Raw genomic sequence first — 114025 nt, forward strand, 5'->3', positions numbered from 1 at the left:
GGAGGGCGCGGGGGCGGAACCCGCCACGCTGGCGATGGACGAGAACAAGTTTAGGATCGGCGTGGGCTACCCCGCTGCAGAGCTGGCGCGGGCGGCCGAGACGGCCGGCAGCCACCCCGACGCACAGACGCGGCAGCGCGCCCGGGAGCGCTTCGCGCGATGGTCCGCGGTGCTGCGCCGGATCGCCGGCGGCAGCGTGTCGGTGGGCTCCCGGCAGCCGGTGGCGGACCTGCCGTTCTGGGCGACGCCGCAGGTCGTGCGGGGCGGCTTCGCCACCGGCGAGGCGGTGGCCGGTGGGCCGCTGCGGCCGTACGAGGCCGAGCTGGCCCGACGCGCCGGTGTACCGGCCCAGCGTGACGCCCTCTTCGCGTACCACCTCACCGAGGCGGGACTCGCCGAGCTGTCGGTGCTATTGGAGAGCGGCGCCTACCGGGTGGAGACGCCGGAGGAGGCCGCCCTGCTGACCGTGGCGTGGCTGCTCCGCGCCGGCGACGAGACGGCGGCGGTCGGACTCGTCGACGAGCTGCGCCCGCACGCCCACCGGCTGCGCTTCACGCCGGCGCCCGACGACGCTCCGGCGTACGGCCCGGAGGTGGTCTGGCGGGAGACCGCCGGTGCGGCACGCGAGCGTCTCGCCCGGCGCAAGCCGAACGGCCGGGTCGCGGCGATGCAAGAGGCGCTGACGGTCTGGAACCCGTTCGCGGACCAACTGCTCGAACTCTGGCTGGAGACGGCCCGGGACGGCCAGGTCGGTGCGCGGACTCCCGCCGGTTGGAGCGACCGGGCCGCCGCACTCGTCGAGCGCTACCACCGGCTCGCCGCCGCGCACCCGCACTGCGGCAAGCACCGCCGGCCCAAGGAGAACCTGGCCATCCTCCGGGCGGCGACCGAGGAGGCGGTGGCCGGCCGGCCGCTCTCCCCCCGGGCCCGCGGGCTGCTTCAGCACGCGGTCGACTCGATGGTGCGCCGACGCGGACGGCCCGGCTCACCGGAGCACGCAGCCCTGCGCGAACGCCAGTCCGCCGACGCCGCCGGACCGATGCTGCACACGCTGGCCCGGGTGGTGGTCAACCGACTGGCGGTCTTCCCGCCGGGTTGCGGCATCCGGTCGGTCGAGGCGGTGACCGGCCCGATCACCCCCGAGGAGGCCGCGTGGTCGGGCGTACCGGCGGGCGCGCGGATCGCCGAGCCGATCCGCCGGGTGGTCCGGCGGGCGCTCGCCGGCACGGTCGCCGAGCTGATCGCCGCCGGTGTGGTGCCGTCGGCCGAGGTGCTCGCCCGGCTCGTACCGCAGATCGCCGCCACGGCGACCGCCGCGTCATACCCGGACGAGGCGCTCCGATCGCTGACGGCCGCCACCTACCGGGCGTTCCGCAACCGCCGGTCGCTGCTCCTGACCAACCTCGAGCACCAGGTACGCCTCGACGAGCTGCCCTGGGTCCGTGCGGTCGCCGGTCACCGCTCAGCCCTGGCCGGCACCCACGCGTCGGCGACGAGCGCGCTGCGGCGCCTCGGCGAGCTGGCGCTGGACGGCTTCCCGGCCACCCTGCTGCCCAACCCCCTCGTCCGCGAACTGGTCGCGCTGGACCGGGAGGCCGGCGGACGCCTGCCGTGGGTCGAGGAGCTGGCCACCGACTCTTCGAGGGGACCTTCTCGGCGAAGTACGCCGCCGCGGCCCGGCTCGCCGGCGACCTGCTGGCCGACAGCCTCTACGCGCGCTACTACGACATCGACTACGCGGCGCTGCCGGGAGCGGACGACGTACGGCGTCAGGAGGGCCGGGGCACGGCCACCTCTCCCGGCTTCGACGCGCTCTGCGCCATCCGGGCGGGCACCGGGCCGAGCTGGCACCGGGTGGCGGCGAACGGCATGATCATCGAACAGGCCCAGATCCTCACCACGCACAACCTCGCCACCCTCGTCGGGCCGGTGGGGGTACGACCGGCCGCCGGCTGGACCGCGCTGGCAGACCGCACGTTCACGGTGGTGACCCACCTGACCGCCCGGCTTCGGCACAACCCGCGTCCGCTGCGCACGGTCAAGGACGTGGCGTACGCCTGGCGGCAGCTGGTCTTCTTCCTCTCCGTACCGGGCGCCGGCGATCCGGCCCTCGCCGTCGAGGGGCTGCGCCGGAAGCTGGACGAGGTCGCGCCGGACGTCCGGAACCGGCTGAGCCCCGCGCTCGCGGACCTGGCCTGGATCGCCGCCGGCGAACGCCGAGGCCCGGCGCGTCCGCCCGGCGCGCCCGAGGAGGGCGGCGACGGCGCGAGCGGGCCACTGCTCGGCTGGACCCTCGGCCGGCACCGGTTGCTGACCGGCGACGAACGCTGACGGCGGCCGCTCACAGCGGGTCGTCGCGGCCCAGTTCCCAGAAGGCGACGGCGGCGGCGGCCGCCACGTTCAACGAGTCCACGCGCCGGCGCATCGGGACGACCACCCGTACGTCGGAGGCGCGCTGGGCCGCCGCGGTGAGGCCGGGGCCTTCGGCGCCCAGCAGCAGCGCCGCCCGCTCCCGCTGCGCCGGGCTGAGCCGCTGGATCGGCACGGCGTCCGGCGCCGGCGTCATGGCGAGCACGGTGAAGCCCGCCTCCCGGGCCTGCTCCAGGCCGGCGGGCCACTGCTCGAACTTGGCGTAGGGCACCGCGAACACCTCGCCCATGCTGACCCGGACACTGCGCCGGTAGAGCGGGTCGGCGCAGGTCGGCGAGAGCAGCACCGCGTCGATGCCGAGCGCGGCGGCGCCCCGGAAGATCGCGCCGAGGTTCGTGTGGTTGTTGACGTCCTCGAGGATCGCGATCCGGCGCGCCTGGGCCAGCACCTCCGCCACCGTGGGCAACGGCCGGCGGCGGAAGGAGGCCAGCACGCCCCGGTGGACGTGGAACCCGGTCGCCTTCTCCAGCACCTGCTGGCTCGCCGCGTAGACCGGCGCGTCCCCGACGTCCAGGTCCGCGAGCTGATCGACCCGCTTCGCGTCGACCAGGTACGACCGCGCCGGGTACCCGGCCCGCAGCGCCCGGCGCAGCACCAGCTCCCCCTCGGCGATGAAGAGCCCGTGTGGGGGCTCCCAGCGGGTACGCAGCTCGACGTCGGTCAGCGCCCGGTAGTCGGCGATCCGCTCGTCGTCAGGGTCGGTGATCTCGTGGACGGGCACCCGACGATTCTGCCGGACGCCCGCCGGGCCACCCGACGGCGACCGGCGCGGCGCGGCGCACCTCACGCCGCCCGCCGCCACTCGTGCCCCCGCCACGGGTCGCCCGTCGCGTCACTCCCCACGCCGGTAGCGCAGCAGCACCGAACGGGCATCGAGGATACGGCTCTCCGCCAGGCGCAGGCCGAGCCGCTCGACGTCCACGAAGACCGGCTGGCCGCCGCCGAGCACCACCGGATGCACCACGATCGCGTACTCGTCGATCAGGCCGAGCCCGGTCAGCGCCGCGGCGAGCTTCGAGCCGCCGCTGAGCAGGAGGTCCTTGCCGGGCTCCGCCTTGAGCGCGCCGATCTCGGCAGCGAGGTCCCCGGCGCCCACCACCCGGGCCCCCTCGGCCGCCTCGGTGAGCGTCCGGGACACCACGATCTTCGGCATCTTCCGCCAGACCGGCGCGAAGGCGAGGTCGTGCGGGTCCTGCGACATCGACTCGGCCCGCGGCCAGTAGTAGGACATCAGCTCCCACACCTTGCGGCCGTAGAGGAAGGCGCCCGCCCGCTCGGTCAGCTCGGACGAGTACGCCGACAGCTCCGGCCCCATCTGCGCCCAGTCGAACTCACCGTTCGGGCCATGGATGTAGCCGTCGACGGACTGGTGCACGTAGTAGACGATCTCGCGCATGGCGGTGCTCCTCCGGTGTGTACGCCCCCGACGGGCGTGCTCACCGAGTGGTCGGAGCCGCCCGAGGCGGATCCGACAACCCCCGCCGAACTTTCTTCCAAGATTTCGCCGGAACGGCTTCTGGTGCGCTCGTCAGGGCCGTGGCGATGACGCACGCCAGGTCGCCCGGATACGGCTTCGGGTGCGGTCGCCGCCCCGTGGCGAGGGCGACCGCACCCGAATCCGGCCGAGTTCTCTTCGTCAGCCGCGGCCGGCGAGCCACCGCTCCAGCAGCGAGCCGGGGTCGTTCGCGCGCTGGCGGTCGTCGGTGCGTTCCCGCCGCGCCGGCGGCCGGTCCGCCGGCCGGTGCGGATCGCCGGCCAGCTCCTGGCTGGGCGCGGTGAAGTCCTTCTCCGGCTTGCCCTTGACCGCGGTCGAGATCACGTGCGCGACCGCGTCGATCACCTTGCCCTGCACGGCGGAGCCCACCGAGACGGTCGCGTCGTCGGGGTTCGCGGCGATACCGGCGACGGCGACCTGCGGGGTGAAGCCGACGAAGGTCTCGGTCGCGTTCTCCTCCGAGCTACCGGTCTTGCCGGCGACCGGACGGCCGCCCAGGATGTCGTTCACCGAGGTGGCCGTACCCCCGTTGCACTGCCCGAACGCGGACTGCTGCCCGACCGGGCACCGCGCCGCGTCCGTGGCGGCCCGCGCCACGTCGGCGTCCAGCACCCGCTTGCAGGACGGGTCGGCGACCGCGACCCGCTCGCCGTTCGGTGCGGTCACCGACATCACCGGCAGCGGCTTGCAGTACATCCCCTCGGAGGCCACTGTGGCGTACGCGTTGGCCAGGTCGAGCGGCGTGGTCGCGGCGACGCCGAGGGTGAACGACCCCCAGCTGGCCGCGTTCTCCTCGGCGAACCGGGCATCCGCGTCGGCGCGGAAGGTGATGCCGAGCCGCTGCGCCATCTCGACGACCTTGTCCTGGCCGACCTGCTCGGCCAGCCACACGAAGTACGTGTTGACGGAGCGGCCGAAGCCGTCCCACATCATCCGGTAGCCGTCCATCCAGTCCGGGTTGGCGTTGGCCGGGCACCAGTGGCCGTCGCAGTTGCCCTCGCCGTTGTCCGGGTACCGGGTGGGCAGCTTCGCGGGCGCGTCGAAGCCGGTGGAGAGCGTCTTGCCCGCCTCCAGCGCCGCGAGCATCGTGAAGAGCTTGAAGGTGGAGCCGGCCTGGTAACCCTCGACCCCGCCGCCGCCGGAGACCAGCGGGTTCACGGTGTTCGGGTGGTTCTCCTGCCCCTGCGGGTTCGCGGCGAGGCTGTAGTGCCGGTTCACCGCCATCGCCAGCACCCGGCCGGTGCCCGGCTCGACCGCGGCGATCGGCAGGGCGTTCTTGTTGTCGTACCCGTAAACGTCGGTGGCCTGCTTCTGGGCGGTCGCCTGGATCTTCGGGTCCAGCGAGGTGACGACCGTGTAGCCGCCGCGACGCAGCGCCTGCTCCCGCTCCTCGGTGGTCGCGCCGAACGCCGGCTGGGTCAGCCACCAGCGGCGCAGGTAGTCGCAGAAGAAGCCCCAGTCGTCGTGCCCCTGCGCGGTGGCCGTGCAGCCGTTGGACTGCGCGGTCGGGTGCAGGACGAGCTTCTCGGCCTTCGCCTGGGCTGCCTGCTCGGCGGTGATCGCCTTGGTCTGCACCATCGAGTCGAGCACGTACGACCGGCGGGCCAGCGCCGTGTCCCGGTCACCGTCGATCGGGCTGTACGCGTCCGGCGACTGCACGAGACCGGCGAGCAGGGCCGACTCGGCGAGGGTCAGCTGCCCCGGATCCTTGCCGAAGTACCGCTGGCCGGCGGCCGCGATCCCGTACGCACCGGAGCCGAAGTAGGCGATGTTCAGGTACCGGTTGAGGATCTCGTCCTTGCTGAGCGTCTCCTCCAGCGCCGAGGCGTACCGGATCTCCTGGAGCTTGCGGCCCACGGTCTGCTCGGTGGCCTCCGCGCGCTCCTCGGCGGTGCGGGTCGGGTCCGTCTTCAGCACGTTGCGGACGTACTGCATGGTCAACGTGGAGCCGCCCTGCTCGGTACCGCCGCCCTTGACGTTCGCCACCACCGCGCGGAAGAGGCCGCGCAGGTCGGCGCCGCCGTGCTCGTAGAACCGCCGGTCCTCGGCCGCCACGATCGCCTGCCGCATCACCGGGGCGATTTCCGCCAGCGGGACGTCGGTGCGGTTCACGTCGTAGAACGTGGTGATCAACGTCTTGCCGTCGTTCGCGTAGAGGTAGGAGCGCTGCGGCGTGGCCGGGGTGCGCAGCGCGTCCGGCAGCGCGGCGTACGCCCCGAGCGCCGACCGGGTGACGAGCCCGAACAGCAGGTTGCCGGGGAGCGCGGCCACCGCGAGGACGAGGCCGGCCAGCACCCCGGCGAGCAGCACGGTGAACAGCCGGGAGAGCGGCGAACGGAGAGGGGCCATGGTCCCCAGGATTGCCACGAAAGCCATCAACCGACCACCCTGCGGGTCGGTTTGTCAGGAACTTCACCGCCTCCCCCCAGCAACCTCCCACCCCACCTTGCGCGGTGATCATGAGGTTGACGGGCCTCCTGGAGATCGAATCCCCCGTCAACCTCATGATCACCGGGGACAGGGGGCCGGGGGGTTAGGCGGGTGAGAGGGGGCCGCCGCCGGGGGCGGTGGGGGGTGGGGTCGCGGTGGCGACGCTCGCGGAGGCGGCGTCACGGACGATCTCCCGCGGCACGAGCCGGCCCGAGCGGTAGCCGATGCCGATCCCGGCGATCAGTACGAAGATCGCGCCGAAGGTCTGCAGGGAGCCGACCAGCGCGCCGCCGAGGCCCAGCAGCGGTGCGGCGATCATCAGCATCACCCCGTCGCCCATGCTGAACGTGCCGGACCGGGACACCGCCCAGCCGGTGAGGAACCATCCGATGCTGTAGAAGGTCGCGCCGATCAGCACCAGCATCCGGGCGGTGGTGCCGAAGACGGGCGTCTGCTCCTCCAGCCCGGCGAAGGGGAGCATCAGGACCGTGCCGGCGATGCTCACCAGCAGTCCCGCCGCGGCGCCCCGGCGGCTGCGGGTCGCGGCGAGGAGCCCGGTGAGGGCCAGCAGGGCGAGCAGTCCGAGCCAGATCGCGGCCACCCAGCCGACCAGGTAGAGCGGCCGGCCGTCGGCCGGGTAAGGGTCGTTGCCCACCCCGCCGTCGCTGGCCATCGCGACCACGCCGTACAGGACGGCGTAGGCGGGCAGCAGCCAGACCGCGGCGCGGGCGAACCGGCGTACCGACCAGGCCCAGCTCGCGTTGGTCGCCGGTCCCGCCGGGGTCGGCTCACCGGCGAAGGGCAGCACCCCGAACCCACCGCCGGTACGCCGGGTACCGAGCGGTCCGGTCGGGTCGTGCGCGCCGCGCACCGGGGCCGAGGACCATATCCGCTTCGCCGGGTCCTTCATGCGCCACCTCGCTCCCACGAGCGGTGCGGGACACGCCGGGGCGCCCCGATGCCTGGTCACCACCCGTCCTCGGACCGATCGTGGCAGCGATCCGGGCAGGAATGAGGGGTTTTCGCGTTATTCCTCGACCCGGCACACGAGGTCCGCTCGGGGCTTTGATCAACTCGACTTCCTGGATGTCGTGGTGTCCCAGGCACGTCGACACCCCGACTTCACCGAGGTCGAGTCGATCAAGCCGAAGAGCCCCGGCCGAACGAGCCGAGGAGAGGCGGCGCAAAAAGAGCGGGCCGCCGGGCTGCTTCCCGAGGGAATCAGCCCGGCGGCCCGCGTGGAAGGTGTTCGCTCAGCCGCGCTCGCGCTGGTCGGCCGGGTCGTTCACCAGGTTCGCCGGGGTGACCGGCTCCGGCGCGGGCAGCCCCTGCGGGGTGCCACCGGTGGCCTGCGCCTCGGCGACGCGTACCTCGTCGTGGATCTCCTGGGCCGCGGCCGCCGCGGCCTGCGCGGCCTCGGCCGCCTCGCGCTCCACGGCGCTCGCGTGCTCAGCCGCCTCCGGCACGGGCTCGTCCCCCACCATCCGGCTCAACCCGCCGAGCGCGCCGCCCATCCCTTCCAGGGCCTTGGTCAGCTCGGCCGGCACGATCCAGACCTTGTTGGCGGTGCCGTTGGCGATCTGCGGCAGGGCCTGGAGGTACTGGTAGGCGAGCACCTTCTGGCTCGGGTTCGCCTGGTGGATGGCGTCGAAGACGGTACGGATCGCCTTGGCCTGACCCTCGGCCTGGAGGATCCGGGCCTGCCGGTCACCGTCGGCGCGCAACACTGCGGCCTGCTTCTCACCCTCGGCGGTGAGGATCTGCGCCTGCTTGTGCCCCTCGGCGTTGAGGATGGCGGCCCGGCGGTCCCGCTCGGCGCGCATCTGCTTCTCCATCGAGTCGCGGATGCTGGGCGGCGGCTCGATCGCCTTGATCTCGACCCGGGTGACCTTGATCCCCCAGCGGCCGGTCGTCTCGTCCAGCACCCCGGAGAGGTGCCGGTTGATCTCCTCGCGGCTGGTCAGCGCGCGCTCCAGGTCCAGCGAGCCGATGACGTTACGCAGCGTGGTGACCGTCAGCTGCTCGATGGCCTGGATGAAGTTGGAGATCTCGTAGGTCGCGCGGACCGAGTCGATGACCTTGTAGTAGAGGACCGTGTCGATCGAGACGACCAGGTTGTCGGAGGTGATCACCGGCTGCGGCGGGAAGCTGACCACCTGCTCCCGCATGTCGACCTTGGTGCGCACCGCGTCGATGAACGGCACCAGCAGGTTGAGGCCCGGGTTGAGGGTCCGCTTGTACTTCCCCAGCCGCTCGACCACGTCCTGGCGCTGCTGCGGCACGATCCGCACCGCCTTGGCCAGCGTCACCACGGCGATCAACGCCACGGCGATCACCAGCACGGTTATCGCTGTCATTCCCGTCACCCTCCCGCTTCCGGCGATTCGCCGGACGTAACGTCATCGTCCTGCCACACCAGGGCGGTCGCGCCCCGGACCTTGATCACCCGCACCCGCCGACCGGGGTCGAACGACTGCGTCGCGTCGTACGACCGCGCGGTCCACAACTCGCCGTCGATCTTGACCAGGCCGTGCTCGGCGTCCACCCGCTCCAGCACCAGCGCGGTGGCCCCCTCGATCGCCTCGACCCCGAAGGGCTGCTCGCCGCTCTCCAGCGCCGAGCGTCGGTGCCGCCGGATCACCGGCCGGACCACCGTCAAGGTGAGCGCGGAGACCCCGGCGAACACCAGCGCCTGCACGGGTGTCGGCGCGCCGAGCGCCGCAGCACCGGCCGCGGCGAACGCACCGGCCGCGAACATGATCAGGAACAGCGTCGTCGTGAAGACCTCGGCGACCGCCAGCAGCACACCCAACACGATCCAGAGCACGGCGTCCACCCCTCGATCGTGACACGCAAATGCACGCGCGGCTGCCCCGCGATGATCAGTAAGCTCGGCGGCGTCCGCGCCGGGCCACCCGGCCGCGCCCACACCCCCCGCGAGCGAGGAGAACCCGTGACCCTGCTGCCCGGCACCGCCCGTCAGGTCGACCTCCTGGTCGCGCAGGCGCAGTCGGCGGGGCGTACGCCGTCGCTGGTGATGGGCGTGGTCCGCGACGGGTCGCTGGCGCACGTCGCCACCGCCGGCGGGCACCCCGCCGCCCACCCGGACCTGCAGTACCGGATCGGTTCGATCAGCAAGACGATGACCGCCACGCTCGCCATGCAGGAGCGCGACGCGGGTCGGCTCAGCCTCGACGACCCGCTGGAGAAGCACCTGCCCGGCACCGGCGTTGGCGCGCTCACCCTGCGCCAGCTCCTCGGGCACGCCGGCGGCCTGCAGCGGGAGCCGGAGGGGCTGTGGTGGGAGCGGGCCGAGGGCGCCGACCTCGCGACCCTGCTGACCGGGGTGGACGCTGCCAAGATCGCGTACCCGCCGCACCGCGCGTACCACTACTCGAACCTGGCGTACGGGCTGCTCGGCGGGGTGCTGGAGCGGAGCACGGGAACGCCCTGGGCCGAGCTGCTCCGCCGGCGGATCCTCGACCCGCTGGGGCTGCGGCGCACCACCTACTCGGCGACCGAGCCGTTCGCGCGCGGGTACGTGGTGCACCCGTGGCACGGCACCCTGCGCGAGGAGCCGCGTACCGACACCGGCGCGATGGCCCCCGCCGGGCAGCTTTGGTCCACCGTGGAGGATCTCGCCCGCTGGGCGGCGTTCCTCGCCGATCCGGCGCCCGAGGTGCTCGCCCCGGCCACCCTGACCGAGATGTGCGCACCGGTGGTGATGAGCGACCTCGACTCGTGGACCGGCGGGCACGGCCTCGGGCTGGAGCTCTACCGCGACGGGGATCGCGTCTACGTCGGCCACGGCGGCTCGATGCCCGGCTACGTCTCCGCCCTGGCGGTGCACCGGCCGAGCCGTACCGCCGTGGTGGGCTACGCCAACGCGTACGGCTTCGGGATCGGCAGCCTCGGGCGGCGGATCCTCACCACCGTGCTCGACAGCGAACCGCCGCTCCCGCCCCCCTGGCAGCCGACCGCCGTGGCCCCGGCGACCGGGGTCATCGAGGTGACCGGCCGCTGGTGGTGGATGGGCGTGCCCCTCGACGTCCGCTGGGACGAGGCCGCCGGCGAGCTGGAGGTGCTGATGCGCGGCGAGCGGAAGAACCGGTTCGTCGCCGAGGGGCCGGACCGGTGGCGGGGCTGCGCCGGCCCGGAGCACGGGGAGGTCCTCTCGGTGCTGCGGGACGACACCGGCGCCGTGGTGGCGCTCGACATCGCCACCTTCGTCTTCACCCGCACGCCCGACCAGGAGCCCTGACCGCGGGCCTCAGCCGCGCGGACGGTCGCACCGCAGGCGGCGCCGGGGCTCCAGTGACTGGCGCAGCCGAGGCCGGCGGCTCAGTCGGTCGCGGGCTCCGTGACGAAGTCGATCAGACGCTCCATCGCGTTGATGAGGGGCGTCTCCACGTCGGCGAAGCTGTCGACCCGGGACAGGATGTGCCGCCACATGTCGGCCGGTTCGGCCACGCCCAACGCGGCGCAGACCCCTTCCTTCCAGGGCCGGCCCGGCGGCACCACCGGCCACGCCGCGATACCGAGCGCGGCCGGCTTCACCGCCTGCCACACGTCGACGTACGGGTGGCCGGTCACGAGCACGTGCGGCGAGGTCACCTTCGCCACGATCCGGCTCTCCTTCGAACCCGGCACCAGGTGATCGACGAGCACACCGAGCCGTCGACCCGGCCCCGGGGCGAACGCGCGCACCTCCGCGTCGAGGGCGTCGATGCCGTCCAGCGGCTCGACCACCACCCCTTCGATGCGCAGGTCGTCGCCCCAGATCCGCTCGACCAACGCGGCGTCGTGCACACCCTCGACCCAGATCCGGCTCGCCTTCGCCACCTGCGCCTGCACGTTCTCCAGGGCGATCGAGCCGGACGCGGTACGGCGGCGCGGCGCGGGGGCCGGCGTCCGGACCGGGCGCCGCAGGGTCACCGCCTCCCCGTCGAGCAGGAACGCGGCCGGCAACAGCGGGAAGTTGCGTCGGCGACCGTGCCGGTCCTCCAGCACCACCGCACCGGACTCGAAGCCCACCACCGCGCCGCAGAACCCGGAGTCGGCGTCCTCGACCACCAGGTCGGGCTCCGCGTCGACCTCCGGTACGACCTTGCGCCGCCGCCAGTTCCCCGCCAACACGTCGCTCTCGTACCGCCGCGCCATGTGGATCACGCTAGCCGCCGCCCCGGCGCTCGACACGCCGACACACCGGCCCGGGCGCACGCCACCGGCCGGCACCACACCGTTCCCGGCGCGCCGTAGCACCGGACGACAGGGACGAAACGGTCCCGACGGTCCGGCATCAGCGCATGATCGACGGGACCTGACGGGTCGGCACGGAGGCGGCGAAGCGGGCAGTTCGGCGCAGGCCACGCCGCCGCACCGGCAGCCGAGACACAGCCGGTCGTCACCACGTACCCTTTCGGCATGTCCACCCCCGCAACGGGCGCGGCTACGCTGACGCCCCGCCGGTCGAGCCGGTTCGTTGCCTGGGTACGCGCGTGGCGCGCCGGGTTGGTGCCCTTCGACGAGGTCGCGGACGCGATCGCCGGTGTCGAGGAGCACCTGGTCGCGGACGCCCCCGGCACCTGGACCGACGTCCCGCTGGGCGAGGCGCTGCCCGTCCTGGCCAAGATGTCGCCTGACGAGATCCGTCTGGTGCTGCCCGCCCCCGGCGATCCGCGTGGGCTGCCCGGTCCGGGCGACTTCACCGGCGCTGCGCTCGTCGTCGGCGAGGCGGTGGTGGCCGGCAGCCTCGGGCTGATCCCGCAGGTGCGCTCGCACACCTCGGGCTCCGGCGACACCTTCGAGACCGTGCTCTGGCAGGTCTACCCGCTGCCGGCCAACGCGCCGGCGGCCTCGCTGACCCTCCCCGGCGCTGCCGAGGCGGAGGCCGAACTCGCCGCGGCGCTGGCCGAGACGACCGCCGCGCTGACCCGCCTCGACGTGGCGCAGTGGCGGCCCGAACTGGCCGGCGCGCTGGAGGCGTTGCGCCGCCCCGACGGCGCCACCGACCTGCCGCCCGGCTTCGACCCGCGCGCCCGCCGGCTCTTCGCTCGGGCCGCCGTCCTGGACCGGGTGCTCGCCCTGGCCGGTCACGCGGCTCCGGGCGGCGCGATCAACAACTACGAGGCCCAGCAGCGCGACGCCGCGCTGCGCCCGCTGACCACGGCGTGCCGGCAGGCCCTGGTGGCCGCCTGCAACGCCCCGCTGCGTCCCTGAGCGACGGCGACGGACTCTGCCGCAGAAGACGTGATCAGGATCCGCCGGGGCCGGTGCTGACCGGCCCGGTCAGATCTCGTCGATCAGGTCCGCCACCGAGTCGACGATGCGCGACGGGCGGTACGGGTAGCGCTCCGTCTCGGCCCGGGTGCTGATCCCGCTCAGCACGAGGATCGTCTCCAGACCGGCCTCCAGGCCGCACAGGATGTCGGTGTCCATCCGGTCGCCGATCATCGCGGTGCTCTCCGAGTGCGCGTTGATCGTGTTCAACGCCGAGCGCATCATCATCGGGTTCGGCTTGCCGACGAAGTAGGGCTCGATGCCGGTCGCCTTGGAGATCATCGCCGCGACCGAGCCGGCGGCGGGCAGCGCGCCCTCGACCGACGGACCGGTCACGTCGGGGTTCGTGCAGATGAACCGCGCCCCGTCGTTGATCAGACGGATCGCCTTGGTGATCGCCTCGAAGCTGTAGGTGCGGGTCTCCCCCAGCACCACGTAGTCCGGGGCGAAGTCGGTCAGCACGTACCCGACCGCGTGCAGCGCCGTGGTGAGCCCCGCCTCCCCGATGACGTACGCGGTGCCGCCCGGGCGCTGCTCGCCGAGGAACTGGGCGGTGGCCAGCGCCGACGACCAGATCGCCTCCTCCGGCACGTCCAGCCCCATCCGACTGAGCCGGGCCTGCAGGTCGCGCGGGGTGTAGATCGAGTTGTTGGTGAGCACCAGGAACGGCTTGCCGGAGGTGCGCAGCCGCTTGACGAACTCGGGCGCGCCGGGCACGGGCTGGCCTTCGTGCACCAGCACACCGTCCATGTCGGTGAGCCAGCTCTCCACGGGCTTACGGTCAAGCATCAGGTGCTCCCAGGGGATCGGTCGGGGGCGGATCGAGGTCAGGGGCGGCGCGGCGGTACGCAGCAGACCGCCGGGCAGGTGTCCCAGAGCGGCAGTTCGCCGAGGCGTCGGCGCAGCTTCGCCCCGTCCGGGTCGGTCCGCTCGGCGACGAGTTCCCGGACCATGGCGACGAAGCGCGGATCGACACCGGGAGTGGCCGCCCGGGCGAAGTCCAGCCCGAGCCGCTTCGCCGTCTGCCGCGCCTCCGTGTCCAGGTCCCAGACCACCTCGAGGTGATCGGAGACGAAGCCGATCGGGCTGACCACCACACTCGTGGTGCCCGCCTCGGCGAGCGCGGCCAGGTGATCGTTGACGTCCGGCTCCAGCCACGGCACCTGGGGCGGGCCCGAGCGGCTCTGCCAGACCAGGTCGTACGGAAGGTCGGGCGCGGCGGCCGCGGCCACCAGCCGGGCCGTCTCGCGCAGCTGCGCCTCGTAGCGGCCGCCGTGCGGACCGGCGCTGGCCGCCATGGAGATGGGCACCGAGTGCGCGGTGAAGACCAGCCGGGTGCTCTCCCGCTTCGCCGGGTCGAGCTGGCCGAGCGCGGCACGTACCGCGTCGGTGTGCGGCTCGACGAAGCCCGGGTGGTCCCAGAACTGGCGCAGCTTCTCGATCATGGGCGCGTCCGGGCCAACCGCGGCGCGGGCCGCGGCGAGGTCCTCCTGGTACTGGCGGCAGGAGGAGTAGCCGCCGTACGCGCTGGTGACGAAGGCGAGGGCGTTGGTGATCCCGTCGTCGCGCATCTGCGTCACGGTGTCGGCGAGCATCGGGTGCCAGTTGCGGTTGCCCCAGTAGACCGGAAGATCCACACCATTCGCGACGAAGTCGGCACGGATCGCCGCGAGCAGGTCGCGGTTCTGCTGGTTGATCGGGGAGACCCCGCCGAAGTGCTGGTAGTGCTCGGCGACCTCGGCCAGCCGCTCCGGCGGCACGTTACGACCCCGGGTGACGTTCTGCAGGAACGGCAGCACATCCTCGGGCCGCTCCGGCCCCCCGAAACCGACAAGTAGCACCGCGTCGTACGCCATGGCTCCCATTCTTCCCCGCGGCCCGACGCCGACGACGACGGCCCCGCCAACGGGTGCCCCCGGTCGCGGCGGGGGCACCCTACGCCCGGTCAGGCGCCGAGGGCGTGGTAGCCACCGTCGACGTGCACGATCTCGCCCGTGGTGGCCGGGAACCAGTCCGAGAGCAGCGCCAGGCACGCGCGGGCGGCCGGCTCCTGGTCGGTGAGGCTCCAGCCCAGCGGGGCGCGCTCGGTCCAGGCGTCCTCGAACTGCTCGAAGCCGGGGATCGACTTCGCGGCCATGGTGCGCAGCGGGCCGGCCGAGACGAGGTTGCTGCGGATGCCCTGCTTACCGAGGTGCATCGCCAGGTAACGGGAGGCGGACTCCAGCCCGGCCTTGGCCACGCCCATCCAGTCGTAGACCGGCCAGGCCTTCGTCGCGTCGAAGGTGAGGCCGACCACCGCGCCGCCCGGGGACATCAGCGGCAGCGCCGCCACCGCCAGGGACTTGTAGGAGTACGTCGAGACGTGGACCGCGGTGGCCACGTCCTCCCACGGCGCGTCGAGGAAGCCGCCACCGAGGCAGCTCTGCGGGGCGAAGCCGATCGAGTGAACCACCCCGTCCAGGCCGTCGACGTGCTCGCGCACCTTGTCGGCGAGTCCGGCGAGGTGCTCGGTGTTCGTCACGTCGAGTTCGATCACCGGGGCCGGCTCGGGCAGCCGCTTGGCGATCCGCTCCACCAGGGAGAGCCGTCCGAAGCCGGTCAGCACGACCTGGGCCCCGTTCTCCTGCGCGAGCTTCGCCACCGAGAAGGCGATCGAGGCGTCGGTGATGACGCCGGTGACCAGCAGCCGCTTACCGGCCAGCAGTCCGGACATGCCGGGTTCCTCCGTCCTGTGTGGTGATCGGGGTCAGTGGCCCATGCCCAGGCCACCGTCGACCGGGATCACGGCGCCGGACACGTAGCCGGCGCCGTCCCCGGCGAGCCAGGTGACCACGGACGCGACCTCGTCCGGGTGGGCCATCCGGCCGGCCGGGATCGACTTGCGGATCTCCGCCTTGCGCTCGTCGGAGAGCACGGCCGTCATGTCCGTGTCGATGAAGCCCGGCGCCACCACGTTCGCGGTGATGTTGCGGCTGCCCAGCTCGCGGGTGATCGAGCGGGCCACCCCGACCAGGCCGGCCTTGCTGGCCGCGTAGTTCACCTGACCGGCGCCGCCGGCGAGGGCGACCACCGAGGAGACGAAGATCATGCGGCCCCACCGGGCGCGGAGCATCTTGGTCGAGGCGCGCTTCGCGCAGCGGAAGGCACCGGTCAGGTTGGTGTCGAGCACCTTGGTGAACTGCTCCTCGGACATCCGCAGGAGCAGCGTGTCGTCGGTCATGCCGGCGTTGGCGACCAGCACCTCGACCGGCCCGAGCTCCGCCTCGATCGCGGTGAAGGCGGCCTCCACCGACTCGGCGTCGGTGACGTCGCAGCGCACACCGAAGAAGCCCGCGGGGGCCTCCCCGCTGCGGTAGGTCACCGCCACCCTGTCGCCCTGCTTGGCGAAGGCCTGCGCGACGGCCAGTCCGATCCCCCGGTTACCACCGGTCACCAGCACGGTACGGGCCACGATTCCCCCTTGCGACGTCGCGAGCGTGGACGGGACGGAGCCTAGGCGTTACCGGCAGGTAAGCGCTAACCGGAGTGCCGTGTCACACCTGGGTACGACCCACGGAGTGGCTCCGTGGGGGCACGACCGGAACACCCCGTCGAACTACGCTGCGTGGGATGGATCGCAGTCCCGTCCGCACCGCCGTGGCGGCCCTCCGCCGCGCCGTGGCCGGGCCGGACTACCCCGCGCTCCGCCCGCCGCTGCGGCGCTGGCCCCGCGTGGCCGCCGTCGCGCGGACCGTCGGGCTGCTGGCGCTGGTCGGGTTGGCGCTGATCACCGTGTTGTTCCTGCTCGAATCGCGGAAGCTGACCGTCGGCACCGCCTGGCTGATCGCGATCCTCACCGTCGCGCCGCTGCCGCTGCTGCGGACCCGTCCGCTCTGGGCCTGGCGGGTCATGTTCGTCGGGCAGCTGTTCGGCACCTTCAACCGGAAGTCGACGGAGGCCTGGCCGTGGAACCCCACCCAGGTCCTCGTCATCCTCGTCGTGTTGATCGTCGTGGCCGCCCGGGTCGACCGCGCCGTGCTGGTCTGGATCGGCCTGTTCAGCCTCATCCCGGTCTGGATCTTCGTCCCACCGGCCAACCAGGTCGCCATCATCCTGCTCTTCGTCGTGCTGCTCATCGTCGGCGACCTGGTGCGGCACAACACGCACGCCCGGCGGGCGCTGGCCGAGCAGGCCGAGCTGAGCGAGCTGGAGAAGGCCCGGCGGGCGGTGCTGGAGGAGCGCACCCGGATCGCCCGGGAGATGCACGACGTGGTCGCCCACCACATGTCGATGATCGCCGTGCAGGCCGAGACCGCTCCGTACCGGCTCGACGCGGTGCCCGGCCCGGCACGCGACGAGTTCGCCGCCATCGCCGACTCCGCCCGCGCCGCGCTGACCGACATGCGGCGGCTGCTCGGCGTGCTGCGCAGCGAGACGGAGCAGGCCGGCACCGCGCCACAACCCGACCTCCCGGAGCTGCCCGCCCTGGTGGCGGCCGCCCAGCGCGCCGGCATGACGGTCACCCTCGACGACGGCGCGCCGGCCGACCTGCCGGCACCGGTCGGGCTGGCCGCGTACCGGATCGCGCAGGAGGGGCTGGCCAACGCGGCCCGGCACGCCGCCGGCGCAGCGGTGCGCGTCACGCTGCGCGCCCACGACGGACGGTTGACGGTACGGGTGTCGAACGCCGCCGGCGGCGCGCCGGCCGCAGCGGACCGGGCGGGCGGCGGGCACGGGCTGACCGGCATGCGGGAACGCGCCGTCGCCCTCGGCGGTACGTTCACCGCCGGGCCCCTCGACGACGGCGGCTACGCGGTCGAGGCGGTGCTGCCGTACGCCGACGAGGAGGAGACGTCATGATCCGGGTGCTGATCGCCGACGACCAGGCGATGGTGCGGCAGGGCTTCGGCGCGCTGCTCGCCGCCCAGCCGGATCTGCTGGTGGTCGGCGACGCGGCGGACGGCGCGCAGGCGGTCGCCGCCACCCGGCGGCTCGACCCCGACGTGGTGCTGATGGACGTCCGGATGCCGGTGCTGGACGGGCTGGCCGCCACCCGCAAACTGCTCGGCGACGGGCCCGCGCAGCGGCCCCGGGTGCTCATCCTCACCACCTTCGACCTGGACGACTACGTCTACGAGGCGCTCCGCGCCGGGGCGAGCGGCTTCCTGCTCAAGGACGCGCCGGCCGCCGACCTGGTGCACGCGGTGCGGGTGGTGGCCGGCGGAGACGCCCTGCTCGCCCCGGCGGTGACCCGCCGGCTGATCGCCGAGTTCGCGGCCCGCCCGGAGCGACACCGGCCCCGCCCCACCGAGCTGGCCGCGTTGACGCCGCGCGAGACCGAGGTGCTGCGGCTGATCGCCCGCGGCCGGTCCAATCAGGAGATCGCCACCGACCTGGTCGTCGCCGAGCAGACCGTGAAGACGCACGTGGGCCGCATCCTCATGAAGCTGCACCTGCGGGACCGGGCGCAGGCGGTGGTGCTGGCGTACGAGACCGGTCTGGTCGCCGCCGGCGAGTAGCCCCGCAGTATCGGGGCGGGAATCCCACCCCAGGCTGACGCTCGCCCCGCTCTCCCCCGTGCACTCTCCCCTCCGACAACCGGAGGGAGAACACGATGCGTTGGACCGACCCCACCCGAGCCGCGCTCGCCGTCCTGCTCGGCGCCGGCCTGCTCCTCGGCCGACCGGCGCCCGGCACGGCGGCGGGCTTCGTCGAGGCGTACCCGGTCACCGCGGCGGCGATGCGCGCCGCCGGCCCGCCGTACGCCGACTGGGCGGCCCAGGGACGGCGGTTCCTGGTCTTCGACCCCCGTGGTGACGGCCGCGCCGTCGAGGTCCTGGGCGACCTGGACACGGCCGACCGCATCGCGGTGCTGGTGCCGGGAGTGGGCACCACGCTGCCCGACTTCGATCGGGGACTGGGCGGGATCGCCCGACGCGCCCTCGCCGGGCAGGCCCGTGCGCTGCACGAAGCGGTGCGGGCAGCGGATCCGGGCGCCCGGGTGGCGGTACTGGCCTGGCTCGGCTACGACGCGCCGGACGGTGTGCTCGCCGCTGCCGGCCCGGCCCCCGCCCACCGGGGCGCCGCCGCGCTGCGGGCGACGCTACGCGGGCTGGCCGCACAGCACCCGTCGGCCACGGTGACGGTGGTGGGGCACAGCTACGGCGCGCTCGTCGCCGGGCTGGCCGTCGACCACGCGCCGGCCCAGGTCACCGACGTGGTCACCCTCGGCGGGGTCGGCACCGGAGTGGATCGGGCCGCCGGGCTCGGCCCGGGCCGACGGATCTGGGCGGCGGAGGCCCCGGACGACTGGATTCGTCGGGTACCACCGGTGCGGCTGCCCGGCCTCGGACACGGCCGACGCCCCGCCGACCCGGACTTCGGCGCCCGTGCCCTGCCCGCCGCCGACGTGCACGGGCACGACGGTTACCTCGTCCCGGGCACCAGCACGCTGGCCGCGGTGGCGGCGGTCGTGCTCACCGGAGCCGCCGCCGGCCCGACCGGGGTGGCCCGATGACCCGGGACTGGCCCGTCGACGCGCTGCGCGGGTACGCCGTGGCCGCCGTGGTGCTCGGGCACTGGCTGGTGACCGGTCTGGTGCTCACCGACGACGGGTCCCTCGGACAGGCCAGCCCGCTCGCCGCGATGCCCGCCCTCGCACCGGCGACCTGGGTGCTGCAGGCGCTCGGCCTCTTCTACTTCACCGCCGGGTACGCCTCCGCGCGGTCGGCCGCCCGGTACCGGGGCGGCCAGGGCCGCTGGCTCGCCCGCCGCCTGCGCCGGCTGGTGCTGCCCGCCGTCGCGCTGCTCGGCAGCGGTGCCGCGGTGCTGCTGGCGGCGACCGTGGCCGGTGTCCCGGACCGCACGCTCGCCGTCGCGCTGACCCTCGCGGTGAGTCCCCTGTGGTTCCTGCTGCCACTCTGCGCCCTGGTGGCGCTGACCGGCCCGCTGCGGGCGGCCGTACGCCGGTGGGGGCCGTGGTGGTGCGTCGTGCCGGCGGTCGCCGCGGTGGCCGGCGCCGACCTGGCCGACCGACTGCTGCCGGCGGTCGACGGTCTGCTGCCGGTGCGTCTGTTGGCCGCCTGGGCGGTGCCCTACCTGCTCGGCCTGGCGTACGCCGACGGGCGGCTCACCGGCCGCAGACCGGCGGCCGCGCTGGCGGCCTGCGGCGTGGGGACGGTCGCCGCCCTGATCTCGGCCGGATACCCGGCCAGCGCCGTCGGGGTGCCCGGGGCGGCGATGTCCAATTTGAACCCGCCCTCGCTGTTCGCGGTCGGCCTGGCGGTCACCCAGATCGGGCTGGGGCTGCTCGCCCGCCCGGTACTGCTGCGACTCGCCCGCCGGCCGCGGCCCGCCCGGGCGGTCGAGGTGGTGAACCGGTACGCGCTGCGGATCTACCTCTGCCACCAGCCCGTCCTGGTCGGGGTCACCGCGCTCGCGGCGCACGTCGGCGGAGCGCTGCCCGGGCTGCACACCGCCCCGGACGGCCCGCGCTGGTTACTGGCCCGCGCGGGTTGGCTGCCGCTGCTCGTCCTGGTGCTGGCGGCGCTCGTCCACCGGCGCTCGGTGGGCCCGGCCACCTCGACCCGGCCGGGGGGCCGTCGGCGCTCGGTAGACCCCGCCACCTCGACCTCTCCGGGCGGCTCCCGGCGCCCGGCGGGCCCCGCCACCTCGGCCCGGCCGGTGGGCCGGCCGGAGGCACCCGCCGGATGTGAGCCTCTCTCCGCCCGGGTATATGATGTTCATCGTTCCGAGCCCCGCCGACCGCAGGAGGTGATCGCTGTGCGAGATAGCGATCCTCCCAGTCGTGGCCGGGCCGATCGTCAGCCCCGCTGAGCCACGGCTTCAGCAGGTGAGCTGACCCAGCTTCGCTCCCGCACGTCACACACCCGGCTCTCCGGTCGGGGTGACGTCGTGTGCCGCCCGTCGTCCGAGGCGGCCGGGAGCCCCCCGGTCACGAGTTCGTGTGCGCGTCCTGACCCACCCGACCGCCCCGGCGCGCCCGAGGCTGTCCAGTCGCCACTCGGAGTCGACCATGAGCCGTTACGTCGCCCCGCTGGGGTTCACCCTCGCCGCCGTCTGGGTGGCGGTCCTCTTCGTCCTCGCCGGGCGCTGATCGATCACGCTCGCCGGGCACCGACCGATCACGTCGGCGTTCGCGCACCGCTCCTCGACCCGCCGTGCTCGTGGTCGGCCGAGACACAACCGTCCCGGCCGATCACGAGGGCGGCCGGCCGTCACAGCATCCGGGACGACCAGAGCAGGCTCAGCGCCCCGGCGCAGAGCGCGAGCAGCAGCGCGACACCCGCGTACCACTGGGTGATCTCCCGAGGCTCCGTCCGGAACCCGATCGAGCTGCCCATGTCCTGGTAGACCTGCTTCAGTTCGGTCACCGAGGCCGCCTCGTAGAAGTAGCCCTCGGTCGTCTCGGCCAGCTCCGCCAGGGCCAACCGGTCCACCGGCACCCGTTGCAGCTGCCCGCCGATGTCCACCTGCCCGCCGTCGGTGCCGAAGGCGATGGTGGAGACCGGCACGTTCGCCGCCTGCGCGGCCGCGGCCGCCTCCTCCACGGCGCGCCCCGCGGTGCGGTAGCCGTCGGAGAGCAGCACGATCCGGGCCGGCGGGATGCCGGCGGCACCGTCGGCGGGCACCGAGCGGATCGCCTCCAGGCTGGTGAAGACGGCCTCCCCGGTGGCGGTCGCCTCGGCGAGCACCAGCCCGTCGATCGCGCCGGTCACCGCGCCCCGGTCCTTGGTCGGCGGCACCAGCACGTTCGCCGACTTCGCGAAGGAGACCAGCCCCAGGTTGTAGCTCTCCGGCAGCTCGTCGACGAACTGCTTCGCCGCCTCCTGGGCGGCCTCCAGCCGGTTCGGCGCCACGTCGTCGGCCTGCATCGACAGCGACACGTCGATGGCGAGCATGACGGTCGCCCGCTCCAGCGGCTCCTTGGTGTCCACGGCCGGCCGGGCCAGCGCGGTGGCGAGTACGAGCAGGCAGAGCAGGAACGCGGTCGCCGGCACGTGCCGACGCCAGCCGAGGCCCTTCGGCGCGAGGGTGCGCAGCAGCTCCACGTTGGTGAAGCGCATCGCGTACGCGCGGCGGTTCAGCTGCCGCCACACGTAGAACGCGGCGAGGGCGAGCACCGGCAGCACAGCCAGCAGCCACCACGGTTGCACAAAACGGATCATCGTGTCGTCCCTCGGGTGCGGGTGTGCCGCTGCGCGGCCACGAAACGCACCATGTCCAGCAGCCAGTCTCGGTCGGTACGCAGGCGAAGATGCGCCGCCCCGGCGCCCCGCAGCGCGGCGGAGATCTCCGCGCGCTGGGCGGCGGCCGCCTCGGCGTAACGGTGGCGCAGCCGCGGGTCGGCCGTCTGCACCTCGTGCAGCTCGCCGCTCTCCGGGTCGACCACCGGCAGTACACCCACGTCGGGCAGCTCCAGCTCACGCGGGTCGACCACCTCGACGGCCAGCACGTCGTGACGTACCCGCAGCTTGCGCAGCGGCCGGCTCCACTGCGCGGGCGGGGCGAGGAAGTCGGAGACGACCACCGCCAGACCACGCCGGCGGGGCGGCCGGTTCAGCATCTCGATCAGGGCGCCCAGGTCGCTGCGGCCCGGCCTCAGTTCGGTGCCGGCGACCGCGCGGAGCAGGCCCTGGGCCTCCCGGCGCCCGGACCGGGCGGGCATCCGGGTCAGTACACCGGGACCGGCGGGTGGTGGACCGCCGCGACGTCGACCGGCGGGCGCCGCCCCGGCTCCGGTGCCGATCACCGCGCCGACCCGGTTGCCGCCGCGCACGGTCAGGTGGGCCATCGCGGCCACGGTGGCCACCACCACGTCCCGCTTCAGCCACCTCCCGGTGCCGAAGTCGAGGCTCGCGGAGAGGTCCACCGCCAGCCACGTCTCCAGCTCCCGGTCGGCGACGGTCCGTCGGACGTGCGCGGTGGTGGTACGCGCGGTCACCGGCCAGTCCATCCGGCGTACGTCGTCGCCGGGGCGGTACTCACGCGACTCCCCCGCCTCGCTGCCGGGGCCGGGCAGCAGTCCCACGTAGTCGCCCTGCAGGAGCCCGTCGAGCTTGCGGGTGACCAGCAGTTGGAGGCGGGAGAGGACGGCCTCCGACCGGTCGGCGGGGGCGGGACGAGGGGTGGCTGAGGTCACGGGTGCTGCCCGGGCCATCCGGCGGCCGGGGGCGGCGCGACGGGCGTCGGCGTCGCCTGCTGTCTCGGCGCCACCGAGGGCAGCGGGATGGTGGCCATCACGCGGTGGACGATGTGGTCGGCCGGTACGTCGTCGGCGAGCGCGTCGTAGCTGAGGACCAGCCGGTGGCGCAGGATGTCCGGCGCGATGTCCTGCACGTCCTGGGGCAGCGCGTAGTCCCGGCCGCGGAGCAGCGCCAGCGCCCGGCTGGCCCGGACCAGCCCGAGCGAGGCGCGCGGGCTGGCACCGTACTGGATGAGCTGCGCGACGTCCGGCATGCCGTGCTCGGCCGGGGTTCGGGTGGCGAGCACCAGCCGGACCGCGTAGTCGACCAGGGCGTTGTGCACGAAGACCTGGTCCGCCTTGCGTTGCAGCGTGACGAGGTCGGTGGCGCTGAACACCGGCGTCGGTTCCGGCGCGGCCACCCCCATCCGGTAGACGATCTCCCGTTCCTCGGCGTCGGTGGGGTAGCCGACCACGATCTTCATGAGGAAGCGGTCCCGCTGCGCCTCCGGCAGCGGGTAGACACCCTCCTGCTCGATCGGGTTCTGGGTGGCCATCACCAGGAACGGGTCCGGCACCCGGTGGGTCTCCCCACCGATCGAGACCTGCCGCTCGCTCATCACCTCGAGCAGCGCCGACTGCACCTTGGCCGGCGCCCGGTTGATCTCGTCGGCGAGCAGGAAGTTCACGAAGACCGGACCGAGTTCGGTGTCGAACTTCTCGCTCGACTGCCGGTAGATGCGGGTGCCCATGATGTCGGCCGGCACCAGGTCGGGGGTGAACTGCACCCGCGCGAACGAACCTCCGACGACCTTGGCGAGGGTCTCCACGGCGAGGGTCTTGGCCACCCCGGGCACCCCTTCGAGCAGGCAGTGACCGCGGGCGAGGAGCGCGACGACCATCCGCTCCACCATCCGGTCCTGCCCGACGATCACCCGCTTGATCTCGAAGAGCGCCCGTTCGAGCAGGGTCGCGTCCTCGGCGGGGGTGGTCACCGGCGCGGGCGCCTGCGGTGCTGTTCCGTTCGGCGTCGGGGCGTCGGGCGTGGTCGGCTGGGCCACCGGTCCTCCACAGCATGATCGGTTGTCGCGGCGTGGTGCGTGTCAAGACTCGCATGCCCGGCTGAGTACCGAGGTGGGGAGAAGGCGATTTCCGCCACCGCGTCCTGAGCGACCGGATCGCCACCTTCGGGGTGGACAGAAAGGGCACCGGCGCGTGTACGATTCACCCGTCGCCGGGCGGCTCCCCCCGTGGCCGCCCGGCGCTCAACCTCTCTCTCCCGTCGCCACCCTAGACTGGCCGGGATGAGCACTCCCTTCCCCACCGACGAGCCGCTGATCTGCTCGGCCAAGGGATGCCACGCGCCCGCGACGTGGGAGCTGCGGTGGAACAATCCCCGACTGCACGACCCCGACCGGCGCAAGACGTGGCTCGCCTGCCCCGCGCACCGCGAGACGCTCGGCGACTTTCTCGACGCACGCGGCTTCCTGCGTGCGGTCGTACCACTGGCCGGATCGCCTACGCTCGAAGCGTGAGCGCGCAGAACGGAACACCCCGGTGAGCGCCGCGGAGTCCCACCAGCCGCCGGCCGTGCCGGGCCCCCTCCCGTCCGGGCCGGGCCGACCGTCGGCGGGACCGCTGGAGCCGTGGCCGGAGACCGTCCGCTGGCAGCCGATCTCCCGGGACCTGATCTGGGTCGAGTTGCTCCGGCTCGCCGCCGTGCTGGCGGTCGTCGGGGTGGGCGTGGTGATCGGCTGGGTCCTCAGCGGGCACTGGATCTTCGGGCTCGCCCTCGCGGTCGTCCTGCTGCTGGGGGTGGGTCGCGCCGTCTCGATCGTCCGCGCGGTCGGGGCCTGGGGCTACGCCGAGCGCTCCGACGATCTGCTGGTGCGGCACGGGCTGCTGGTCCGGCGGCTCTCCATCGTCCCGTACGCCCGGATGCAGTTCGTCGACGTCAGCGCCGGGCCGCTGGAGCGCGCCTTCGACCTCGCCACCGTCCAGCTGCACACCGCCGCGGCGGCGAGCGACGCACGGGTGCCGGGGTTGCGGCCGGCCGAGGCGTCCCGGCTGCGCGACCGGCTCACCGCCCTGGGCGAGGATCGGGCGGAGGGGCTGTGATCGTCCACTCCGGCCCGTGGCCGGTCGCCCCGGAGCGCGCCCGATGAGCGACGGACCGGCCGAGCCGGCCGCCCGCCCACCCGCGCCGCCCCCCGAGCCGCCGCCCGCCGGCACGCCGGCCCCGCCGGTGCCGACGGCACCACCGGCATCCGCACCCGCAGCTCCGCCGACGACATACCCCGCCGCCCCGCCATACCCGAGCGCGCCGTACCCCGGCGCTGCGCCGTACCCGGATGCCCCGCCCTACCCCGGTCCCCCGCCCCACCCGGGCGCTCCGCAGTACCCGGGCGCGCCGCAGTACCCCGGTGGTCCGCAGTACCCGGGCGCGCCGCAGTACCCGGGCGCGCCGTCGTACCCCGGGTCGGCGCCGTACCCCGGCGGAACCTGGCCCGCGGGGCCCTACGGCCCGCCGCAGCCGGCCGGGCCGGGCGGGTACGTCCGACCCGGTCCGCCGGCCTGGAGCAACCCGGTGGAGCCCCGGCAGCGACTGCACCCGCTGAGCCCCGCCCTGCACGGCGCCAAGTCGCTCGTCGTGGTGATCGCCGGCCTCTCCTGGTCGACCCTGTCCCGGGTGGGCTTCGGCTGGTTCGCCGCGCTGGTGGTCGCGCTGGCCCTCGGGGCGACCGTGCTCTCGATCATCAGCTGGTACAACACCGGCTACCACGTGGTCGGCCGGGAGCTGCGGGTGTACGAGGGGTTGCTCTGGCGGCGTACCCGCGCGATCCCGCTGGAGCGGTTGCAGGCCGTCGAGGTGGTCCGGCCGCTGCTCGCCCAGCTGACCGGGCTGGCCGAGCTACGACTGGAGGTGGTCGGCGGCGGCAAGACCGAGGCGCCGCTGGCGTACCTCACCGTGGCCGACGCGGCCGGGCTGCGGGCCCGACTGCTGGCCCTCGCCGGCCAGGCCGGGCAGCCCGCGGTCGCGCCGACCCCCGGCGAAGCGGTAGCCGCTCCGGCCGAGCCGGTCACCACGGCGACCCAGGTGCCGCCCGGCCGGGCGCTGCACACCGTGCGCAACAACGATCTGCTGGTCAGCCAGCTGCTCACCCCGCAGGCGTTCCTGCTGCCGTTCGGCGTGGCGTTCGTGGTGGTGCAGTTCCTCTCCGAGGACTCCTGGTCGTTCATCGCGGTGGCGAGCACGCTCACCGCGATGGCCGGGGTGGTGCTGCAACCCGTCCGCCGGGTCCTCGACGACTGGAACTTCCGGATCGCGCGCGACGACGGGACGCTGCGGGTACGCAACGGCCTACTGGAGACCCGGGCGCAGACCGTCCCGCTGCACCGGGTGCAGACCGTACGGGCCACCTGGCCGCTGCTCTGGCGGATGAAGGGCTGGCTGCGGCTGCGGTTGGAGGTGGCCGGCTACTCGGTCGGCGAGGGCGACGAACGCAACCGTCCGGACCGGCTGCTGCCCGTCGGCGACCTGCGCACCGCCGAGTTGATCGTGGGCGAGGTGCTGCCCGGGGTACGCCTGACCGGGCTGCCGCTCACCCCACCGCCGTCGCGGGCCCGCTGGCTGCACCCCCTCGGGCGCAACGCCCTCGGCGCCGGGCTGCACGAACGGGTCGTGGTGGTCCGCTCCGGGCTGCTCACTCGGCAGCTGACCGTCGTGCCGTACGCCCGGATCCAGAGCGTGCGCGTGGTGCAGGGGCCGCTGCAGCGCTGGTTGCGGCTCGCCACCGTGCACGCGGACACCGCCGGCGGTTCGGGTGCGGCGGCCGAGTCCCGTGACGTCGCCGAGGCGTGGGCGCTCGCCGCCGAGCTGGCCGCGCGCACGCACGCCGCCCGCCGGGTCACCGGCTGACCGGAAACCGGCTCAGCCGGTGATCCGGACCTGGGCCGGGTCGGCGGCCGGCGCGGCGTCGCCGGCCGGCGGCTTCCCAGCGGCCGGACGGTCGTCGGTCGGCGTCGGGCCACCGCCCGTCGCCGGAGCATCGGCCGGTCCCCGGCGGGCCCGTCGGGCGGCCCACCATCGCTCGGCCAGACCGACGACGAGGAACGTCACCCCGACGTACGCCCAGCCGACCAGCACGTCGATCACGTAGTGCTCGCCCGAGTAGACCAGGGTGAAGGTCATCGCCAGCGGGTAGGCCAGCAGCAGCGGCCACCAGCGCTTGCGGGTGGACGTCAGGAAGAACAGCACCACGAAGAGCGCCCAGGCGGTGTGCAGCGACGGCATCGCGGCCACCGGGTTCGAGGCGATCTGGCCGGCGTTGAGCAGGTTGCCGGCGCCGTGCATGCCGAACTCCTTCCACCCCCGGGTGGAGATGCGGGCCACCTCCTCGATCAGGCCGTTCTGCGCGGCCCACCACGGCGGGGCCGCCGGGTAGAGGAAGTAGGTGACCAGCCCCGCGGCGCAGAGGAAGCCCCAGCGCCGCATGTACGCCCCCCAACGCGCCCGGTTGCGCAGCCAGAGCACTGCGGCGGCGCTGAGCGCGACCACGAAGTGGGAGAAGTAGACCCAGCTGGCCGCGACGTCCCACCACTGCACCTCGGGCCGGTACAGGTGCTGCTGGAGCCAGATGGTGGGCACCTGCCCGCCCGTCGCCCAGCCGAACATGAAGCGGTCGGCGGCGACCAGCTCGTACGCGTGCGGAACGGCGCCGTTGTCCGCGAAGCCGCGGGAGAGGTTGTACACGGCGAAGAGCAGCACCACCGGCACCCAGTCCCGGGCGAACCGCAGGTGGCTGCGCCAGGGCCGGGACGAGTGCCAGGCGATCGTGGCCGCCCAGATCCAGACGAACGCGTACGCCGGGTCGGTGGGTAGCCCGATCAGGAGCCAGCCGGCGACGAAGGCCACCGCCCAGATCGTCATGGCGACCAGGCGGCGACGCCCGCCGTCCGGCGGCGGGGACGGGTCGGTCCGGGCAGGGGGCTGGGGGTCAGTCACGACGGCCATCGCGGTCAAGGTTAACGGCGGGCGGGACATCGACCGACGCCAGCCACCAGCGCGTCGGCGCACCGGTCGCCGGCCCCGGGCGGAGGCGTCGGCCTCCGGGGGCCGTCCGCCCGTCGCGGGCATGGCCCCCGAGCCGCCCGGCACCTAGGCTGTGGGCCATGCAGGAACAGCCCGAGCCCGGTATCGCGCCGGGGCTGAGCGCCCGGGTGGAGTTGACCGTCACCGACGCGGACACCGCGCAGGCGGTCGGCTCGGGGGACGTGCCGGTGCTGGGCACGCCCCGCGTCCTGGCGCTCGCCGAGGCGGCGACGGTGGCCGCGACCGCCCGGAGCCTGCCGGCCGGCATGACGACCGTGGGGATCCGCGTCGAGCTCGACCATCGGGCCGCCACCCCGGTCGGGGGGCGGGTGCAGGCGCAGGCCCGGCTCGCCGAGGTCGACGGGCGGCGGCTGGTGTTCGAGGTGCGGGTGACCGACGGTGAGGAGGTGGTGGCCGACGGGCGCGTGGAGCGGATGCTCGTCGACCGCCGGCGCTTCGTGGAGCGGGTGACCCGTACCGCATGACCGGCAGCTTCGTCGAGGTCGCCGACGGGGTGCACGTCCTCAACGAGCCGCTGCTCGACGTCAACGTCACGCTCGTCGTCGGCGACGGCGCCGCCCTGCTCGTCGACACGCTCTCCACCGCCGGTCAGGCCACCGAACTCGCGGCCGCCGCCCGGGCGGTGACGACCGCCGGGTGGACGGTGGTGAACACCCACCGCCACTTCGACCACTGCTTCGGCAACGCGGTCCTCGCGGCGGATCCGCCCCGCCCGGTCTACGCGCACGAGCGGGTGACCGCCGCGCTGCGGGAGCACCCGGACCGGCTGCGCCGGGAGGCGTACGACGAGGTGTCGGCCGACTGGCCGGCGCTCGCCCCCGGGCTGGCCGACACCGTGCTGCTGGCCCCGACCCACTCGGTGCGCGCGGAGACGGTGTTGGACGTGGGCGGCCGGCGGGTGCTGCTGCGTCACCCCGGCCCCGGCCACACCGACGGCGATCTGGTGGTGCACGTGCCCGACGCGGCGGTGCTGGTCGCCGGGGACCTGGTCGAGGAGAGCGGGCCGCCCGCGTTCGAGGACGCGTACCCGCTGCGCTGGCCGGACGCGGTGGCCGACCTCTTGCGGTTGTGCACAGCGGCGACGGTGGTGATCCCCGGGCACGGCCGGCCGGTGGGCGTGGAGTTCGTCCGGAGCCAGCACCGGCAGCTCACGGAGTTGGCCGGGCTGATCCGGGAGGGGCATCGCGACGGGGTCGCCCCGGAACGGCTCGCGGTCGACGCCCCGTTCGGCCCGGAGGCCGCGCTGACGGCGATCCGCCGGGGCTACGCCGAACTCGACGCCACCGGCGGCTGAGCGGGCGGTCAGCCGGATTCGCGGAGCAGCTCGGCGAGGCGCTCCAGGTGCGGCACGGCGGCGGTCAGCGCGTCCCGCGCCTCGGGGTCGAGCTGGTTCAGCGCGTCGGTGAGCAGGGCCACCCGGTGCCGGTGGTGGTCGGCGATCCGCTGCCGCGCGGCCTCGGTGCTCCGCAGCCGCGCCACCCGGCCGTCCACCGGGTCGCGCTCGCGGAGCACCAGTCCGGCCGCGACCAGGTCGCGGACCAGCGTGCTGACGGTGTTCGGCGCGGTACGCATCCGGGCGGCCGCCTCCTTGACGCTCACGCCCGGGTGCGCGTGGACCAGCAGCATCAGCTCCGCCTGCGCGTCGGGCAGCTCGGCGCGGTTCGCCCGCCGGGTCGCCGAGCGGCGCAGCAACCGGTGCAGATCGCCCACGAGCGCGCCCAGCCGCGCCATGCTCTCGCTCGACATGACCTTCCTCACGGGGAAATACCTCTGACTACAGAGCTAAGGTTACCCGCTGGAGTCGCCGTGCTGGGGGGAGAACCGTGGTCCAGGTCGCGCACACACCCGTACCACCGCCGTCGGGCGGCCGCGAGGCGAACGCCGGGCCGGCGCGCGGCGGTGCGGGCCTGGTGGCGCTGCTCGGCCTCTTGACCGCGTTCGGGCCGCTCTCCCTGGACATGTACCTGCCGGCGTTTCCCGCCATGGCTCGCGACCTCGGGGCGGATCAGGCGCACATCCAGCTCTCGCTCACCACCTGCCTGGTCGGCACCGCCGTCGGACAGTTCGTGACGGGCCCGCTCAGCGACCGGTTGGGGCGGCGCCGGCTGGTGCTCGCCGGGGTGCTCGCGTACGCCCTGTTCTCCCTGGTCTGCGCGGTCTCACCGAACGCCTCGGCACTGGCCGTGGCGCGCTTCGCGCAGGGCTTCGCCGGCGGGATGGGCGTCGTGGTGGCGCGGGCGGTGGTCCGCGACCTGCACTCCGGCCGGGCCGCGGCGAAGTACTTCTCCCAGCTCACGCTGATCTTCGGCGTCGCCCCGGTCGCCGCACCCGGCATCGGCAGCCTGGTGCTGCGGTTCGGCTCGTGGCGGGCGGTCTTCGTCGTCCTCGCGGTGATCGGCCTGCTGCTCGCCGTGGCGGTCGCCCGGCGGTTGCCCGAGACCCTCCCGGTCGAGCGGCGCAACGGCGCCGGCCTGGCCAGCACCGTGCGGACGATGCGCATGCTCGCCACGGACCGGATCTACGTCGGCTACGTGCTCACCCAGGCGCTCGCCTTCGCCGGGCTGTACGCCTACATCTCCGGCTCGTCCTTCGTCTTCCAGGACGTCTTCGGCGTCTCCGACACCACCTTCAGCCTGATCTTCGGGCTCAACGCGCTGGGCCTGGTCGCCCTCGGCCAGGCCAACGCGCGGCTGCTCGACCACTCGGGCCCACGGACACTGCTGACGCGCACCCTGATGGTCGGCACCGTGGCCGCCGCCGGGCTGCTCGCGGGTGCGGTGGTCGGCAGCCCGTGGACGGTGGCGGCCTGCCTCTTCGTCTTCGTCGCCTCGCTGGGCATGGTGGCGCCGAACAGCACCGCGCTCGGGCTGGACCGCCATCCCCGGCACGCCGGCAGCGCGGCAGCGCTGCTCGGCACGGTCCAGTCGGTGATCGGGGCGCTCGCCGCCCCGCTGGTCGGTCTCGGCGGCGAGGGCAGCGGCGTGCCGATGGCTGCGGTGGTCGCGGGCGCCGTCGTGCTCTCCCTCGGCACCGTCCTGACCCTGACCCGCCGCGCGTCCGACTGAGGCCACCGTCCACCGGGTCGCGCCCGCACCACACCGATCCGGCCGCGACCCGCTCGCGTGCCCAGCCGCCGGGAGGGCGCGACTCAGTCGGCGAAGCGGGCCAGGACGGCGTCGCGGGTCGGCATCGACGTGGCCCCACCGGGCGACTCGCAGACCAGCCCGGCGACGCGCAGCGCGAACACCACCCGCTCGATCCACTCCGCAGGCTCCGCCGGTTCACCGCCCACGAGCAGGTCGGCGATGATCGCCGCCATCACCGAGTCGCCCGCGCCGGTGGTGTCCACCGGGTCGATCCGGGGCGCCGGCACCCGGACCGGGTCCGCGTCGGCGGCGGCGAGCAGGGCGCCGTCGGCCCCGAGGGTCACCACCACCGTCGCCGCACCGAGTTCCCGCAGGTACGCGGCGACGCCCTCGGTCGGTTCGCCGGGATAGAGCAGCGCGGCGTCGGCCTCGCTGAGCTTGACCACGTGCGCGCCGGCGGCGAACTCGGCCACCACCTCGCGCAGCTCGGTCAGCGCGGCCGTGCCGTCGAGCAGCCGCGGGCGCACGTTCGGGTCGAAGACCCGCAGGCCGGAGGCGAGCGACCAGGCCCGTCGGGCCGCGGCCAGCACCGTCGGCCGGAGCAGCACCACGGACCCGCAGTAGAGCACGTCGGCCCCCTCCACCAGGGCCACGTCGAGGTCGTCGACGTCGAGCAGCCCGTACGAGGGCGGCTCGCCGTAGAAGCGGAAGTCCGGCTCCGCGCCCGAGTGGGTGATCACCGCGAGCGCGGTCGACGCGGGCACGGTGACCACCCCGTCGAGCCCGACGCCGGCCGAGGCGAGGAAGTCACGGATGCGGCCGGCCAGGGCGTCGTCGCCGAGCGAGCCGACGAACTGCGCCGCGCCGCCGAGCCGGGCCACCCCGACCGCGACGTTCAGCGGCCCGCCGCCGATCGCCTGCCGGTAGACCGGCGCCCCGTCGTACTCGGTCTCGATCAGGTCGACGAGTGCCTCACCGAGCACCATCGCGTATCCCATTCCGGTCCCTCCCGTTGTCGCAGGCCGCCGCGCCGCCCGACGGAACGGGGTCACCCGCGCCCGACGTCACGCTCGGAGAGATCTTGTCGTACCAGGCTGGCACAGTGCGCACCGTGGCGAATGTCGAAGAGACGGTATTGACGTACTGGGCCGCGTGCGAGAGCCGGGACTGGGCGCGGATGGGCGCGCTGCTCGCCGACGACGTGGTCTACCACCTGCCGCAGAGCCGGGAGCGGATCCGGGGCCGCGACGCGTACCTCCAGTTCAACCGGGAGTACCCGGGCCGGTGGCGGTTCTCGGTGACCCGGGTGACCGGCGCCGGCGCGCGGGTCGCCAGCTGGATCACCGCCACCTCCGACGCCGAGGAGCTGCCGGCGGTGACCTTCTTCGACCTGGACGAGGCGGGCCTGATCAGCGTCATCACCGAGTTCTGGCCGGAGCCCTACGAGCCGCCACCGGGGCGCGAGCACCTCGTCGAGCGCTACCCGGCCGCCACGGCGCGATCCGCCTGACCGGGGCCGTGGATCGGTCCGGCCAGCTCGGCCAACGGCCGTCCACTGCCCCGCCAACGGTCCGCGACGATCTGCGCCGCCACGCTGACCGCGGTCTCCTCGGGGGTACGACCACCGAGGTCCAGCCCGATCGGCGAGGCGAGCCGGGCGAGCTGTTCCGCGGTCACCCCCGCCTCGCGTAGGCGCTTGCGCCGCTCGTCGTGGGTACGCCGGGAGCCCATCGCCCCGACGTACGCCATCGGCCGGCGCAGCGCCAACGCGAGCACCGGCACGTCGTACTTCGGGTCGTGGGTCAGCACACAGATCGCCGTGCGCCCGTCGATCCGGCCCGCGTCGAGCTCCGCCTGCAGGTAGCGGTGCGGCCAGTCGACCACCACCTCGTCCGCCTCCGGGAAGCGCCGGGCGGTCGCGAAGACCGACCGCGCGTCGCAGACCGTCACCCGATAGCCGAGGAACGCCCCGATCCGGGTCACCGCCGCGGCGAAGTCGATGGCACCGAAGACGATCATCCGGGGTGGGGTGGTGTACGCCGCGACGAAGAGACTGACCCCGCTGCCGCGGCGCTGCCCGTCGTAGCCGTACCGGAGCATTCCGCTGCGGCCGGCGGTGAGCAGTCCGAGCGCGTCCGCGGCGGCCGCGGCGTCCAGCCGCTCGCTGCCGAGCGAGCCGAGGACCCGCTCCCCGGCGAGCACCAGCCGTCGGCCCAGCCGCCCCGCCGGATCGGCGGGAGCCGTGCCGGGTTCGTCGCCGGCGTCGGCCCCGACGCAGGTGACGACGGCGGTCGGCGCCCCGCTCCGGCGCGCCCCGGCGACCGTGCCGAGCTGCGGGAAGCCGATGGGCTCGATCCGCTCGACGAAGACCTCCAGCACTCCGCCGCAGGTCAGGCCGACGGCGAACGCGTCGTCGTCGCTGACGCCGTAACGGATGAGTTCGGGCGTGCCACCGGCGAGCACCTCGCGTGCCCGCTCGTAGAGGTCCGCCTCGACGCAGCCGCCGGAGACGCTGCCGGTGACCGCGCCGTCGGCGGTTACGAGCATCGCGGCGCCGGGCGGCTGCGGGGCCGACCGCCAGGTGGCCACGACCGTGGCGAGCGCCACCGCCTCCCCGGCCCGCCAACGCCGGTGCAGCTCGTCGAAGGCATCCCGCACCCGCACCACCTCACCCCCGGGGCGTCGCCTGCCCGGCACCGCCGGACGGGTTAAGTCCGACTATGCCCACTAAATCAGTCCTATCCGGAATATATGGTCGCAACGACGACGAGGGGGTGCGAGTTGGTGAAGTCTCAACAGGCTGTCCAGACCACGCCGACCCCGGACAGCGCGGTGGTCCGGGGCCCGGACGAGGTCGAGGTCCGCCTGCGGGTCAACGGAGAGAACCGGAGGATGTCGATCGAGCCCCGGGTCAGCCTGCTCGACGCGCTCCGGGACCGGCTCGACCTGCACGGCACCAAGAAGGGCTGCAATCAGGGCGCGTGCGGAGCCTGCACCGTCTGGGTGGACCGGCGCCGGGTCCTGGCCTGCCTGACGCTCGCGATCAGCTGCGAGAACCGCGAGATCACCACCATCGAGGGGTTGGCCGACGGCGACGCGCTGCACCCGATGCAGGAGGCGTTCCTGGACCTGGACGCCTTCCAGTGCGGCTACTGCACCCCCGGCCAGATCATGTCCGCCGTCGCGTTGCTCACCGAGGGGCACGCCGGCGACGACGACGAGATCAAGGAGTGGATGAGCGGCAACCTCTGCCGCTGCGCCGCGTACCCGCACATCCGGGCCGCGATCCGGCGGGTCCGGGACGAGCAGGGAGGCGATCGTGCGGCCCATTAGCTACTCCCGCGTCTCGGACGTCGGAACCGCCATCGGCACCGTCGCCGCCGACCCCACGAGCGCCTTCCTGGCCGGCGGCACCAACCAGGTCGACCTGCTCCGCATCTACGTCGAGCAGCCCCGCCGCCTCGTCGACATCAACGACCTGCCGCTGAAGCAGGTCGAGGAGCTGCCCGGCGGCGGCCTGCGACTCGGCGGGCTGGCCCGGATGAGCGACGTGGCCGAGCACCCCACGGTGCGCCGGCGCTACCCGATGGTGAGCGAGTCACTGGTGCTGGGCGCCTCACCGCAGCTACGGCACATGGCGAGCGTCGCCGGCAACCTCATGCAACGGACCCGCTGCACCTACTTCCGGGACACCGAGGTGGCCTGCAACAAACGCTCCCCCGGCACCGGGTGCAGCGCCATGGAAGGGGTCAACCGGGGCCACGCGGTGCTCGGCACCAGCGAGTGCTGCATCGCCACCCACCCGTCCGACCTCGGAGTCGCCCTGATGGCGCTCGACGCGGTGGTGCAGACCGAGAGTCCGGCCGGGCAGCGCAGCATCCCGATCGACGACTTCTACCTGCTGCCGGGCAAGACCCCGGAGCGGGAACACCCCCTCAGCCACGGCGAGCTGGTGACCGGCATCGACCTGCCACCGCTGCCCGTCGCGGCCCACTCCCGGTACATCAAGATCCGCGACCGGGAGTCGTACGAGTTCGCGCTCGCGGCGGTCGCGGTCGCCATGTCGGTCGTCGACGGCCGGATCACGGAGATCCGGCTCGCCCTGGGCGGGGTGGCCACCAAGCCGTGGCGGGCACGCGCCGCCGAGGCGGCGCTCGACGGTGCGCCGGCCACCACCGACTCCTTCACGCGCGCGGCCGAGGCGGAGCTGGCGACGGCGGTGCCGCACGGAATGAACGCCTTCAAGATCGAGCTTGCCAAGCGCACCATCGTGCGCGCCCTGACGGAGATGACGCAGCGGGAGGGATCGGCATGAGCCCGGCTATCGGCGCCACCCTCAACCGGGTGGACGGCCGCTTCAAGGTACGCGGCGAGTCGCGGTACTCGGCCGAGGTCCAGGTGACCAACCTGACGCACGCCGTGGTGGTGAACTCGAAGATCGCCAGCGGCCGGATCAGCGCGATCGACACCAGCGAGGCGGAGCGGGCGGCGGGCGTGCTGGCCGTGCTCACCCACCGCAACATGGGCCGGGTCGCCACCGTGCCGCGCCTGCTCCCCTCCCTCGCGGGGTTGGCGGCACCCGGGCAGAGCTTCTTCCCGATGCAGGACGAGAGCATCCACTACGGCGGCCAACCGATCGCCGTCGTGGTCGCCGACACCATCGAACGCGCCGACCACGCCGCCACGCTGATCCGGGTCGAGTACGAGACCACCCCGGCGACCACCCTGCTCGACCAGGACCGCGACCGGGCCTACGTGCCGGAACGGATCTTCGGCGGCCTGCTGCCGGGGCAGAACTCCCGCGGCGACGTCGCGAAGGCGCTCGCCGCGGCGGAGGTGTGCGTGCAGGCGACCTACCGCTTCGCGCCCAACCACCACAACCCGATCGAGCCGTCGGCGAGCACCGCGGTCTGGGACGACGTCGACCGGCTGACCATCTACGACTCCACCCAGGGGCCGAACTCCGTCCAGCTCACCGTCGCCGAACTGCTCGGCCTGCCACCGATCTCGATCCGGGTGGTCAGCCACGCCGTGGGCGGCAGCTTCGGCTCGAAGGCGATGGTCTGGCACCACCCGACCCTCGTGGCGCTCGCCGCCCGGCACGTGGGCCGCCCGGTCCGGCTGGCGCTCACCCGGGAGCAGATGTTCACCTCCTGCGGGCACCGCGAGGAGCAGGAGCAGCAGATCACCATCGGCGCGGCAGCCGACGGGCGGATCAGCGCGCTGCGGCACCACAAGTACTCGCTGACCTCGCGCTTCGACGACTGGGCCGAGCCGTCGTTGCAGAGCGCGGCGGTGGCGTACACCAACCCGAACTACGAGGGCGTCTACCACCTCGTCCGCGGCAACACCATCACCCCCACCTTCATGCGCGCGCCCGGCGAGGCGAGCGGCATGTTCGCGCTCGAGTGCGCGATGGACGAACTGGCGGAACGGGTCGGAGTCGACCCGCTGGAGCTGCGGATGCGCAACGTCTCCGACACCGACCCGTCGAGCGGGAACCCGTGGTCCAGCAGCGGGCTACGGGAGTGCTACCAGCGGGCGGCCGAGCTCTTCGGATGGCACGACCGGGACCCGCAGCCCAGGTCCCGGCGGGAGGGGCAGTGGCTGGTCGGCACGGGCATGGCCAGCGCGCTCTACCCGGTGACCCAGCCGGTCAACCCGCAGCGCGCCAAGGCCCGGCTCTACAACGACGGCACGGCCGTGGTCGAGGCGGGCGTCTCGGAGTTCGGCACCGGAGTCTTCACCGCGATGACCCAGGTCGCCGCGGACGCGCTGGGCCTCCCGCCCGAGCGGGTGCGGTTCGTGGGCGGCAGCAGCGACCTGCCGAACATCACCGCCGCCGTGGGCTCGGCCGGCACCAGCGCGGTCGGCTCCGCCGTCCACGTGACGGTCTGCGAGCTGCGCGACCAGCTGATCCGCCGCGCGGTCGCCGACGACCACTCGCCGCTGCACGGCGCGGATCCGGCCAGAGTGCAGGTGCGCGACGGCAAGATGGTGCTCTCCGACCGCCCCGACGTCGGCGAGACCTACGCCGACCTGCTGCACCGCACGATGACCCCGGACGTGGAGGTGCTCGGCACCTGGAACCCGCCCCCGCAGGACGCCGGGTACGGCATCCACACCTTCGGAGCGCAGATGGCCGAGGTGGTGGTGGATGCGGAGCTGGGCGTGGTCCGCGTCCGACGGATGGTCGGTGTCTTCGCACCGGGGCGGGTGCTCAACCGCAAGCTGGCGCACAGCCAGCTCATGGGCGGGATGCTCTGGGGGCTGGGGCAGGCGCTGCTCGAGGCCACCCGGATGGACCCGCGGCTCGGGCGCTGGGCCAACTCCAGCCTCGCCGACTACCTGGTGCCGGTGAACGCGGACGCGCCGGACGTGGTGGTGGACACCATCGAGCAGCACGACGACGTGGTGAACCCGATCGGGATCAAGGGAGTCGGCGAGATCGGCGTGGTGGGCGCCGCCGCCGCCATCGCCAACGCCGTGCACCACGCGACCGGTCGCCGCATGTACGAGCTGCCGATCACCCTGGAGAAGCTGCTCTGACCGGCGTGATCCGACCGTGGACGGTCGAGAGGTTCGAGTCCGCAGGGACCCGAACCTCTCGACTGTCGTGGTGAACGCGGCCGGTCAGCGCACCATCGAACCGACCACGGGCTTCGTGAGCAGCGCCGACTGGTTGCGCTGGATGCCCGGGTCGAGGGTCTTCGCCACGAAGATGGCATGCCAGATGCAGAAGATCAACACGGTCCACACCTTGCGGGAGTGGTCCGCCACCTCCCGCTTGTGCTCGTCGAGCAGCCGCAGCGCGTACGACAGGTCGAGCAGGTCACCGGCGCCCGAGGTGGAGAGCACGTGCCGCGCCCACTCGTACATCTCGCCGCGCAGCCAGACCCGCGTCGGGGTCGGGAAGCCCAGCTTCTTCCGGTTGACGATCGCCGGCGGCACCACGCCCTGCAACGCCTGGCGCATCGCGTACTTCGTGGCGTCGGAGCGCGGCGGCAGCTTCAGGTCCACCGGGATCTTCGCCGCCACGTCGAAGACCGCACGGTCGAGGAAGGGCACCCGCACCTCGAGCGAGTGCGCCATCGAGATCCGGTCGGCCTTCACCAGGATGTCGCCGCGCAGCCAGGTGTAGAGGTCGATGTACTGCATCCGGGTGACGTCGTCGAGCTCGGTGCTCTCGGCGTAGATCGGCGCGGTGACGTCGGTGTAGCGCACCGAGGGGTCGTACCGGCGCAGCAGATGCTGCTTCTCCTCCTCGGTGAACATCCGGGCGTTGCCGTAGTAACGCTCCTCCAGCGGGGTGGTGCCGCGCTCGAGGAAGCTCTTACCCTTCACCCCCTGCGGGATGGCCTTGGAGACCGCCCGCAGCCCCTTCTGCACCCCGCCCGGCAGGCCGTTGACCGAGCTGAGCGAGAGCGGCTCCCGGTAGATCGTGTAACCGCCGAAGAACTCGTCCGCGCCCTCACCGGAGAGCACCACGGTGACGTGCTCGGCGGCCTTCTTCGCCACGAAGTAGAGCGGTACCAGGGCCGGATCGGCGACCGGGTCGTCGAGGTGCCAGACGATCTTCGGCAGCGCCTCGATCATGTCCTGCGGCCCGATCTTGGTCGGGATCGTCGTGACGTCGAGGTGCCGCGCCGACTCCTGGGCGACGTCGATCTCCGAGTACCCGGGCACGTCGTAGCCGACCGTGAAGGTGAGGATGTTCGGGTTGAACTCCCGGGCCAGCGCCACGACCGCCGTGGAGTCGATGCCGCTGGAGAGGAACGAGCCGACCGGCACGTCCGAGCGCATGTGCATCCGGACGCTCTCCCGCAGCGTCTCCCGGATCTCGTGGAAGAGCTTCTGCTCGTCGGGCACCGGGGCGGGCCGGAACACCGGCCGGTACCAGCGGCGCACCTCGATCCGGCCACCCGGGGTCCAGGTGAGGTACTCCCCCGACCCGACCCGGTGGATCCCCTTGTGCAGCGTCCCGGGCTCGGGAACGTACTGGAGGGTCAGGTAGTGGCTGAGGTTGGCCGCGTCGACGCCCGCGTCGCCCTCGTAGTTCGAGTGCGCGAAGGGCAGCAGCGCCTTCTTCTCCGAGGCGAGGTAGAGCCCGTCCGCCGTCTCCAGGAAGTGCAGCGGCTTGATCCCGAAGTAGTCGCGACCGCCGAACGCCTTGCGCTCCTGCCGGTCCCAGATGACGAAGGCGAACATGCCGCGCAGCCGGGTGAGCACCTGCTCGCCCCAGTAGTGGTAGCCGGCCACGATCACCTCGCCGTCACCGGCCGTGGCGAACTGCGCCCCGAAGTCCCGCACCAGCTCCTCGCGGAGCTCGATGTAGTTGTAGATCTCACCGTTGAAGGTCAGCAGGTAGCGGCCGTTCGCGTACGGCAGCGGCTCGTGGCTGGACGCCACATCGATGATCGCCAGGCGCTTGTGCGCGAAGACCGCGTCGGCGTACCGGCCGGACGCGTCGCCCACCAGCTCGACCCCTGTCTCGTCGGGGCCGCGGTGGTGCAGGCACTCCAACGCGCCGGCAATGTGGTCGCGGTGCGCGCCGGCGTCACCGCGCGCGCTGAAGAAGGCCAGGAGTCCGCACATGGTCGCCATCTTTTCACGCGCGGCGAACGGCCGTCGCGGCCGTCCGGCGATCCGGACGGCCGCGGCCCGGCGCCGCGACGGCCCGGGCGGGCGCCCCTGCCCGCGGGTTCACGAGGGCCCCGACGCGCAGGTACCGTCGGCACCAGCATCGACGCGAGAGGAACCGCAGCATGACCGAGGAGCGCGCCGCCGGTAAGCCGACGGACGGTACCGAATCACACGATCCGGCCTTCCCTGAGGCGTTTCTGTCCTTCATGCGGCAGGGCTGGCGGGACAGCGAGCTGGCGGTCTCCGCCCTCCCGGCGTCGGCCAACCACGCCGCGCGCCGAGCCGCCCTCTCCGCGGCCTTCCCCGGCGAGACCCTGGTGGTCCCCACCGGGAACGAGAAGGTACGCGCCAACGACACGGCCTACCCGTTCCGCCCGGGCAGCGACTTCGCCTACCTGACCGGCGATCTCGAACCGGACAGTGTGCTGGTGATGCGGCCGAACGGCTCGGGGCACGACGCGACGCTGTACATGCGCCCCCGCTCGTCCCGGCAGAACGACGAGTTCTTCCGCAGCCGTCACGGTGAGCTGTGGGTGGGCCGCCGGCCGACGCTGGCGGAGAAGTCGACCGAGCTGGGTCTGCCGACCGCCGACCTCGCCGAGCTCGACGTGACCCTCGCCGACCTGGCGCCCCGGCGTACCCGGGTGCTGCGCGGCTTCGACCCCCGGGTCGACGCGGCCGTGCGCCCCTACGACGGCCCGCGCGCCGACGGTCAGCCGGCCCGCGACCGCGAGCTGGCGATCGCGATCTCCGAGCTGAAGCTGGTCAAGGACGAGTGGGAGATCGCCCAGCTCCAGGAGGCGATCGACGCCACCGTACGGGGCTTCGAGGACGTCGCGCGGGTGCTCCCGGCCGACCGGGGGGTCTCCGAGCGGCTGCTGGAGGGTGTCTTCGCGCTGCGCGCCCGGCACGACGGCAACGACGTCGGCTACGGCTCGATCGTCGGCGCCGGGGAGCACGCCACGACCCTGCACTGGGTGCACAACCACGGCACCACCCGCCCGGGTGACCTGCTGCTGATGGACATGGGCGTGGAGAACCGCAACCTCTACACCGCCGACGTCACCCGGGTGCTCCCGGTCAACGGCCGGTTCACGGCGCTGCAGCGCCAGGTCTACGACATCGTCCACGCCTCGCAGCAGGCCGGCATCGACTTCATCAAGCCGGGGGTTGAGTTCCGCGAGGTCCACCGGACGTGCATGCGGGTGCTCGCCGAGGGCCTGGCCGACCTGGGCCTGCTGCCGGTGAGCGTGGACGAGGCGATGGACGAGAACTCGACGGTCTACCGGCGCTGGACGCTGCACGGCTTCGGGCACATGCTCGGCATCGACGTGCACGACTGCTCCAACGCCTCGAAGGAGAAGTACCGCGAGGGCACGCTCGACGAGGGCTACGTGCTCACCGTGGAGCCGGGGCTCTACTTCCAGCCCGAGGACGAGCTGGTCCCCGAGGAGCTGCGCGGCATCGGCATCCGCATCGAGGACGACGTACTGGTCACGGCGTCCGGCGCGGTGAACCTGTCGGCGGGCCTGCCCCGGGCGGCCGACGAGGTGGAGACCTGGCTGGCCGAGCAGCGGGAGGCGGGTCCGCGCCTGCCGAGCTGACCCCGCACCTACGACCACAGCGGGCCCCCCGCCGACGTCTGCGACGCATCTCGTCGTTACGACGCCGGCGGTGGGGCCCGTTGGCGTAGTGGCCTGATCCCGCCCCTTCCACGCCCGACCTGCCCGGCCGGCGGTCCGCTCGACCCGCGAGATGCCATCTGCCCGGCACTACGACGAGCGTGCCCGACCATCACCCTTGCCCCTCCGGGGTATCCGCCACGAGCTTTCCGCCACCGGCCACGCCCTGGCGGCATCCAGGAGCTTTTCGCTACCGGCGCGTTCCGAGCACCAGTCATGCCGAGCAGGGCTTGGACGTCCCGACTGGTGCCGTCCGCGCTGCGCATACCGAATGTGGGCTTATCTCAGGTTCGCCCGCATCGTGAACAACTCTCCCATACGGTCTTATTCAGCAGCTACAACCGATTTGTAGCGAAGGCCGCCTCGCCATGGCGAAGCGACCTTGTCTGGGTACAAGGAGAGGGCAGAGAGCTCCGATGTCCAACCACCTTCGCAAGAACGATGACGCGACCGGCGAGAAGAACTCGCCGTTCCGCCGGCGCCGGCTCTGGCTCGTCACAGGCGTTGCGGGCCTCGCGGGAGCGGTCGGCCTCACCGGCGTCGCGTACGCCACCACCGGGGTGACCGGCGCGCACCGACTGGCCGACGTCAAGTGGTCGACGTCCCAGCTGAGCGACGACGGCCAGGACAAGGCCAAGGACGACAAGGACAAGGACGACAAGGGCAGGGACAAGGACGACCGCGACGAGGTACGGGAGGTGAAGTGCGACGACGATGACCTCATCGAGGCCCTCGACCTCGCCAACCGTGACGACGGCGGGACGCTGAAGCTGGCCAAGGACTGCACCTACGAACTCGACAAGAACGACAAGAAGTCCGAGGCGGGCCTGCCGACGATCAAGCAGGACATCACCATCGAGGGCAACGGCTCGACGATCAAGCGGGAGGCCGAGGAAGGCTTCCGGATCTTCCGGGTCGCCGACGGCGGCAACCTGACCCTGAAGGACGTCACGGTCCGCAACGGCGCCGCCGGCGAAGACCGCAAGGACGACAAGGACAAGGACAAGCACGACAAGGACAAGGAGCCGCCGAAGAAGTGGGTTCCCGGCGACCAGTCCGGGAACTGGGGTGGGGCTCCGGCCGCGCCCGCCGCTCCCGCCGCGGCTCCGGCCAAGGCTGCCGCTCCGGCCCAGGCCGCGGCTCCGGCGGCCGCTCCGGCCAAGGCTGCCGCACCGGCCAAGGCTGCCGCTCCGGCTGCGGTCGAGGCCGCGGCACCGGCCGCCGCACCGGCCAAGGCTGCCGTTCCGGCCCAGGCCGCGGCACCGGCCGCCGCACCCGCCAAGGCTGCCGCTCCGGCTGCGGTCGAGGCCGCGGTCGAGGCTGCGGCACCGGCTGCGGCCGTCAAGGCGCCCGCCGCTCCCGCTCCCGCTGCGGCTCCGGCCGAGGTTGCGGCTCCGGCCGCGGTCGAGGCTGCGGCTCCGGCCGCGGTCGAGGCTGCGGCACCGGCTGCGGCCGTGAAGGCGCCCGCCGCTCCCGCTGCGGCTCCGGCCGAGGCTGCGGCTCCGGCCGAGGCTGCGGCTCCGGCCGAGGCTGCGGCTCCGGCCGAGGCTGCGGCTCCGGCCGCCACGTCCACCAAGCCGGCCGAGGACAAGAAGGAGTGGGACGGCAAGGACAAGAAGGAGTGGGAGGGCAAGGACAAGCACGACGAGGACAAGGACAAGCACGACGAGGACGGCAAGGAGCACGAGGGCGACGGCGGTGGCCTGCTGGTCGAACGCGGTGGCGAGGCCCACCTGGTGAACGCCAAGTTCGTCCTCAACAGCGCCAAGAACAACGGCGGCGCCATCGCCAACTTCGGCCGGGTCAAGGCCGAGGGCAGCACCTTCGACAACAACCACGCCGGAGAGGACGGCGGCGCCATCTTCAACGCCGGAGTTCTCGACGTCAAGGGCTCCGGCGACGGCAAGGGCCCCGAGTCCCGCATCAGCAACAACACCGCGGGCAAGGACGGCGGCGGTATCGCCAACGGCCACAGCGACAAGAAGAAGGACGAGCACGACAAGAAGAAGGACGAGCACGACAGCACGAACCTCACCAGTGGCGGCTGGCACGGCGAGGAGTCCGGCAAGGACAAGCACGACGAGGACCGCAAGGACAACAAGGCCGGCACCGTCACGATCGAGAAGACCCTGATCGAGGGCAACACCGCCAAGAAGAACGGCGGCGGCCTGTCCAGCAACGACGGCTTCGTCGAGGTCCGCTGGACGTTCATCAAGAACAACACCGCCGGCGAGAACGGTGGTGGCATCGCCGCCGTCGACACCGTCCTGACGGTCAAGAACAGCGTCGTCGAGAAGAACAAGGCCCACAAGGACGGCGGCGGCATCTACAACGTCAGCAGCGACGACGACAAGAAGCGCAACTCCTGGAACGGCAAGGACGAGGACAAGAACAGGGACGAGGAGAATCGCGCCTCCGCCACCGTCACCGACAGTGAGATCTTCGAGAACAGCGCGGGCCGCTTCGGTGGAGGCATCTTCAACGGCAAGCCGTTCGAGGACAAGGACAACAAGGACTGGCAGAACGGCGCCAGCATGGCCGGCCCGACCTCTTGGGAGGGCTCTTGGTGGAAGGACAAGGACCACGAGGACGGCGAGGACCACAAGGACCTCGGCGCCACCCTGGTCCTGCGCGACACCAAGATCAAGGAGAACTTCGCCGGCAAGAACGGCGGCGGCATCTACAACAACGAAGGCAAGGTGACCCTGACCAACACCAAGGTCACCAAGAACAAGGCCGACAACGGCAACGACAAGGATGACAAGCACCACAAGGGGATCGCCGGCGGCATCTTCAACGAAGATGGAAAGGTCAAGCTCGACGACGACTCGACCATCTCCGACAACGACCCCACCAACTGCGCCAACACCGTCGAAGACTGCTTCGACTGAGCAACACGACAGCGAGACAGCGACGGAGAAGTTCGGCCCCCTGCCACCGGAGGTGGCGGGGGGCCGACCCGTGCGAACCAGGGCGTGTGTCAAAGTCGTCGGGCGAGCCGAGGCGGAGTCCAGGCGGCGATCCGGCAAGGCGGGGATTCGTTCGGATACCGGTGTTGTATCCGGACGAAGCGCCGAGGCCGCCGGTCGTCGTCTGGGCCCGCCGCAGGCCGGCCAGGGACTTCGACACCGGCCCTATCGCTGCACGAAGACCGTCACGCTGCGAGCCGGCACGGTGAACGTGCCGCTCGCCCGATCGAACGATGCGGTCCGCAGCGCCGGGTCCGCCGAGGCGCGCAGCACGGGGTGCAGTGACACGTCCGCACCCCGCAGTCCGGGCAACCGTTGCGTCGCGGTCTGCGGGGTGGCGTTGAAGACCACGGTCACCGACGACCAACGCGAATCCAGCCCCCGGCCGTCCAGCATCATGGTGAGCACGCCGGGCGTCTCCGCGGCGCCGGAGAGCGGGAACGCCACCCGCCGCTGGACCTGCTCCGCAGTGGCGAGCCCGAAGACCGGCGACGAGGCTCGGATCCGGAGCAGCTCGGCGTAGCGGGCGTCGGTGGCGCCGATCGCCGCGCAGTCCGGCACCAGCGCCGGATCGGCCAGGAGCGGTCGGGCGTACGACCACTTGTCCTGGTTGTCCGCCGCCGGCGGCAGGCCGGCACCGAACCCGTTGCCCTGGGCGCAGTCCCAGCGGATCTGGTTGAACCAGTCACCCGAGTCGTACGAGTTGCGGTCCAGCGACTTCGAGCGCAGCCGCTCGGAGCCCGCGGTGACGAACCCGGTGCCCTGGCTGAACACCACCGTGCTCAACGCCAGCACCTGCATCCGGGACCGGTCCGCGGCCGAGGTGCCCTGCGGCAGCTTGTACGCCAGCGCGTCGTACAGGATCTCGTTGTCGTGCGCGTCGACGTAGGTGACCGCCTCCCCGGGTGCCGCCGTGTAGCCGGCCGGCGCACCGTTGTAGTCGACCTCGGCGCCGGTGACCCGCTCCCCCGCCGAGTCGGTGAACCGGTAACCACGCAGGTTCCCCGTCAGCCCCACCTTGATCAGGTCGTGCTGGTGCAGCAGCCGGGCGCGCTGCTCGTCCGGGCTGCCGTTGACCGGGTCGCCGTTGGGGTCGGTGAAGAGGCCGGACGCGAAGCCCTGCGACCGTGGGTTGGCGTCGAACGGGCCGCCGCCGCGCACCGCGTCCCGGAGCCGGTCGTTGAAGGTGCCGACCCCGGTGCCGGCCATGTTCGCCTGGGTGGCCTGGACGAAACGGGCGTCGTCCGCGACCTCGCCGAAGTTCCACCCCTCGCCGTAGAGCAGGACGGACTTGCCGTCCACCCCGTCGCGGGCCGGGGTCAGCCGGTCCAGCGCCGCCCGTACGGCCAGGATGTTCGCCTTCGGGTGGTGGCCCATCAGGTCGAAGCGGAAGCCGTCCACCTTGTACGCCTTCGCCCAGGTGACCACCGAGTCCACCACCAGCTTGCCCATCATCGCGTGCTCCGGGGCGGTGTTGGCGCAGCAGGTGGAGGTGGCGATCGTGCCGTCGTCGAGCAAGCGGTGGTAGTAGCCGGGCACGATCTGGTCGAGCACCGACTTCGGGTCCACGCCGGCGGCCGAGGTGTGGTTGTAGACCACGTCCAGCACCAGCCGCAGGCCTGCGCCGTTGACGCCGGCGACCATCCGGCGGAACTCGGTGGTCCGCGCCGCTCCGGCCGGGTCGACGGCGTAGCCGCCCTCCGGGACCGTGTAGTGCAGCGGGTCGTACCCCCAGTTGTAGCCGTCGGAGCCGGCCACCGCCGCGACGCAGCGCTGCTGCTCCTCCGAGTCCGGTGGCAGCGCCGCCAGGTCGCAGGGGGGCTGCGCCTGGTCGGCGCGGCGCTCGGGGATGGTGGCGAAGTCGAACGCCGGGAGCAGGTGCAGGTGGGTCACCCCGGCGTCGCCGAGGGCCCGCAGGTGCGTCATTCCGCTGCTCGACGGTTCGGTGAAGGCGAGGAAGGTGCCCCGCCGCTCGGCCGGCACGGTCGGGTCGGCCACCGAGAAGTCCCGCACCGACAGCTCGGAGATCTGCGCCCGGCTCGGCGGCACGGCCGCCGGCTTGCGCAGCCCGGACCAGCCGGGCGGGGCGAGCGCCGGATCGGCGAGGTCCACGAGCTGGCTGTGCGTGGAGTCCGGCGCCAGCGCCACCGAGTACGGGTCGGTGACCGAGGCGGTGACCATCTGCTGGGTCGCCGGCTGCCAGGCCTGCACCTGGTAGCGGTAGAACTCCCCGGTCCACTCCCGAGCGCCGCGCACGGACCAGACGCCGGTGCGGTCGTCCCGCTTCATCGCCACCGTTCGCGGCTGGGCCGTGGGCGTCTCGAAGAGCTGCAACGCCACCGTCCGGGCGGTCGGGGCCCAGACCGAGAGGGTCGGTGTCCGGCCGGCGTACGTCGGACCGAGGCGCGCCTCGGTGGCCGGCGCGTACACGTCGTCGAGCACGCCGGGGAGCTGCACGCCGGTGGCCGAGAGCAGCCGCCCTTCGGCGTCCCGCTCGGTGACCAGCAGCTGGCCGCGCAGCGCGGCCGGCACCTTTGCCAGGTCCTTGCGGTCGAGGGCGAAGCTCCGGTACGCCCACAAATGCGGGAACGCCGCCCGCTGGGCCTCGGTCAGCCCGTTGCGCCGCGCGTCGAGTGGCAGCGTCGTGTACGTCCCGACCAGCTCGCCGTCGACCACCCGCACGCCGCCGGCCGGGGCGGCCACCAGGGCGTACCGCTTGCCGTCGGTGGGCCCGGTCTGCCAGGCGACGGTGGACCTGTCGATCCAGTGCGCCCGCTGCTTGGTGACGTCCAACTCCCCGCCGCCGGCGGTGGAGGTCGGCGGCAGCAGCCGGCCCGGAACGGCGGCGAGCAGCCAGAACTCCCGTCCGGCACCGGTGAGGTCGAGCCGCTGGTCGTCGGGGAGGTCCTTCTCGTCTCCCTTGTGGAGGATGTAGTTGAGTCCGGTCGCACCGGCCGCGAGCGGTACCCGGAAGAGCGCGCCGAAGGCGTCGAAGCCGGTCGGCTCCATCGGGTCGGACCACTCGGTCGGGTGCGCCGCGCCGTCCCAGAGGTGCAGCCCCCAGCCGTCGTAGTTGCCGTCGGCCCGCCGGTAGTGGATGACCGCGGTGCCCTCCTCCACCGGTGGATCGGGTTCACCGGTGGCGGCCTGCCGCGTCGGGTAGATCGCCGGATCGCCCTGCTTGACCCAGATCTCGCCGGTCCGGGTCACGTCGATGGTCCGGTCCTGGGCGACGTCCTTGTTGCCGTCCTCGTCGACCACGAGGAAGCCGACCGACCTCGCGCCCGGCTTGAGCTTCACCCAGGCGAAGCGTCCGTAGGAGTCCTCGCCGGCGAACGGCTGCCCCTGCGGCCACTCGGTGACGTACGCCGGGTCGATGTCGCCCCAGGCGTGGAGACGCCAGTCGTCGTACCCGCCGGCGGGGCGCTGGTAGTGCACCACCGCCCAGTCCCGCGAGGCGTCCTGCGCCGGGGTGCCCACGGCGGCGGTGGACCGGGCCGTGGCGGTGCGGCCCCGCCCGTCGCGGACCACCGCCTTGTACTCGAGCCGCGTTCCACCGGCCAGCCCGGTCAGATCGTGGTGGACGGTGTACGGCGCCCGCCGGGCGGTGCCGAGCAGCGTCCACTTTCCGTCGCCCACCCGGGCGGCGATCGTGACGGTGGCCAGCGGGTCGCCGGTGACCTGGGCGGTGACGGCGGCCCGGGTGGCGACCGCCTCGTCCGGCGCGGGCGTGGTGATGGTGACCGACGGCGCACGGCCGGGCTGCGGGATCGGCGTACCGGCTCGGTGCACCACCGCGGCGAGCGGCGGAACGGTCACGGTCAGCCTGCCGTCCGCGCCCGCCGTGGCCGTGCCGGAGGCGCCGTAGACGCCGGTGAAGGTGGCGCCGGCCGACCAGGTGTCCAGGGTGACAGTCTGCGCGGTGTCCGCGTTGTTCACCGCCACCACGTACTCGATGCGCTCGCTCGGGGCGATCCGGGAGAACGCGAGGACGCCGGGTCCGTCGGCCGCGTACCGGGTGACCTGGACGCCGTCGCGCAGGGCCGGATGCGTGCGGCGCAGCGCGCCCAGCTCGGCGATGGTCCGGTAGAGCGGGTGGTTCGGCTCGTACTGGTCGTCGGCGTGGGTGCGGTCGGTGCCGAGCAGGTCGTCGTCGAGGTAGTCGGCCGTCGCCGAGGCGAACATGTCCTGGCGGGCGTCCTTGTCCCCGCCCGGTCCGGTGAAGCCCTGCTCGTCGCCGGAGTAGACGACCGGTTGGCCGCGGGTGAGGAACATCAGCTGGTGGGCGAGCTGGTCGCGGCCCAGGTGGGTGGCGGGGTCGGTGCCACCGGCGGCGATGAAGGAGCCGATCCGACCCATGTCGTGGTTGCCGAGGAAGGTGGTCAGCCGGTTGGCGTCGGTGTCCCGGGCGGCATAGAGGTCGTCGCGGGCGTACACGTCGGCGAGCGCCTTCGCGGAGCCGGCGCCGGCGGTGTAGCCGCGGGCCGCCTCCTGGAAGGCGAAGTCGAGGGTGGCCGGCAGGCCGCCGCGCCGCACGTACTCCGAGGTGATCTCCGGGTCGGCGCTGTACACCTCGCCGAACATGAAGAAGTCCTTCTTGCCGGCGCGTTCGGCGGCCCGCTCGACGCCCTGGCTGAACTGCGGCCAGAAGTCCAGGTTGACGTGCTTGACGGTGTCGAGCCGGAAGCCGTCCACACCGGTCTTGCCGATCCAGTCGCCGTAGACCTTCGTGAGGCCCTGCACCACCTCGGGGCGCTCGGTCCAGAGGTCGTCGAGGCCGAAGAAGTCGCCGTACTCACTGTTCTCGCCGGTGAAGGTGGAGTCACCCCGGTTGTGGTACATGGTGGTGTCGTTCAGCCACGCCGGCACCTTCGCCGCCGCGTCCGCCGGAGTGGCGAAGGTCGGGGTGTACGGGAAGGAGCTCTGGTCGACCGGGGGGAAGTCCCGGCTCCCGTCGGCGTGGTTGTGGTCCTCGAAGGCGCGGCCCTGCGCGTCGGCGTACGGGGAGGTCGCCTTGTCGACGTAGGCGTACCGATCCTCCGCGTACTTGATCACGTCGGCGGTGTGGTTGACGATGACGTCGAGGTAGATCTTGATACCGCGCTGGTGCGCGAGGCGGACCAGCGTCCTCAGCTCCTCGTCGGTGCCGAAGTGCGGGTCGACCTGGGTGAAGTCGGTGATCCAGTAGCCGTGGTAGCCGGCAGAGACGTCGGCTCCGCTGCCCTGCACCGGACGGTTCTTGAAGACCGGGGCGAGCCAGATCGCCGTGGTGCCCAGCCCCTGGATGTAGTCGAGCTTCCGCAGCACGCCCTTGAGGTCACCGCCGTGGTAGAAGCCCTTGTCCTTCGGGTCGTACCCGGTGCGCAGCCGGTCGCCCGTCAGCCCGCCCTGGTCGTTGCGCGGGTCGCCGTTGGCGAACCGGTCCGGCAGCACGAAGTAGAACTGCTCGGCGCGGGCGTCGTCGGCCCCGGCGGCGAGGAGGGCCTCGGCGGAGGGCTCGCCGCGCCACTGCACCGCTCCGGCGGCGGTCTCGTCGACGCGGGTCGCCCCGGCGGCGAGGGTCGGCCCGAGCTGGCGGACGACCACCGGCGTACCGACGAGGGTGAGGGCGAGCAGGGCGACGAGGGCGAGCAGGGCCCTGCGTGGTGGTGGCGGGGATTCCATCGACGGCCTTCCTCTGGTCGTGGATTGGCCCGCACGCTAGCCCCCACCGAAAGGCATTGCAAGACCTTGCAAGAACCGCCGGAACATGGCAGCAGCCTTGCGTAAGGACGGCGAAAGGGGCCGGCGGCGCATGCCACCGACCCCTTCCGGCAAGCGGGATCAGAGACCGCCGCAGGTGACGCCGTTGACGGCGCACTCGGCGGGACGGGTCTCCGCCCGCTCCACATGGAACATGAGGCGCGCCGACTGGCCCGGCGCGAGATCCGCCCCGCCGCTGTACGTGTAGATGTCGTCGTTCTCGCGCAGTCTCCCCTGTGGAGCGTTCACCACCCAGGCGGTGGTCACCCGACCACCGGAGAAGCCCAGCCGGACCTGCCACTCCTGACCCGCCCCGGACTCGTTGCTGACCTGCACCTCGGCGATGAAGCCGCCGCTGAAGGTGCTGGTGACCCGGTACCGGCCGGTCAGCTCGGGCTGGGCCGGAGGCGCCGGCGGGGCCGGCGGCGCGGTGGAGACCCGCGGACTCGCGGGAACCGACGGCGAGCCGGGGAGCACCGACGACGGGCTCGGCGGGGACGCCGGCGCGGACGGGGTCGACGAGAGCGTCGGCGACGACGAAGGCGACGACGAAGGCGAACGCGTGCCGCCGGTCGAGTCGGCAGAGGCCGAACCGGTCGGCGACGCGGAGAGCCAGGGCGGCGTCGGCATCGGCGCGCCGACCTCCAGCCCCCGCGGCACCTCCGCGTCCGAACGGCCCCGGTAGGTGCCGAGCACTATGACCAGCAGCACCACCATGACCACCACCCCGGCGAAGACCACGATCCAGGGCGAGGACGCCACGGCCCTGCCATGTCTGTGTCGTGCGCCCTGACCCGTGCCGGACATGTCTCTCCCTCTGGTGGTCGCCCGGGGGAGCGTAACGGGTCAGTCGAGGGCGCAGTCGCCGCCGTTCACCCTGCAACCGCTGAGCTGGTCGTCGCGGTCGTCCCGGCTGAACCGCAGGCCCAACTCGACGCTGCGCCCCTGCGCGAGCGGCCCGACGCCACGCAGCACGTACCGTCCGTCACCCCGGGGCACCACCCAGACCGGCGCGCCGACGACCCGCAGGTTCCGGACCCGGCCGGTGAAGGTCAGCTCGACCCGCCACGGCTCGGCCCGGCCGGTGCCGTTGCGCAGCACCAACTCCGCGGCGACGTCGTCGCGATCGGCGTCCCGCACCCGGTAGGTGGCGGTCAACGCCCCGCCGTCGACCGACTCCGGTTGGTTCGACCGCGGCGCGGACGAAGTTCGGGACGGCGACGTGACCGTGGCCGGGGGACGCTCACTCCGGGACGGACGCACGTCGCTGCGGGAGCGGCTCGCCTTCGGCGTGGGCGAGACCGAGGCGGAGGGGGCTGTCGCAGCCGGGGAGACCGGTGGCACCAGCGGAGGCACCGAGGCCGCGGCCGGTTCCGGCTCACGGACCCGGAAGGAGAGGGACGCGACGAGCAGGAGGACCGCCAACGTGAGCACGCCGAGCAGCACGACGACCCACGGCACCGATGCCACCAGCTTGGGCGCGTTCCCTGGTTCCGGCGCGCCGGCAGGCCGCACAGGCATGTGTCCCCTCCCCTGAACCGACCCGCCAGCGTAGTCAGCCTCAGAGGGGAGGGGAACGGCAGCTCGGTGCGAGCGACCAACCGTCCGGACGGCGGATGCGCTCCGGTCAGCCGGTGCGCACGACGGTACAGATGAGCGGGCCGCTGTCGGTGCCGCGCAGCAGGTAGCGGTAGTGCTCGCCCGGCACCCGCGCGCCGGTGCTGTCCAGGAACTCCCACTCCACCGCCACCATGGTGAGCAGCGCGGAGACCGGCTGCACGTCCTCGATGAGCGCGTGCGCGGCGATCAGTTCCCGCTCCTGGTAGTCCGGCGCCGCACCCACGAAGGAGAGCGCCACCGCCGCCAGCGAACTGAAGGAGAAGCTGTACGTGTCGGCGACCACCAGCCCAGGCAGGGCGTAGCAGCCGGCGAGGGCCGGCACGTCGCCGGCGGTCAGCGCCGCGCCGTACCGGTCGAAGAAGTCGCTCAGCGTACCGAGATCGGTGGAGGCTCTCACGGCGGAAGCAGTTGCCCGTCGCCGCAGCCGTCAAACCTCAGCGCGGCGGCACCCGCACCTCGATCTCGGCGCCGAGGCGGGCGGCCCCGGAGAGACCGAGGTCGTCGCCGCTCCAGAACCGGCCCGGGTCGTACCAGTTCGGACGCCGACCCGCCGGCAGCAGACCCATCGCCTCGTAGGTCACCGCCACCACCTCGGCGCAGTACGCCGTCTCCAACGCCCGGTCGGGGACCGTCGCCGGTCGGGGCGTCCTGCCGCCATCGGCGCGCGGCAGCAGGTCACGGCCGGCCCGGGGCAGCTGCGGCAGCCGGCCACGCAGCCACCGCCAGGCCAGCTGCGCGGTCGACGGGAACGGCGTGCCGTCGAGCCGGGCGACCGTACGCAGCACCGCATTCTCCATCTCGGCGTCCGCCGGAGGGTCGAGCTGGCGCAGCCAGGCGCGCTGCCCGTAGCGGTTGGCCCAGACGCGCACCGCCTCGGCCAGGTCGTGCAGCTGCACACCGCGTTGGTGACCGCCGGACCACAGGTCCGGCAGGGACCTGCCCAGCTCCGCGTGCCACATCAGCGGCGGCATGTCGTCCAGCACCACCGCCATGCCGACATGGTTGACCGGGCTGTTGGTGGTGAGCTGGATGGCCCGGTCCGGCACGCTGCGGCCGCGGAAGACCCACAGGTCACCGGTGCGGGTCAGCTCCACCGCCTCGTCGAGGCTGACGCTCATAACCGTCTACCCTAGATCGATGCGGCGACGGATGCGGTGGTGGAAGGTGCTCGGGCTGGCCGGTCTCGCCGGCGTGGCGGCCACCGGGGTGGTGATCGCCCGCGCCGAGCGGCGCCGCCGCGCGTACACGCCGGAGGAGATCCGGGCGCGGCTGCTCGCCCGGCACGCGGACGCCACGGCCCAGGGCGACGAGCTCCGCTGAACGAGCCGGCTCACCCCTCGTCGTGGTGGTTGCCCTCCCAGCGGCCCCCGATCGGCGGGGTGTCCAGCCGCAGGGGGCCTTCGGCGTTGCCGGCGAAGTCGTTGTCCTGAACCCGGCAGTCCACGCAACTACCGTCCGAGGTGATCCAGAGCCCGTACGTCTGGCCCTGCTCGTCGCGGTGGTCCCAGATCCGGTTACCGCGCACCGTGGCCGAGTCGAAGGCGGCGTTGACCGTGATGCCGGCCCGGACGGGCGGCGGCCCCGGCAGCTCGTACCTCGCCCCGGGGGCGGGAACGTCCGCGCTCCAGCCGCTGCTGGCGTCCGGCCGCACCTCGGCGAGGGCGAGCTCCGTGTCGGTGTTGCCCGCCACCACCGCCGTACGGGGGCCGACCCGTACCACCTTTCCCCGGTGACCGTCGGCGGGCCAGCGCGCCGACCGGTCCGTCACGGCCCGCAGGCCGTACCGCACCGCCTCGCCGCTGCCGGAACCGGCCGGGGCGCGCCGCCGGCCGTTGTTGCGGATGCGGTTGTTGACGACGACGGCGTCGGCCATCGGACAGTCGATCCGGATCCCGTCGAGGCCGTTGTCCCAGATCTCATTGCTGTCGATGACCACGTGCTCGGCGCGACCCGGGTAGACCCGGCCGAGAGCGTGCTGGTGGTGGCCGTACGCCCCGTTGCCACTGATCCGGTTGCCCCGCACGGTGTACGGACCCGGCGTGTTGCCGATGCTGACCCCGTCGCCGACGTTGCGGTCGATGACGCAGTCGGTCACCAGCCCGCCGCGACCGGCGACCCCGGCGGTGCCGTTGCCGGAGACGTCGAAGCCGGCCTCCAGGTTGCCGGTCAGTGTGCAGGCCGACACGATCAGACCGTCCGCGCCCCAGTCCGAGATGCCGAACCGGTTCGCCTGGCTGTGGCAGCCGATGATGCGAAACCCGCGCGGCGGTGGCCAGTAGTCCTTCTGCAGCTCGAGGAAGATGCCGTTGGTGCCGTTGCCGACGGTGGTGCAGTTGGCGATGGTCAGCCGCTCCACCTCACCCCAGCCCCCGATGCCGACGCCGATTCCGGCGCCGCCGATCTCCTCGCCGTTGTCCAGCCGACCGCAGCCGACCACGACGCAGGCCTCGATGAGGCTGTCCTGGAGGAAGTCGCAGCCGAGGCCGGTCGCTCCGGTGTGGTGGATGTAGAGGTTGCGGAACACTCCCCGCACCACGTACTGGAGGCCGAGCCCCTTGGCGAGGTAGCTGTACTCGGCCATCGCCACGCCGGAGCCGTCGATCTGGAAATCGGCGAAGGTGCAGTCGGCGATGTGCCGGTCCCGACCCGCGCCGTGCTGGACCGTGGTCCAGTACGCCAGCGGCGTCGGATCGGCCCGATTCCCCTCGTTACTGAGTACGAAGCGGGTCGCCGCCGGGCCCGCCCCGATCAGTGACACCCCGCTGCGCCAGATGGTGCCCGCGTCACGAATCGAGTAGATGCCCGGCGGACAGTAGATGACCCGAGGCCGGCCGTCGGAGGCGTACCCGGCGCCGAGGCGGTCGACGAGCGCGGAGAGTGCCGGCTGGTCGTTGGTCACCCCGTCGCCCTGCAAGCCGCACTCCCGCGCGTCGCAGTAAAGCGGTGCGCCGGCGACCGGCGTGGGCCGTAGCGCGACGGTCGGCAACCCGTGCTGCGACACCCGGCGCTCCTTCCGCGGTCGGTCCCGGGAACCACCGCCCGCATTCCCCCTCGCCCCGGCGGAAAACGCCCCGGCGCGGCGCATGGTCAACTCGGGGTCATTGAAGTCGGGGTGTCCAAGGCTTCGGTTACCGCGACTTCAATGCAGCCGGGTCGACCACCTCACTGATCAGCCTCATTCGGCCATATTGTCCGGCTTGATGCACGGTGGTTCAGGATGAGTTATCCGTTATCGGGTGGGCGTCCCGCGTCCCGGGCCACCCCGGCTCTGGAATCACGCCGGGAGCCGGGTCGTTGAAGATGGGGCCGCGCCAGCACCCCGACGCTCGACGGAATGACCAGCCGGCCCGGACCGTTACACCCTCGGGCCGCCGCAGCTCCCACGCCGCGGCAACCCCCGGAAAACCGGGGCCCAGGCGAAATGCCGCACCGGCCCCACCGTTGCACCCCGGACCGCCCGAGCAGGCCCACGCCGCTGGGCACCCCGTCACGACTTCACCAGTGCGACACCCGTGCGACCTCCCGTGCCGCGCGAACATCCTGAACAGAGAGGCACTCATCATGCGTACCGATCTGATCCGCAAGACCGTTCTGACCGCCGCTGGTATCGCCGCCGCCGGCGGCGGCATCGCCGGTCCCGCCATCGCCGCCAACGCCGCCCCCGCCGAGAAGCCCGCGCAGGTCCAGAGCGACCGCAAGGGCCACAGCGAGCGTGAGCTGGACGTGCGCTACGAGGCCCAGCCGAACTTCTTCTACTGCGGCCCCGCCGCCGCCCGCAACGCCCTCTCCGTCCAGGGCAAGGACATCAGCATCGACGCCATGGCCAAGGAGATGGGCACCAACGTGCACGGCACCAACTCGATCTTCGACATCACGCCGGTGCTGAACAAGGAGACCGGCAAGAACGCCTACCACAGCGTCGAGATGTCCAGCCCCACCGCCGACGACAAGCAAACCGATCAGCTCCAGGCTGACATCGTCCGCACCGTCGACGACGGCCGCGCCGTGGTCGCCAACATCTTCGGCACCGCCACCGACACCGACGGCAACGTCCACTCCTACGAGGGCGGGCACTACGTCAGCGTCATCGGCTACCGCGACGGCGGCAAGACCGTCACCATCGCCGACAGCGCCAACCCCAACATGGCCTCCTACCGGATGAGCGTCGAGCACCTCGCCGACTGGATCGCCACCCGCGGCTACTCCACCAACTGACCTGGAGCAGCCACCCCGACCGAAGGGCCGGCCCCATCCGGGGCCGGCCCTTCGCCGTCTCCACACCACCCGCGCCCGGACCCACCGGAGGGGCGCCCAGCCACGATCGGGGCCCGACCCGACAAAGCGGACCGGGACCACCACGATCAGGACCGACACCCGGCGGGCCGACGCAGGCCTCACGCCCACCGCCGAGGGGGCCGGCTGGCCGCACTCGCGGGGGCCGGCTCCGACCGGGGTCAGCCCTCGTCTCAGCGGCCGCCCGCGGAGACCGTCTCGTCGCGCTCCGGCTGCGGCGTACGGTGCGCGCGTCGCCGCAGCCACCAGGTGCTGCCAACCCCGGCCAGCAGCGCCAGGGCGAGCCCGGCCCAGGAGAAGCTCTTGAGCCAGTGCTCGGCGACCCGCCCGAGGTGGAAGAGCAGGTACGTGGTGGCGAAGGCCCAGACCAGGCCGCCGGCCGCGTTCGCGAGCAGGAACCGGCGGTAGGGCACGTGCAGCGCGCCGGCGAGCGGACCGGCGAGGATGCGCAGCAGCGCGACGAACCGGCCGAAGAAGACCGCCCAGACGCCGTGCCGGGCGAAGGTCTGCTCGGCCCGGGCGAGTTGGTCCGGCCCGAGGTGCCGGGGGAAGCGCCGGCCGAGCCGGGCGAGCAACGGTCGACCGCCCCGGCGGCCCACCGTGTAGCCGAGTGAGTCACCGACGATGGCGCCGAGGGCGGCGGCGATAGCCACCCACTCCGGCTCGACGACTCCGGTCGCGGCCAGCAGCGCCGCGCTGAGCAGGGTGATCTCGCCGGGCAGCGGCACGCCCATGCTCTCGACCCCGATGATGCCGGCGACGGTCAGGTAGACCGCCAGCGGTGGCAGCGCCCCGAGCCAATGTTGTACGTCCAGCACGCCAGCCTCCCCGGTTCGGCGCTCGAACGCTACCTGCGCCCGGTAACGACCGGCGAACCGCATCGGGGCGTTTCCCGTCACGCCGTTCGCTGCTCAGGCGCGGGCCAAATCGGCGTTACGCGGACGCCGCAACCCCGTCGCGGCGCGGCCGAACCGACCCCTCGCTACGAGCGTGCCGCCGGGAACGACGTGACCCGCCGGCGGGCGGGTTGCTCCCGGCCACGGCCATGTCGTACACGAGACGCCAAGGCCCACCGGCCACCACGACGCCGTAGCGAGACACCGAGGCCCACCGGCCACCGCGTAGCGAGGCGTGGAGGCTCGTCGGTCAGGCCACCGGCGCGAGGAACTCCAGCCGGTTGCCGTGCGCGTCCTCGGTGTGGAACCGGCGCATCCCGGGCAGTTCGTCGTCGCCCCAGGTCACCGGGGCGCCCGCCGAGGCGAGCCGGGCGGCCAGCTCGTCCAGGTCGGGGCGGATCAGGGCGGGGTGGGCCTTGCGGGCGGGGCGGAAGTCGTCCTGACACCGAGGTGCAGTTCGGCGCCGTACCCGGTGAACCAGCAGCCGCCGCGGGCCGCGAGCACCGGCGGCTTGGCCTTCTCGGTCATGCCGAGCAGGCCGACGTAGTACGCGCGGGAGGCCTCCTCGGAGCCGCGCGGACAGGCGAGCTGAACGTGGTGGATCATTTGGTACCTCCTCGTGCCTCACGGTGGCACGAGGTTGCGTTAATAGCAAGACGGACGTACGGTTTGGTTTGACGTACGGTGCCGGGTAAGTGTCGCCTAACTTCGGCGGCCCCCCTACCGGTGCGACAAACTGCTCAGGACACGGTCGCTGGTGTGAAGGAGTACGACGTGGCGAGCCTCGACACCTTCGGTGCGAAGACCCAGCTACGCGTCGGTGACGCGAGCTACGAGATTTTCAAGATCGACAAGGTGGACGGCCACGACCGGCTGCCGTACAGCTTGAAGATCCTGCTGGAGAACCTGCTGCGGACGGAGGACGGCGCGAACATCACCGCCGACCACATCCGCCAGCTCGGCGCGTGGGAGCCCACGGCCGACCCGAGCGTGGAGATCCAGTTCACCCCCGCGCGGGTGCTCATGCAGGACTTCACCGGGGTGCCCTGCGTGGTCGACCTGGCCACCATGCGCGAGGCCGTGCGGGAGCTCGGCGGCGACCCGACCAAGGTCAACCCGCTCGCCCCGGCCGAGCTGGTCATCGACCACTCCGTCATCGCCGACCTCTTCGGCCGCGAGGACGCCTTCGCGCGCAACGTCGAGCTGGAGTACCAGCGCAACAAGGAGCGCTACCAGTTCCTGCGCTGGGGCCAGACCGCCTTCAACGAGTTCAAGGTCGTCCCGCCGGGCACCGGCATCGTGCACCAGGTCAACATCGAGTACCTGGCCCGCACGATCATGGAGCGCAACGGCCAGGCGTACCCGGACACCGTGGTCGGCACCGACTCGCACACCACGATGGTCAACGGCCTCGGCGTGCTCGGCTGGGGCGTCGGCGGCATCGAGGCCGAGGCCGCCATGCTCGGCCAGCCGGTCAGCATGCTGATCCCGCGGGTCGTCGGCTTCAAGCTCTCCGGCGAGATGCCGGCCGGCACCACCGCCACCGACCTGGTGCTCACCATCACCGAGATGCTGCGCAAGCACGGCGTGGTCGGCAAGTTCGTGGAGTTCTACGGCCCCGGCGTGAGCGCCGTGCCGCTGGCCAACCGTGCCACCATCGGCAACATGTCGCCGGAGTACGGCTCCACCGTGGCGATCTTCCCGATCGACGGTGAGACCATCCGCTACCTCCAGCTGACCGGGCGCAGCGAGGAGCAGGTCGCGCTCGTCGAGGCGTACGCCAAGGAGCAGGGCCTCTGGCACGACCCGGCCGCCGAGCCGGACTACTCCGAGCACCTCGAGCTGGACCTGAGCTCGATCGAGCCGTCGCTGGCCGGCCCGAAGCGTCCGCAGGACCGGGTGCCGCTGGGCAGCGCCAAGACGCTCTTCCGTTCGGCGCTCAAGGACTACGTGGCCGCCGACGAGACCGGTGGCGACCAGGGCCGCGCCGCCGGCGTACCGCAGCAGGAGAAGCCGTTCGGGGTCGTCGGCCACGCCGACGAGGCGAGCGCCGAGTCCTTCCCGGCCAGCGACTCCCCCGCCAACGGCGTCGACGACCCGGCCGACGCCCCGCGCGACCTGGAGACCGCGGCGGTCGGCGCCGGCGGTCGGGCGACCAACCCGATCCGGGTGACCGGCGAGGACGGCACCGAGTTCGAGCTCGACCACGGCGCCGTGGTGATCGCCGCGATCACCTCCTGCACCAACACCTCGAACCCGCAGGTCATGATCGGCGCGGCGCTGCTGGCCCGCAACGCCGTCGAGCGGGGCCTGAACCGCAAGCCGTGGGTCAAGACCACGCTCGCCCCCGGGTCCAAGGTCGTCATGGACTACTACGAGCGCGCGGGTCTCACGCCGTACCTGGAGAAGCTCGGCTTCCACCTGGTCGGCTACGGCTGCACCACCTGCATCGGCAACTCCGGCCCGCTGCCGGAGGAGATCTCCGCCGCGGTGAACGAGGCCGACCTCTCGGTCGTCTCGGTGCTCTCCGGCAACCGGAACTTCGAGGGCCGGATCAACCCCGACGTCAAGATGAACTACCTGGCGTCCCCGCCGCTGGTGGTCGCGTACGCGCTGGCCGGCACGATGGACATCGACCTGGCCAACGAGCCGATCGGCGAGGACAGCGCCGGGCAGCCGGTCTTCCTGCGCGAGCTCTGGCCGAGCACCGCCGAGATCCAGGACGTCATCGCCTCGGCGATCGGCGCCACCGGGTTCAGCTCCGCGTACTCGGACGTCTTCGCCGGCGACGAGCGCTGGCAGTCGCTGCCCACCCCGACCGGTGACACCTTCGCCTGGGCCGGCGACTCCACCTACGTGCGCAAGCCCCCGTACTTCGAGGGCATGCAGCGGGAGCCGAAGGCCGTCAACGACATCGCCGGCGCGCGGGTGCTGGCCAAGCTGGGCGACTCGGTGACCACCGACCACATCTCGCCGGCCGGCTCGATCAAGGCCGACTCCCCCGCCGGTAAGTACCTGGCGGAGCACGGCGTGGCCCGGCACGAGTTCAACTCGTACGGCTCCCGCCGGGGCAACCACGAGGTGATGATCCGCGGCACGTTCGCCAACATCCGGCTGCGCAACCAGCTGGTCCCCGGCGTCGAGGGCGGCTTCACGGTCAACCACCTCACCGGCGAGCAGACCAGCATCTACGACGCCTCCCAGGCCTACCAGGCCGAGGGCGTGCCGCTGGTGGTGCTGGCCGGCAAGGAGTACGGCTCCGGCTCCTCGCGGGACTGGGCGGCGAAGGGCACCATGCTGCTCGGCGTCAAGGCGGTCATCGCCGAGTCGTACGAGCGCATCCACCGCTCGAACCTGATCGGCATGGGCGTGCTGCCGCTGCAGTTCCCGGCCGGTGAGACCGCCGAGTCGCTGGGCCTGACCGGCACGGAGACGTTCGCCATCTCCGGGGTGACCGCGCTGAACGACGGCCCGACGCCGCGTACGGTCAAGGTCACCACCGACAGCGGCATCGAGTTCGACGCCGTCGTCCGGATCGACACCCCCGGTGAGGCGGACTACTACCGGCACGGTGGCATCCTGCAGTACGTACTGCGCCGGATGATCAACAACTGACGCGTCACGGACGAGGGCCCCTTCCCGCATCGGCGGGGAGGGGCCCTCTCGTCGTCGTACACCCGGGTTCCGCGCCCCCTACCGGCGCACGCGCGCCGGCACCAGGGCGCCGGCCCGGTCAGTCGGCCACGCGGCGCGCGTCGCGGGTCTTCATGGCGTGCTCCAGCAGGGTGATGAGCACCTCCTTGCTGGACTCCCGCTGCCGGGCGTCGCATAGCAGCACCGGCACACCCGAGTCCAGGTTCAGCGCCGCCTGCACCTCGTCCAGCCGGTACTGCTTGGCCCCCTCGAAGCAGTTCACCGCCACCACGAAGGGCGTGCCCCGCCCCTCGAAGTAGTCGATGGAGGGGAAGCAGTCGGCCAACCTCCGGGTGTCGGCGAGCACCACCGCACCGATCGCGCCGAGCGCCAGCTCGTCCCAGACGAACCAGAACCGGTCCTGCCCCGGCGTACCGAAGAGGTAGAGCACCAGGTCGTCGCTGATCGTGATGCGACCGAAGTCCATCGCGACGGTGGTGGTGCTCTTGCTCTCCACACCGGAGAGGTCGTCGATGCCGACCCCGGACTCGGTCAGCACCTCCTCCGTACGCAACGGGCGTGTCTCGCTGACCGCGCCGACCATGGTGGTCTTGCCCACCCCGAACCCGCCGGCGACCAGAATCTTGATCGCGGTGGGCAGTGGGGTGGCTCCCGCCGGCCGCTCAGAGGGCCCGTAGTCCATTGATAACCGCCTCGAAAACACTGTTGTCGGGAAGCCCGGCCGAGGTGCGCGGCTCGCGGACCTGGACCAGGTTGCGGGCCACCAGATCACCCAGCAGGACCCGGATGGTGCCCACCGGGAGGTCCAGGTGGGCGGCGATCTCGGCGACGGACTGTATGCGCTGGCAGAGTCCCACGATCGCCACGTGCTCCGGCCCCAGGCCGATCTCCGCGCTCACGTCGGCACGGGTAGCCGTGACCAGCGAGATCAGGTCGAACGTGCCGGTGACCGGGCGGGCCCGGCCGCGCGTGACCGCGTACGGGCGCACGACCGGCCCGGCATGGTCGTCCACCCACTGCTGCTCCGCGGACTCCCCCTGCACGGTCATCGCGGCTACTTCTCGCCGGTCGACTGCTCGGCGGTCCGGGTCGGCGAGGCCACGTGCTTGCCGACCCGGGTGACCAGCATCGCCATCTCGTAGGCGATCAGCCCGACGTCGGCGTCCTCGGTGGCCAGCACCGCGAGACAGGCGTTGCGCCCGGCGGCTGTGACGAAGAGGAACGAGGACTGCATCTCGATGATGGTCTGCTGTACCTGACCACCCCCGAACCGCTTCCCCGCACCCCGGGCCAGGCTCTGGATCCCGGCCGCCATCGCGGCCAGGTGCTCACCGTCGTCCCGGCTGAGCCCCTGTGAGGAGGCCATCAACAGGCCGTCCGTCGAGAGCGCGACCGCATGTTCGGCCTGCTTCACCCGGCCGACCAGGTCATCCAGCAACCACGTCAGGTCGGCACCCGATGCCGTCTTCTGGGCCACTCGTCGTCCTCTTCTCCCACGGCTGATGTAGCCGTCTTCGTCTGGTGCTGACCGTTCCGTCCCGGGCGGACTTCCGCGCCGTCGGCACTGGTCAGGTCGTTTGCTGCTCGTCAGCGTCCGGGCCCGGCTCGGGCTCCGGCGCGTCGTCGTCGCCGAGCAGGCGCGCCGCCTCCGTCCGGCCCCGGCGGGTCCCCTTCTGGTACGAGCTCATCATCCGGCGCACCTGCTCGGGCTGCCGCACCATCTCCTCGTCCTCGTCAGCGACGGTCGCCGCGGGGTCGTCACGCAGCTCCGGCACGATGTTCGCCTGCCGGACGCGCACCGGCAGGCCGGAGTCCGTCTGCGGAGGCTCGGTCCGGGACGGAAGCGGACCACCCTCGGGCCGGGTGGGCGCCGGCGCGTCCGCCGCGGCGCGGGGCACGGCCAGCGGCAGCCCGGTCGGCACCGTCGGCCCCTCCAGCGCCGCTTGCTCCGGCACCCGTCGGGTACGGCTCGGCAGTCCCTCGGCGGTCGCCGGCCCGGACCGGGTCCGGGTGGGCAGCGAGGCTCCGGCGTCGTCGGCCTGACCGGCCGGCTCGGACACCTCCGGCTGCGGGGCGGGCGGTTCGGCGAGCGCGACCGGGGCCGACGGCTGGGCGACGGCCGGGGCGGAGGCCAGCGGCGTCGCGCCGGACGACTCGGCGGGTGCCCCGCCGGTGCGGGCGGCCGGCAGGCCACCGGAGATCTCCGGGTCGTCGCCCGCGTCGGTGACCAGGTCGATCGGGATGAGTACGACGGCGGTCGTGCCGCCGTACGCCGACTCCTTCAGCTGCACCTTGACACCGTGCCGCTCGGTCAACCGGCTCACCACGTAGAGACCGAGCCGGGAGGCGTTCGCGAGGTTCAGTTCGGACTGATCGGTGATCCGGTCGTTGGCCGCCGCCAGGTCCTCCGGCGTCATTCCGAGGCCGCGGTCCTCGATCTCGACGGCGAAGCCGTTCGCCACCATCTGGCCCCGGACCTCGACGGTCGTGTTCGGCGGCGAGAACGACAGTCCGTTCTCGATCAGCTCGGCGAGCAGGTGGATGATGTCACCGACCGCCCGGCCGGCGAGCGACACCCGTCCGATCGGCAGCACGTTGACCCGGGTGTAGTCCTCGACCTCGGCGACCGCGCCGCGGATCACGTCCACCATCGGCACGTTGCGCCGCCAGGCACGACCGGGCGTGGAGCCGGAGAGCACGATCAGGTTCTCGGCGTTACGCCGCATCCGGGTGGCCAGGTGGTCGACCCGGAACAGGTCCTCGAGCTCCTCGGCGTCCTGCTCGCGCCGCTCCATCGCGTCCAGCAGGGTCAGCTGGCGGTGCACCAGGGCCTGCGTACGCCGGGCCAGGCTGAGGAAGACCTCGCGGACGCCGCGGCGCAGCTCGGCCTGCTCGACGGCGGTCCGGATCGCCGTCTCCTGCACGGCGTTGAAGGCCTTACCCACCTGGCCGATTTCGTCGTCGCCGAACTCGAGTGGGGGCGCCTCCTTGGCCACGTCGACCTCTTCGCCGTGGCCGAGCCGCTCCACCACGCTGGGCAGGCGCTCGTTGGCGAGGCGGAAGGCCGCCTCGCGCAGCCGCTCGAGCTGACGCAGCAGGGCGCGCGCCGTGGTGATCGACACGATGATCGAGGCGACGACGGCGATCAGGCCGAGACCCGCGGCGAGCACCAGCCGCACGATGACCCCGATCGCGACCGGCATCGCGCGGGAGACGACGTCCTCGCCGCCGGCGATGATGACGTCGCGCAGGCTCTGCTCGACGGGTGTGACGGCGCCGTCCCACTCGGCGGCCTGCACCGGTGGGCGTCCGGGCACGTCGCGCTCCCGGACGATCTCGTCCTCCAGGGCGCGGAACTTGCGGGACGCGTCGCCCGCGATCACCGCGTCGTAGCGCTCCCGGTCGACGCGGGCCAGGTCGACCGCCGCCTGCGAGACGGTGAACCGCTGCGCGCCGACGAGCTGGGCGAACTGGGCCTGCTCCGCGGCGGTGAGCCGGCCGGCGGCGAGCGCTCCGGTGAGCAGGGCGTCCTCCTGGGACATCAGCTCCCGGGCGCGGTTCAGGTCGATGAGCGCCGCGGTCTCCTGCGCGATCTGCCGATCGTCGAGACCGCCGAGCGCGTCGAAGACGTTGAAGATCGAGTCGATCACGCCGACGTACGACGTCATCGTGGTGGTGCGGTCGATGCTGCGGGCGTCCACGCCGGCCCGGGTCTCGTTCAGCCGGTCCAGGTCGGTGAGGAGGTCGTCGATGCGCAGCTCCAGCTGCGCGCTCGCCGGCACCTCGGTACGCCAGTCCCGTACCGACTCGCGGAACGTCGCCGCGTAGCCGTCGGTGCGTCGCCGCTCCGCGGCCAGCTCCTCGAGCTTCGCCGCGTCCGGGCCGCCCAGGTAGGCCAGGGAGAGCCGGCGCTCCTTCTGCAGCTGCGTCAGCAGCGGGTCGCTCGGCTCGAAGACGCGGGCGTTCAGCGCCTGCACGCCGAGCAGGTTGAACCCGTCCCGGACGGTCACCCACGCGGCGAAGGCCCAGAGCGCAACCAGCGAGACGAGCAGGGCAACGACTTTGGTACGGAGATTCGTACTGCGGGAACCCATCACACCGTCCTGGCCGGATATCTGGTCATGTGCCCGAGCATGGGTATCGGCGCACAAATCGACACCGGCGCACGCTAGCAGTGTCGGGTTCTTCACTCAAGCGGTCCTGATCATGACTGTGCGGACTACGCTCGGCCGCCGGTCAGTCGTCCACATCGGCCGAACGGAGGAGCCACCGGGCCGCCAGCACCGCTGCCTGCACGATCAGGGTCGGCCGGTAGAGATCCTTGTCGTGCCACAACTCCGGGCCGTCCTCATCGACATCCACTGTGGAGAGCCAGGATTCGGCGCGGGCGAGGGCGGCGGCGATCGGTGCGCTCCGGCGTTCCGCGGCGAGCAGCGTCTGCACCGCGTACGCGGTCTCCTCCGCGCTGCCCGCCCACCGACCCCAGGACCCGTCCGCCCGCTGACCGGCCAGCACCCACGCCACCGCCCGGTCGACCGACTGCCGGGCGGCCTCGGTGCCGCCGTACTCGCTCAGCGCCGCCGCCGCACAGGAGGTGGCGTAGTACGGCGAGGCGTGCCACCGGTCCGGCCAGCGGCCGTCCGGCTCCTGCTGGTCGAGCAGCCAACGGGTCAGCCGCCGCACCGCGGACCCCAGCCAGGGCGTGGCCGGGCCGCCGTGGGGCAGCGACTGCCCGAGCGCGTCGAGCACGTGGGCGTTGGTGGTGACCGACGCGCCGTCCTCCCCCGGCCAGGTGCAGAAGTGCTCCCCCGTGTCGTACGGCCGCAGCACCATCGGATCGACCGGGTGGCCGAGCCGGGCGAGCGCGTAGAGGGTCACCGAGGTCGTGTCCGCGTCCGCCGGCAGGCCGGGTCCGGTGGGTGTGCCGGCCGGACCGAGGGCGGCGCGCAGCCCGGCGGTGAGCGCGGCGGGCACCCCGATCGGGACACCGGCCCGGGTCAGCGTGCCGAGTACCCAGGAGCGCTCGAAGACGGTGATCGGGCTGGCGCTGGGCACCGGTCCGCCGTACTGCCGGACCAGGTCCTCCAGGTAGGCCCGGCCCGGCTCCTCGGCGCCGGGCTCCGGGCCGAGCCAGGCGGCGGTCGCCGCCGGAGAGGCCCCCACCGTGCCCGGGCCGACCGGGCCGAACCCGGCGACCCGCCGCGCGGCCGGGCCGACCACCTCCAGCGCGTGCGCGAGCTTCTCCGGCAGCGGCCGGCCGCCCGCGAGCAGCATCCGGACCCCCGCCAGCCGGCGATGGTCCATCCCCTCGGGCAGGGGCAGCCGGGCCGCACGCCAGCGGGTGAGGCCCGGCCGGTCGCGCAGCGCGTCGAGGTTCTCGGCGACGAGTTCGGTCAGGGCGGGCACGATCAGATCGGTAGCCGGCAGGTCGGGCGGTGGGGCGGAGGCCGGGCCGGTGAGCGCAGCGTGCAGCGCCCGGAGTCCCCTGTCGACGGCGTCGTCGATCCGGTCGCGGGTCGCCGGGCCGCCGTCGTCGCGACGCAGGGTCGTCAGCAGCGCCTCAGTGGCGCTGAGCGTCGGCACCAGGGCGTAGCCGTCCGGACCGCCCCAGGCGCCGTCGGGACGCTGCCGACGCAGCAGCCAGTCGATCCGCTCGTCGTGGCCCGCGAGCCAGGGCGCCAGACTGACCAGGCGCCCGGTCTCGTAGACCGACGGTGAGGAGCGTCCGGACGGCGCCGCGAGCATCTCCGCCACCAGATCGGACGCCGGTGACCGCTCCGCCACCGCCGCGCCGGCCTGACCTCCACGCTCGGGTCGGGACAGGTCGTACGAGGGCGCGCTCACCGGCTGCCCCAGAAGTCGGTGGAGCCGTAGAAACCGCTCGTGTAACCGAGCTGTCGGGTCAGGTAGGTCGCCTCCCGGGGGCACCGGTCGGCGAGGTCCGCGAGCGTCTTACGGCAGCTCTGCGTCAACTCGGCTGCCCGCCGCGCCACCTCGGTCGGGTCACCGACCAGGGTGATGGCGTTCAGATCGCCCCACTCCCGGTCCCGCTCGTGGGTGGCCAGGTCGTTGACCAGGCGCAGCACCTGCTGCACCTGGTCGCTGGCGGCGACCAGCTCGGGCAGCCGGCGGTGCACGTCGGCGTCTCCGGTACGGATCCAGTGCGCCACGTTGACCACGGTGCAGGCGAGATTGTCCGCGTTGTCGAGGTACTCCTCGTAGCTCGGCGGCTGCCCGGCCGCCGTCGACTCACGCCAGTCGTACTCGCGCGCCATCGCCGCCAGGGTGCGGTGGACCGCCTCCCGCCACAGCGCGCGGGCCTCGGGATAGCCCGGCGACCGGGTCAACTCGTCGCACAGTTCGGCCAGGAACCGTCCCAGCGGATCCTCGGCGGCCGGGGCGGCGCCGTCGACGACGGCGAGCGTCTCCGCCGTGACCCGGTCGACCTCCTCGCGCGACTTCGCGAGGTAGTCGACCTGGAAGTCGAGCGCGAAGCCCCAGAGCACCATCCGGTTGGCGAACCTCAACTCCTCCACCGTGCACCACGGGGAGCTGAAGGCCATCGCCATCGCGATGCTGCTGTACAGCGCCGGGTCGAACGGCCGCGCGGAGAAGAGCTCGGAGTGCTCGGCGGCCCGCCGTTGGAGGTCACGCTGCCCCTTCGCGGCGAGCGCGCAGATGCGGCCCTGCTCGGCCGCGAGGGACAGGTCGTCGTCAGATCGGTGCATCTCCATCCTCAGGCCGCGTCCGCCGTGCTGGTGAGGGTCAGCTCCACCCGCCTGCGGGGCCGCAGGGCGGCGGCGAGGCGCAGCCCGGGTACGCCGGATCGGCGCAGCCGGAACCGGTAACGGCTCAGCATGGTGGCGAGGATCAGCTGCGCCTCCAGGTAGAAGAGGTACATGCCGAGGCACTGGTGCGGGCCACCCCCGAACGGGAAGTGGGCGTAGCGGTGCCGGGCGCGGATCCGTTCCGGGGTGAACCGGTCGGGGTCGAACTCGTCCGGCCGGTCCCAGAACGCCGTCATCCGCTGGGTGATCAGCGGGCTGGCGACCATCGTTGCGCCGGCCTCCACCTGCACCCCGTCGATGACGTCGTCGGCGACCGCACGCCGCGGGATGATCCAGCCGATCGGATAGAGCCGCAGCAGCTCGTCCAGGACCATCCGCGTGTAGGGCAGCTGGTTGAGGTGCTCCCGCTTGACGGGCCCGTCGCCGACCACCCGCGCGATCTCGTCGTAGAGCCGCTCGGCGACGTCGGGACGGTCGTCGAGGTGCGGCCAGAGCCAGGTGAGCACGTTGATGGTGGTCTCCGTGGTGGCCGCGAACATGGCCACCGTGTCGTTGCGTACCTGCTGCTCGCTGAGCTGCCGACCGTCCTCGGTACGCGCCTGCCAGAGCGTGGAGATGACATCGTCTCCCTCGTCGGCCGTCGCCTTGGACGCGCGCACGATCGGCAGCAGGACGTCGTCCACGACCTTCTTCGCCCGCCGGAACGGCCGGTCGCCCGGCATCGGCAGCGACAGCGGCGCGAACGGCACGACGATGCGGGGAATGACGGCGGTGGCGATGACGTCCTGCGCGTCGACCACCCGCATCGCGTCCGGTACGGAGATCTTCTCGCCGAAGAGCACCTTCATGATGGCTCGACACACGATGCGGGTCTGCTCGACTCCGATGTCGACGGTGCGGCCGTCCCGGGACGGCTCGTCGAGCTCGTCGACGGCCTGCCCGATCGCCTCCGCCATCCCGTCGACCAGCGCCTCGACGCGCTTGGCGGTGAACATCGGCTGGAGCATTCGCCGGCTGGCCGACCAGATCTGCCCCTCGCCGAGGATCCCCTCGCCGAAGAGGCGCTTCACGGGTCGCCAGAACAGCCCGTCGCCGGCCCGCTCGTAGTTCTCCGACCGATCGCGCAGTACGTGTTGCACGTGCCGGGGATCCGTCACCAGGTACGGCCGGAACGAGCCGAGGTTGAGGCGGATCAGCTCACCGCCGGTGCGGTTGCCGACGGTTATCAGCGCACGGGCCGGGTCTCGGAGCAGGCTCGGCACCATCTGGTGCAGCGGCACGGTGCGCGCTCGTCGGACGCGGGACTGCCCGGTATCTGGCGATTGCACCGGCGCCGAACCCCCTTATTGCAACTGTCTGTCGTGGATCGACTATGTGGAGTCAGGACTCAGCGAGCATGCCACCGCACCGTGGAACTTCTCTAGTCGCATCCGGAGAAATTTTCACGCGCCACAGGTGGCACCCACCGGCAAGACCGTGCGACGGCAGTGACGCGTTGCGCGGTTCCCACGGGGCGACGGTCCAGCGGGTACGCGTACCGGCCCGCCGGGAGGCGGCGACGCGTCCGGAGCGCGCCCGGCACGTCGACCGACCACGCCCTCCGGGTCGGCGTGGGACGGTGCGGCACGCCCGGCCCGGGTACGCGCGAGCGCCGCCCTGCCGGACGCGCTCCGGCCCGATCCGCGGCGACGGGGCCGCTCGGCGAGGCTGCCCGCCGGAGACGGCCCGCTCGGACGAAGCAGCCGGCCCGCTCGACGAACCAGCCGGCCCGGGGACGTGGACCGGCCGGAGCGGCGGGCGGTGGGCAGGGCTCGCCGGGCCGGGCCGGGCCGGGCCGGGCCGGGCCGGGCCGGGCCGGGATCAGGCATACCCGGCAGGTCAGCGGCCCTGATCGGCGGGGTAACCCGCGCGGCCCCGGGCACCCTGTGCCAGGCTCATGGTCATGGACGACAAGAACATCCTGAACCGGATCTCCGAGCTGGTCGACGAGGAGCACCAGCTGCGCGCGGCGGCGCAGGCCCACGAGAAGGGCACCGACGAGGAGGCGCAGAACCGGCTCCGCGAGCTGGAGGAGTCCCTCGACCAGTGCTGGGACCTGCTGCGCCGGCGCCGCGCGGCCCGGGCCAACCACGGCGACCCGGACTCCCAGGGCACCCGCCCCAAGCCCGAGGTCGAGCGCTACCTCCAGTGACCCCGACGGGTGGGCCGGGCGGGTCCGCCACCACGGCGCCGGCTGGCGGCCGGCCCCCGGCGACGCCGCGCCCGTGGCGCGACCGCCCGGCCCACCCGGTTCAGCGGAGCCCCGCCTCCCGCAGCAACTCCCCCGTCAGCGCGGTCGGGTCGGCCAGGTCGGCCGGTAGTCCCCGCGCCACGAACCAGGTGCTCACCACCCGGACGTCCCGGGCCAGGAACTCGGGCCCCTGCGGGTTGCCCACCACGTCGACCACCTGAGGCAAGTCGATCATGACGAGCCGGTCGCGGTGCACCAGGAGGTTGTACGGCGACAGGTCGCCGTGTGCATACCCGGCCCGGGCCAGTACGACCAGCGCGTCGACCAGCTGGCCCCAGAGGTCGCGCAGAGCGGCCCGGTCCGGCCGAAGCTGGGCCAGCCGGGGCGCGGCCTGCCCCTCCTCCGGGTCACCGACGAACTCGAGCATCAACTCGGTGCCGCGCACCTGCACCGGGTACGGCACGGCGATCGTGCCGTACTCGGCGCCGATCTCCCAGAGCCGGGCGAGCGCGGCGAACTCGGCCGCCGCCCACTGCCCGGCGATCAACTGTCGGCCGAAGGCGGTCCGACCGGCCATCGCCCGGTTCTCCCGGGACCGGCGGACCCGCCGCCCCTCCAGGTAGCCGGCGTCCCGGTGGAAGAGCCGGTGCTCGGCGTCCCGGTAGCGCTTGGCGGCCAGCAGGCAGGCCCGGTCGGTGCCGGGGACCGCCCGGCGGACGAGGTGTACGTCCGCCTCCTTGCCGGTCTTGAGCACACCGAGTTCGGTGTCCTTCGCCGCCAGCTCGGTGACGAGCCAGTCGGGGTGTGGCTGCGGCCCGTGCACGGCGTCGTCCCAGGACGACCAGCGCTGGTCGGTCTCCGGATCGGAGTGGTCGACCGGGTCGATGGCGGCCGGCTCGGCGTGCCGGCCGCGCTTCAGGAACTGTGGTTCGTCGTCGTCGAAGCGGCGTCGGCCGCCCGCCCGGCGCTCCTGCGCCGGGAAGTCATGATCGCGCACTGCGGTGCTCGTCCCTTGTTCGAGGTGAATGAAGGCCGGTGGGAACGACCTGCGAAGACGGCCATGACCGACCCCCTCTCCTCGACCGGGCCAACGCCCGGGGTGCACCATGCGCGGATCATGCTGGCTGCCCGCCGAGCGACCGTCAACCGAAATACGGCCCGTCGGCCGGCGCGCCCTTTGGCCGGCCGACCCAGGTGCGAGCAGACGGTCACCTTCGCGCCGTCGGCCGGGCCGGAGCAGGGCCACGGCGGCGGATCCGGCGGGCACGCCGAAACAACGGGGCGGCCGAACCTCAGCCGGCCGGCAGCGTGGCCGGGGCTCAGCCGGCGAGCACCGCGGCGACCGCGGCGATCAGGCCGTCTGCCGTACGGGTCGGCCGGAACCTGCCGTCGGACCAGGTACGCCCCCGGTGCAGCCAGACGCTGGGCAGGCCGACCGCCGCCGCGCCGCCGATGTCCGCCTCCGGGCCGTCGCCGACGACCCACGCGCCCCGCAGCGGCATCCGTACCCGCTGGGCGGCGAGCGCGAAGATTCTCGGGTTGGGCTTGCTGACGCCCGCCTCCTCGGAGATCACCCAGTCGGCGACGTACCGGTCCAGCCCGGTCTCACGGATCTTGGCCTCCTGCTGCCGGACGGCGCCGTTGGCGACCACCACGGGCACCCAGCCGGCCTGGTCGGCGATCCGCAGCGCGCAGGCGATCAGCGGGTCCAGCCGGGTGTGCGCCACCAGCCCGTCGTGCAGCTCCTCGACCAGGTCGATCGAGGGCACGCGCAGGTCGTACCGGTCCCGGATCGCGTCGGCCACGTCCCAGCGGTCGGTCAGCCCGTCGGCGTCGATGGAGAGCAACCACTCGATGTCGGCCGCGGGCGCGCCGATGCCGTCAAGGAAGCCCTGCCCCCAGGCACGGAACGGCCCGGCCCGGTCGAGCAGGGTGTTGTCCAGGTCCATGAGGAGCAGTGGCACTCGGGCACCTTACGGTAATCAGCGCACCCAGCGACAGATCCGTTACGTGAACTCCTCAACCCAACAGGAACAGCCGGGCGGAGCCCTGATCGGGCAGCCGGTCGACGAGCATCGAGTGCGCCGCCCGGGTGGCCGCCAGCTGAGCCGGGCGCAGCGTCACGACCAGCACCTCCTCGCCGGTGTCGGCGGCCCGGGCCAACGTACGCCCCTCCGGATCGTAGACGGCCGCTCCGCCGTTGAAGTGCCACGGGTCGGCGCCCCCGACGGAGTTGGCGAAGACGACGTACATGGTGTTGTCCAGCGCGCGGGCCGGATAGTAGAGGTCGCGGCGGTGCTCGGAGCCGGTGAGGTAGCCGCTCGGGCAGAGGTAGCCGTGCGCGCCGTCGAGGGCGGCGGCCCGCCCGTGCTCCGGGAAACAGCCGTCGTAGCAGATGCCCAGCCCGAACCGCCAGTCGCCGACGGAGAGGGTGGCGCCCTGCGTACCGGGCACGAAGAGTTCGCGTTCCCCGCCCCAGAGCTGCTGCTTGTCGTACCCGGCCCGGACCGCGCCGGCGCGGTCGACGACCAGTGAGGAGATGGTCCGCCGCCCGTCGGGATGGCGTACCGCGGCGCCGATCACCACGGTCACGCCGCCGGCCGCCGCCGCTTCGCTCAACGCCGTGAGTCGCGGATCGTCGACGGTACGGTCGCCGGCCGCGGCCACGTCGGTGCCGACTGGGTCGGCGGCGAGGGTCGGTGGGTGGTATGCGGGCAGGAAGAGCTCCGGCAGGACGACGATCCGGGCACCGGCGTCGGCGGCCCGGGCGACCAGGCGGGCGGCGGTGCCCGCGTTGCCGGCGACGTCTCCGGGGACCGGCTCGGCCTGCACGGCGGCGACGGTCAGCGGGGCGGAGGGCAGGGGGGCGAGGGGTGGCATCACGGGGGCGATGCTAGACGGGCGGGCCGACGGCCACGGCCCCCAATCCCAAGCCGTACGTACGGTTTGCGTGACGTCCCGTCACCTGGGACGATCGACGCGTGCCCAGAGTAAGCCAGGACCAGCTCGATGCGCGCCGCCAGGAGATCCTCGCCGCCTCGCGGGCGTGTTTCGCGCGGCACGGATACGAGGGCGCGACCGTGCGCCGCCTCGAAGAGGCCACCGGGCTGTCCCGGGGCGCCATCTTCCACCACTTCCGTGACAAGGACTCGCTCTTCCTCGCCGTCGCCGAGGACGACGCCGCCGCCATGGTCGAGACGGTCGCCCGCAACGGTCTGGTCCAGGTGATGCGGGACCTGCTGGCCGGTGCCATGTCCCCGGACACCACCGGCTGGCTCGGCACCCAGCTCGAGGTCTCCCGCCGGCTGCGTACCGACCCGGCCTTCGCCCGCCGCTGGGCCGAGCGGTCCGCCGCGATAGCCGAGGCGACCCGCGACCGGCTGGCCCGCCAGCGGGACGCGGGGGTGCTGCGCGAGGACGTCCCGATCGACGTGCTGGCCCAGTTCCTCGAACTCGCCTACGACGGCCTCGTGCTGCACCTGGCGATGGGGCGCCCCGCCGGCGACCTCGGCCCCGTCCTCGACCTGGTCGAGGAGGCGGTCCGCCGGCGCTGAGCCGGCGGCTGCGCGCCCTCGTACGGGGTCGTGGCGTTGGCCGGGTTGCTCCACAATGAGTTCGCCGACCCTTCGGTGACAGGAGCAGCCGATGAACGAGTTCGATCTCGCCGCTTCGGGCGATACGTGGGGCATCTCCGGTCCAACCTTCCTCCGGTTCTACCTCGCCGCGGCGGCCGTGCTGGTGGCCGTCGCCGTGCTCCACCGGATCCGGCTGCGCACGGTCGGGCGGGAGGGCGGTCGCAACCCGCTCGACCCGCAGCAGGCCGCGTACCTCAACGGCGGCGACACGCTCACCGTGCACGCGGCGCTCGCCGGGCTGCGCGCCGTCGGCGCGATCGACGTCGGGGCGAACCACCAGCTGAAGGCGACCGGCCCGCTGCCCGCCGGGGCGACGCCGCTGGACCGGGCGGTGCACCACGCGGCCGGGCAGCGGGCCCGGGTCCGCGAGCTACGCCGGGACCAGTGGGTGGACCGGGCGCTCACCGACCTGCGCGCCGGTCTCGAACAGCGCGGCCTGCTCCTGTCGTCGGCCCGCCGCACGACCGCCCGGCGCGCGTCGTTCGCCCTCTTCGCCCTGATCGCCATCGGCGTGGTGCGGACGTTCGTCGGGCTCTCCGACAGCCGGCCCGTCGGCTATCTGTTCCTCAGCCTGCTGCCGCTCTTCGTGGTCTTCCTGTTCCTGAGCCGGGTTCCGCGAGTGAGCCGCGCCGGCCGGCAGGCCCTGCGCGATCTGCGTCGGCAACACGCCCACCTCGCTCCCTCCTCCGCTCCGGCGTACGCGACCTACGGCGCGGTCGGCGCGGCCACGGGCGTGGCGCTCTTCGGCGCCGCCTCGCTCTGGGCGCTCGACCCGGGTTTCGCCGAAGGGGCCGAGATCCCACGCCAGGCGATCTCCGACGGGGGCGTCGGCGCGTCCGGTGGTGACAGCGGCTCCGGCGGCGACGGCGGCTCCTGCGGCGGCGGTTCCTGCGGCGGCGGCGGTGGCTGTGGGGGCGGGTGCGGCGGGTGAACGGCCTGACCGGTGTCGGCATCGGCTGGCGCCCCGAGATCGCCGGCTTCGTCGCCGAACTGCCCGGACTGCGCTTCGTCGAGGTGGTGGCCGAGTCGCTGGCACCGTCCCGACCGCTGCCGGCGGGGCTCGCCGCGCTGCGCGAGCGAGGGGTGACCGTCGTGCCGCACGGGGTGCGGCTCTCCCTCGGCGGCGCGGAGCCGGTGCACCCGGAGCGGGTGGAGCAGCTCGCCCAGGTCGCCGAGCTGGTGGACGCACCGCTGGTCAGCGAACACATCGCCTTCGTCCGGGCCGGCGGGGTGGAGGCCGGCCACCTCCTGCCCCTACCGCGCAGCCGGGCGGCCGTCGACGCGGTCTGCGCGAACGTCGCGCGCGTCCAGGAGCGGTTGCCGGTGCCGATCGCGCTGGAACCGATCGCCGCGCTCTTCGACTGGCCCGACGACGAGCTGGACGAGGCCGCCTTCCTCACCGAGATCCTCGACCGCTCCGGCGCGCTGCTGCTGCTCGACATCGCCAACGTGTACGCGAACGCGCGCAACCGGCACGCCGACCCGCTCGACCTGCTCGACCGGCTGCCCCTGGAACGGGTCGCGTACGTGCACGTGGCCGGGGGCGCCGAGCACGGCGGTTTCTACCACGACACGCACACCGACCCGGTGCCCCCGCCGGTGCTGGAGCTGGTCGGTGAACTCTGCGCCCGGCGACGGCCACCGGCTCTGCTGCTGGAGCGGGACGGCGGGTACCCGCCGGCGCAGGTGCTGCGCACCGAACTCGACGCCGTCGCGGCCGCGTCCGGGTTCCCGGCGGTCACATGACCGGCGACGCGCCGGGCCGGACAGACGACCTCGCCGCCCGCCAGGCGGAGCTGGTCGCCGCGCTGGTCACCGGCGGGCCGGTACCGCCCGGATTCGCGCCCGCGCCGCTCGCCGCGGCCCGGGCGGCCCTGCTGCGCAAACGCGCCGGGGAGGTGGCCCGGCACTGGCCACTGCTCGCCGCGGCCCTCGGCGCGGAGTGGCCGGCGAGGTTCGCGGCCTGGGCGACCGACCGGCCGACCCACGGATCCCTGCGCGACGGTTGGGACCTGGCCCGCGCCCTACGCGACGAAGGGACGCTGCCACCGTTGGGCGCCGAGGAGCTGGCCGTCCGGGAGGCGGGCGCGCGCTACGACGGGCGGCGTACGCCACGCCCCCGCCGACTGCCGGCCCTGGGCCGCGTACGTGGCGCGCTGGCGGTCCAGCTCGCCGGCCGGGTACGCCTGCTCCGCGCCGCCCCCCGGGCGAGCCTCGACACAGCGGGTCGCGACCGCTGACTCGGTGCGGCAGGATCGGCACCATGGATCTCGGACTCCGCGAACGGGTGTACGTGCTGACCGGCGCCTCCCGGGGCCTCGGCTACGCGACCGCCGAATGCCTCGTCGCCGACGGGGCGCGCGTGGTGCTCTCCGCCCGGGACGCCGACACGCTCGCCGCCGCGGTGGAGCGCCTCGGCGGGCCGGAGCAGGCGGTCGGGCTGCCGGGCGATCTGGGCGACCCGACCCTGCCGGAGCGCCTGGTCGCGACAGCCAAGGACCACTTCGGACGGCTCGACGGCGCGCTGATCTCGGTAGGTGGACCGCCGCCCGGCAACGCCGCGTCGGTCACCGACGAGCAGTGGCGCACCTCCTTCGAGACGATCTTCCTAGGCACGATCCGCGCCATCCGGACGATCACCGCCAACCTGCCCGACGGCGGGGCGATCGGGCTGGTCCTGTCCAGCTCGGCGCGCAGCCCGCTCGCCGGGCTCGGCATCTCCAACGGGCTGCGGCCCGGACTGGCCGGCGCGGCGAAGGACATCGCCGACGAGTACGGCCCGCGCGGCGTCCGGGTCGTCGGCCTGCTCCCGGGCCGCATCCTCACCGACCGCAGCCGGGAGCTGCTGGCCGCCACGGGTGACCCGGACCGCGCGCTCACCGAGATCGAGGCGGGCATTCCGCTGCGCCGGATCGGCGATCCCGCCGAGTTCGGCCGCGTCGCCGCATTCGTCCTCTCCCCCGCCGCCGGCTACGTCACCGGGGTCACCATCCCCGTTGACGGCGGCTCGCTGCGCGGGCTGTGACTCCCGACCCGCCCGGCGGTCGGCGGCCCGGCCGGCCACGCCCCGGCGCACCCGCCCCCGGCGACCGCCGCCCCAGCTCCGGGCCAGGGCTCGGCGACCGCCGCCCCGGCCCCGTCACCGCTCCCGCCGGCCGGTATCCGCGTCCCACCCGGGAGGAGCTCGCGGCGGCGGCCGACCGCCTCCTGCCCGACCTCATCGCGCCCGGCCTCGACGTGCTCTTCGTCGGGATCAACCCGGGCCTCTGGTCGGCCGCCGTCGGCTGGCACTTCGCCCGGCCGGGCAACCGGTTCTGGCCGGCGCTGTACCGGGGCGGCTTCACCCCACGACTGCTGCACCCGAGCGAACAGGACGAGCTGCTCGGCTACGGGATCGGCATCACCAACCTGGTGGAGCGGGCCAGCGCCCGCGCCGACGAGTTGACCGCCGCCGAGCTGGTGGCCGGGGCGGAGACGCTGCGGGAGAAGGTGGCCCGGTACCGGCCGCGCTGGGTGGCGGTGGTGGGCGTGACCGCCTACCGGATCGGGTTCGCCCGCCCGAAGGCGACGTTCGGCCCGCAGCCGGAGCGGCTGGCCGACGCCCGGCTCTGGGTGCTGCCCAACCCGAGCGGCCTCAACGCGCACTTCACGCCCGAGAGCCTCGGTGCCGCCTTCGCCGAGCTGCGCCAGGCGTCGACCGCGCTCTGACCCGGGGAGTCGCCGCAGCCCCGTTCAGTTCGCGGCGGCCGGGGGCAGCGCCTCCTCGGGCAGGTACGTGCCCATCGGCATGACCACCGGCTCGGGGCCCGTCGCGTCCGTGTACGGGGCGGGCGAGTCGGCGACCGCGAACTGCGTCCGGTAGAGCTCGGCGTAGAGGCCGCCCACCGCGACCAGCTCGTCGTGCCGTCCCCGCTCGACGATCCGGCCGCCGTCGAGGACCAGGATCTGGTCGGCGTCGCGGACCGTGGAGAGCCGGTGCGCGATCACCAACGCCGTACGCCCGGCCAGCGCCACCGACAGCGCCCGTTGGACCGCCGCCTCGCTCTCCGAGTCGAGGTGGGCGGTGGCCTCGTCGAGGATGACGATCGAGGGAGCCTTGAGCAGTAGCCGGGCGATCGCGATCCGCTGCTTCTCGCCGCCGGAGAAGCGGTAGCCGCGTTCGCCGACGGTGGTGTCCAGCCCGTCGGGCAGCGACCGGACCAGGTCGGCGATCTGCGCGCCGGCCAGCGCCGTCCACAGCTCGTCGTCGGTGGCCTCCGGCTTGGCGTAGCGCAGGTTCTCCCGGATCGACTCGTGGAACAGGTGCGAATCCTGGGTGACCACGCCGATCTCGTCGCGCAGCGACGCGAGCGTGGCGTCGCGTACGTCGACGCCGCCGACGAGCACCTGGCCGTCGCTGACGTCGTAGACGCGCGGGATGAGCATCGAGAGCGTCGACTTGCCGGCGCCCGAGGGGCCGACCAGGGCAACCATCTGTCCCGGCTCGGCGGTGAACGAGACGCCCCGCAGCACCGGCTCGCTGATCGTCCGGTCGAGGGTGGCGACCTCCTCCAGCGAGGCGAGCGAGACGTCGGCGCCGCTGGGGTAGCGGAACCGCACGTCGCGGAGTTCGACCCGGCCGTTGCCCCGGGGCACCGGCACGGCATCGGGCTTCTCCTCGATCGACGGGCGCAGGTCGAGCACCTCGAAGACGCGGTCGAAGGAGACGAGGGCGCTCATCACGTCGACGCGGACGTTGGAGAGCGCGGTGAGTGGGCCGTACAGGCGGGTGAGCAGCAGCGCGAGCGTCACGACCGTACCGGCGCTGACGCTGCCGGCGACCGCGAGCCAGCCGCCGAGGCCGTAGGTGAGCGCCTGGGCCAGCGAGGCGACCAGCAGCATCGCCACGAAGAAGGTCCGCGAGTACATCGCGGACTGGATGCCGATGTCGCGTACCCGCTCCGCCCGCCCGGCGAACCGGCGCGCCTCGCCGTCCGGCTGGCCGAAGAGCTTGACCAGCAGCGCCCCCGCCACGTTGAACCGCTCGGTCATCGTCGCATTCATCCGGGCGTCGAGGTTGTACGCCTCCCGGGTGATGTCGGCGAGACGCCGACCGACCCGGCGGGCCGGAATGATGAAGACCGGCAGCAGCACCAGCGACAGCGCGGTGATCTGCCAGGAGAGCGTGAACATGACGCCGGCGGTGAGCACCAGCTGGATGACGTTGCTGACGATGCCGGAGAGTGTCGAGGTGAAGGCCCGCTGCGCGCCGAGCACGTCGTTGTTGAGCCGGCTGACCAACGCGCCGGTCTGGGTCCGGGTGAAGAACTGCAACGGCATGCGCTGCACGTGGTCGTAGACCCGGGTGCGCAGGTCGAGGATGATGCCCTCGCCGATCCGGGCGGAGTACCAGCGCTGCGCCAGGGAGAGCAGTGCGTCGGCGATCGCGAGGCCCCCGATGATCAGGGCGAGGCGTACGACCAGCGAGCCCGCCTCGGACCCGCCCCGGTTGATGGCGTCGATGACGTCACCGGCGAGCAGCGGCGTGGCCACGCCGATGATCGCGGCGATCACCACGGTGATCAGGAAGACCACGATGTCGCGCCGGTACGGCTGGGCGAAGGCGAGGATCCGTTTCGCCGTGCCTCGCTTGAGCTGGTGCGCAGAGACCTCGTCCTGACTGCGCATCGACCGGAGCATGCTCCAGCCGCCCATGCCCATGCCACCGCCGCCCATCGGGTTGGACACGCTCACCTCCAGGATCGTCGGGCCGACCACACCCAGGTCAATTCTCCCGACGACACTGACAACCTAAGCCGTAACCCAGATCTTCCCGAACGGTCCTTACCTTTACTCGCCGCGCCCGGCGAGGTCACGCAGCCGGCGGGTCTGCGCCTCGCGCTCCGCCCGCTGCTGCTCCGCGTGCGAGCGATCCGCGGCACCGGCGAGCAGCGCCTTGATCTCGACCACGGCGTCCCGGTTCCCGGCCAGCAGCCCGACGGTCAGATCGCGCACCGCCTCGTCCAGCTCGGCGGGCGGTACGACGAGAGTGGCCAGCCCGATCCGGTCCGCCTCAGCGGCGTCCATGCGGCGTCCGGTGGCACAGATCTCCAGCGCGCGGGAGTAGCCGACGAGTTCGACCAGGCGCTTGGTGCCGGCGAGGTCCGGCACGAGACCGAGCGTCACCTCGGCCATGGAGAACTTCACATCCTGGGAGAGCACCCGCAGGTCACAGGCGAGAGCCAGCTGGAAACCGGCCCCGATGGCGTGCCCCTGCACGGCCGCGACGGAGATGAGATCCGGACGGTGCAGCCAGGTGAAGGCGGCCTGGAACTCGGCGATCCGGTCCGCGCACTCCTGCTCGGGCAGGGTGGCGAGCTCGGCGAAGGAGCCCGCCCCGGAGGCACCGGCCACCGACAGGTCGAGGCCGGCCGAGAACGCGCGCCCCTCGCCCCGTACGACCACCACGCGCACGTCGCCGGGGAGGTCCCGGGAGAAGGCGCTCATCGCGCGCCACATCGCCGGGGTCTGGGCGTTGAGCACGTCGGGCCGGCACAACGTGACCGTCGCGACCGGCCCGTCGTATTCCAACCGCACTCCGGTCGCGTCGGCGGTCACCGGACGACCCGGGGGCGGCGCTGATGGAACGACGTAACGGGCTCGATCACGCCTTCTTGCGGCGGCGGGCGCCGCCGCGCTGGCGCAGCTGCACCCCGGACTCGGTGAGCACCCGGTGGATGAAGCCGTAGGAACGGCCCGTCGAGGCTGCGAGCGCCCGGATGCTCTCACCCGAGGTGTACCGCTTAACCAGGTCCTTCGCGAGCGTCTGACGCTCGGCTCCGACGATCCGGCGACCCTTCTCAGTGCTGGTGGCTGTGCCGGTGGCTGCCATGCTGTGTCCTCACGTCCCAGACTGTGCGGTTCGGATACGGTCCCACCTATTAGACCGCCTCGAACGATCATGCGCCAGATATCAACTATTCGCCAACCGACACGCTATGCGATGTCAGCTTCCCGATAGGTGACGCACGAACCCGCCCGTATCGGTGCTTCCCCGGCGCGGCGGCGGCAGTGGTGAGGACGCTCCGGAGCTCAGGCGAGTTCGACGAGTTCGAGCAGGTCGTCGCTCCAGGCGTCCTCGTCGCCGTCGGGGAGCAGGATGGCCCGGTCCGGCTTCAGCGCCAGCACCGCGCCCGGGTCGTGGGTGACCAGCACGATCGCCCCGGGGTAGCGGGCGATGGCGTCGAGCACCTGCTCGCGACTGACCGGGTCGAGGTTGTTGGTCGGCTCGTCGAGCAGCAGCACGTTGGCGCCCGAGCAGACCAGGGTGGCCAGGGCCAGTCGGGTCTTCTCGCCGCCGGAGAGCACCCCGGCCGGCTTCTCCACGTCCTCGCCGGAGAAGAGGAAGGCACCGAGGATCTTCCGCAGGTCGGTGTCGGTCTGCTCGATGGCGGCGGCGCGCATGTTCTCCAGCACCGTCCGGGTCACGTCGAGCGTCTCGTGCTCCTGCGCGTAGTAGCCCAGCCGCAGCCCGTGCCCGGCGTGCACCTCGCCGGTGTCCGGCGTGAGCAGGCCGCCGAGCATCCGCAGCAGGGTCGTCTTACCGGCGCCGTTGAGCCCCAGGATCGCGACCCGCGAGCCGCGGTCCACCGCCACGTTGACGTCGGTGAAGATCTCCAACGACCCGTACGACTTGGAGAGCCCGGTCGCGGTCAGCGGCGTCTTCCCGCACGGCGCGGGGGTGGGGAAGCGCACCTTGGCCACCCGGTCGGCGACCCGCACCTCCTCCAGCCCGGAGATCAGCTTCTCGGCCCGCCGGGCCATGTTCTGCGCGGCGACCGTCTTGGTGGCCTTGGCCCGCATCTTGTCCGCCTGCGCCATCAGGGCGCCGGCCTTCTTCTCGGCGTTGGCCCGCTCCCGGCGACGTCGCCGCTCGTCGGTCTCCCGCGCCTCCAGGTACGCCTTCCAGCCCAGGTTGTAGCCGTCGACCACCGAGCGGGTGGCGTCCAGGAACCAGACCTTGTTGACCACCGCCTCCAGCAGCGAGGCGTCGTGGCTGATCACGATGAGCCCGCCCTTGTGGTTGGCGAGGAAGGAGCGCAGCCAGGTGATCGAGTCCGCGTCGAGGTGGTTGGTCGGCTCGTCGAGCAGCAGGATGCCGCCACCGTTCTCGCCCGCGTCGCGGAAGAGGATCCGGGCCAGCTCGATGCGGCGACGCTGGCCACCGGAGAGGGTGCCGATGGTCTGGGCGAGCGCCCGGTCGGGCAGGCCGAGGTTGGCGCAGATCCGGGCGGCCTCCGCCTCGGCCGCGTACCCGCCGAGGGAGGCGAACTGGTCCTCCAGCGCGCCGTAGCGCCGTACCAGCTTCTCGTCGGCGTTCTCGGCGAGCTTGGCCTCGATCTCGGCCATCTCCGCCATCAGCACGTCCAGGCCGCGCGCGGAGAGCACCCGGTCACGGCCGGTCACCTCCAGGTCGCCGGTGCGCGGGTCCTGCGGCAGGTAGCCGATCGCGCTGCGGCGGTCGATCTGGCCGGCGTACGGCTGCCCCTCCCCCGCCAGCACCTTCAGCGTGGTGGTCTTGCCGGCGCCGTTACGCCCGACCAGGCCGATCCGGTCACCTGGCTGCACCCGCAGCGTGGTGTCGGAGAGCAGGATCCGGGCGCCGGCGCGCAGCTCCAGGCCGGTGGCAGTGATCATGGTGTGAGACTCGCTCTCGGGGTCCGGAAGGCCGACTCAGGGCACGCGAAAACGCCGGCGGGCGACGGGCCCGGCGGCGTGGGGCGGTTCAGCCTTCGCAGCGCAGCACGCGACAAGTGTACCGGCCGGCGGACGGAGCCCGATCCGGATTACCCATCAAGATCATCGGGTACGAAACCACCCAGCCGGACCGGGTGCCGGCGCCATGCCACGAGAGTCCCCGTCGCGATCGAGGTGATCATGGAGCTGAACGATCGAGCTGAGCTGGACACCTCCCAGGTCAACGACCTGGGACGGGGCGTCGGTTCCGGCCGGGGCATGCCCATTCCCCTGCCGACCGGGCGGGGCGGATTGGTGAGCCTCGTCATCACGGTCCTCGTCGCCCTGGTCGGCGGCGGGATCGGCCTCAACGCCGCCACCAACGGCGACGGCGCCGGCGGCGAGGACCTGGAGCAGTCCTGCTCCCGGGACAATCCGGACCGGTTCGGGAACGTCAAGTGCCGCAACCTGCTGTACGTCAACAGCATCCAGGACTACTGGAAGCAGGAGTATCCGGCGATCTCCGGGCGGCAGTACGAGCCCACCGACACGAACTACTTCGGGCAGGCGGTGAGCACGGGCTGCGGAACGGCCGACTCCGGTGTCGGGCCGTTCTACTGCCCGGCGGACAAGCAGGTCTACATCGACCTGAGCTTCTACGACGAGTTGGCGTCGAGGTTCGGGGCCGACGGCGAGTTCGCCGCGCCGTACGTCCTCGCCCACGAGTACGGGCACCACATCCAGAACCTGCTGGGCACCAACGAGCGGGCCGGCCAGGGCGACCAGACCGGCCCCGAGTCCGCCTCCGTCCGCCTCGAACTGCAGGCCGACTGCTACGCCGGCGCCTGGGCCCGGCACGCGACGGAGAGCAAGGACAAGTCCGGCCAGGAGGCACTCTTCACCTCGATCACCGAGAGCGACATCAAGGAGGCGGTGGAGACCGCCGAAGCGATCGGTGACGACACCATCCAGCAGCGTTCCGGCGGGGGGATCAACCCCGACCAGTTCACCCACGGCACCTCGGAGCAGCGCCAGCGCTGGTTCCGGCAGGGCTACGACCGGGGCGACCCGCAGGTGTGCGACACCTTCGGCACCAGCCGGCTCTGAGCGGGCTGCCTCGCACCGGAGAATCGCCCCGACGGTCACAGTCGACCGTCGGGGCGATTCCGATCGATCAGTTTGCCGACGGCCACATCGGATGCCAGGATGATGACCTGCATCAATGCGTAAAGATATGCTCAGCGGGGCGGCGCGGGTTCGCGTACCAGCACGTGCACGGCGCGCGCGGCCGCGATGGCGCCCACCAGGACCGCGTGCCGGGGCTCGGGCACGTCGAGCAACCGGTCGGCACGCAGCGTCGCCAGCGGGGCGAGCCGGCGATCGGCAAGCACCGTGTCGACCGCCCGCCGGTCGCCGCCGCACACCAGCGCGGCCAGCGTCGTCACCTGCGGCATCAGCAGCCGTACGGCGAGCTCGGCGGCGTCGCCCAGCGCCGCCTTCGTCTGGTTGTCCCGCCGTCGGGCGAAGCGCTGCTGGGACCAGCCGCCTGCGGCCGTCCGCCCCTGCACGTAACGGGTGTCCACCTTCGACACGACGAGGTCGGCGCCCTCGGCGATCCCGACCGCCACCCCACCCTTGCGGGCGAGCAGCAGACCGAGCCGACGGGGCGCGGTCGCGCCGGCCACGAAGGCCGGCACGTCGGCGGCGGCCGGGGCGCCGGGCGGCGCATGCAGCTCGGCGGTCGCGCCGTCCGGGGCGGCGAGCAGCAGCCCGTACGCCTCGGTGGTGACGGTCGGCGGGCCGTGGCGACCGGCGAAGCCCTCCACCCAGCGGGCCACCCGGCCCGGGTCGACCTCGACCCACCGGCCGCCCCCGGCTGCGGGTCGACTCGACATGGCCCGACCGTACGGCACACCCCCGCCCCTCCCCGCCCCCACCCCACCGGCCCGGCACCGACCACACCGACCCGCGCCGGCCCCACTGGCCCGGCACCGATCCCACCGGCCCGCGCCGATCATGAGGTTGACGGTGCCCGGGGCGGCGTGTCGCCCCGCCAACCTCATGATCGACGGGCGAGGGTGGGGGTGGGGTGGGAGGGCGGGGGGGATCAGGTGGTGAGCAGGGTGGTCATGGCCAGCGTGGCGATGATGGCGCTGGACGCGAGCGCGGTGAGCAGCTGGCCCCGAGGGCCGGCGAGCGCCCGGCCGACCACGGTCCCGCCTCCGGCGATCAGCAGCTGCCAACTCGCCGACGCGACGAACGCGCCCAGCACGAAGAGCGCCGTGGCCCTGGAATCCGGATCGGCGGCGTCGCCCCGACCCAGCACCAGCGCGGCGAAGTAGACGACGGTCGCCGGGTTCAGCAGGGTCAACGCGAGCACACCGGCGAAAGCCCGGCCCGGACTGTCCAGCCCTCGGCCACCATTGCCCTGAGCGTCCACCCGCCGAGGGCGCAGCGCCCGCCAGGCGGTGAGGGCGGCGATCGCCAGCAGAACGAGCGCGGCCACGGCTCGCAACGGACCAGCGACCGGCGCGATCACCGCAGCCAGGGCGGCACCGCCGAGCGCCGCGACCGCCGCGTAGAGACCGTCGGCAGTGGCCACGCCGAGCGCCGCCGCCGCGCCGACCCGGAACGAGGTGCGGGCGCTCAGCCCCAGGATCAGCACGGCGATCGCACCGACCGGAACGGCGACGCCGTAGCCGGCGACCAGGCCGGCAAGGAACGCCTCGGTCATGACGGCCGGTGGCGGGTCGAGGCACGACCGGGACCCCGCTGCTGTCGGCGGGCGCTGGTGGCCGCGGCGACAGGAACGATGCTCATCCGGTATGGCTCGATCACACCGTAATCCTCGCGCACCGGTGTCCGTGGCCGCGAGCGAATTCGCCCGGGTCCGATGCGGGCACACCGGCTCCCCTGCCACGCCGACTGCGCCGGCTAGGGCTCCCACCGGCCGATGCCACGCCCACCACGCCGCCTAGCGGCTCCCACCCACGCCCACCACGCCGAATGCGCCGACCAGCGGCTCCGGCCCGCAGCGGGGGGTGGCGAGCGGCGCGTGGCGAGCACCGGGCAGAGGGCCCCCGGCGGCGGGTGGCGGGAGGCGGGTGCCGAGCGGCGGGTAGCGGGCCCCGATCGGCGGACGAGGGGTGCCGGGCGGCGAGCGGCGGGCCCCGATCGGCAGACGAGGGGTGCCGGGCGGCGAGCGGCGCATGGCGAGTAGACCGGGGCGGCAGGCATCCCGACGTGGACCCCCGGCGGCGAGCACCGGGCGGCGGGCGCCGAGCGCCGAGCGCCGAGCGCCGAGCGCCGAGCGCCGAGCGCCGAGCGCCGAGCGCCGAGCGGGTGTATCCCGTCGGGCGTGATACCTCAGAGGCATATTGATGCCCCTGAGGTATCAGGCTCGCCGTGGTCCGGCCGTCGCAGCCGCACCACGGGGCGCTCGGCCGAAACCGCGAGCGAGACCGGAGAACGACCGACACCGGAGAACGGCGGTCGGCCCCGAACCGCGACCCACACCGGAGCACGGCCGGCACCCCGACCGGCAACGAGCACGACCGGCGACCAGAACGGCTGGCAGCGAGCGCCGTCGGCGACGGGCCCGGCGCACGTGCGCCGCATACACGTCGGGCGCGGCACCGCTGGGTGCCGCGCCCGACGAGCGGGATCGGTCAGACGTTGAAGCCGAGCGAGCGGAGCTGATCGCGCCCCTCGTCGGTGATCTTGTCGGGCCCCCACGGCGGCAGCCACACCCAGTTGATCCGGATGTCGTTGGCCAGCCCACCGCCCGGGCCGGTGGTCAGCGCCTGCCGCGCCTGGTCCTCGATGACGTCGGTCAGCGGGCAGGCCGCCGACGTGAGCGTCATGTCGAGGGTGACCACGTTCTCGTCGTCGACGTGCACCCCGTACACCAGGCCGAGGTCGACCACGTTGATCCCCAGCTCCGGGTCGACGACGTCCTTCATCGCCTCTTCGATGTCGGCGACGGCGGCCTTGCCGCCGCCGGTCGCCGGCGTCGCGGCGGTGGTGGTGCCTTCCTCGCTCATGCCTTCACCTCCGGGCTCACGCCCACCCCGGCGCGTGCCGCGGCGTCCTTGAACGCCATCCACGGCAACAACGCACACTTCACCCGGGCGGGGTAGCGGGCCACACCCGCGAAAGCCACCCCGTCACCGAGCACGTCCTCGTCCGGCGTGACCTGGCCACGCCCGGACATCAACTCGACGAACGCCTCGTGGACCTCGAAAGCTTCCCCGGCGCGCCGACCGCTCAGCAGCTCGTGCAGCACGCTCGCCGAGGCCTGGCTGATCGAGCAGCCCATGCCGTCGTACGAGATGTCGGTGAGCACACTGCCGTCGGTCGCCACCCGCATGGTGACCTCGTCCCCGCAGGTCGGGTTGACGTGGTGCGCCTCGGCGGTGTTCGCCCCACCCTCGGCGTCACGCAGTCCGCGCCCGTGCGGGTGCTTGTAGTGGTCCAGGATGATCTCCTGGTAGAGCTGGTCGAGCTGCATCAGCTGAACACCTTTCGCACCTGCTCCAGACCCGCCACCAGAGCGTCGATCTCCTCGGTGGTGGTGTAGAGGTAGAACGAGGCCCGCGTCGTGGCCGGCACGCCGAAGCGGGTGCAGACCGGGCGGGCGCAGTGGTGACCCACCCGCACCTGCACCCCCAGCGAGTCGAGCACCTGGCCCACGTCGTGGGGGTGCACGTCGCCGAGCGCGAACGAGATGGTGCCGCCCCGGCCCACCGGCACGGCCGGCCCGAAGATCCGCAGGTCGGGCACCGTGGCGAGGGCGTCGAGCGCGTACGCCGTCAGCTCCTTCTCGTGCCACTGGATGGCCCGCATGCCGATGCCGGTGAGGTAGTCCACCGCGGCGCCGAGCGCCACGGCCTCCGCGATCGGCGGGGTGCCCGCCTCGAACCGGGCCGGCGGCGCGGCGAACGTGGAGCCGGACATCGCCACCGTCTCGATCATCGAGCCGCCGCCGAAGACCGGCGGCATGGCCGCCAGCAGCTCGGAGCGACCCCAGAGCACGCCGATGCCGGTCGGACCGCACATCTTGTGCCCGGTGAAGACGATGAAGTCCGCGTCGTAGTCGACCACGTCCATCGGCAGGTGCGGCACCGACTGCGAGCAGTCCAGCAGCAGCAGCGCCCCCACCTCGCGGACCCGCGCGGTGATCCGCGCGGTGGCGTTCACGGTGCCGAGGATGTTCGACATGTGCACCAGCGAGACGATCTTCGTCCGCTCGGTGACCAGGTCGTCCAGGCCCGACTCGTCCAGCCGTCCCTGGTCGGTGACCGGGAACCAGCGCAGGGTCGCGCCGGTGCGTTCGCAGAGCAGCTGCCACGGGACGATGTTCGAGTGGTGCTCCATCTCGGAGATGACCACCTCGTCGCCGGGCCCGAGGCGGAACCGCGGGTCGGCGTCCGGGCGCAGCGACGCGTTGGAGAACGCGTACGCCACGATGTTGATCGCCTCGGTGGAGTTCTTGGTGAAGACCACCTCGTCCGGGCTCGGCGCGTTGATGAACGCGGCGATCTTCGCCCGGGCGCCCTCGTACGCCTCGGTCGCCTCGGTGCCCAGGGTGTGCACCGAGCGGGACACGTTCGCGTTGTGCTGCGCGTAGTGCTCGGCGAGGACGTCGAGCACCTGACGCGGCTTGTGCGACGTGTTCGCGCTGTCGAGGTAGACCAGCCGGTGCCCGTTGACCTCCCGGTCCAGGATCGGGAAGTCGGCGCGCACCCGCGCCACGTCGTAACGCGGCACGTCGTCGTACTGCGGCATCCCCGGCGGGATCGCGATCGTGGTCATCTCCGCGTCCCCCATGATCAGGCCCGCGCCGAACCGGCCCCGGCGACGTACCGCTCGTAGCCCTCTTCCTCGAGCTTCTCGGCCAGCTCCGGGCCGCCCTGCTCGACGATCCGGCCGGCCACGAAGACGTGCACGAAGTCGGGCTTGATGTAGCGCAGGATCCGCGTGTAGTGGGTGATCAGCAGCAGGCCGGTGTCACCGGTGTCGCGGACCCGGTTGACGCCCTCGCTGACCACGCGCAGCGCGTCGACGTCGAGGCCGGAGTCGGTCTCGTCGAGGATCGCCATCTTCGGCTTGAGCAGCTCCAGCTGCACGATCTCGTGCCGCTTCTTCTCACCGCCGGAGAAGCCCTCGTTGACGTTGCGCTGGGCGAACGCCGGGTCCATCTGCAGCCGCTCCATCGCCCCGCGCAGGTCGGCACCCCAGGTGCGCAGCTTCGGCGCCTCCCCGTCGATGGCGGTCTTGGCGGTACGCAGGAAGTTCGCCACCGACACGCCGGGCACCTCGACCGGGTACTGCATGGCGAGGAAGAGGCCGGCGCGGGCCCGCTCGTCGACGGACATGGCCAGCACGTCCTCGCCGTCGAGCGTCACCGAACCGCCGGTGATCTCGTACTTCGGGTGGCCGGCGATCGAGTACGCGAGCGTCGACTTGCCGGAGCCGTTGGGGCCCATGATGGCGTGGGTCTCACCGGAGCGGACGGTCAGGTCGACACCGGCCAGGATCGGCTTGAGCTCACCCTCGGGCAGCTTGACCGACACCTTCAGGTCGCGGATCTCCAGGGTGCTCATTATCGGGTCACTCCATTGCTCGGCGTGAGGCTGACGTAGATGTCGCCGTCGCGGACTTCGACGGGATAGACGGGGACGGGTTCGGTGGCGGGCAGCCCGGTGGGCTCGCCGGTGCGCAGGTCGAAGCGGGAGCCGTGCAGCCAGCACTCCAGCGTGCAGCCCTCGACCTCGCCCTCGGAGAGGGCCACCGAGGCGTGCGAGCACTCGTCGTAGACGGCGTAGAAGTTGTCGTCCTCGCCGTGCACCAGAGCGATCTGAGTGCCGTCGACGTCCGCGCTGATCGCGGCGCCCTTCGGCACGTCCTCGGTGGAGCAGATCCGGATCATCAGGCGCCCGCCTTGGCGAGCCGCTCCTCGATCGCCGCGCCGAGCCGCTCCCGCAGCTCCTCGACCGGGATCTTGTTGATCAGCTCGGCGAAGAAGCCACGCACCACCAACCGGCGGGCCTCGCCCTCCGGGATACCCCGCGCCATCAGGTAGAAGAGCTGCTCGTCGTCGAAGCGACCGGTCGCGCTCGCGTGGCCGGCGCCGGCGATCTCGCCGGTCTCGATCTCCAGGTTCGGTACGGAGTCGGCGCGGGCGCCCTCGGTGAGCAGCAGGTTCCGGTTGATCTCGTACGTGTCGGTGCCGGTCGCCTCGGCCTGGATCAGCACGTCGCCCACCCAGACGGTGTGCGCGCTCTGCCCCTGCAGGGCGCCCCGGTACCCGACGTAGCTGCGGCAGTCCGGCACCGAGTGGTCGACCAACTGCCGGTGCTCCAGGTGCTGACCCGAGTCGGCGAAGTAGACGCCGTAGAGCTCCGCCTCGCCGCCCCGGTCGGTGTACTCGACGCTGGTGTACTGCCGGACCAGGTCGCCGCCGAGGCTCACCTGGATGTGCACGACCTTGGCGTCGCGACCCAGCTTCACCTTGAGGTGCTGGGCCTGGACGCCGTCCTCGGCCCAGTCCGCGACCGTGACGAGGGTCAGCTTCGCCCCGTCGGCCACGGTCACCTCGACGTTGTCGGCCAGCGTGGCCGAGCCGGCGTGCTCCAGCACCAGGGTCACCTCGGCGAACCGGGCCACCTCGACGAAGGTGTGCCCGAAGGCCAGGGCGTCCGCGCCGTCGCCGGTCACCCGCACGGTCACCGGCGTCCCGACCACCGCCTCCCGCGCGACCTGGACCAGCAGCGCGTCACCGGCGCCGCCGTACGCGAGCGCGCTGATCCGGTCGAACGGGGTGAGCACGCTGCCCACCCGCGGGTCGTCCTTCGCGATCCGGCCGACCGTCACGCCGGCCGGCAGGTCGCCGTACTCGTGCCGGATCGTGCCGGTGGCGCCCTGCGCCTCGCCGGTGAGCCCCCGCAGGCGCTTGAGCGGGGTGAACCGCCACTCCTCCTCCTGGCCCGTCAGGGCCGGGAAGTCGGCGACGTCGTACGAGCGCAGCGCCTGCGACTTGGTGGTCGGCGGCGCGGAAGCCTGGGTAGTCATCTCTTCCTTGGTCTGTTCAGCGACTAATCGGAGGGTCGGTCGGGGTTCGCGAACCCCCGGCCCGACCGGTCGGGATTCGCGGACCCCGGCCCGACGGGTCGGGGTCCGCGGGAGCGCCGGGCGGGTCAGCCGACCGCGCCCTCCATCTGAAGCTCGATCAGGCGGTTGAGCTCCAGCGCGTACTCCATCGGGAGCTCCTTGGCGATCGGCTCGATGAAGCCGCGCACGATCATCGCCATCGCCTCGTCCTCGGAGAGGCCCCGGCTCATCAGGTAGAAGAGCTGGTCCTCGCTGACCTTGGAGACGGTCGCCTCGTGCCCCATCGCCACGTCGTCCTCGCGGATGTCGACGTACGGGTAGGTGTCCGAGCGGGAGATGGTGTCGACCAGCAGCGCGTCGCACTTGACCGTGCTCTTGCTGTTGGTCGAGCCCTCCAGCACCTGGACCAGGCCGCGGTACGAGGTGCGGCCGCCGCCCCGGGCGATCGACTTGGAGACGATGGTGCTGCTGGTGTGCGGCGCGCCGTGCACCATCTTGGCGCCGGCGTCCTGGTGCTGGCCCTCGCCGGCCATCGCGACCGAGAGCACCTCGCCCTTGGCGTGCTCACCGAGCATGTAGACCGCCGGGTACTTCATGGTGACCTTGGAGCCGATGTTGCCGTCGACCCACTCCATGGTCGCGCCCTCCTGGCAGACGGCGCGCTTGGTCACCAGGTTGTAGACGTTGTTCGACCAGTTCTGGATGGTCGTGTAACGGCACCGGGCGTTCTTCTTGACGATGATCTCGACGACCGCGCTGTGCAGCGAGTCGGAGGAGTAGAGCGGCGCGGTGCAGCCCTCGACGTAGTGCACGTACGCACCCTCGTCGACGATGATCAGCGTCCGCTCGAACTGGCCCATGTTCTCCGTGTTGATCCGGAAGTAGGCCTGCAGCGGGATCTCCACGTGCACGCCCTTCGGCACGTAGATGAACGAGCCGCCGGACCAGACGGAGGTGTTCAGGGCGGCGAACTTGTTGTCGCCTACCGGGATCACCGTGCCGAAGTACTCCTTGAAGATGTCCTCGTGCTCGCGCAGCGCCGTGTCGGTGTCGAGGAAGATGACACCCTGCTCCTCAAGGTCCTCACGGATCTTGTGGTAGACGACCTCGGACTCGTACTGCGCCGCGACACCGGCGACCAGGCGCTGCTTCTCCGCCTCGGGGATGCCCAGCCGGTCGTAGGTGTTCTTGATGTCCTCGGGCAGGTCCTCCCAGCTGGCGGCCTGCTTCTCCGTCGACCGGACGAAGTACTTGATGTTGTCGAAGTCGATCCCGGTGAGGTCGGCGCCCCAGGCCGGCATCGGCTTGCGCTCGAACAGCCGCAGGCCCTTCAGGCGCAGGTCGAGCATCCAGGCCGGCTCGTTCTTCTTCGCCGAGATGTCCCGCACCACCGCCTCGTTGAGGCCACGCTGGGCGGACGCCCCGGCGACGTCGGGGTCGGCCCAGCCGTACTCGTAACGACCGAGGGCGGCGAGCTGCTCCTCCTGGGTCAGGGGCTGGACGATCTGCTCGGTCATCTATCTGTCCTCACAGTGGTGACGGTATTTCCGGACTGCGCACGCCCCGGCTGGGTCGGGATGTGCGTGGTGCACACCCCGTCGCCGTGCGCGATGGTGGCCAGGCGCTGCACGTGGGTGCCGACCAGACGCGAGATCACCTCGGTCTCGGCCTCGCAGAGCTGAGGGAACTCGGCGGCCACGTGCGCCACCGGGCAGTGGTGCTGGCAGAGCTGGCCGCCGGAGGCGATCACGGACGCGCTCGCAGCGTAGCCCTCGGCGGTCAACGCGCCCGCGAGCGCCTCCGCCCTGGCGAGCGGGTCGTCGCCGGCGTCCTCCATGGCGGCCCGGCAGCGGGCCTCCAGCGCGGAGACCTGCTCGGCGGCGAACGTCTCCACCGCTTGCGAGCCGCCGTTGCGGGCGATCCAGCGCAGCGCGGCGGTGGCCATGTTGTCGTAGTGGTGGGTGCCGCAGCGGACCCGGGCGGCCTCGGTCAGGACGAAGACCTTCGCCGGGCGGCCCCGACCCCGGTGACCGCGGACCGCCTGCTCGCGGGCGAGCACGTCACCGTCGGCCAGCATCGCGTCGAGGTGCCGGCGGATCGCGGCCGGGCTCAGCCCGAGCGCCGATCCGAGCTGCGCGGCGGTGGCCGCGCCCTGCTCCAGGAGCAGCTGGGTCACCCGGTCACGGGTGGACAGGTCGGCGCCGAGGCCGGTGGGCGCGCCCTGACCGGCGACCGGGACGGTCGCCGACCGGTGCGCGGAGACCTCCGCCGCCTTTTTCACAACGCCCACGTTACGTATTTCGTCCGGGGCCCGCAAACCGGGGTCCCGGTGATTCCAACCACCGTGGTACGGGAGTCGGACGAACCTCGATCACTACGTTGCGTAGGATTCGGGCCGTGAAGCGATACGTCCGGTTCCCGGTCCCCGCCGCGCTGCACCGCCTGCTCGACCGGTTTCCGGTCTCGGCGGCACTGCTGCGGCGGCTCGCGTTCGCCTCGATCATCGCGAACGTCGGGATCGTGGTCACCGGCGGGGCGGTGCGACTGACCGCCTCCGGGCTCGGCTGCCCCACCTGGCCGCGCTGCACCGACGGCTCGTACGTCCCCACGGACGAGATGGGCGTGCACGGGGTGATCGAGTTCGGCAACCGGACGCTCACCTTCGCGGTCGGCATCATCGCCTTCGCCACCCTGCTGGCGGCGCTGGCCCACCGCCCACGCCGGCGCGGGGTGCTGCCGCTCTCCGTCGCGGTCTTCTTCGGTATCCCGGCGCAGGCTGTGGTCGGCGGGATCACCGTGCTGACCAACCTGAACCCGTGGGTGGTCGGCCTGCACTTCCTCGCCTCGATGGCGGTGATCGCCGCCGCGTACGCCCTCTGGCGCCGCACCGCCGAGCCGGACGGGCCGGTGGTGGCAGTGGTGCCCGCGCCGTTGCGGGCGCTGGCCCGGCTCACCACGGCGGTCGGCGTCGCGGTGCTGGTGATCGGCACCTGGGTGACCGGCAGCGGCCCGCACGCCGGCGACCAGGGCGCGGCCCGCAACGGGCTGGACCCGGAGTCGATCTCCCAGGTGCACGCGGACAGCGTCTTCCTGCTGCTCGGCCTCTCGGTGGCGCTGCTCTTCGCGTTCCGCGCGGTCGGCGCGGCCCGGGCCGAACGGGCCGCCCTCTGGCTGCTCGCGGTCGAACTCGGTCAGGGCGTGATCGGCTTCGTGCAGTACTTCACCCATCTGCCCGGGGTCCTCGTCGGCGCGCACATGTTCGGCTCCTGCCTGGTCCTGCTCGCCACGCTGCACGTGCAGTGGTCGACCCGGGAGCGCCGGTCGGTGCCCGCCGCCCCGGCGCCCGCCCCGGCGGCCGAGCCCGTGGCCGTCGGCGCCTGACCCGCCACCACGCCGGGACGGGCCGGCCAGCACGCGACCGCGGGCGCCCTGCCCACGGTCGCGTGTCCTGTCCGGTGCCACCACTGCATGATTGCCGAAATGGCGGGCGGCGGGATCAGGTTTGGCGGGTCAGCCGGGTCCGGATCGCATCGGCGAGGCGGTCGGCGGCACCGGCGGCGTGCATCAGGAAGAGTGAGGGTTCGGTGAGCTCCAACTCGACCAGGACCGACTGCCCGTCCGGGCCGGGGATGACGTCGACCCGGGCGTAGAGCAGCCGGTGGGTTCCGCCGGGCACCGTCGCGAGGGTCTTCCTGGCCACCGCGAGCTGCTCCAGGCTGGCGGTACGAGCGGTGATCTCCTCCGGCCGGTAGAGCCCGTCCACCCCGAGGTCGGGGCCGGCCAGCATCGGCCCCTTGCGAATGGCGTGGCTGAACTCGAGCCCCTGCTCGCCGGCGAGGAAGAGCAGCGCGGTCTCGCCGGCGGTGTCGACCGCGGCGAGGTACGGCTGGACCATCGTCACCCGACCGGCGGCCGAGAGTCGCCGCACGTGCGCCACGGCGAGTTCGCGGTGCTCCGGGTCGGCCAGGTCGTACCGGCCGGTGTCCTGGCTGCCCGCGCTGACCGCTGGCTTGATCACGTACTCCCCGGTGTCGGCGGGGAGCCGCCAGGGCTCACCCGGCGCGACCCACGTCGTCGGGACCGTAGGCACCCCGGCGCTCGACAGCTGGTCGAGGTAGCGCTTGTCGGTGTTCCAGCGCACCACGTCGGCCGGGTTCGCCAGGTGCGGTACGCGCTGCGCCCAGGACACGAACTCGTCGCGGCGCGGCGCGTAGTCCCAGGGCGAGCGGAGCACCGCCAGGTCGTACGCCGCCCAGTCGGCGGCCGGGTCGTCCCAGACCACGGGCTCGGCGGTGATCCCGCGGGCGGCCAACGGGCCGAGCACGAGCCGGTCGTCCGGGTCCAGGTCGGCGAGTTCGCCGCAGGTTACGAGAGCGACCCGGGGTTTCCCCCGGGCCGGCTGGTGGTGGTTGGTCAACTTGTTCTCAACGGGCCATCGTGCGTCGGGCCATCGACCGCCAGAGGTCGTTGCTCGGCCGCATCTGGTCCATCAGTTCCCGCTCCCAGGCGTTCTCGACGGTGACTCCCGCCTCGGCGCACGCCTCGCGCGCGGTGACCGTGTCGGTCGCCATCTGGTCGCCCCACTCGCCGTCCTCGCCGACGAGGACGATCCGTGCACCGCGCTTGCCGACGTACTCGATGACGGCCTTCGCACCGCCGTGTCCGGCGGCGAACGACTTGATCCCGGAGACCAGGCCGTTCGGGGCCTGATCGCTGTGTTCAGCCGTCAGCGTCGTATCGGAACCATCTGCCATGACGCGAAGCCTATGCAGGTTGCCACTGGTAAGGGCGAGAACCGTGAACCTTTTGTGATGCCTGTTACCTGCGCGTTTAAGGAACAGCACAGGTTCTTTGCCCCGATTTTTCGGGACTCAGTAAGGCATACCGCCAGGACAAAGACTGCGGGATCCGGCGCAGGTTGAGCCGATCCGACTCATGCTGAAAGAGACGATGATGTGACACTAAACCCGGACAACTCATCCATGATGATGATTTTGCGGGGACCATCGCGCCGCTTACCGCCCGCCCGGGCCGCCCCGCGGTCAGAGCAGCGCGTCGAGCGCGACCGCGGCGAAGACGATGGTCAGGTACGTCGTCGACCAGTGGAAGAGCCGCATCGGCTTGACCGCCTGGCCGCTCGCCGCCCGCCGGGCCAGCTTGTGCGCCTCGACCACGAAGATGCCGCCCACCACCAGCGTCGGCACGCCGTAGACGACGCTCATGCCGAGCGGCCAGGCCGCCAGCGACGTCAGCACGGTCAACCAGGCGAAGATCAGGATCTCGGCGTTCACCCGGCGGGTGGAGGCCACCACCGGCAGCATCGGGATCCCGGCGCGGGCGTAGTCGTCCTTGTACTTCATGGCCAGCGGGTAGAAGTGCGGCATCTGCCAGAAGAAGACCACCCCGAAGAGCGCCCAGGCGGCCGGCGCGAGCGAGCCGGTGACCGCGGCCCAGCCGATCAGCACCGGCGCCGCCCCACAGGCGCCGCCCCAGAACGTGTTCGCCGCCGTGGTGCGCTTGAGCCAGAGCGTGTAGATCACGTCGTAGTACACGATCGCGGCCAGGGTGAGCCCGGCGGCGAGCAGGTTGGTGAAGGTGGCCATCAGCGCGACGGAGATGACGGCGAGCGTGAGGCCGAAGACGAGCGCGCTGCGCGGCGAGACCGTGTGCGCGGGCAGCGGCCGCCGCTTCGTCCGCCGCATCAACTGGTCGATGTCCCGGTCGATGTAGCAGTTGATCACGCTGGCCGCGCCGGCGGCGAGCGATCCGCCGACCAGCACCACGGCGACGAGCCAGAGCGAGGGCAACCCGTCGGCGGCTAGCATCATCGCCGGCACCGTGGTGACCAGCAGCAGCTCGACGATCCGCGGCTTGGTCAGCGCCACGTACGCCGCAACGATCGCCCGGACGTCCCGACGCGGAGCGACCGAGTCCTCCACCACCGTCCGCACGGGCGGCTGCCCGGCGGAGTCGCTGACGGGGCGCTCGGTGATCATGCTCACGGATTGCCACCTTCCGGCGTCGGAGCGGGAGATTCGGATCGGCCGGACCCGATTCGGGCCCCACACCGCCCACACACTACGCGCTGTCGTTTTGGCTGCCCGGCCGACCCGGCAACGGTGCGGGTCGTCACACGTTCCGACCTACCACGAATCCCCCCTGCGGAGTACCAAGGACCATGTAGTGATCCCCGGGCGGACGTTTAGGACGGCTCGATAGGGTCACCAATGAGGGTTCCGCCCATCTGCCGAGGAGCACAACCAACGTGGCTGCCAACCAATCTGAGAACGACCTCAACTGGTCCGACCTCGACCGCCGGGCCGTCGACACCGTACGTGTGTTGGCCATGGACGCCGTGGAGAAATCCGGCAACGGGCACCCCGGCACCGCGATGAGCCTCGCGCCCGCGGCGTACCTCCTCTTCAACCGGGTGATGCGGCACGACCCGGCGAACCCGACCTGGCCCGGACGCGACCGGTTCGTGCTCTCCGCCGGGCACTCGAGCCTGACGCTCTACATCCAGCTCTTCCTCTCCGGCTACCCGCTGAACCTCGAGGACCTGAAGTCGCTGCGCCAGTGGGGCTCGCTCACCCCGGGCCACCCGGAGCACGGGCACACCCCGGGCGTGGAGACCACCACCGGCCCGCTCGGCCAGGGCCTGGGCAACGCGGTGGGCATGGCGATGGCCACCCGCCGCGAGCGCGGCCTCTTCGACCCGGAGACCTCGGGCACCTCCCCCTTCGACCACCACATCTGGTGCATCGCCTCCGACGGCGACATCGAGGAGGGCATCAGCCACGAGGTCAGCGCCCTCGCCGGCCACCAGCAGCTGGGCAACCTCGTCGTCATCTACGACGACAACGAGATCTCCATCGAGGACGACACCCGGATCGCCAAGAGCGAGGACGTGGCGGCGCGCTACGAGGCGTACGGCTGGCACGTGCAGACGGTCGACTGGCGCCGCGGCGACGCCGACCAGGGCGACTACCACGAGGACGTGGAGGCGCTGTACCGGGCGCTGCTGGCCGCCAAGGCGGAGACCGGCCGCCCCTCGATCATCGCGCTGCGCACCATCATCGGCTGGCCCGCGCCGAACAAGAAGAACACCGGCAAGATCCACGGTTCGGCGCTCGGCGCGGACGAGGTGGCCGCCACTAAGAAGATCCTCGGCTTCGACCCGGCGCAGACGTTCGCCGTCGACGACGAGGTGCTCGCCCACGCCCGCCTGACGCTGACCCGCGGCGAGCAGGCCCGGCAGCAGTGGGAGACCACCTTCGGCAGCTGGGCGAAGACCAACCCGGAGCGCAAGGCGCTCTACGACCGGATGGCCGACCGAGCCCTGCCGGCGGGCTGGACGGACGTGCTGCCGGAGTTCCCCGCCGATGCCAAGGGCGTCGCGACCCGGGCCGCCTCCGCCAAGGTGCTGGACTCGCTCGCTCCGGTCCTGCCGGAGCTCTGGGGCGGCTCGGCCGACCTCGCCGAGAGCAACAACACCACCATGAAGGGCGAGCCGTCGTTCATTCCGGCCGCGCACGCCACCAAGGCGTTCCCCGGTCACGAGTACGGTCGCACCCTGCACTTCGGTATCCGTGAGCACGCCATGGGCGCGATCCTCAACGGCATCACCCTGCACGGCGGCACCCGGCCCTACGGCGGCACCTTCCTGGTCTTCAGCGACTACATGCGGCCCTCGGTGCGGCTCGCCGCGCTGATGAAGCTGCCGGTCATCTACGTCTGGACGCACGACTCGATCGGCCTCGGCGAGGACGGCCCGACCCACCAGCCGGTGGAGCACCTCACCGCGCTGCGGGCGATCCCCGGCCTCGACGTGGTCCGCCCCGCCGACGCCAACGAGACCGCGTGGGCGTGGCGGGTGGCGCTGGAGCACACCGACCGGCCGACCGCGCTCGCGCTGAGCCGGCAGGCGCTGCCGACGCTGGACCGCGGCACGCTGGGCGGCGCCGAGGGCGTGGCCCGCGGCGGGTACGTGCTGGCCGAGGCGTCCAACTCCCAGCCGCAGGTGATCCTCGTCGGCACCGGCTCCGAGGTGCAGCTCTGCCTCACCGCCCGGGACCGGCTGGAGGCCGAGGGCATTCCCACCCGCGTCGTCTCGATGCCCTGCCAGGAGTGGTTCGCCGAGCAGAACGAGGCCTACCGGGAGTCGGTCCTGCCACGCGGGGTAAAGGCACGGGTGAGCGTGGAGGCGGGCATCGCGATGTCCTGGCGGCACATCGTCGGCGACTGCGGCGAGAGCGTCAGCCTGGAGCACTACGGCGCCAGCGCCCCGCACAGCGTGCTTTTCGAGCAGTTCGGGTTCACCCCCGACCGGATCGTGGCCGCCGCGCGCGCGTCGCTGACCCGGGTGGGCGAGATCACCGGTTACACGACCGGAAACTGAAGGGGAGCGTGGACGAAATGACGGACAGACTGAGCGAGCTGAGCGCCGCCGGCGTGGCCATCTGGCTCGACGACCTCTCCCGGACCCGGCTGACCTCCGGCGGGCTGGACCAGCTGCGCCGGGAGAAGCACGTGGCCGGGGTCACCACGAACCCGACGATCTTCGCGAAGGCGCTGAGCGACGCCGACGAGTACAACTGGCAGCTGCGGGACCTCGCCACCCGGGGTGTGGAGGTCGAGGAGGCCGTCCGCATGCTCACCACGTACGACGTACGGTGGGCCTGCGACGTGATGCGCCCGTCGTACGAGAAGAGCGGTGGCGTCGACGGCCGGGTCTCCATCGAGGTCGACCCGCGGCTGGCGCACGACAGCGAGAAGACGGTCGCCGAGGCGAAGGCCCTCTGGTGGCTGGTCGACCGCCCGAACCTCTTCATCAAGATCCCGGCGACCGAGGCCGGCCTGCCGGCGATCACCGCGACGCTCGCCGAGGGGATCAGCGTGAACGTCACGCTGATCTTCGGGCTGGACCGCTACTCGCAGGTCATGGAGGCCTTCCTCGCCGGCCTCGAGCAGGCGAAGGCGAACGGGCACGACCTGTCCAAGATCGGGTCGGTGGCCTCGTTCTTCGTCTCCCGGGTCGACAGCGAGGTGGACAAGCGACTTGAGAAGACCGGCTCGGAGAGCGCGAAGGCGCTGCGCGGCAAGGCCGCCATCGCCAACGCCCAGCTGGCGTACGAGCGCTACGGCGAGGTCTTCTCCTCCGACCGGTGGCAGGCGCTGGCCGACGCCGGGGCGCACCCGCAGCGGCCGCTGTGGGCCTCCACCTCGACCAAGAACCCGGACTACCGGGACGTCATCTACGTCGAGCAGCTGATCGCCCCCGGCACGGTCAACACCATGCCGGAGTCGGTGATCAAGGCGTACGCCGACCACGGCGAGACCCAGGCCGACACCATCACCGGCGAGTACGAAGCCGCTCGCAAGGTCTTCTCCGATCTCGAGGCGGCCGGCGTCAACATGGCCGAGGTGATCGACGTGCTGGAGCGCGAGGGCGTGGAGAAGTTCGAGGCGAGCTGGCTGGAGCTGCTCGACGGCGTACGCAAGTCGCTGGAGTCGGCGGCGCAGGGCGTGGGCGCTCCGGGCCGGGTGGCGCAGGGCAACGCCAAGGCGGCGGCGAAGGCGGGGGGCAACGCGTGAGCGACTTGCTCTCCACCCCGGCCGAGTCGGCCGCGGGACTGACCGTGCACGGGGCGGAGGCGGTCGACAAGGCCGCCCCGGCCTCCACCCGCGACGCGCTGGTCAGCGGTGGCGTCCCCGCCAAGCTGGCCGCGAAGGACCCGACCCTCTGGGGGCCGGACGCCGAGGCCGAGGCGAAGGTCCGCCTCGGCTGGGTGGACACCCACCGGCGCAGCCGGGAACTGCTGCCCCAGCTCGCCGAGCTGAAGGCGGAGCTGGCCGACCTCGACCACGTGGTGCTCGCCGGCATGGGCGGTTCGTCGCTGGCCCCCGAGGTGATCACCCGTACGCTCGGCCGGCCGTTGACCGTGCTGGACACCACCGACCCGGGCCAGGTACGCGCTGCTCTCGGTGACCGGCTCGAGCGCACCGTCGTGGTGGTCGCGAGCAAGTCCGGCTCGACCGTGGAGACCGACAGCCACCGCCGGGCGTACCTGCAGGCGTTCCTGGACGCCGGGATGACCGAGGCGGAGGCCGGACGGCACTTCGTCATCGTCACCGACCCGGGCTCCCCGCTCGAGGAGACCGCCGCCGGAATGGGCGCCTTCACCGTGCTGGCCGACCCGAACGTCGGTGGCCGCTACTCGGCGCTCACCGCGTTCGGGCTGGTCCCGTCGGCGCTGGCCGGCGTGGAGGTCTCCGAACTGCTCGACCAGGCCGACGCGCTGGCCGCCACCCTCACCGGCGACAAGGACAATCCCGCCCTGGCGCTGGGCGCGGCGCTCGGCGCGGCCGCCACGGACGGCCGGGACAAGGTCGCCCTGGTCTCCGACGGCACCGGCATCGACGGACTCGGCGACTGGGCCGAGCAGCTGATCGCCGAGTCCACCGGCAAGTCCGGGGTCGGCATCCTGCCGGTGGTGGTGGAGTCCCCGCAGAGCGCCGGCGCCAAGGGCGCGGACGTGCTCTCGGTGAGCTACGGCGGCGCGCTCGCCGCGGGCGAGGTGCCCGGCGGCGGGGGCGACCCGGACGTCGCGGTCAACGGCCCACTCGGCGCACAGTTCCTGGCCTGGGAGTACGCCACCGCGGTGGCCGGCGCCGTGCTCGGCATCGACCCGTTCAACCAGCCGAACGTCACCGAGTCCAAGGAGAACACCAACAAGATCCTGGCCGAGGGGCTGCCGGCGGAGACGCCGTCGTTCACCGAGGGCGCGATCGAGGTGTACGCCCCGGCCGGCGCCCCGGGCGACCTGGCCGGCGTGCTGCGCTGGCTCCTCGACGGGCTGGGCGACGACGGGTACCTCGCGGCGATGGCGTACCTCGACCGGTTCGCCGACGCCGACACGGCCCGGCTGCGCCCGCTGCTGGCCGAGGCCTCCGGGCGACCGGTCACCTTCGGCTGGGGCCCGCGCTTCCTGCACTCCACCGGCCAGTACCACAAGGGCGGCCCGCAGGTCGGCAGCTACCTTCAGCTGACCGGCGCGGTGAGCGAGGACCTGCCGGTACCGGGCAAGCCGTACACCTTCGGCGAGCTGCAGGCCGCCCAGGCCGCCGGTGACCGGCAGGCGCTCGCCGGGCGGAACCGCCCGGTGCTCCGCCTGCACCTGACCGACCGGTCCGCGGGCGTGGCCCAGCTGCTCGATGCGGCCCGGGGATTGCGGGCGTGAGGATGGGCGACGTGGAAGAGTCGGAGCGGAGCGCCGGGAACCCGCTGCGCGATCCGCAGGACCGCCGGCTGCCGCGGATTCCCGAGCCGTGCGCACTGGTGATCTTCGGGGTCACTGGCGACCTGGCCCGGAAGAAGCTGCTGCCGGCGGTCTACGACCTCGCCAACCGTGGGCTGCTGCCCCCGGGTTTCGTGGTGCTCGGCTTCGCGCGCCGAGACTGGGGTGACGGCGACTTCGAGACGCTGGCCTGCGAGGCGGCCCGCAAGCACGCCCGCACGCCCTGGCGGGAAGAGGTCTGGGCGCGGCTCGCCGGCAACATCAAGTTCGTGGGTGGGTCGTTCGACGACGACGAGGCCTTCGACCAGCTGGCGGGCACGCTCGACGAGCTGCGGGAGACGCACGGCATCCCCGGCAACGCGGCGTTCTACTTCAGCATCCCCCCGGCGGCCTTCCCGGTGGTGCTCAAGCAGCTCGCCCGCACCGGCATGGCGGACAATGCCAAGTCCGGCGGCTGGCGCCGGGTCGTGGTGGAGAAGCCGTTCGGGCACGACCTGCCGTCGGCGAAGGCGCTCAACGACCTGGTGGACAACGTCTTCACCAGCAAGGACGTCTTCCGGATCGACCACTACCTGGGCAAGGAGACGGTCCAGAACATCCTGGCCCTGCGGTTCGCGAACAACCTCTTCGAGCCGCTCTGGAACTCCAAGTACGTCGACTCGGTACAGATCACCATGGCCGAGGACGTCGGGATCGGCAGCCGCGCCGGCTTCTACGACTCGGCGGGCGCGGCCCGCGACGTCTTCCAGAACCACCTCCTCCAGCTGCTCGCCCTGGTGGCGATGGAGGAGCCGACGAGCTTCCACCCGGACGAGATCCGCACCGAGAAGCTGAAGGTGCTCAAGGCGATCACCCTGCCGAAGGACGTCACCCAGGGCACCGTCCGCGGCCAGTACCTGCCCGGCTGGGTGGCCGGTGAGCGGGCCGTCGGCTACCTCGAGGAGGAGGGCGTCCCCCAGGACTCCACCACCGAGACGTACGTGGCGGTCCGGCTGGGCATCCAGAACCGGCGCTGGGCGGAGGTGCCGTTCTACATCCGGGCCGGCAAGCGCCTGCCCCGACGGGTCACCGAGGTGGCCATCATGTTCAAGAACGCGCCGCACCTGCCGTTCAATCCGACCGACGTCGAGTCGCTCGGCAACAACCAGCTCGTCATCCGGGTGCAGCCCGACGAGGGCGTGGTGCTGAAGTTCGGCTCGAAGGTGCCGGGCACCGCCATGGAGGTCCGCGACATCGCGATGGACTTCCAGTACGGCGAGGCGTTCACCGAGTCGAGCCCCGAGGCGTACGAGCGGCTGGTGCTGGACGTCCTCATCGGCGACCGTACGCTCTTCCCGGACGCCGCCGAGGTCGAGCAGAGCTGGCAGGTCGTCGACCCGCTGGAGCGGGCCTGGACGGGCGTCAAGCCGGAGCCGTACCGTGCCGGCGAGTGGGGCCCCCGGGCCGCGGACGAGATGGTGGCCCGGGAGGGCCGCAGCTGGCGGCGGGCGTGACGGGCGTGAGCGGACGGACCATTCGGCACAGCCGCGGGGCGCTCGCGCCGTCGCGGCGCGACGGCGCGAGCCGGCGGAGCGGGAGGCTTCAGTGATCGGCCTGTGGGACACCACCGGCAACGAGGTGGTCAAGGCGCTCGCCGCCGAACGGCGCAGCGCGGGCGGCGTGGCCAGCGGGATGGCGCTCACGCTCATCGTGGTGGTGGACGAGAAGCGGGTACGCGAGGCAGAGGCGGCGGCCACCATCGCCGCCGCCGCCCACCCCTGCCGGCTGCTGGTGGTGGTCCGCTCCGAGATCGAGCGGGACCGCAGCCGGCTCGACGCGGAGATCGTCGTGGGCGGCCGGCTCGGCCCCTGCGAGGCCGTGGTCATGCGGATGTACGGCCGGCTGGCGCTGCACGCCGAGTCGGTGGTCATGCCGCTGCTCGTGCCGGACGTGCCCGTGGTGACCTGGTGGCACGGCGAGCCGCCGGAGGAGATCGCCACCGACTTCCTCGGCGTGGTGGCCGACCGGCGGATCACCGACACCGCGCAGGCCATGGATCCGATTGCGGCGCTGCGCAAGCGGGCCCTCGACTACGCCCCCGGCGACACCGACCTGGCCTGGACCCGGATCACCCCGTGGCGCACCCTCGTCGCGGGTGTCTTCGACACCACCGAGGCGCAAGTCACCGAGGCCACCCTGGTGGCGCCGCGGCAGGACCCGACCGCGGCGCTGATGTGCGGCTGGCTGGGCAGCCGGCTCGGCATCAGCCCGCGCCTGGAGCCCACCGACGAGTTCCCCCGGTTGCGGGAGGTGCAGCTGCGCTGCGCCAACGGCGACCAGTTCGCGCTGACCCGGGAGGACGACCTCGCCGTCTTCCGGCGGACCGGTCAGGACGACCGCCAGCTGCCGCTGGTCCGCCGGCCGCTCGGCGACGAGCTGGCCGAGGAGCTGCGCCGGCTCGACGCCGACCAGGTCTACGCGGAGGCGCTCGGCACCATCGCCGGCGTCACCGGGCTGGAGCAGCGTCCCGCCACCCGGGTCCACGTCTGGAAGGATCCGGCCACCGCCCAGCGGGCTGAGGCGGGGGTCACCGCGCACACCGGCACCAGCCAGAGCTGACGTGACCGCACCCACCCGGGCAACGACGTACCGACCGCCGGACGGTCGGCTCGACATGAAAAAGGCACAAGATGAGTGAGGCGAGTGTCGCCGTCCACGCGGACGCCGAGTTGCTGGCGCAGGCGGTGGCGGCACGCTTCGTGGTGAAGCTGCTCGACGCGCAGGCCGAACGGGGCCAGGCAGCCGTCGTGCTGACCGGCGGCCGGATCGCCGCGGCCGTCTACCGGGCCGTGGCGACTCTGCCGGCGCGGGACGCGGTCGACTGGTCGCGGGTCGACGTCTGGTGGGGCGACGAACGGTTCCTGCCCGCCGGTGATCCGGAGCGTAACGAGACCCAGGCCCGGGCGGCGCTGCTCGACGCGGTGCCGCTGGACCCGGCCCGGGTGCACCCGATGCCGGCGTCGGACGGCCCGGCCGGGCCCGACCCGGAGGAGGCCGCCGCCCGGTACGCCGCCGAGCTGGCCGCGGCCGCCCGGCCCGGCACCGCCGAGCTGCCCCACTTCGACGTGCTGATGCTCGGCGTCGGTGAGGACGGGCACGTCGCGTCGGTCTTCCCGGAGCACCCGGTGCACTACGAGAGCCGGCCGGTCAGCGCGGTGCGGGGCAGCCCGAAGCCGCCGCCGGTGCGCACCACGCTCACCCTGCCGACGATCAACACGGCCGAGGAGGTCTGGCTGGTCGCCAGCGGCGCCGACAAGGCGCGGTCGGTCGGCATGGCCCTGGCCGGCGCCGGGCCGGTGCAGCTGCCCGCGGCCGGCGTGCGAGGCGTCAGCCGTACCCTCTGGCTGCTGGACCGGCCCGCCGCGGCCGACGTCCCGGCCCGCCTCCGCAGCCTGCGCTGACCCGCCGGCCTCCCGCACCGCCTCGTTCACGGAAAGAGTGGTCATTCCCGAAGGAATGACCACTCTTTCCGTGTTCTTGTGCGGGAGAGCGGGGCGCGGCGGTCACCGGCCACGGCGGCGGTGCAGGGCGGCGAGAGCCTCGGCGAGGATCGCGGCGCCCTCCTCGTCGGTGCGCCGCTCCTTCACGTACGCCAGATGCGTCTTGAAGGGCTCGGCACGCTGGCGCCCGGGTGGGTTCTCCGCGTCCCGGCCGGCCGGCTGCCCGCACCGCCGGCAGTCCCACTGGGGCGGCGCGTCGGCTTCTGCGGCGATCAGGATCTCCATCCAGTGCCCGTTGCGGCACCAGTAGACGACCGCGCGGCGCGGAGCCGGCGCGTAGCGCTCGGGTGGGCGTTCGGGGGCGGATCCGACCCGGGCACCCCGGATCACGTTGCCATGTTGCACGGCTGCTCGCTCCTGTCGTCGGAGGGGAACCGCCGCGAGGGGGGACGGCGGGCGACGCGGTGCAGCAAAAAGTTCGCGCGCGGCCCGTCGAGTGACGGACCGCGCGCAGATTGTACGACTCGAGCCGGCCGATCAGGCTCCGCTGCTCATCTGCAGGCGGAGCCAGAGACCGAGCCCGACGATGCAGGCGAACCAGACGATGCCCACCAGAACGGTGTAGCGGTCGAGGTTCTTCTCCGCCACCGAGGAACCGGCGAGGCTGGAGCTGACACCCCCGCCGAACATGCTGGACAGCCCACCACCCTTACCTCGGTGCAGCAGAATCAGCATGGTGAGCAGGACGCTCGTGATGATCAGCAACACGATCAACGTGTATGCGAACCAGGTCGGCAGCATGGCTGGGGTCAGTCCTCTCGTAGCGATCCTCGCCCGGACAGGTCGGGCACGGTGGCACCGACCGGCGGACGGGCGGAGTCAAGGATAGCGAGCGATCAGCGAGCGATGTGCTCCGGGAACCGGCAGATCTGTGCGAATTCCTCGGCGTCCAGGCTCGCCCCGCCCACCAACCCGCCGTCCACGTCCGGCTGGGCCATGGTCGCGGCGACGTTCGACGCCTTGACCGAGCCACCGTAGAGGATCCGGACCTGCGCGGCGGTGTCCTGGTCGTAGAGCTCGACCAGGCGCTCGCGGACCGACCCGCAGACCTCCTGGGCGTCCTCCGGAGTCGCGGTCTTGCCGGTGCCGATCGCCCAGACCGGCTCGTACGCCACGACGATCTTGACGACCTGCTCGGCGGTCAGGCCGCTCAGGGCGCCCTCGAGCTGAACGGCACAGTGCGAAACGTGCCGACCCGCCTCGCGAACGTCCAGCCCCTCCCCCACGCAGAGGATCGGGGTCAGCCCGTGGGTCAGCGCCGCCTTCACCTTGGCGTTGCAGATGGCGTCGCTCTCGTGATGGTGGATCCGCCGCTCGGAGTGCCCGACCACCACGTACGTGCAGCCGAGCTTCGCCAGCAACGGTCCGGAGATGTCACCGGTGTACGCGCCGGAGGCGTGCGGCGACAGATCCTGCGCGCCGTAGCCGATGAGCAGCTTGTCGCCCTCCACCGCGGTCTGCACGGTACGCAGATCGGTGTACGGCGGCAGGACCACCACCTCGACGTCGGTGAGCTGCTTCTCGGTGAGGCTCGCCGCCAGCTTCTGCACGAGCAGGTTGGCCTCGAGGTGGTTGAGGTTCATCTTCCAGTTGCCGGCCATCAGCGGCCGGCGGGTGGGGCCCGCCATCAGTTCTCCAGCGCAGCGATGCCAGGGAGGGTCTTGCCCTCCAGGTACTCCAGGGACGCCCCGCCACCGGTGGAGATGTGCCCGAACGAGGACTCGTCCAGCCCGAGTGCCCGCACCGCCGCGGCCGAGTCGCCACCGCCGACGACGGTGAACGCCCCGGAACCGGCGATGGCCTCGGCCACACCCCGGGTGCCGTGCGCGAACGGCGCCATCTCGAACACACCCATCGGGCCGTTCCAGAAGATCGTCTTCGCGCCCTTGACCGCGGCCGCGAACCCGGCCACGGTCTCCGGGCCGATGTCCAGACCCAACCGGTGGCTCGGGATGCCGTCGGCGCGGACGGTGTCGTGCGCGGCGTCCGGCGCGAACGCGTCGGCGGCCACCACGTCGACCGGGAGCATGATCTTGCCCGGCGCGCGCTCCATGAGGTTGCGGCAGGTCTCGACCATGTCCTTCTCCAGCAGCGAGGTGCCCACCTCGTGGCCCTGAGCCTTGAGGAAGGTGAAGCACATGCCGCCGCCGATGAGCAGCCGGTCGACCTTCGGCAGCAGGGCCTCGATCACCGCCAGCTTGTCGGAGACCTTGGAGCCGCCGAGCACCACCACGTACGGCCGCTCCGGCTCGCCGGTGAGCGCGGAGAGGACCTCCACCTCGCGCAGCACCAGCCGACCGGCGTAGTGCGGCAGCCGGGCCGGCACGTCGTAGACGCTCGCGTGCTTGCGGTGCACCGCGCCGAACGCGTCGTCGACGTACGCCTCGCCGAAGCCGGCGAGCTGGTCGGCGAAGGACTTCCGCTCGGCCTCGTCCTTGCTGGTCTCGCCGACGTTGAAGCGCAGGTTCTCCAGCAGGGCGACCGCACCGTCGCCGAGCGCCTCGACGGTGGAGCGGGCCGAGTCGCCGACGGTGTCGGTGGCGAAGTGCACCGGAGCGCCGAGCAGCTCACCGAGCCGGTCGGCGACCGCCCGCAGGCTGAACTGCGGGTCCGGCGCGCCCTTCGGCCGGCCCAGGTGCGAGCAGACGGTCACCTTCGCGCCGGCCCCGGTGAGCGCGCTCAGGGTCGGCAGGACGGCGCGGATCCGGCCGTCGTCCGTGATGGCACCGGTCTGCTTGTCGAGCGGGACGTTCAGGTCGGCGCGCACCAGGACGCGCCGACCCGAGACCCCCTCGGCGAGCAGGTCGTCGAGGGTTCGGATGCTCACAGCGAGCTACCGACCAGCTTGACCAGGTCCACCAGACGGTTCGAGTAGCCCCACTCGTTGTCGTACCAGCCGACGACCTTGACCTGGTTGCCGATCACCTTGGTGAGCGGCGCGTCGAAGATGCAGGACGCCGGGTCGGTGACGATGTCGGTGGAGACGATCGCGTCCTCGTTGTAGATGAGGATGCCCTTCAGCGGGCCGTCCGCGGCGGCCTTCAGCGCGGCGTTGACCTCGTCGACGGTGGTCTCCCGGCCGACCGTGACGGTGAGGTCGGTGACCGAACCGGTCGGGATCGGCACCCGCAGCGCGTAGCCGTCCAGCTTGCCCTTCAGGTCCGGCAGCACCAGGCCGATCGCCTTCGCCGCGCCGGTCGAGGTCGGCACGATGTTCAGCGCGGCGGCCCGGGCCCGACGCAGGTCCTTGTGCGGCGCGTCCTGCAGGTTCTGGTCCTGCGTGTACGCGTGGATGGTGGTCATCAGACCCTGCTGGATGCCGAACGTGTCGTGCAGCACCTTCGCCATCGGGGCGAGGCAGTTGGTGGTGCAGGAGGCGTTCGAGATGATGGTGTGCTTGGCCGGGTCGTACTGGTCGTGGTTCACGCCCATGACGACCGTGACGTCCTCGTTCTTCGCCGGCGCGGAGATGATGACCTTCTTGGCCCCACCGTCGACGTGCGCCTTCGCCTTGCTGGCGTCGGTGAAGAAACCGGTGGACTCGATGACCACGTCGGCGCCGACCTCGCCCCACGGCAGCTTCGCCGGGTCCTTCTCGGCGTACGCCTTGATGGTCTTGCTGCCCACGGTGATCTCGTCGGCGGTCGCCTTGACCTCCTGGCCGAGGCGGCCCAGGATGCTGTCGTACTTGACAAGGTGGGCGAGCGTCGCGTTGTCGGTCAGGTCGTTCACCGCCACGACCTCGATGTCAGCGCCGGACGCCAGCACTGCCCGGAAGAAGTTGCGGCCGATCCGACCGAAGCCGTTGATGCCAACCCGGATGGTCACAGGTCCCATCTCCTCGCGTTCTGGTCCGCCGGTCGCAGACCGTGGCGCCGGCGGAATGATGTGCGCCGACCGTTGGAGCCGGCCGTTGACAGTTGAACTCGGCCACCCCGCCGCGATCCGTGAGGACCCGACCGCCCGAGGCGGTACGCGCGGCGCGGAGCACCGGTGCCGGCCCCCTTGCCGTACGCTGCGACCCTATCCGAGCGCGTGACAGGGCACTGCGCCGGGTGGCGACCGACTCGCGTTTCGCACCCGTCGCGCGGCACGGCGGATGGCAGGGCCGTCCTGCCGGCCCGCTCGCCTCCGCTGACCGCCACCGTCCTATCAGACCACGAGCATGTCGGGCGTGACGGCCGCTTCGGTATCCGGGATGCCCAGGTCGCGGGCCCGCTTGTCGGCCAGCGCCAACAGCCGGCGGATCCGCCCGGCGATGGCGTCCTTCGTCAGCGGCGGGTCGGCGAGCGCGCCGAGCTCCTCCAGCGAGGCCTGGCGGTGCTCCAGTCGCAGCTGACCGGCCGAGGTGAGGTGGTTCGGGGCGTCGTCGGCGAGGATCTCCAACGCCCGGGTCACCCGGGCCGCGGCGGCCACCGCCGCCCGGGCCGAGCGGCGCAGGTTCGCGTCGTCGAAGTTCGCCAGCCGGTTGGCGGTCGCCCGTACCTCGCGGCGGACCCGGCGCTCCTCCCAGGCGAGCACGCTGGAGTGCGCGCCGATCCGGGTGAGCAGCGCGGCGATCGCGTCGCCGTCCTTGACCACCACCCGGTCCACCCCACGCACCTCGCGGTTCTTGGCGGTGATGCCGATCCGGCGGGCGGCGCCGACCAGGGCGAGCGCCGACTCCGGACCGGGGCAGGTGATCTCCAGGGCGCTGGAGCGCCCCGGCTCGGTCAACGAACCGTGCGCCATGAACGCCCCCCGCCAGGCGGAGACGGCGCAGCAGACGTTCGCGGCGACCACGTGCGGCGGCAGGCCGCGCACCGGACGGCCCCGTACGTCGAGCAGGCCGGTCTGCCGGGCCAGCGCCTCGCCGTCCTTCACCACCCGCACGATGAAGTGGCTGCCCTTGCGCAGGCCGCCGGAGGCGAGCACATGGATCTCGCTCGGGTAGCCGTAGACCTCGGCGATCTCCCGCCGCAGCCGACGCGCCACCGCGCCGGTGTCCAGCTCTGCCTCGACCACCACGCGACCGGAGACGATGTGCAGCCCGCCGGCGAAGCGCAGCAGGGCCGCCATCTCCGCCCGCCGACAGCAGGGTTTGGGCACGTCGACCCGACTCAGCTCGTCCTTGACCGCAGCCGTCATCGCCATTGTGCGTCCCCTCACGGACCGGTTCCGGCGTGTCGCCGGAGATTACGTACGTGTCTAACGATCGGCGCCCAGGACAGGCACCAGTGCGGCGCCCAGGGCCGCTGGATCATGGCGAGGAGTGCCGTCGGTGACGGCGACGGGGGCGAGGACCAGCCGGGCACCCAGCGATTCTGCCGCACGTTCGACAGGTTCGGGGTCACCGACCGCCTTGGCGTCGGCCAGCACGTGATCCACTTTCAGCTCCGGCAGGTACCAGCGCAGCGCGGCCAGGTGATCGGCCACGGAGAGTCCGAGCGTCTCCTTCTCCGCGGCCAGGTTGAGGGTGACCAGCCGGCGGGCGGGGCTGGACACGATCGCGTCGGCCAGCCGCGGCACCAGCAGGTGCGGCAGCACACTCGTGTACCAGCTGCCCGGGCCGAAGATCAGCCAGTCGGCCGCGCCGATCGCCTCGACCGCCTCGGGGCAGGCCTCCGGCTCGCCGGGCGTCAGCCGCAGCGCCTCCACCCGCCCGGTCGCGACCGCCACCTGGTGCTGGCCGGTGAGCGTCCGTACGTCGTCGGGCCGGTCCGGGTCGGCGCCGCGCACCCGCGCCTCGATGCCCACCGGTTGGCAGGACATCGGCAGCACCCGGCCCACCGAGCCGAGCATCGCGCCGGCGTGCTCCAGCGCCGCCACCGGGTCGCCGAGCAGCTCCATCAGCCCGACCAGCACCAGGTTGCCGACGGCGTGCCCGGCCAGCCCGTCCCCCGGGCCCACGCCGGGCACCTCGGTGAAACGGTGCTGGAAGAGCCCCGCGCTGCGCCGGGTCGCCGGATGATCGCCGGCCAGCGCGACCAGGGCCTGCCTCAGGTCCCCCGGCGGCAGGCCGCCCCGCTCGGCGCGCAGCCGACCGCTGGAGCCCCCGTCGTCACCGACCGTCACCACGGCCGTGATCTCCAGGTCCAGCTCGGGGGCGCACCGGCGCAGCGCCCGCAGCGAGGCGGAGAGGCCGTGGCCGCCGCCGAACGCCACCACCCTCGTCGTCATTCCCGCCCCAGGTCCCGGTGCTGGGCGTTGGCGGCGAGCCCGGAGTGCCGCAGCCGGTCGGCCAGCTCCTCGGCGATCGCCACGCTGCGGTGCTTGCCGCCCGTGCAGCCGACCGCAACGGTCAGGTACCGCTTCCCCTCCCGTTCGAACCCGGCGGTGGTGGCGTTGACCAGGTCGGCGTACGTGGAGACGAACGCGTCCGCCCCCTCCTGGCCCAGCACGTACGCGCTGACCGCCTCCTCCCGCCCGGTGTGCTCGCGCAGTTCGGGCACCCAGTACGGGTTGGGCAGGAACCGGGCGTCCAGCACGAAGTCGGCATCCGGCGGCAGGCCGTACTTGAAGCCGAAGGAGAGCACGGTGACCCGCAGCCGCCGGGCGTCCTCGCCGCCGAAGAGCTCCTCGATGCGCCGGCGCAGCTGGTTGACGTTGAGGTGGCTGGTGTCGATGATCACGTCGGCCTGTTCGCGCGCCTCGGCCAGCAGGCCCCGCTCGACGGCGATGCCGTCGGCCAGCCGCCCGTCGCCCTGCAGCGGGTGCGAGCGGCGGACGCTCTCGAACCGGCGGATCAGCACCTCGTCGTCGGCGTCGACGAAGACCACCCGGGGGGCGAAGCCCCGCTCGCCCAGCTCCCGGATGGCGCCCGCCAGGTCGGTGGAGAACGCACGTGAGCGCACGTCCAGCACCATGGCCGTCCGTCGGGCCGCCCCGCCCGCCTTGAACGCGAGCTCGGCCATGTCGAGCATGAGCGCCTGTGGAAGATTGTCGACCACGTAGTAGCCGACGTTCTCCAACGCCCGCGCCACCGTGCTACGCCCGCCGCCGGAGAGCCCGGTGACCACCACCAGCGTGGTCTCCGACTCCGCCGGCTGCCCGCCGGCCGTCTCCGCCGAGGTGTCGGGCCGCCCCCCGGCCGTACGCGCCTCGCTCACCCACTACCCCCAAGCCACGACGCCGCGGCCACCGCTGGCCGCAAACGGTCAAACAGCGACTCTATCCCGCCGATTCCGCACCACCCCCTCACCGCCCCCGCGCGCGCCCACCCCCCCTCCCCCCCCACCCCGGCCCCGCTCTCCCCCCGGTGATCAAGAGGTTTGCGTCAACCCGGGGCCGGATCCTGACGCAGACCTCTTGATCACCGAGGGTGGGGCGGCCGTGGGGGCGGGGTGGGGCGGGGTGGGGGCGGGATGGGGCGCGCGGCGGAGGGGTGGCGTCGGGGTGGGCTCGTACACTTCGCGGATGGCCTCCCCCACCGACCTGCGCACCTCTGAGGCGCTCCAGGTGCTGCGCCGGGTGTTCGGCTACGACACCTTCCGCGGCTTCCAGCAGGACGTCATCGACCACGTGGTGGCCGGCGGTGACGCGCTGGTGCTCATGCCCACCGGGGGCGGCAAGTCGCTCTGCTACCAGATCCCCGCCCTGGTGCGCCCCGGCGTCGGGGTGGTCGTCTCCCCGCTGATCGCGCTGATGCAGGACCAGGTCGACGCGCTGACCGCGCTCGGCGTGCGGGCCGGTTTCCTCAACTCGACGCTCGACCTCGACGCCCGCCGCCGGGTCGAGGCGGCCTTCCTCGCCGGCGACCTGGACCTGCTCTACCTGGCGCCGGAGGCGCTCGGCTCCCGCGCGACCGTCCAGCTGCTCGACCGCGGCAAGATCGCGCTCTTCGCGATCGACGAGGCGCACTGCGTCTCCCAGTGGGGGCACGACTTCCGACCCGACTACCTCGCTCTGTCGATGCTGCACGAGCGGTGGCCGGAGGTGCCGCGGATCGCCCTGACCGCCACCGCGACCAGCGCCACCCGCACCGAGATCGCCACCCGCCTCGACCTGACCGGGGCCCGGCACTTCGTGGCGAGCTTCGACCGGCCCAACATCCAGTACCGGATCGTGCCGAAGCGGGAACCCCGCAAGCAGCTGCTGGGTCTGCTGCGCGACGAGCACCCGGGCGACGCCGGCATCGTCTACTGCCTCTCCCGCGCCTCGGTGGAGAAGACGGCCGAGTTCCTGACCGCCAACGGGATCGCGGCACTGCCCTACCACGCCGGTCTGGACGCGTCCGTCCGCGCCAGGAACCAGCAGCGCTTCCTCCGCGAGGAGGGGCTGGTGATGGTCGCCACCATCGCCTTCGGCATGGGCATCGACAAGCCGGACGTCCGGTTCGTCGCCCACCTCGACCTGCCGAAGTCGGTCGAGGGCTACTACCAGGAGACCGGGCGCGCCGGGCGGGACGGTCTCCCGTCGACCGCCTGGCTGGCGTACGGGCTGCAGGACGTCGTCCAGCAGCGGAAGCTGATCGAGACCTCGGAGGGCGACCTGGCGCACCGGCGTGGCCTCGCCCGGCACCTGGACGCGATGCTGGCGCTCTGCGAGACCGTCCGCTGCCGCCGCTCGCAGCTGCTGGAGTACTTCGGCGAGCCGGGCACACCCGGCTGCGGCAACTGCGACACCTGCCTGGAGCCGCCGGAGTCGTGGGACGGCACGATCGCCGCGCAGAAGCTGCTCTCCACCGTGTTCCGCCTCGACCGGGAACGCAACCAGCGGTTCGGGGCCGGGCACTGCATCGACATCCTGCTCGGGCGTCGCTCCGAGAAGGTGGCCCAGTTCGGGCACGACTCGCTGACCGTCTTCGGCATCGGCGGCGAGCTGCGGGAGGCCGAGTGGCGCGGGGTGGTGCGGCACCTGCTCGCCGAGGGCCTGCTCGCGGTCGAGGGCGACTACGGCACGCTCGTGCTCACCGAGACGAGCGCCGAGGTGCTGGGCCGTCGGCGGTCGGTGCTGCTACGCCGCGAGCCGGAGCGCCCGACGTCGGGCCGCGCCGGCCGGTCCCGTGGCACCGCCACCGCCACCGCCGATCTGCCGCCGGCCGCCGCGCCGGTCTTCGAGCGGCTCCGCGCCTGGCGGGCGGCCGCCGCCAAGGAGCAGGGTGTCCCGGCGTACGTCATCTTCCACGACGCCACGCTGCGGCAGATCGCGACCGACGCGCCCACCTCACTCGCCGAGCTCTCCACGGTCAGCGGGGTCGGTGAGAACAAGCTCGC

101 protein-coding genes, 1 tRNA gene and 1 pseudogene (2 of these 103 only partly in view) are annotated in these 114025 nt (G+C 72.7%); 41 read left to right on the forward strand and 62 right to left on the reverse strand.

The window, feature by feature from the left end; genetic code table 11:
- From D7044_RS06115 to D7044_RS06125, 3 genes are all read left to right on the forward strand, one after another.
- Window positions 1-32, forward strand: a tRNA-Pro gene (locus tag D7044_RS06115) (it extends 41 nt beyond the left edge of the window).
- A gap of 29 nt (window positions 33-61) precedes the next feature.
- Complete coding sequence (locus D7044_RS06120; RefSeq protein ID WP_120688270.1) at window positions 62-1873, forward strand: transcriptional regulator; 1812 nt, start codon at window positions 62-64, stop codon at window positions 1871-1873.
- On the forward strand, window positions 1870-2331 hold the full coding sequence (locus D7044_RS06125; protein WP_147434595.1) for a hypothetical protein: 462 nt from the start codon (window positions 1870-1872) through the stop codon (window positions 2329-2331). Before D7044_RS06120 ends, D7044_RS06125 begins: the two co-directional genes overlap by 4 nt.
- A 10-nt stretch (window positions 2332-2341) precedes the next feature.
- Here D7044_RS06125 and D7044_RS06130 read toward each other — a convergent pair whose 3' ends face one another.
- The 6 genes from D7044_RS06130 to D7044_RS06155 form a co-directional block, all read right to left on the reverse strand.
- Window positions 2342-3232, reverse strand: a complete 891-nt coding sequence (locus tag D7044_RS06130; RefSeq protein WP_411710970.1) for a TrmH family RNA methyltransferase — start codon at window positions 3230-3232, stop codon at window positions 2342-2344.
- Between the two features lie 30 nt (window positions 3233-3262).
- Window positions 3263-3826 carry a dihydrofolate reductase family protein gene (locus D7044_RS06135; RefSeq protein ID WP_120688273.1) on the reverse strand — a complete coding sequence of 188 codons (564 nt, stop codon included), beginning with the start codon at window positions 3824-3826 and terminating at the stop codon, window positions 3263-3265.
- 240 nt (window positions 3827-4066) lie between these two features.
- Window positions 4067-6274, reverse strand: coding sequence for a transglycosylase domain-containing protein (locus tag D7044_RS06140; protein ID WP_120688274.1), 2208 nt, complete (start codon window positions 6272-6274; stop codon window positions 4067-4069).
- Window positions 6275-6458: 184 nt separating this feature from the next.
- Window positions 6459-7265, reverse strand: a complete 807-nt coding sequence (locus D7044_RS06145) for a hypothetical protein (protein ID WP_120683355.1) — start codon at window positions 7263-7265, stop codon at window positions 6459-6461.
- A gap of 343 nt (window positions 7266-7608) precedes the next feature.
- Entirely contained in the window at window positions 7609-8712 is a 1104-nt protein-coding gene (locus D7044_RS06150) for an SPFH domain-containing protein (RefSeq protein WP_120683353.1), read from the reverse strand.
- A 5-nt stretch (window positions 8713-8717) separates the two neighbouring features.
- Window positions 8718-9191 carry an NfeD family protein gene (locus D7044_RS06155; RefSeq protein WP_120683351.1) on the reverse strand — a complete coding sequence of 158 codons (474 nt, stop codon included), beginning with the start codon at window positions 9189-9191 and terminating at the stop codon, window positions 8718-8720.
- Between the two features lie 117 nt (window positions 9192-9308).
- Here D7044_RS06155 and D7044_RS06160 point away from each other — a divergent pair, with 117 nt between their 5' ends.
- Window positions 9309-10616: a serine hydrolase domain-containing protein gene (locus tag D7044_RS06160; RefSeq protein WP_120688275.1), complete on the forward strand. Its 1308-nt coding sequence runs from the start codon at window positions 9309-9311 to the stop codon at window positions 10614-10616.
- An 80-nt stretch (window positions 10617-10696) separates the two neighbouring features.
- Here D7044_RS06160 and D7044_RS06165 read toward each other — a convergent pair whose 3' ends face one another.
- Window positions 10697-11515: a DUF3097 domain-containing protein gene (locus tag D7044_RS06165; protein ID WP_120683347.1), complete on the reverse strand. Its 819-nt coding sequence runs from the start codon at window positions 11513-11515 to the stop codon at window positions 10697-10699.
- A 264-nt stretch (window positions 11516-11779) separates the two neighbouring features.
- Between D7044_RS06165 and D7044_RS06170 the strand changes: the two genes are divergently transcribed.
- A complete protein-coding gene (locus tag D7044_RS06170) occupies window positions 11780-12574 on the forward strand; it encodes a hypothetical protein (protein WP_120683345.1) in 795 nt (264 codons plus the stop codon).
- A gap of 69 nt (window positions 12575-12643) precedes the next feature.
- Here the strand turns inward: D7044_RS06170 and D7044_RS06175 are convergent, their stop codons facing one another.
- The 4 genes from D7044_RS06175 to fabG form a co-directional block, all read right to left on the reverse strand.
- Window positions 12644-13510, reverse strand: a complete 867-nt coding sequence (locus D7044_RS06175) for an HAD-IIA family hydrolase (protein WP_199716527.1) — start codon at window positions 13508-13510, stop codon at window positions 12644-12646.
- Window positions 13462-14490 carry a ferrochelatase gene (locus D7044_RS06180; RefSeq protein WP_120683341.1) on the reverse strand — a complete coding sequence of 343 codons (1029 nt, stop codon included), beginning with the start codon at window positions 14488-14490 and terminating at the stop codon, window positions 13462-13464. The genes D7044_RS06175 and D7044_RS06180 overlap by 49 nt, the downstream gene beginning before the upstream one ends.
- 89 nt (window positions 14491-14579) lie before the next feature.
- The gene (gene fabI / locus D7044_RS06185) at window positions 14580-15347 is read right to left on the reverse strand and encodes an enoyl-ACP reductase FabI (RefSeq protein ID WP_120683338.1); all 768 of its coding nucleotides are present in this window, start codon (window positions 15345-15347) and stop codon (window positions 14580-14582) included.
- 33 nt (window positions 15348-15380) lie between these two features.
- Complete coding sequence (gene fabG / locus D7044_RS06190; protein WP_120683336.1) at window positions 15381-16085, reverse strand: 3-oxoacyl-ACP reductase FabG; 705 nt, start codon at window positions 16083-16085, stop codon at window positions 15381-15383.
- Window positions 16086-16243: 158 nt separating this feature from the next.
- Here fabG and D7044_RS06195 point away from each other — a divergent pair, with 158 nt between their 5' ends.
- From D7044_RS06195 to D7044_RS32255, 5 genes are all read left to right on the forward strand, one after another.
- A complete protein-coding gene (locus D7044_RS06195; RefSeq protein WP_120683334.1) occupies window positions 16244-17473 on the forward strand; it encodes a sensor histidine kinase in 1230 nt (409 codons plus the stop codon).
- Complete coding sequence (locus D7044_RS06200) at window positions 17470-18132, forward strand: response regulator (protein ID WP_120683332.1); 663 nt, start codon at window positions 17470-17472, stop codon at window positions 18130-18132. Before D7044_RS06195 ends, D7044_RS06200 begins: the two co-directional genes overlap by 4 nt.
- Before the next feature lie 95 nt (window positions 18133-18227).
- Complete coding sequence (locus tag D7044_RS06205; RefSeq protein ID WP_120683330.1) at window positions 18228-19130, forward strand: alpha/beta hydrolase; 903 nt, start codon at window positions 18228-18230, stop codon at window positions 19128-19130.
- Window positions 19127-20449 carry an acyltransferase family protein gene (locus D7044_RS06210; protein WP_120683328.1) on the forward strand — a complete coding sequence of 441 codons (1323 nt, stop codon included), beginning with the start codon at window positions 19127-19129 and terminating at the stop codon, window positions 20447-20449. The genes D7044_RS06205 and D7044_RS06210 overlap by 4 nt, the downstream gene beginning before the upstream one ends.
- Before the next feature lie 130 nt (window positions 20450-20579).
- Window positions 20580-20729, forward strand: coding sequence for a hypothetical protein (locus D7044_RS32255; protein ID WP_158609406.1), 150 nt, complete (start codon window positions 20580-20582; stop codon window positions 20727-20729).
- A gap of 121 nt (window positions 20730-20850) precedes the next feature.
- On the opposite strand, the gene D7044_RS06215 is transcribed toward D7044_RS32255, so the two are convergent.
- The 3 genes from D7044_RS06215 to D7044_RS06225 are packed head-to-tail and all read right to left on the reverse strand — an operon-like array spanning window position 20851 to window position 23878.
- Window positions 20851-21801, reverse strand: a complete 951-nt coding sequence (locus D7044_RS06215; protein ID WP_120683326.1) for a VWA domain-containing protein — start codon at window positions 21799-21801, stop codon at window positions 20851-20853.
- Window positions 21798-22793 carry a DUF58 domain-containing protein gene (locus D7044_RS06220; protein ID WP_120683324.1) on the reverse strand — a complete coding sequence of 332 codons (996 nt, stop codon included), beginning with the start codon at window positions 22791-22793 and terminating at the stop codon, window positions 21798-21800. The genes D7044_RS06215 and D7044_RS06220 overlap by 4 nt, the downstream gene beginning before the upstream one ends.
- A complete protein-coding gene (locus D7044_RS06225) occupies window positions 22772-23878 on the reverse strand; it encodes an AAA family ATPase (protein ID WP_120683322.1) in 1107 nt (368 codons plus the stop codon). The genes D7044_RS06220 and D7044_RS06225 overlap by 22 nt, the downstream gene beginning before the upstream one ends.
- 243 nt (window positions 23879-24121) lie before the next feature.
- Between D7044_RS06225 and D7044_RS06235 the strand changes: the two genes are divergently transcribed.
- From D7044_RS06235 to D7044_RS06245, 3 genes are read left to right on the forward strand one after another with little or no spacing between them, the layout of a single operon-like run.
- Complete coding sequence (locus D7044_RS06235) at window positions 24122-24352, forward strand: hypothetical protein (protein WP_120683320.1); 231 nt, start codon at window positions 24122-24124, stop codon at window positions 24350-24352.
- A 22-nt stretch (window positions 24353-24374) separates the two neighbouring features.
- Complete coding sequence (locus tag D7044_RS06240; RefSeq protein WP_199716512.1) at window positions 24375-24935, forward strand: PH domain-containing protein; 561 nt, start codon at window positions 24375-24377, stop codon at window positions 24933-24935.
- 43 nt (window positions 24936-24978) lie between these two features.
- Complete coding sequence (locus D7044_RS06245; RefSeq protein ID WP_407663397.1) at window positions 24979-26736, forward strand: PH domain-containing protein; 1758 nt, start codon at window positions 24979-24981, stop codon at window positions 26734-26736.
- 12 nt (window positions 26737-26748) lie between these two features.
- Here D7044_RS06245 and D7044_RS06250 read toward each other — a convergent pair whose 3' ends face one another.
- Window positions 26749-27831, reverse strand: coding sequence for a phosphatase PAP2 family protein (locus D7044_RS06250; protein WP_120688276.1), 1083 nt, complete (start codon window positions 27829-27831; stop codon window positions 26749-26751).
- Window positions 27832-27989: 158 nt separating this feature from the next.
- Between D7044_RS06250 and D7044_RS06255 the strand changes: the two genes are divergently transcribed.
- Together D7044_RS06255 and D7044_RS06260 are read left to right on the forward strand one after the other, a co-directional pair.
- Complete coding sequence (locus D7044_RS06255) at window positions 27990-28394, forward strand: thioesterase family protein (RefSeq protein WP_120683314.1); 405 nt, start codon at window positions 27990-27992, stop codon at window positions 28392-28394.
- The gene (locus tag D7044_RS06260; RefSeq protein ID WP_120688277.1) at window positions 28391-29224 is read left to right on the forward strand and encodes an MBL fold metallo-hydrolase; all 834 of its coding nucleotides are present in this window, start codon (window positions 28391-28393) and stop codon (window positions 29222-29224) included. The genes D7044_RS06255 and D7044_RS06260 overlap by 4 nt, the downstream gene beginning before the upstream one ends.
- 8 nt (window positions 29225-29232) lie before the next feature.
- Here the strand turns inward: D7044_RS06260 and D7044_RS06265 are convergent, their stop codons facing one another.
- Window positions 29233-29676 (reverse strand): MarR family winged helix-turn-helix transcriptional regulator, encoded by a 444-nt coding sequence (locus D7044_RS06265; RefSeq protein ID WP_120683310.1) that lies wholly within the window; start codon window positions 29674-29676, stop codon window positions 29233-29235.
- A gap of 77 nt (window positions 29677-29753) precedes the next feature.
- On the opposite strand from D7044_RS06265, the gene D7044_RS06270 reads away from it, so the two are divergent.
- Complete coding sequence (locus tag D7044_RS06270; RefSeq protein ID WP_120688278.1) at window positions 29754-30995, forward strand: multidrug effflux MFS transporter; 1242 nt, start codon at window positions 29754-29756, stop codon at window positions 30993-30995.
- 83 nt (window positions 30996-31078) lie between these two features.
- On the opposite strand, the gene D7044_RS06275 is transcribed toward D7044_RS06270, so the two are convergent.
- Entirely contained in the window at window positions 31079-32014 is a 936-nt protein-coding gene (locus D7044_RS06275; protein ID WP_120683306.1) for a carbohydrate kinase family protein, read from the reverse strand.
- Window positions 32015-32127: 113 nt separating this feature from the next.
- Between D7044_RS06275 and D7044_RS06280 the strand changes: the two genes are divergently transcribed.
- On the forward strand, window positions 32128-32526 hold the full coding sequence (locus D7044_RS06280) for a nuclear transport factor 2 family protein (RefSeq protein ID WP_120683472.1): 399 nt from the start codon (window positions 32128-32130) through the stop codon (window positions 32524-32526).
- Here D7044_RS06280 and D7044_RS06285 read toward each other — a convergent pair.
- Window positions 32496-33674, reverse strand: coding sequence for an XdhC family protein (locus D7044_RS06285; protein ID WP_120688468.1), 1179 nt, complete (start codon window positions 33672-33674; stop codon window positions 32496-32498). The genes D7044_RS06280 and D7044_RS06285 overlap by 31 nt on opposite strands.
- 234 nt (window positions 33675-33908) lie before the next feature.
- On the opposite strand from D7044_RS06285, the gene D7044_RS06290 reads away from it, so the two are divergent.
- From D7044_RS06290 to D7044_RS06300, 3 genes are read left to right on the forward strand one after another with little or no spacing between them, the layout of a single operon-like run.
- Window positions 33909-34349 carry a (2Fe-2S)-binding protein gene (locus D7044_RS06290; RefSeq protein ID WP_233563561.1) on the forward strand — a complete coding sequence of 147 codons (441 nt, stop codon included), beginning with the start codon at window positions 33909-33911 and terminating at the stop codon, window positions 34347-34349.
- On the forward strand, window positions 34336-35331 hold the full coding sequence (locus D7044_RS06295) for an FAD binding domain-containing protein (protein WP_120688279.1): 996 nt from the start codon (window positions 34336-34338) through the stop codon (window positions 35329-35331). The genes D7044_RS06290 and D7044_RS06295 overlap by 14 nt, the downstream gene beginning before the upstream one ends.
- The gene (locus D7044_RS06300; protein ID WP_120688280.1) at window positions 35328-37565 is read left to right on the forward strand and encodes a xanthine dehydrogenase family protein molybdopterin-binding subunit; all 2238 of its coding nucleotides are present in this window, start codon (window positions 35328-35330) and stop codon (window positions 37563-37565) included. The genes D7044_RS06295 and D7044_RS06300 overlap by 4 nt, the downstream gene beginning before the upstream one ends.
- Before the next feature lie 84 nt (window positions 37566-37649).
- On the opposite strand, the gene asnB is transcribed toward D7044_RS06300, so the two are convergent.
- Entirely contained in the window at window positions 37650-39611 is a 1962-nt protein-coding gene (gene asnB / locus D7044_RS06305; RefSeq protein WP_120683468.1) for an asparagine synthase (glutamine-hydrolyzing), read from the reverse strand.
- Between the two features lie 170 nt (window positions 39612-39781).
- On the opposite strand from asnB, the gene D7044_RS06310 reads away from it, so the two are divergent.
- The gene (locus D7044_RS06310; RefSeq protein WP_120688281.1) at window positions 39782-41263 is read left to right on the forward strand and encodes an aminopeptidase P family protein; all 1482 of its coding nucleotides are present in this window, start codon (window positions 39782-39784) and stop codon (window positions 41261-41263) included.
- Between the two features lie 446 nt (window positions 41264-41709).
- Window positions 41710-44232: a hypothetical protein gene (locus tag D7044_RS32570; protein ID WP_147434596.1), complete on the forward strand. Its 2523-nt coding sequence runs from the start codon at window positions 41710-41712 to the stop codon at window positions 44230-44232.
- 243 nt (window positions 44233-44475) lie between these two features.
- Here the strand turns inward: D7044_RS32570 and pulA are convergent, their stop codons facing one another.
- The 5 genes from pulA to D7044_RS06345 all read right to left on the reverse strand — a co-directional run bounded on the left by pulA (window position 44476) and on the right by D7044_RS06345 (window position 52790).
- A complete protein-coding gene (gene pulA, locus D7044_RS06320) occupies window positions 44476-49974 on the reverse strand; it encodes a pullulanase-type alpha-1,6-glucosidase (protein WP_120688283.1) in 5499 nt (1832 codons plus the stop codon).
- 159 nt (window positions 49975-50133) lie between these two features.
- Entirely contained in the window at window positions 50134-50814 is a 681-nt protein-coding gene (locus D7044_RS32095) for a cellulose binding domain-containing protein (RefSeq protein WP_147434597.1), read from the reverse strand.
- A gap of 84 nt (window positions 50815-50898) precedes the next feature.
- Window positions 50899-51573, reverse strand: coding sequence for a hypothetical protein (locus tag D7044_RS06335; RefSeq protein ID WP_147434598.1), 675 nt, complete (start codon window positions 51571-51573; stop codon window positions 50899-50901).
- A 106-nt stretch (window positions 51574-51679) separates the two neighbouring features.
- The gene (locus D7044_RS06340; RefSeq protein ID WP_120688285.1) at window positions 51680-52069 is read right to left on the reverse strand and encodes a hypothetical protein; all 390 of its coding nucleotides are present in this window, start codon (window positions 52067-52069) and stop codon (window positions 51680-51682) included.
- Window positions 52070-52106: 37 nt separating this feature from the next.
- A complete protein-coding gene (locus D7044_RS06345) occupies window positions 52107-52790 on the reverse strand; it encodes a hypothetical protein (protein ID WP_120683282.1) in 684 nt (227 codons plus the stop codon).
- 19 nt (window positions 52791-52809) lie between these two features.
- Between D7044_RS06345 and D7044_RS06350 the strand changes: the two genes are divergently transcribed.
- The gene (locus tag D7044_RS06350; RefSeq protein WP_120688286.1) at window positions 52810-52992 is read left to right on the forward strand and encodes a hypothetical protein; all 183 of its coding nucleotides are present in this window, start codon (window positions 52810-52812) and stop codon (window positions 52990-52992) included.
- 10 nt (window positions 52993-53002) lie between these two features.
- On the opposite strand, the gene D7044_RS06355 is transcribed toward D7044_RS06350, so the two are convergent.
- Window positions 53003-54673, reverse strand: coding sequence for a right-handed parallel beta-helix repeat-containing protein (locus D7044_RS06355; protein WP_199716514.1), 1671 nt, complete (start codon window positions 54671-54673; stop codon window positions 53003-53005).
- 560 nt (window positions 54674-55233) lie between these two features.
- On the opposite strand from D7044_RS06355, the gene D7044_RS06360 reads away from it, so the two are divergent.
- Entirely contained in the window at window positions 55234-55887 is a 654-nt protein-coding gene (locus tag D7044_RS06360) for a C39 family peptidase (RefSeq protein WP_120683276.1), read from the forward strand.
- 251 nt (window positions 55888-56138) lie between these two features.
- Here D7044_RS06360 and D7044_RS06365 read toward each other — a convergent pair whose 3' ends face one another.
- Both D7044_RS06365 and D7044_RS06370 read right to left on the reverse strand, forming a co-directional pair.
- On the reverse strand, window positions 56139-56783 hold the full coding sequence (locus D7044_RS06365; protein ID WP_120688469.1) for a DedA family protein: 645 nt from the start codon (window positions 56781-56783) through the stop codon (window positions 56139-56141).
- A 328-nt stretch (window positions 56784-57111) separates the two neighbouring features.
- Window positions 57112-57467, reverse strand: a pseudogene (locus D7044_RS06370) (VOC family protein).
- A 153-nt stretch (window positions 57468-57620) separates the two neighbouring features.
- On the opposite strand from D7044_RS06370, the gene D7044_RS06375 reads away from it, so the two are divergent.
- The gene (locus D7044_RS06375; protein ID WP_120683272.1) at window positions 57621-60476 is read left to right on the forward strand and encodes an aconitate hydratase; all 2856 of its coding nucleotides are present in this window, start codon (window positions 57621-57623) and stop codon (window positions 60474-60476) included.
- A 118-nt stretch (window positions 60477-60594) separates the two neighbouring features.
- Here D7044_RS06375 and D7044_RS06380 read toward each other — a convergent pair whose 3' ends face one another.
- The 7 genes from D7044_RS06380 to D7044_RS06410 all read right to left on the reverse strand — a co-directional run bounded on the left by D7044_RS06380 (window position 60595) and on the right by D7044_RS06410 (window position 68583).
- Window positions 60595-61197, reverse strand: coding sequence for a GTP-binding protein (locus D7044_RS06380; RefSeq protein ID WP_120683270.1), 603 nt, complete (start codon window positions 61195-61197; stop codon window positions 60595-60597).
- Window positions 61178-61564, reverse strand: coding sequence for a DUF742 domain-containing protein (locus tag D7044_RS06385; RefSeq protein ID WP_120683268.1), 387 nt, complete (start codon window positions 61562-61564; stop codon window positions 61178-61180). Before D7044_RS06385 ends, D7044_RS06380 begins: the two co-directional genes overlap by 20 nt.
- 5 nt (window positions 61565-61569) lie before the next feature.
- Entirely contained in the window at window positions 61570-61992 is a 423-nt protein-coding gene (locus D7044_RS06390; protein WP_120683266.1) for a roadblock/LC7 domain-containing protein, read from the reverse strand.
- Window positions 61993-62083: 91 nt separating this feature from the next.
- Window positions 62084-64609, reverse strand: a complete 2526-nt coding sequence (locus D7044_RS06395; protein WP_120688288.1) for a sensor histidine kinase — start codon at window positions 64607-64609, stop codon at window positions 62084-62086.
- 142 nt (window positions 64610-64751) lie between these two features.
- Window positions 64752-66359, reverse strand: a complete 1608-nt coding sequence (locus D7044_RS06400) for a prenyltransferase/squalene oxidase repeat-containing protein (protein WP_233564891.1) — start codon at window positions 66357-66359, stop codon at window positions 64752-64754.
- Complete coding sequence (locus D7044_RS06405) at window positions 66356-67243, reverse strand: terpene synthase family protein (protein WP_233564892.1); 888 nt, start codon at window positions 67241-67243, stop codon at window positions 66356-66358. The genes D7044_RS06400 and D7044_RS06405 overlap by 4 nt, the downstream gene beginning before the upstream one ends.
- A gap of 8 nt (window positions 67244-67251) precedes the next feature.
- A complete protein-coding gene (locus D7044_RS06410; protein WP_199716515.1) occupies window positions 67252-68583 on the reverse strand; it encodes a cytochrome P450 in 1332 nt (443 codons plus the stop codon).
- Between the two features lie 656 nt (window positions 68584-69239).
- Between D7044_RS06410 and D7044_RS06415 the strand changes: the two genes are divergently transcribed.
- Entirely contained in the window at window positions 69240-69494 is a 255-nt protein-coding gene (locus tag D7044_RS06415; RefSeq protein WP_199716516.1) for a DUF2630 family protein, read from the forward strand.
- 100 nt (window positions 69495-69594) lie between these two features.
- Here the strand turns inward: D7044_RS06415 and D7044_RS06420 are convergent, their stop codons facing one another.
- From D7044_RS06420 to D7044_RS06430, 3 genes are all read right to left on the reverse strand, one after another.
- The gene (locus D7044_RS06420) at window positions 69595-70530 is read right to left on the reverse strand and encodes an RIO1 family regulatory kinase/ATPase domain-containing protein (RefSeq protein WP_120683260.1); all 936 of its coding nucleotides are present in this window, start codon (window positions 70528-70530) and stop codon (window positions 69595-69597) included.
- 322 nt (window positions 70531-70852) lie between these two features.
- Window positions 70853-71497 carry an HAD family hydrolase gene (locus tag D7044_RS06425; RefSeq protein ID WP_120683258.1) on the reverse strand — a complete coding sequence of 215 codons (645 nt, stop codon included), beginning with the start codon at window positions 71495-71497 and terminating at the stop codon, window positions 70853-70855.
- Window positions 71498-71552: 55 nt separating this feature from the next.
- Window positions 71553-72413, reverse strand: coding sequence for a carbon-nitrogen hydrolase family protein (locus D7044_RS06430; RefSeq protein WP_120688290.1), 861 nt, complete (start codon window positions 72411-72413; stop codon window positions 71553-71555).
- A 101-nt stretch (window positions 72414-72514) separates the two neighbouring features.
- Here D7044_RS06430 and D7044_RS06435 point away from each other — a divergent pair, with 101 nt between their 5' ends.
- From D7044_RS06435 to mug, 6 genes are all read left to right on the forward strand, one after another.
- Entirely contained in the window at window positions 72515-73087 is a 573-nt protein-coding gene (locus D7044_RS06435; protein ID WP_120683254.1) for a TetR/AcrR family transcriptional regulator, read from the forward strand.
- Window positions 73088-73178: 91 nt separating this feature from the next.
- The gene (locus D7044_RS06440) at window positions 73179-74099 is read left to right on the forward strand and encodes a TIGR04222 domain-containing membrane protein (protein WP_120688291.1); all 921 of its coding nucleotides are present in this window, start codon (window positions 73179-73181) and stop codon (window positions 74097-74099) included.
- Window positions 74096-74914, forward strand: coding sequence for an MbnB/TglH/ChrH family RiPP precursor modification enzyme (locus D7044_RS06445; RefSeq protein ID WP_120688472.1), 819 nt, complete (start codon window positions 74096-74098; stop codon window positions 74912-74914). Before D7044_RS06440 ends, D7044_RS06445 begins: the two co-directional genes overlap by 4 nt.
- Window positions 74911-75408, forward strand: coding sequence for a hypothetical protein (locus tag D7044_RS06450; protein WP_120688292.1), 498 nt, complete (start codon window positions 74911-74913; stop codon window positions 75406-75408). Before D7044_RS06445 ends, D7044_RS06450 begins: the two co-directional genes overlap by 4 nt.
- A gap of 23 nt (window positions 75409-75431) precedes the next feature.
- On the forward strand, window positions 75432-76193 hold the full coding sequence (locus tag D7044_RS06455; RefSeq protein ID WP_120688293.1) for an SDR family oxidoreductase: 762 nt from the start codon (window positions 75432-75434) through the stop codon (window positions 76191-76193).
- A complete protein-coding gene (gene mug / locus D7044_RS06460; protein WP_120683246.1) occupies window positions 76190-76876 on the forward strand; it encodes a G/U mismatch-specific DNA glycosylase in 687 nt (228 codons plus the stop codon). Before D7044_RS06455 ends, mug begins: the two co-directional genes overlap by 4 nt.
- 24 nt (window positions 76877-76900) lie before the next feature.
- Here the strand turns inward: mug and D7044_RS06465 are convergent, their stop codons facing one another.
- From D7044_RS06465 to D7044_RS06480, 4 genes are all read right to left on the reverse strand, one after another.
- A complete protein-coding gene (locus D7044_RS06465) occupies window positions 76901-78883 on the reverse strand; it encodes an ABC transporter ATP-binding protein (RefSeq protein WP_120683454.1) in 1983 nt (660 codons plus the stop codon).
- Window positions 78884-78997: 114 nt separating this feature from the next.
- Window positions 78998-79765 carry an enoyl-CoA hydratase/isomerase family protein gene (locus D7044_RS06470; protein ID WP_120688294.1) on the reverse strand — a complete coding sequence of 256 codons (768 nt, stop codon included), beginning with the start codon at window positions 79763-79765 and terminating at the stop codon, window positions 78998-79000.
- Window positions 79766-79811: 46 nt separating this feature from the next.
- On the reverse strand, window positions 79812-80039 hold the full coding sequence (locus tag D7044_RS06475) for a helix-turn-helix domain-containing protein (RefSeq protein ID WP_007462679.1): 228 nt from the start codon (window positions 80037-80039) through the stop codon (window positions 79812-79814).
- Between the two features lie 200 nt (window positions 80040-80239).
- The gene (locus D7044_RS06480) at window positions 80240-81844 is read right to left on the reverse strand and encodes an ABC-F family ATP-binding cassette domain-containing protein (RefSeq protein WP_120683242.1); all 1605 of its coding nucleotides are present in this window, start codon (window positions 81842-81844) and stop codon (window positions 80240-80242) included.
- Between the two features lie 240 nt (window positions 81845-82084).
- On the opposite strand from D7044_RS06480, the gene ypfJ reads away from it, so the two are divergent.
- Complete coding sequence (gene ypfJ / locus D7044_RS06485) at window positions 82085-82990, forward strand: KPN_02809 family neutral zinc metallopeptidase (protein ID WP_120688473.1); 906 nt, start codon at window positions 82085-82087, stop codon at window positions 82988-82990.
- 131 nt (window positions 82991-83121) lie between these two features.
- On the opposite strand, the gene D7044_RS06490 is transcribed toward ypfJ, so the two are convergent.
- The 10 genes from D7044_RS06490 to D7044_RS06540 form a co-directional block, all read right to left on the reverse strand.
- Entirely contained in the window at window positions 83122-83778 is a 657-nt protein-coding gene (locus tag D7044_RS06490; RefSeq protein WP_120683240.1) for an acVLRF1 family peptidyl-tRNA hydrolase, read from the reverse strand.
- A gap of 212 nt (window positions 83779-83990) precedes the next feature.
- A complete protein-coding gene (locus D7044_RS06495) occupies window positions 83991-84617 on the reverse strand; it encodes a LysE family transporter (RefSeq protein WP_120683238.1) in 627 nt (208 codons plus the stop codon).
- Between the two features lie 934 nt (window positions 84618-85551).
- Window positions 85552-85926: a metal-sulfur cluster assembly factor gene (locus D7044_RS06505; RefSeq protein WP_120683236.1), complete on the reverse strand. Its 375-nt coding sequence runs from the start codon at window positions 85924-85926 to the stop codon at window positions 85552-85554.
- Window positions 85923-86393 (reverse strand): Fe-S cluster assembly sulfur transfer protein SufU, encoded by a 471-nt coding sequence (sufU, locus tag D7044_RS06510; RefSeq protein ID WP_120683234.1) that lies wholly within the window; start codon window positions 86391-86393, stop codon window positions 85923-85925. The genes D7044_RS06505 and sufU overlap by 4 nt, the downstream gene beginning before the upstream one ends.
- Window positions 86393-87697, reverse strand: a complete 1305-nt coding sequence (locus D7044_RS06515) for a cysteine desulfurase (RefSeq protein ID WP_120683450.1) — start codon at window positions 87695-87697, stop codon at window positions 86393-86395. The genes sufU and D7044_RS06515 overlap by 1 nt, the downstream gene beginning before the upstream one ends.
- A gap of 17 nt (window positions 87698-87714) precedes the next feature.
- On the reverse strand, window positions 87715-88488 hold the full coding sequence (gene sufC / locus D7044_RS06520) for a Fe-S cluster assembly ATPase SufC (RefSeq protein WP_120683232.1): 774 nt from the start codon (window positions 88486-88488) through the stop codon (window positions 87715-87717).
- Window positions 88488-88814 carry a non-heme iron oxygenase ferredoxin subunit gene (locus D7044_RS06525; RefSeq protein WP_120683230.1) on the reverse strand — a complete coding sequence of 109 codons (327 nt, stop codon included), beginning with the start codon at window positions 88812-88814 and terminating at the stop codon, window positions 88488-88490. The genes sufC and D7044_RS06525 overlap by 1 nt, the downstream gene beginning before the upstream one ends.
- Entirely contained in the window at window positions 88814-89956 is a 1143-nt protein-coding gene (gene sufD, locus D7044_RS06530) for a Fe-S cluster assembly protein SufD (RefSeq protein ID WP_120688295.1), read from the reverse strand. Before sufD ends, D7044_RS06525 begins: the two co-directional genes overlap by 1 nt.
- A 125-nt stretch (window positions 89957-90081) precedes the next feature.
- Window positions 90082-91512 (reverse strand): Fe-S cluster assembly protein SufB, encoded by a 1431-nt coding sequence (gene sufB / locus D7044_RS06535; protein WP_120688296.1) that lies wholly within the window; start codon window positions 91510-91512, stop codon window positions 90082-90084.
- Window positions 91509-92276 carry a helix-turn-helix transcriptional regulator gene (locus D7044_RS06540; RefSeq protein ID WP_120683224.1) on the reverse strand — a complete coding sequence of 256 codons (768 nt, stop codon included), beginning with the start codon at window positions 92274-92276 and terminating at the stop codon, window positions 91509-91511. Before D7044_RS06540 ends, sufB begins: the two co-directional genes overlap by 4 nt.
- A 152-nt stretch (window positions 92277-92428) precedes the next feature.
- Between D7044_RS06540 and D7044_RS06545 the strand changes: the two genes are divergently transcribed.
- Entirely contained in the window at window positions 92429-93376 is a 948-nt protein-coding gene (locus D7044_RS06545; protein WP_120683448.1) for a COX15/CtaA family protein, read from the forward strand.
- Window positions 93377-93491: 115 nt separating this feature from the next.
- Here D7044_RS06545 and D7044_RS06550 read toward each other — a convergent pair whose 3' ends face one another.
- The 3 genes from D7044_RS06550 to D7044_RS06560 all read right to left on the reverse strand — a co-directional run bounded on the left by D7044_RS06550 (window position 93492) and on the right by D7044_RS06560 (window position 95997).
- The gene (locus D7044_RS06550) at window positions 93492-94412 is read right to left on the reverse strand and encodes an ATP-grasp domain-containing protein (protein WP_120688297.1); all 921 of its coding nucleotides are present in this window, start codon (window positions 94410-94412) and stop codon (window positions 93492-93494) included.
- A 7-nt stretch (window positions 94413-94419) separates the two neighbouring features.
- Entirely contained in the window at window positions 94420-94749 is a 330-nt protein-coding gene (locus tag D7044_RS06555) for a hypothetical protein (RefSeq protein ID WP_120683221.1), read from the reverse strand.
- A 288-nt stretch (window positions 94750-95037) separates the two neighbouring features.
- On the reverse strand, window positions 95038-95997 hold the full coding sequence (locus D7044_RS06560; protein WP_120683219.1) for a heme o synthase: 960 nt from the start codon (window positions 95995-95997) through the stop codon (window positions 95038-95040).
- A gap of 344 nt (window positions 95998-96341) precedes the next feature.
- Here D7044_RS06560 and tkt point away from each other — a divergent pair, with 344 nt between their 5' ends.
- From tkt to pgl, 6 genes are all read left to right on the forward strand, one after another.
- Window positions 96342-98393 carry a transketolase gene (tkt, locus tag D7044_RS06565; RefSeq protein WP_411710971.1) on the forward strand — a complete coding sequence of 684 codons (2052 nt, stop codon included), beginning with the start codon at window positions 96342-96344 and terminating at the stop codon, window positions 98391-98393.
- A 17-nt stretch (window positions 98394-98410) separates the two neighbouring features.
- Window positions 98411-99589, forward strand: coding sequence for a transaldolase (gene tal, locus D7044_RS06570; protein ID WP_120688299.1), 1179 nt, complete (start codon window positions 98411-98413; stop codon window positions 99587-99589).
- Window positions 99586-101235: a glucose-6-phosphate isomerase gene (locus D7044_RS06575; protein WP_120683213.1), complete on the forward strand. Its 1650-nt coding sequence runs from the start codon at window positions 99586-99588 to the stop codon at window positions 101233-101235. Before tal ends, D7044_RS06575 begins: the two co-directional genes overlap by 4 nt.
- A 2-nt stretch (window positions 101236-101237) precedes the next feature.
- Window positions 101238-102785, forward strand: a complete 1548-nt coding sequence (zwf, locus tag D7044_RS06580) for a glucose-6-phosphate dehydrogenase (RefSeq protein ID WP_120683211.1) — start codon at window positions 101238-101240, stop codon at window positions 102783-102785.
- 91 nt (window positions 102786-102876) lie between these two features.
- Window positions 102877-103890, forward strand: coding sequence for a glucose-6-phosphate dehydrogenase assembly protein OpcA (locus D7044_RS06585; protein WP_120683209.1), 1014 nt, complete (start codon window positions 102877-102879; stop codon window positions 103888-103890).
- 71 nt (window positions 103891-103961) lie between these two features.
- Entirely contained in the window at window positions 103962-104732 is a 771-nt protein-coding gene (gene pgl / locus D7044_RS06590) for a 6-phosphogluconolactonase (protein ID WP_120683207.1), read from the forward strand.
- A 102-nt stretch (window positions 104733-104834) separates the two neighbouring features.
- On the opposite strand, the gene D7044_RS06595 is transcribed toward pgl, so the two are convergent.
- The 8 genes from D7044_RS06595 to rapZ form a co-directional block, all read right to left on the reverse strand.
- On the reverse strand, window positions 104835-105176 hold the full coding sequence (locus tag D7044_RS06595; protein WP_120683205.1) for an RNA polymerase-binding protein RbpA: 342 nt from the start codon (window positions 105174-105176) through the stop codon (window positions 104835-104837).
- A 132-nt stretch (window positions 105177-105308) separates the two neighbouring features.
- Complete coding sequence (gene secG, locus D7044_RS06600; RefSeq protein ID WP_120683446.1) at window positions 105309-105569, reverse strand: preprotein translocase subunit SecG; 261 nt, start codon at window positions 105567-105569, stop codon at window positions 105309-105311.
- 98 nt (window positions 105570-105667) lie between these two features.
- Window positions 105668-106459, reverse strand: coding sequence for a triose-phosphate isomerase (gene tpiA, locus D7044_RS06605; RefSeq protein ID WP_120683203.1), 792 nt, complete (start codon window positions 106457-106459; stop codon window positions 105668-105670).
- Window positions 106459-107658, reverse strand: coding sequence for a phosphoglycerate kinase (locus tag D7044_RS06610; RefSeq protein WP_120683201.1), 1200 nt, complete (start codon window positions 107656-107658; stop codon window positions 106459-106461). Before D7044_RS06610 ends, tpiA begins: the two co-directional genes overlap by 1 nt.
- Window positions 107655-108659: a type I glyceraldehyde-3-phosphate dehydrogenase gene (gene gap / locus D7044_RS06615; protein ID WP_120683199.1), complete on the reverse strand. Its 1005-nt coding sequence runs from the start codon at window positions 108657-108659 to the stop codon at window positions 107655-107657. The genes D7044_RS06610 and gap overlap by 4 nt, the downstream gene beginning before the upstream one ends.
- Window positions 108660-108983: 324 nt before the next feature.
- Window positions 108984-109964 carry a DNA-binding protein WhiA gene (whiA, locus tag D7044_RS06620; protein ID WP_067304387.1) on the reverse strand — a complete coding sequence of 327 codons (981 nt, stop codon included), beginning with the start codon at window positions 109962-109964 and terminating at the stop codon, window positions 108984-108986.
- Between the two features lie 54 nt (window positions 109965-110018).
- The gene (locus tag D7044_RS06625; RefSeq protein WP_120683197.1) at window positions 110019-110990 is read right to left on the reverse strand and encodes a gluconeogenesis factor YvcK family protein; all 972 of its coding nucleotides are present in this window, start codon (window positions 110988-110990) and stop codon (window positions 110019-110021) included.
- Window positions 110987-111835 (reverse strand): RNase adapter RapZ, encoded by an 849-nt coding sequence (rapZ, locus tag D7044_RS06630; RefSeq protein ID WP_120683444.1) that lies wholly within the window; start codon window positions 111833-111835, stop codon window positions 110987-110989. The genes D7044_RS06625 and rapZ overlap by 4 nt, the downstream gene beginning before the upstream one ends.
- 391 nt (window positions 111836-112226) lie before the next feature.
- Between rapZ and recQ the strand changes: the two genes are divergently transcribed.
- Window positions 112227-114025, forward strand: the 5' portion of a protein-coding gene (gene recQ / locus D7044_RS06635) for a DNA helicase RecQ (protein ID WP_120688300.1). It continues 49 nt past the right edge of the window; only the first 1799 of its 1848 coding nucleotides appear in the window; its start codon is at window positions 112227-112229; its stop codon lies beyond the right edge, outside the window.

This window comes from Micromonospora musae, from assembly GCF_003626635.1.
Lineage (GTDB): Bacteria > Actinomycetota > Actinomycetes > Mycobacteriales > Micromonosporaceae > Micromonospora > Micromonospora musae.

Excerpts from the sequence above, each read along its gene's own strand:
- D7044_RS06125 (WP_147434595.1), top strand. The coding sequence starts at position 1,870 with ATGATCATCGAACAGGCCCAGATCCTCACCACGCACAACCTCGCCACC.
- D7044_RS06135 (WP_120688273.1), bottom strand. The coding sequence starts at position 3,826 with ATGCGCGAGATCGTCTACTACGTGCACCAGTCCGTCGACGGCTACATC.
- D7044_RS06140 (WP_120688274.1), bottom strand. The coding sequence starts at position 6,274 with ATGGCCCCTCTCCGTTCGCCGCTCTCCCGGCTGTTCACCGTGCTGCTC.
- D7044_RS06145 (WP_120683355.1), bottom strand. The coding sequence starts at position 7,265 with ATGAAGGACCCGGCGAAGCGGATATGGTCCTCGGCCCCGGTGCGCGGC.
- D7044_RS06150 (WP_120683353.1), bottom strand. The coding sequence starts at position 8,712 with ATGACAGCGATAACCGTGCTGGTGATCGCCGTGGCGTTGATCGCCGTG.
- D7044_RS06165 (WP_120683347.1), bottom strand. The coding sequence starts at position 11,515 with ATGGCGCGGCGGTACGAGAGCGACGTGTTGGCGGGGAACTGGCGGCGG.
- D7044_RS06170 (WP_120683345.1), top strand. The coding sequence starts at position 11,780 with ATGTCCACCCCCGCAACGGGCGCGGCTACGCTGACGCCCCGCCGGTCG.
- D7044_RS06180 (WP_120683341.1), bottom strand. The coding sequence starts at position 14,490 with ATGGCGTACGACGCGGTGCTACTTGTCGGTTTCGGGGGGCCGGAGCGG.
- fabI (WP_120683338.1), bottom strand. The coding sequence starts at position 15,347 with ATGTCCGGACTGCTGGCCGGTAAGCGGCTGCTGGTCACCGGCGTCATC.
- D7044_RS06195 (WP_120683334.1), top strand. The coding sequence starts at position 16,244 with ATGGATCGCAGTCCCGTCCGCACCGCCGTGGCGGCCCTCCGCCGCGCC.
- D7044_RS06200 (WP_120683332.1), top strand. The coding sequence starts at position 17,470 with ATGATCCGGGTGCTGATCGCCGACGACCAGGCGATGGTGCGGCAGGGC.
- D7044_RS06205 (WP_120683330.1), top strand. The coding sequence starts at position 18,228 with ATGCGTTGGACCGACCCCACCCGAGCCGCGCTCGCCGTCCTGCTCGGC.
- D7044_RS06210 (WP_120683328.1), top strand. The coding sequence starts at position 19,127 with ATGACCCGGGACTGGCCCGTCGACGCGCTGCGCGGGTACGCCGTGGCC.
- D7044_RS06215 (WP_120683326.1), bottom strand. The coding sequence starts at position 21,801 with ATGATCCGTTTTGTGCAACCGTGGTGGCTGCTGGCTGTGCTGCCGGTG.
- D7044_RS06220 (WP_120683324.1), bottom strand. The coding sequence starts at position 22,793 with ATGGCCCGGGCAGCACCCGTGACCTCAGCCACCCCTCGTCCCGCCCCC.
- D7044_RS06235 (WP_120683320.1), top strand. The coding sequence starts at position 24,122 with ATGAGCACTCCCTTCCCCACCGACGAGCCGCTGATCTGCTCGGCCAAG.
- D7044_RS06245 (WP_407663397.1), top strand. The coding sequence starts at position 24,979 with ATGAGCGACGGACCGGCCGAGCCGGCCGCCCGCCCACCCGCGCCGCCC.
- D7044_RS06250 (WP_120688276.1), bottom strand. The coding sequence starts at position 27,831 with ATGGCCGTCGTGACTGACCCCCAGCCCCCTGCCCGGACCGACCCGTCC.
- D7044_RS06255 (WP_120683314.1), top strand. The coding sequence starts at position 27,990 with ATGCAGGAACAGCCCGAGCCCGGTATCGCGCCGGGGCTGAGCGCCCGG.
- D7044_RS06260 (WP_120688277.1), top strand. The coding sequence starts at position 28,391 with ATGACCGGCAGCTTCGTCGAGGTCGCCGACGGGGTGCACGTCCTCAAC.
- D7044_RS06265 (WP_120683310.1), bottom strand. The coding sequence starts at position 29,676 with ATGTCGAGCGAGAGCATGGCGCGGCTGGGCGCGCTCGTGGGCGATCTG.
- D7044_RS06275 (WP_120683306.1), bottom strand. The coding sequence starts at position 32,014 with ATGGGATACGCGATGGTGCTCGGTGAGGCACTCGTCGACCTGATCGAG.
- D7044_RS06290 (WP_233563561.1), top strand. The coding sequence starts at position 33,909 with ATGTCGATCGAGCCCCGGGTCAGCCTGCTCGACGCGCTCCGGGACCGG.
- D7044_RS06300 (WP_120688280.1), top strand. The coding sequence starts at position 35,328 with ATGAGCCCGGCTATCGGCGCCACCCTCAACCGGGTGGACGGCCGCTTC.
- asnB (WP_120683468.1), bottom strand. The coding sequence starts at position 39,611 with ATGTGCGGACTCCTGGCCTTCTTCAGCGCGCGCGGTGACGCCGGCGCG.
- D7044_RS06310 (WP_120688281.1), top strand. The coding sequence starts at position 39,782 with ATGACCGAGGAGCGCGCCGCCGGTAAGCCGACGGACGGTACCGAATCA.
- D7044_RS32570 (WP_147434596.1), top strand. The coding sequence starts at position 41,710 with ATGGCGAAGCGACCTTGTCTGGGTACAAGGAGAGGGCAGAGAGCTCCG.
- pulA (WP_120688283.1), bottom strand. The coding sequence starts at position 49,974 with ATGGAATCCCCGCCACCACCACGCAGGGCCCTGCTCGCCCTCGTCGCC.
- D7044_RS06335 (WP_147434598.1), bottom strand. The coding sequence starts at position 51,573 with ATGCCTGTGCGGCCTGCCGGCGCGCCGGAACCAGGGAACGCGCCCAAG.
- D7044_RS06345 (WP_120683282.1), bottom strand. The coding sequence starts at position 52,790 with ATGAGCGTCAGCCTCGACGAGGCGGTGGAGCTGACCCGCACCGGTGAC.
- D7044_RS06350 (WP_120688286.1), top strand. The coding sequence starts at position 52,810 with ATGCGGCGACGGATGCGGTGGTGGAAGGTGCTCGGGCTGGCCGGTCTC.
- D7044_RS06360 (WP_120683276.1), top strand. The coding sequence starts at position 55,234 with ATGCGTACCGATCTGATCCGCAAGACCGTTCTGACCGCCGCTGGTATC.
- D7044_RS06380 (WP_120683270.1), bottom strand. The coding sequence starts at position 61,197 with ATGGACTACGGGCCCTCTGAGCGGCCGGCGGGAGCCACCCCACTGCCC.
- D7044_RS06385 (WP_120683268.1), bottom strand. The coding sequence starts at position 61,564 with ATGACCGTGCAGGGGGAGTCCGCGGAGCAGCAGTGGGTGGACGACCAT.
- D7044_RS06395 (WP_120688288.1), bottom strand. The coding sequence starts at position 64,609 with ATGGGTTCCCGCAGTACGAATCTCCGTACCAAAGTCGTTGCCCTGCTC.
- D7044_RS06405 (WP_233564892.1), bottom strand. The coding sequence starts at position 67,243 with ATGCACCGATCTGACGACGACCTGTCCCTCGCGGCCGAGCAGGGCCGC.
- D7044_RS06415 (WP_199716516.1), top strand. The coding sequence starts at position 69,240 with ATGGTCATGGACGACAAGAACATCCTGAACCGGATCTCCGAGCTGGTC.
- D7044_RS06430 (WP_120688290.1), bottom strand. The coding sequence starts at position 72,413 with ATGCCACCCCTCGCCCCCCTGCCCTCCGCCCCGCTGACCGTCGCCGCC.
- D7044_RS06440 (WP_120688291.1), top strand. The coding sequence starts at position 73,179 with ATGAACGAGTTCGATCTCGCCGCTTCGGGCGATACGTGGGGCATCTCC.
- D7044_RS06450 (WP_120688292.1), top strand. The coding sequence starts at position 74,911 with ATGACCGGCGACGCGCCGGGCCGGACAGACGACCTCGCCGCCCGCCAG.
- D7044_RS06455 (WP_120688293.1), top strand. The coding sequence starts at position 75,432 with ATGGATCTCGGACTCCGCGAACGGGTGTACGTGCTGACCGGCGCCTCC.
- D7044_RS06465 (WP_120683454.1), bottom strand. The coding sequence starts at position 78,883 with ATGGGCGGCGGTGGCATGGGCATGGGCGGCTGGAGCATGCTCCGGTCG.
- D7044_RS06475 (WP_007462679.1), bottom strand. The coding sequence starts at position 80,039 with ATGGCAGCCACCGGCACAGCCACCAGCACTGAGAAGGGTCGCCGGATC.
- D7044_RS06480 (WP_120683242.1), bottom strand. The coding sequence starts at position 81,844 with ATGATCACTGCCACCGGCCTGGAGCTGCGCGCCGGCGCCCGGATCCTG.
- ypfJ (WP_120688473.1), top strand. The coding sequence starts at position 82,085 with ATGGAGCTGAACGATCGAGCTGAGCTGGACACCTCCCAGGTCAACGAC.
- D7044_RS06490 (WP_120683240.1), bottom strand. The coding sequence starts at position 83,778 with ATGTCGAGTCGACCCGCAGCCGGGGGCGGCCGGTGGGTCGAGGTCGAC.
- D7044_RS06495 (WP_120683238.1), bottom strand. The coding sequence starts at position 84,617 with ATGACCGAGGCGTTCCTTGCCGGCCTGGTCGCCGGCTACGGCGTCGCC.
- D7044_RS06505 (WP_120683236.1), bottom strand. The coding sequence starts at position 85,926 with ATGAGCGAGGAAGGCACCACCACCGCCGCGACGCCGGCGACCGGCGGC.
- sufU (WP_120683234.1), bottom strand. The coding sequence starts at position 86,393 with ATGCAGCTCGACCAGCTCTACCAGGAGATCATCCTGGACCACTACAAG.
- D7044_RS06515 (WP_120683450.1), bottom strand. The coding sequence starts at position 87,697 with ATGACCACGATCGCGATCCCGCCGGGGATGCCGCAGTACGACGACGTG.
- sufC (WP_120683232.1), bottom strand. The coding sequence starts at position 88,488 with ATGAGCACCCTGGAGATCCGCGACCTGAAGGTGTCGGTCAAGCTGCCC.
- D7044_RS06525 (WP_120683230.1), bottom strand. The coding sequence starts at position 88,814 with ATGATCCGGATCTGCTCCACCGAGGACGTGCCGAAGGGCGCCGCGATC.
- sufD (WP_120688295.1), bottom strand. The coding sequence starts at position 89,956 with ATGACTACCCAGGCTTCCGCGCCGCCGACCACCAAGTCGCAGGCGCTG.
- sufB (WP_120688296.1), bottom strand. The coding sequence starts at position 91,512 with ATGACCGAGCAGATCGTCCAGCCCCTGACCCAGGAGGAGCAGCTCGCC.
- D7044_RS06555 (WP_120683221.1), bottom strand. The coding sequence starts at position 94,749 with ATGGCAGATGGTTCCGATACGACGCTGACGGCTGAACACAGCGATCAG.
- tkt (WP_411710971.1), top strand. The coding sequence starts at position 96,342 with ATGGACGCCGTGGAGAAATCCGGCAACGGGCACCCCGGCACCGCGATG.
- tal (WP_120688299.1), top strand. The coding sequence starts at position 98,411 with ATGACGGACAGACTGAGCGAGCTGAGCGCCGCCGGCGTGGCCATCTGG.
- zwf (WP_120683211.1), top strand. The coding sequence starts at position 101,238 with ATGGGCGACGTGGAAGAGTCGGAGCGGAGCGCCGGGAACCCGCTGCGC.
- pgl (WP_120683207.1), top strand. The coding sequence starts at position 103,962 with ATGAGTGAGGCGAGTGTCGCCGTCCACGCGGACGCCGAGTTGCTGGCG.
- tpiA (WP_120683203.1), bottom strand. The coding sequence starts at position 106,459 with ATGGCGGGCCCCACCCGCCGGCCGCTGATGGCCGGCAACTGGAAGATG.
- whiA (WP_067304387.1), bottom strand. The coding sequence starts at position 109,964 with ATGGCGATGACGGCTGCGGTCAAGGACGAGCTGAGTCGGGTCGACGTG.
- D7044_RS06625 (WP_120683197.1), bottom strand. The coding sequence starts at position 110,990 with ATGACGACGAGGGTGGTGGCGTTCGGCGGCGGCCACGGCCTCTCCGCC.